Annotated in this window: 76 protein-coding genes and 2 tRNA genes (1 of these 78 cut by a window edge); 44 read left to right on the forward strand and 34 right to left on the reverse strand. The window is 57.0% G+C overall.

The features are described from left to right. The 6 genes from ACR0EN_RS19025 to ACR0EN_RS19050 all read left to right on the forward strand — a co-directional run. A protein-coding gene (locus ACR0EN_RS19025; RefSeq protein ID WP_480588298.1) for a CCA tRNA nucleotidyltransferase crosses the window boundary here: on the forward strand, window positions 1-306 show its end. 849 nt of this gene lie to the left of the window's left edge; the window shows 306 of its 1,155 coding nt (coding positions 850-1,155); its start codon lies beyond the left edge, outside the window; the stop codon is at window positions 304-306. Between the two features lie 194 nt (window positions 307-500). Further along, on the forward strand, window positions 501-2,339 hold the full coding sequence (locus ACR0EN_RS19030; protein ID WP_480588300.1) for an ABC transporter ATP-binding protein: 1,839 nt from the start codon (window positions 501-503) through the stop codon (window positions 2,337-2,339). After that, complete coding sequence (locus tag ACR0EN_RS19035) at window positions 2,336-4,168, forward strand: ABC transporter ATP-binding protein (RefSeq protein ID WP_170819259.1); 1,833 nt, start codon at window positions 2,336-2,338, stop codon at window positions 4,166-4,168. Before ACR0EN_RS19030 ends, ACR0EN_RS19035 begins: the two co-directional genes overlap by 4 nt. A gap of 39 nt (window positions 4,169-4,207) precedes the next feature. Further along, a complete protein-coding gene (locus ACR0EN_RS19040) occupies window positions 4,208-5,431 on the forward strand; it encodes a class I SAM-dependent RNA methyltransferase (protein ID WP_480588302.1) in 1,224 nt (407 codons plus the stop codon). A 22-nt stretch (window positions 5,432-5,453) separates the two neighbouring features. After that, complete coding sequence (locus ACR0EN_RS19045; protein ID WP_170515151.1) at window positions 5,454-6,239, forward strand: ion transporter; 786 nt, start codon at window positions 5,454-5,456, stop codon at window positions 6,237-6,239. A 62-nt stretch (window positions 6,240-6,301) separates the two neighbouring features. Continuing rightward, window positions 6,302-6,820 carry a L,D-transpeptidase family protein gene (locus ACR0EN_RS19050; protein ID WP_170399336.1) on the forward strand — a complete coding sequence of 173 codons (519 nt, stop codon included), beginning with the start codon at window positions 6,302-6,304 and terminating at the stop codon, window positions 6,818-6,820. A 7-nt stretch (window positions 6,821-6,827) separates the two neighbouring features. Here the strand turns inward: ACR0EN_RS19050 and ACR0EN_RS19055 are convergent, their stop codons facing one another. The 7 genes from ACR0EN_RS19055 to cysQ all read right to left on the reverse strand — a co-directional run bounded on the left by ACR0EN_RS19055 (window position 6,828) and on the right by cysQ (window position 14,718). After that, window positions 6,828-8,261 carry a sulfotransferase family protein gene (locus ACR0EN_RS19055; protein ID WP_170626977.1) on the reverse strand — a complete coding sequence of 478 codons (1,434 nt, stop codon included), beginning with the start codon at window positions 8,259-8,261 and terminating at the stop codon, window positions 6,828-6,830. A gap of 6 nt (window positions 8,262-8,267) precedes the next feature. Then, window positions 8,268-9,968: a DUF5927 domain-containing protein gene (locus ACR0EN_RS19060; RefSeq protein WP_480588304.1), complete on the reverse strand. Its 1,701-nt coding sequence runs from the start codon at window positions 9,966-9,968 to the stop codon at window positions 8,268-8,270. After that, the gene (locus tag ACR0EN_RS19065) at window positions 9,965-10,951 is read right to left on the reverse strand and encodes a glycosyltransferase family 2 protein (RefSeq protein WP_170399507.1); all 987 of its coding nucleotides are present in this window, start codon (window positions 10,949-10,951) and stop codon (window positions 9,965-9,967) included. The genes ACR0EN_RS19060 and ACR0EN_RS19065 overlap by 4 nt, the downstream gene beginning before the upstream one ends. Window positions 10,952-11,097: 146 nt before the next feature. Next, a complete protein-coding gene (locus tag ACR0EN_RS19070) occupies window positions 11,098-12,144 on the reverse strand; it encodes a glycosyltransferase family 2 protein (protein WP_480588306.1) in 1,047 nt (348 codons plus the stop codon). Then, window positions 12,141-13,124 (reverse strand): UDP-glucose 4-epimerase GalE, encoded by a 984-nt coding sequence (gene galE / locus ACR0EN_RS19075; protein WP_170819254.1) that lies wholly within the window; start codon window positions 13,122-13,124, stop codon window positions 12,141-12,143. The genes ACR0EN_RS19070 and galE overlap by 4 nt, the downstream gene beginning before the upstream one ends. Then, complete coding sequence (locus ACR0EN_RS19080) at window positions 13,121-13,921, reverse strand: 3-deoxy-manno-octulosonate cytidylyltransferase family protein (protein ID WP_170626988.1); 801 nt, start codon at window positions 13,919-13,921, stop codon at window positions 13,121-13,123. The genes galE and ACR0EN_RS19080 overlap by 4 nt, the downstream gene beginning before the upstream one ends. After that, window positions 13,921-14,718 (reverse strand): 3'(2'),5'-bisphosphate nucleotidase CysQ, encoded by a 798-nt coding sequence (cysQ, locus tag ACR0EN_RS19085; RefSeq protein WP_170626990.1) that lies wholly within the window; start codon window positions 14,716-14,718, stop codon window positions 13,921-13,923. Before cysQ ends, ACR0EN_RS19080 begins: the two co-directional genes overlap by 1 nt. 122 nt (window positions 14,719-14,840) lie before the next feature. On the opposite strand from cysQ, the gene ACR0EN_RS19090 reads away from it, so the two are divergent. Beyond that, window positions 14,841-15,668 carry an ABC transporter permease gene (locus ACR0EN_RS19090; protein ID WP_170567266.1) on the forward strand — a complete coding sequence of 276 codons (828 nt, stop codon included), beginning with the start codon at window positions 14,841-14,843 and terminating at the stop codon, window positions 15,666-15,668. A 55-nt stretch (window positions 15,669-15,723) separates the two neighbouring features. Here ACR0EN_RS19090 and ACR0EN_RS19095 read toward each other — a convergent pair whose 3' ends face one another. Beyond that, complete coding sequence (locus ACR0EN_RS19095) at window positions 15,724-16,326, reverse strand: alpha-ketoglutarate-dependent dioxygenase AlkB (RefSeq protein ID WP_170819253.1); 603 nt, start codon at window positions 16,324-16,326, stop codon at window positions 15,724-15,726. Window positions 16,327-16,539: 213 nt separating this feature from the next. On the opposite strand from ACR0EN_RS19095, the gene dnaK reads away from it, so the two are divergent. The 3 genes from dnaK to radC all read left to right on the forward strand — a co-directional run bounded on the left by dnaK (window position 16,540) and on the right by radC (window position 20,588). After that, window positions 16,540-18,447, forward strand: coding sequence for a molecular chaperone DnaK (gene dnaK, locus ACR0EN_RS19100; RefSeq protein WP_170399312.1), 1,908 nt, complete (start codon window positions 16,540-16,542; stop codon window positions 18,445-18,447). Window positions 18,448-18,521: 74 nt separating this feature from the next. Then, entirely contained in the window at window positions 18,522-19,673 is a 1,152-nt protein-coding gene (dnaJ, locus tag ACR0EN_RS19105) for a molecular chaperone DnaJ (RefSeq protein WP_170408772.1), read from the forward strand. A 159-nt stretch (window positions 19,674-19,832) separates the two neighbouring features. Next, window positions 19,833-20,588 (forward strand): RadC family protein, encoded by a 756-nt coding sequence (gene radC, locus ACR0EN_RS19110; protein ID WP_170515434.1) that lies wholly within the window; start codon window positions 19,833-19,835, stop codon window positions 20,586-20,588. Window positions 20,589-20,591: 3 nt separating this feature from the next. Here radC and ACR0EN_RS19115 read toward each other — a convergent pair whose 3' ends face one another. The 3 genes from ACR0EN_RS19115 to secA all read right to left on the reverse strand — a co-directional run bounded on the left by ACR0EN_RS19115 (window position 20,592) and on the right by secA (window position 25,909). Then, window positions 20,592-22,148, reverse strand: coding sequence for a phosphate ABC transporter substrate-binding/OmpA family protein (locus ACR0EN_RS19115; protein WP_170819252.1), 1,557 nt, complete (start codon window positions 22,146-22,148; stop codon window positions 20,592-20,594). 25 nt (window positions 22,149-22,173) lie between these two features. Continuing rightward, window positions 22,174-23,091, reverse strand: a complete 918-nt coding sequence (locus tag ACR0EN_RS19120) for a hypothetical protein (RefSeq protein ID WP_480503936.1) — start codon at window positions 23,089-23,091, stop codon at window positions 22,174-22,176. A gap of 100 nt (window positions 23,092-23,191) precedes the next feature. After that, entirely contained in the window at window positions 23,192-25,909 is a 2,718-nt protein-coding gene (gene secA / locus ACR0EN_RS19125) for a preprotein translocase subunit SecA (RefSeq protein WP_480588309.1), read from the reverse strand. Window positions 25,910-26,085: 176 nt separating this feature from the next. On the opposite strand from secA, the gene ACR0EN_RS19130 reads away from it, so the two are divergent. The 3 genes from ACR0EN_RS19130 to mutT are packed head-to-tail and all read left to right on the forward strand — an operon-like array spanning window position 26,086 to window position 28,560. Next, complete coding sequence (locus ACR0EN_RS19130; protein ID WP_170426289.1) at window positions 26,086-26,934, forward strand: peptidylprolyl isomerase; 849 nt, start codon at window positions 26,086-26,088, stop codon at window positions 26,932-26,934. A 4-nt stretch (window positions 26,935-26,938) separates the two neighbouring features. Continuing rightward, window positions 26,939-28,165 (forward strand): bifunctional glutamate N-acetyltransferase/amino-acid acetyltransferase ArgJ, encoded by a 1,227-nt coding sequence (gene argJ, locus ACR0EN_RS19135; protein ID WP_480571683.1) that lies wholly within the window; start codon window positions 26,939-26,941, stop codon window positions 28,163-28,165. Continuing rightward, complete coding sequence (gene mutT, locus ACR0EN_RS19140) at window positions 28,162-28,560, forward strand: 8-oxo-dGTP diphosphatase MutT (RefSeq protein ID WP_170399291.1); 399 nt, start codon at window positions 28,162-28,164, stop codon at window positions 28,558-28,560. Before argJ ends, mutT begins: the two co-directional genes overlap by 4 nt. Before the next feature lie 16 nt (window positions 28,561-28,576). Here the strand turns inward: mutT and ACR0EN_RS19145 are convergent, their stop codons facing one another. Further along, window positions 28,577-29,086, reverse strand: coding sequence for an LCCL domain-containing protein (locus ACR0EN_RS19145; RefSeq protein WP_480588311.1), 510 nt, complete (start codon window positions 29,084-29,086; stop codon window positions 28,577-28,579). 189 nt (window positions 29,087-29,275) lie between these two features. Between ACR0EN_RS19145 and ACR0EN_RS19150 the strand changes: the two genes are divergently transcribed. From ACR0EN_RS19150 to ACR0EN_RS19195, 10 genes are all read left to right on the forward strand, one after another. Then, window positions 29,276-31,219 (forward strand): AMP-binding protein, encoded by a 1,944-nt coding sequence (locus ACR0EN_RS19150; protein WP_170515296.1) that lies wholly within the window; start codon window positions 29,276-29,278, stop codon window positions 31,217-31,219. Window positions 31,220-31,294: 75 nt separating this feature from the next. Beyond that, on the forward strand, window positions 31,295-32,113 hold the full coding sequence (locus ACR0EN_RS19155) for an ABC transporter ATP-binding protein (RefSeq protein ID WP_170426283.1): 819 nt from the start codon (window positions 31,295-31,297) through the stop codon (window positions 32,111-32,113). Window positions 32,114-32,142: 29 nt separating this feature from the next. Next, complete coding sequence (locus tag ACR0EN_RS19160) at window positions 32,143-33,129, forward strand: branched-chain amino acid ABC transporter permease (protein ID WP_170408767.1); 987 nt, start codon at window positions 32,143-32,145, stop codon at window positions 33,127-33,129. Window positions 33,130-33,132: 3 nt separating this feature from the next. After that, window positions 33,133-33,390: a hypothetical protein gene (locus tag ACR0EN_RS19165; RefSeq protein ID WP_170819247.1), complete on the forward strand. Its 258-nt coding sequence runs from the start codon at window positions 33,133-33,135 to the stop codon at window positions 33,388-33,390. 3 nt (window positions 33,391-33,393) lie between these two features. After that, complete coding sequence (locus ACR0EN_RS19170) at window positions 33,394-34,470, forward strand: branched-chain amino acid ABC transporter permease (RefSeq protein WP_170408765.1); 1,077 nt, start codon at window positions 33,394-33,396, stop codon at window positions 34,468-34,470. A 73-nt stretch (window positions 34,471-34,543) separates the two neighbouring features. Beyond that, window positions 34,544-35,827, forward strand: coding sequence for an ABC transporter substrate-binding protein (locus tag ACR0EN_RS19175; protein WP_170627002.1), 1,284 nt, complete (start codon window positions 34,544-34,546; stop codon window positions 35,825-35,827). Between the two features lie 72 nt (window positions 35,828-35,899). Next, a complete protein-coding gene (locus tag ACR0EN_RS19180) occupies window positions 35,900-36,733 on the forward strand; it encodes an ABC transporter ATP-binding protein (RefSeq protein WP_170399269.1) in 834 nt (277 codons plus the stop codon). Window positions 36,734-36,752: 19 nt separating this feature from the next. After that, window positions 36,753-37,970: a phenylacetate--CoA ligase family protein gene (locus ACR0EN_RS19185; RefSeq protein ID WP_480588314.1), complete on the forward strand. Its 1,218-nt coding sequence runs from the start codon at window positions 36,753-36,755 to the stop codon at window positions 37,968-37,970. 106 nt (window positions 37,971-38,076) lie between these two features. Continuing rightward, window positions 38,077-39,741: an ABC transporter permease gene (locus ACR0EN_RS19190; RefSeq protein WP_170627006.1), complete on the forward strand. Its 1,665-nt coding sequence runs from the start codon at window positions 38,077-38,079 to the stop codon at window positions 39,739-39,741. Window positions 39,742-39,819: 78 nt separating this feature from the next. Beyond that, the gene (locus tag ACR0EN_RS19195; protein WP_170399260.1) at window positions 39,820-40,170 is read left to right on the forward strand and encodes a DUF2794 domain-containing protein; all 351 of its coding nucleotides are present in this window, start codon (window positions 39,820-39,822) and stop codon (window positions 40,168-40,170) included. Here the strand turns inward: ACR0EN_RS19195 and ACR0EN_RS19200 are convergent. The 4 genes from ACR0EN_RS19200 to ACR0EN_RS19215 form a co-directional block, all read right to left on the reverse strand. Further along, the gene (locus ACR0EN_RS19200) at window positions 40,167-40,904 is read right to left on the reverse strand and encodes an NlpC/P60 family protein (protein WP_170819246.1); all 738 of its coding nucleotides are present in this window, start codon (window positions 40,902-40,904) and stop codon (window positions 40,167-40,169) included. The genes ACR0EN_RS19195 and ACR0EN_RS19200 overlap by 4 nt on opposite strands. After that, the gene (locus tag ACR0EN_RS19205) at window positions 40,901-42,283 is read right to left on the reverse strand and encodes a M17 family metallopeptidase (protein WP_170819245.1); all 1,383 of its coding nucleotides are present in this window, start codon (window positions 42,281-42,283) and stop codon (window positions 40,901-40,903) included. Before ACR0EN_RS19205 ends, ACR0EN_RS19200 begins: the two co-directional genes overlap by 4 nt. 64 nt (window positions 42,284-42,347) lie before the next feature. Continuing rightward, window positions 42,348-42,737 (reverse strand): hypothetical protein, encoded by a 390-nt coding sequence (locus ACR0EN_RS19210; RefSeq protein ID WP_170399254.1) that lies wholly within the window; start codon window positions 42,735-42,737, stop codon window positions 42,348-42,350. A gap of 27 nt (window positions 42,738-42,764) precedes the next feature. Further along, window positions 42,765-42,953, reverse strand: coding sequence for a hypothetical protein (locus tag ACR0EN_RS19215; RefSeq protein WP_170627010.1), 189 nt, complete (start codon window positions 42,951-42,953; stop codon window positions 42,765-42,767). Here ACR0EN_RS19215 and ACR0EN_RS19220 point away from each other — a divergent pair. From ACR0EN_RS19220 to ACR0EN_RS19230, 3 genes are all read left to right on the forward strand, one after another. After that, window positions 42,952-43,431: a phosphoribosyl-AMP cyclohydrolase gene (locus ACR0EN_RS19220; RefSeq protein ID WP_170399250.1), complete on the forward strand. Its 480-nt coding sequence runs from the start codon at window positions 42,952-42,954 to the stop codon at window positions 43,429-43,431. The genes ACR0EN_RS19215 and ACR0EN_RS19220 overlap by 2 nt on opposite strands. A gap of 86 nt (window positions 43,432-43,517) precedes the next feature. Then, complete coding sequence (locus tag ACR0EN_RS19225; protein ID WP_170819244.1) at window positions 43,518-44,054, forward strand: SRPBCC family protein; 537 nt, start codon at window positions 43,518-43,520, stop codon at window positions 44,052-44,054. Window positions 44,055-44,455: 401 nt separating this feature from the next. Continuing rightward, the gene (locus tag ACR0EN_RS19230; protein WP_480588348.1) at window positions 44,456-45,148 is read left to right on the forward strand and encodes a M48 family metalloprotease; all 693 of its coding nucleotides are present in this window, start codon (window positions 44,456-44,458) and stop codon (window positions 45,146-45,148) included. Between the two features lie 143 nt (window positions 45,149-45,291). Here ACR0EN_RS19230 and ACR0EN_RS19235 read toward each other — a convergent pair whose 3' ends face one another. The 3 genes from ACR0EN_RS19235 to ACR0EN_RS19245 form a co-directional block, all read right to left on the reverse strand. Then, window positions 45,292-46,314 carry an aspartate-semialdehyde dehydrogenase gene (locus tag ACR0EN_RS19235; protein WP_170627016.1) on the reverse strand — a complete coding sequence of 341 codons (1,023 nt, stop codon included), beginning with the start codon at window positions 46,312-46,314 and terminating at the stop codon, window positions 45,292-45,294. A gap of 113 nt (window positions 46,315-46,427) precedes the next feature. Then, the gene (locus tag ACR0EN_RS19240; RefSeq protein ID WP_480588318.1) at window positions 46,428-47,462 is read right to left on the reverse strand and encodes a glycosyltransferase family 4 protein; all 1,035 of its coding nucleotides are present in this window, start codon (window positions 47,460-47,462) and stop codon (window positions 46,428-46,430) included. Between the two features lie 15 nt (window positions 47,463-47,477). After that, the gene (locus ACR0EN_RS19245; protein ID WP_170819280.1) at window positions 47,478-48,650 is read right to left on the reverse strand and encodes an MFS transporter; all 1,173 of its coding nucleotides are present in this window, start codon (window positions 48,648-48,650) and stop codon (window positions 47,478-47,480) included. 145 nt (window positions 48,651-48,795) lie between these two features. On the opposite strand from ACR0EN_RS19245, the gene ACR0EN_RS19250 reads away from it, so the two are divergent. Continuing rightward, a complete protein-coding gene (locus ACR0EN_RS19250) occupies window positions 48,796-49,938 on the forward strand; it encodes a DUF3095 domain-containing protein (RefSeq protein ID WP_480588320.1) in 1,143 nt (380 codons plus the stop codon). Here ACR0EN_RS19250 and ACR0EN_RS19255 read toward each other — a convergent pair. Next, on the reverse strand, window positions 49,935-51,344 hold the full coding sequence (locus ACR0EN_RS19255) for a pyridoxal-dependent decarboxylase (RefSeq protein ID WP_170819240.1): 1,410 nt from the start codon (window positions 51,342-51,344) through the stop codon (window positions 49,935-49,937). The genes ACR0EN_RS19250 and ACR0EN_RS19255 overlap by 4 nt on opposite strands. 127 nt (window positions 51,345-51,471) lie before the next feature. Between ACR0EN_RS19255 and hpaR the strand changes: the two genes are divergently transcribed. Together hpaR and ACR0EN_RS19265 are read left to right on the forward strand one after the other, a co-directional pair. Beyond that, a complete protein-coding gene (gene hpaR / locus ACR0EN_RS19260; RefSeq protein ID WP_170648971.1) occupies window positions 51,472-51,906 on the forward strand; it encodes a homoprotocatechuate degradation operon regulator HpaR in 435 nt (144 codons plus the stop codon). Window positions 51,907-52,069: 163 nt separating this feature from the next. Further along, window positions 52,070-52,984, forward strand: a complete 915-nt coding sequence (locus tag ACR0EN_RS19265) for a helix-turn-helix transcriptional regulator (RefSeq protein WP_170649075.1) — start codon at window positions 52,070-52,072, stop codon at window positions 52,982-52,984. Here ACR0EN_RS19265 and ACR0EN_RS19270 read toward each other — a convergent pair. Together ACR0EN_RS19270 and ACR0EN_RS19275 are read right to left on the reverse strand one after the other, a co-directional pair. Next, window positions 52,977-54,191 (reverse strand): DNA glycosylase AlkZ-like family protein, encoded by a 1,215-nt coding sequence (locus tag ACR0EN_RS19270; protein ID WP_170819239.1) that lies wholly within the window; start codon window positions 54,189-54,191, stop codon window positions 52,977-52,979. The two genes, ACR0EN_RS19265 and ACR0EN_RS19270, sit on opposite strands and share 8 nt — an antisense overlap. Window positions 54,192-54,197: 6 nt before the next feature. Further along, window positions 54,198-55,223, reverse strand: a complete 1,026-nt coding sequence (locus ACR0EN_RS19275) for a LacI family DNA-binding transcriptional regulator (protein ID WP_170399205.1) — start codon at window positions 55,221-55,223, stop codon at window positions 54,198-54,200. Window positions 55,224-55,337: 114 nt separating this feature from the next. On the opposite strand from ACR0EN_RS19275, the gene ACR0EN_RS19280 reads away from it, so the two are divergent. Further along, window positions 55,338-55,414, forward strand: a tRNA-Arg gene (locus tag ACR0EN_RS19280). 88 nt (window positions 55,415-55,502) lie between these two features. Here the strand turns inward: ACR0EN_RS19280 and hmgA are convergent. Both hmgA and ACR0EN_RS19290 read right to left on the reverse strand, forming a co-directional pair. After that, window positions 55,503-56,864 (reverse strand): homogentisate 1,2-dioxygenase, encoded by a 1,362-nt coding sequence (gene hmgA / locus ACR0EN_RS19285; protein ID WP_370644329.1) that lies wholly within the window; start codon window positions 56,862-56,864, stop codon window positions 55,503-55,505. A gap of 310 nt (window positions 56,865-57,174) precedes the next feature. After that, a tRNA-Leu gene (locus tag ACR0EN_RS19290) sits at window positions 57,175-57,261 on the reverse strand. A gap of 198 nt (window positions 57,262-57,459) precedes the next feature. Here ACR0EN_RS19290 and ACR0EN_RS19295 point away from each other — a divergent pair. Continuing rightward, entirely contained in the window at window positions 57,460-58,443 is a 984-nt protein-coding gene (locus ACR0EN_RS19295) for a complex I NDUFA9 subunit family protein (protein WP_170515229.1), read from the forward strand. On the opposite strand, the gene ACR0EN_RS19300 is transcribed toward ACR0EN_RS19295, so the two are convergent. Continuing rightward, window positions 58,444-59,247, reverse strand: coding sequence for an undecaprenyl-diphosphate phosphatase (locus ACR0EN_RS19300; RefSeq protein WP_170627030.1), 804 nt, complete (start codon window positions 59,245-59,247; stop codon window positions 58,444-58,446). A 229-nt stretch (window positions 59,248-59,476) separates the two neighbouring features. On the opposite strand from ACR0EN_RS19300, the gene ACR0EN_RS19305 reads away from it, so the two are divergent. The 7 genes from ACR0EN_RS19305 (at window position 59,477) to ACR0EN_RS19335 (ending at window position 71,373) form a co-directional block, all read left to right on the forward strand. Next, a complete protein-coding gene (locus tag ACR0EN_RS19305) occupies window positions 59,477-60,910 on the forward strand; it encodes an NAD(P)-dependent oxidoreductase (RefSeq protein WP_480588323.1) in 1,434 nt (477 codons plus the stop codon). A 109-nt stretch (window positions 60,911-61,019) separates the two neighbouring features. Beyond that, complete coding sequence (gltB, locus tag ACR0EN_RS19310; protein WP_170515240.1) at window positions 61,020-65,552, forward strand: glutamate synthase large subunit; 4,533 nt, start codon at window positions 61,020-61,022, stop codon at window positions 65,550-65,552. A gap of 185 nt (window positions 65,553-65,737) precedes the next feature. Further along, window positions 65,738-66,688: a Hint domain-containing protein gene (locus ACR0EN_RS19315; protein ID WP_170819279.1), complete on the forward strand. Its 951-nt coding sequence runs from the start codon at window positions 65,738-65,740 to the stop codon at window positions 66,686-66,688. Window positions 66,689-66,726: 38 nt separating this feature from the next. Next, complete coding sequence (gene mtgA, locus ACR0EN_RS19320; RefSeq protein WP_170819236.1) at window positions 66,727-67,467, forward strand: monofunctional biosynthetic peptidoglycan transglycosylase; 741 nt, start codon at window positions 66,727-66,729, stop codon at window positions 67,465-67,467. A gap of 60 nt (window positions 67,468-67,527) precedes the next feature. Further along, the gene (gene fzlA / locus ACR0EN_RS19325) at window positions 67,528-68,193 is read left to right on the forward strand and encodes an FtsZ-binding protein FzlA (protein ID WP_170399162.1); all 666 of its coding nucleotides are present in this window, start codon (window positions 67,528-67,530) and stop codon (window positions 68,191-68,193) included. 76 nt (window positions 68,194-68,269) lie between these two features. Further along, window positions 68,270-69,307, forward strand: a complete 1,038-nt coding sequence (gene queG / locus ACR0EN_RS19330) for a tRNA epoxyqueuosine(34) reductase QueG (protein WP_170819235.1) — start codon at window positions 68,270-68,272, stop codon at window positions 69,305-69,307. A 62-nt stretch (window positions 69,308-69,369) separates the two neighbouring features. Next, window positions 69,370-71,373, forward strand: a complete 2,004-nt coding sequence (locus ACR0EN_RS19335; protein WP_170819278.1) for a hydantoinase/oxoprolinase family protein — start codon at window positions 69,370-69,372, stop codon at window positions 71,371-71,373. A gap of 26 nt (window positions 71,374-71,399) precedes the next feature. Here the strand turns inward: ACR0EN_RS19335 and msrA are convergent, their stop codons facing one another. Together msrA and msrB are read right to left on the reverse strand one after the other, a co-directional pair. Further along, a complete protein-coding gene (gene msrA / locus ACR0EN_RS19340) occupies window positions 71,400-71,912 on the reverse strand; it encodes a peptide-methionine (S)-S-oxide reductase MsrA (RefSeq protein WP_170408742.1) in 513 nt (170 codons plus the stop codon). After that, window positions 71,912-72,358 carry a peptide-methionine (R)-S-oxide reductase MsrB gene (gene msrB / locus ACR0EN_RS19345; protein WP_170399151.1) on the reverse strand — a complete coding sequence of 149 codons (447 nt, stop codon included), beginning with the start codon at window positions 72,356-72,358 and terminating at the stop codon, window positions 71,912-71,914. The genes msrA and msrB overlap by 1 nt, the downstream gene beginning before the upstream one ends. 143 nt (window positions 72,359-72,501) lie before the next feature. Between msrB and ACR0EN_RS19350 the strand changes: the two genes are divergently transcribed. Next, window positions 72,502-73,023: a glutathione peroxidase gene (locus ACR0EN_RS19350; protein WP_480588326.1), complete on the forward strand. Its 522-nt coding sequence runs from the start codon at window positions 72,502-72,504 to the stop codon at window positions 73,021-73,023. On the opposite strand, the gene ACR0EN_RS19355 is transcribed toward ACR0EN_RS19350, so the two are convergent. The 6 genes from ACR0EN_RS19355 to ACR0EN_RS19380 all read right to left on the reverse strand — a co-directional run bounded on the left by ACR0EN_RS19355 (window position 72,999) and on the right by ACR0EN_RS19380 (window position 80,503). Further along, window positions 72,999-73,886: a DMT family transporter gene (locus ACR0EN_RS19355; RefSeq protein WP_170426241.1), complete on the reverse strand. Its 888-nt coding sequence runs from the start codon at window positions 73,884-73,886 to the stop codon at window positions 72,999-73,001. The two genes, ACR0EN_RS19350 and ACR0EN_RS19355, sit on opposite strands and share 25 nt — an antisense overlap. 181 nt (window positions 73,887-74,067) lie before the next feature. After that, the gene (locus ACR0EN_RS19360) at window positions 74,068-75,615 is read right to left on the reverse strand and encodes a hypothetical protein (protein ID WP_480588328.1); all 1,548 of its coding nucleotides are present in this window, start codon (window positions 75,613-75,615) and stop codon (window positions 74,068-74,070) included. A 174-nt stretch (window positions 75,616-75,789) separates the two neighbouring features. After that, window positions 75,790-76,077 (reverse strand): HU family DNA-binding protein, encoded by a 288-nt coding sequence (locus ACR0EN_RS19365; RefSeq protein WP_010442901.1) that lies wholly within the window; start codon window positions 76,075-76,077, stop codon window positions 75,790-75,792. A 130-nt stretch (window positions 76,078-76,207) separates the two neighbouring features. After that, entirely contained in the window at window positions 76,208-77,671 is a 1,464-nt protein-coding gene (locus ACR0EN_RS19370) for an AMP nucleosidase (RefSeq protein WP_480588330.1), read from the reverse strand. Beyond that, window positions 77,668-79,470 carry an adenine deaminase gene (gene ade, locus ACR0EN_RS19375; RefSeq protein ID WP_480588332.1) on the reverse strand — a complete coding sequence of 601 codons (1,803 nt, stop codon included), beginning with the start codon at window positions 79,468-79,470 and terminating at the stop codon, window positions 77,668-77,670. The genes ACR0EN_RS19370 and ade overlap by 4 nt, the downstream gene beginning before the upstream one ends. 157 nt (window positions 79,471-79,627) lie before the next feature. Then, on the reverse strand, window positions 79,628-80,503 hold the full coding sequence (locus tag ACR0EN_RS19380; protein WP_170408738.1) for a LysR family transcriptional regulator: 876 nt from the start codon (window positions 80,501-80,503) through the stop codon (window positions 79,628-79,630). 117 nt (window positions 80,504-80,620) lie between these two features. Here ACR0EN_RS19380 and ACR0EN_RS19385 point away from each other — a divergent pair, with 117 nt between their 5' ends. Together ACR0EN_RS19385 and ACR0EN_RS19390 are read left to right on the forward strand one after the other, a co-directional pair. Next, window positions 80,621-81,376: a class II aldolase and adducin N-terminal domain-containing protein gene (locus tag ACR0EN_RS19385; RefSeq protein WP_480588334.1), complete on the forward strand. Its 756-nt coding sequence runs from the start codon at window positions 80,621-80,623 to the stop codon at window positions 81,374-81,376. A gap of 24 nt (window positions 81,377-81,400) precedes the next feature. Further along, entirely contained in the window at window positions 81,401-82,387 is a 987-nt protein-coding gene (locus ACR0EN_RS19390; protein ID WP_480588336.1) for a sterol desaturase family protein, read from the forward strand. Between the two features lie 66 nt (window positions 82,388-82,453). Here ACR0EN_RS19390 and ACR0EN_RS19395 read toward each other — a convergent pair whose 3' ends face one another. After that, the gene (locus tag ACR0EN_RS19395; RefSeq protein ID WP_170598618.1) at window positions 82,454-83,086 is read right to left on the reverse strand and encodes a class I SAM-dependent methyltransferase; all 633 of its coding nucleotides are present in this window, start codon (window positions 83,084-83,086) and stop codon (window positions 82,454-82,456) included. A gap of 88 nt (window positions 83,087-83,174) precedes the next feature. Between ACR0EN_RS19395 and ACR0EN_RS19400 the strand changes: the two genes are divergently transcribed. The 3 genes from ACR0EN_RS19400 to katG all read left to right on the forward strand — a co-directional run bounded on the left by ACR0EN_RS19400 (window position 83,175) and on the right by katG (window position 87,688). After that, window positions 83,175-84,032 carry an SDR family oxidoreductase gene (locus ACR0EN_RS19400; protein WP_480588338.1) on the forward strand — a complete coding sequence of 286 codons (858 nt, stop codon included), beginning with the start codon at window positions 83,175-83,177 and terminating at the stop codon, window positions 84,030-84,032. A 46-nt stretch (window positions 84,033-84,078) separates the two neighbouring features. Further along, window positions 84,079-85,062: a glycosyltransferase family 2 protein gene (locus tag ACR0EN_RS19405; protein WP_480588341.1), complete on the forward strand. Its 984-nt coding sequence runs from the start codon at window positions 84,079-84,081 to the stop codon at window positions 85,060-85,062. Window positions 85,063-85,486: 424 nt separating this feature from the next. Then, on the forward strand, window positions 85,487-87,688 hold the full coding sequence (gene katG / locus ACR0EN_RS19410) for a catalase/peroxidase HPI (protein ID WP_480588343.1): 2,202 nt from the start codon (window positions 85,487-85,489) through the stop codon (window positions 87,686-87,688). Window positions 87,689-88,044: the final 356 nt, after the last annotated feature.

An 88,044-nucleotide genomic window follows, 5' to 3' on the forward strand; every position in this document is an offset into this window, starting at 1 on the left:
CAGCGTCTGGCTCGGATGCGCGATGAAGCGATGGCGACGACCAGTGTCGCAGAATTGGGTTATCGCTATGGGTCGGAAGGCGGATTGCACGAGACACTTTTGCGTCATGCATTTCTTGAACAGCCTTGGTCCGAAGACCTGAACCGAGCTTTGCAAAAAGGGTCCGCGGCCAGTTTCCCGATCAAGGCGGCGGATTTGATCCCCGCCTTCTCGGGCCCCGCGCTGGGCGCAAAACTGGCCGAGCTTGAGGCGCGTTGGATCGCGTCAGATTTCGCGCTTAGCCGCGAAGAATTGCTTGCCGACTGATTTGAAGTCTCAAAAAGGGATGACAAACCCGATTTGATTTGGCAGGGTGCGCCTGACTCATATGGAGGGAGGAATGCGAATGTATTACGGGATCTGGTTCGGCTAAAGCCCGGAACACTTTGACCCGTAGGGGTGGTGTTCTGGCGCCATCTTTCTTCGCATGACCTATTTTCTGCTCAATCGGAGCACTCTCCATGTTTCGCTACTTCGAAAACCTCATTGACCCGTTTGTTGCCTATGAACAGGTGGACAAGCCACCGACGCGGCTGTGGCCTTTCATGCTGGGATACTCGCAGCCTTTCAAACGCGTTTTTGTATTGGCCGCGCTGATGTCCGTGGTCGTTGCTGCTGTTGAGGTCGGGCTGATCTTTTATATGGGTCGCGTTGTGGACCTGTTGGGCAGTTCTCCTGCTGAATTCTGGCAGGCGCACGGGACTGAATTGGTCGTGGTTGCCGCCTTGATCCTGTTTATTCGTCCCATCCTTCAGCTTGTTGACGTCTTGCTGCTCAACAACACAATCCTGCCGAACTTTGGCACTCTGATCCGTTGGCGGGCGCATAAACATGTTCTGCGTCAATCGGTTGGCTGGTTCGAGAATGACTTTGCCGGGCGCATCGCAAACCGGGTTGTTCAGACCCCGCCCGCCGCGGGCGAGGTGGTGTTTCAGGTCTTTGACGCGATTTCATTCTCGATCGCCTACATGATCGGCGCGGCCATTTTGCTGATGGCAGCTGATCCGCGCCTGTTGCTGCCGTTGCTGATTTGGCTGGTGTTCTATGGGGCCTTGGTGCGGTGGACCGTCAAGCGGGTCGGCCCCGCGTCGCAGGCGGCGTCGGATGCAAGATCTACCGTGACGGGCCGGGTGGTGGATAGCTATACCAACATCCACTCCATCAAGATGTTTGCCCATGACACTCAGGAACAGGACTATGCGCGCGAGGCGATTGCGGAAACCCGCCGCACTTTCCAGATCGAGATGCGGATTTTCACCATTATGGATGCCGCGCTTGTTGCGCTGAACGGTGTGCTGATCGTGGGAGTCGTCGGTTGGGCAATCCTGCTTTGGGCGCAAGGTAGCGCAACGGTGGGAGTGGTGGCCGCCGCCACGGCACTAACACTACGGTTGAATGCCATGACCGGGTGGATCATGTGGGCGCTGACCAGCTTCTTTCGCGAATTGGGTATCGTTGCCGAGGGTATGCAGACCATCGCGCAGCCCATCGATCTGTTGGACGAACCTGATGCGAAACCTTTGCGGCTTGGTAATGGCCAGATCGAAATACGCGATCTGTCTCATCACTATGGACGAGAAACCGGTGGTTTGGATCACGTCAACTTGACCATCCGGCCAGGCGAAAAGATCGGCCTGATCGGTCGCTCAGGTGCCGGAAAATCGACCCTAGTAAAGCTGCTTTTGCGGTTTTACGACGTCGAGAAGGGTGCGATCCTGATCGATGGCCAGGATATCTCGAAGGTCACGCAGGACAGTTTGCGCAGCCATATCGGGATGGTCCAACAAGACAGCGCTCTTCTGCATCGATCGGTGCGGGCTAACATCCTCTATGGTCGTCCTGATGCGACCGAGGAACAGATGGTCGCCGCTGCGAAACAGGCCGAGGCGCATGATTTCATCCTTGACCTGCAGGACCCGGAGGGCCGCACCGGCTACGATGCGCATGTGGGCGAGCGGGGCGTGAAACTCTCGGGTGGTCAGCGACAGCGGGTGACGCTTGCGCGGGTGATCCTCAAAGATGCTCCGATTTTGCTGTTGGATGAGGCCACATCCGCCCTAGATTCCGAAGTCGAAGCGTCGATACAGGAAACACTCTACGGCATGATGCAAGGCAAGACCGTGATCGCCATCGCGCACCGGCTTAGCACGATTGCACAGATGGATCGCATCCTGGTGATGGATGGCGGCCGGATCGTTGAACAAGGCGGCCATTCCGATCTATTGGCGCAAGGAGGGCTTTACGCCCAGTTCTGGGCGCGGCAATCTGGAGGCTTCCTGAACCCGGAGGCCGCTGAATGAGGATTGCCGACCTCATCCAACCGTTCAAAGACACAGAAACGCCCCCGCCGCAAACGCTGGGGGCGTTCATCCGTTGGAGCTTGTCCGGCGCCTGGCCGATGCTGTTCGTCGCAGCCGCCTTCTCGGCGATCGCGGGTGCGATGGAGGCTGGCACCGCCTGGGTCCTGGGCCGCGTCATTGATCTGACCACCAACAGCAGTCCCGAGACGCTTCTGACCGGCGGCAATCTCGCGATCATTTTGGGTGCTGTCGCATTCTTCATGCTTCTACGCCCCGCACTGTTCGGCCTGTCGTCGGTGGCAAATAACTACATCGTCATGCCCAACATCACGCCGTTGGTTTTGGCAAAACTGAACCGCTGGACGCTGGGCCAGTCTGTGACCTATTTCGATGACGATTTCGCCGGACGTATCGCCCAAAAACAGATGCAGACATCGAACGCCATGACGCAAGTGGTGTCCGAAACAATCAGCGCTATTGTCTTTGCTATTGCCTCACTTGCAGGCTCATTGCTTTTATTAGGGTCTATTCACCCGCTTGTGATGCTGCCATTTGTTGCCTGGCTTGTTGTCTATTTCCTGCTGGTGCGCTGGTATCTTCCACGCATACGCGTACGCTCCGCCGCGCGGGCGGGGGCGCGGGCGATGGTGTCGGGGCAGGTGGTCGATACGATCACCAACATCAAGACCGTCAAGCTGTTTGCCCATTCCGAGTTCGAAGATCATACCGCCCGAAATTCCATGGTCGACCTGCGTGAACGGTCGCTGGAATTCGGCAAGCTATCGGCCAGTTTCCGGTTCATCCTAATGACTCTGGCGGGGGTGCTGCCGGTCCTGTTGATCGGCGCGACACTGTGGTTGTGGCAGGCGGGCATCGCGACGGCCGGGGACATCGTGGCGGCCGGGGCCGTGGCGATACGCATCTCGCAAATGACCGGCTGGGTCAGTTTCACACTGATGGGTCTTTACGCAAATGTCGGTGAGATTGAAAACGGAATGCACACACTGACCAAGCGCGTTCGGGTCGAGGATGCTCCGAACGCATCGACACTTGTGGTCTCAGAGGGCGAGATTGCCTTTGACAGCGTCAGCTTTGCCTATGGCCGCGATATCGGTGGTGTTGCTAATCTTAATTTCACTGCCGCACCGGGTGAAAAGCTGGGCATAGTCGGGGCCTCAGGTGCGGGGAAATCCACTTTGGTTTCACTTTTGCTAAGGCTCTATGACGGGGAACATGGCGTTATTGCCATCGACGGGCAGAATGTCTCTCACGTGACTCAGGACAGCCTGCGTCAACAGATTGGGATGGTCACGCAGGAAACCGCGATGTTCAATCGTTCAGCGCGCGAGAACATCCTCTATGGTCGTCCTGACGCGACCGACGATGAGCTGATAGAGGCAGCGACCAAAGCCGAGGCGCATGAATTCATTCTCGGTCTAGAAGATGCGCAAGGACGCAAGGGCTATGACGCGCATCTGGGCGAACGCGGCGTGAAGCTGAGCGGCGGGCAACGACAGCGGATCGCTCTGGCTCGCGCTATCCTGAAAGACGCACCGATATTGGTTCTGGACGAGGCGACGTCGGCGTTGGATTCCGAGGTCGAGGCAGCGATTCAGACGGCACTGCACCGGGTGATGCAAGGCAAGACCGTGCTGGCTATTGCCCACCGCCTGTCCACGCTTAGCGAGATGGATCGGATTATTGTTCTGGACCACGGTCACATCGTTGAAAGCGGGACGCACGAGGCTCTGCTGGAGCGTGGCGGGTTGTACGCCCGGTTCTGGCATCGCCAATCGGGCGGCTTCATTCAGGCCGAGGCTGCAGAATAAAGGGTTTTGTTGCGCTCAAACCCCAGTTATCAGGCCTCCATGACGCAGCAATACACAATAAACCGCCTTGGACATCAGGGCGACGGAATCGCCGATGGTCCGATCTATGCGCCACGCACTCTGCCGGGTGAAGTGGTCAGCGGTACGTTGCTGGGTCAGTTTCTGAACGATATTCGGGTCAAAACACCCTCGGATCAGCGGGTCAAGGCACCCTGCCGTCATTACAAGGCCTGCGGCGGCTGCCAGTTGCAACATGCGACCGATAATTTTGTCGCCGAGTGGAAAATTGAGGTGGTGCGCAACGCGTTGGCCGCGCAGGGGCTCAATGCCCTGATGCGGCCCATTCACACTTCGCCTGAACGATCCCGCCGTCGGGCCACCATCGCCGTACGGCGCACCAAGAAGGGTACGTTGGCCGGGTTTCATGGTCGCGCTTCTGACACGATTACCGAAATCCCGGATTGCCATTTGCTGCACCCAACCTTGATTGCGGCCATCCCGGTGGCCGAAGCCTTGGCGTTGTTGGGTGGCAGTCGGAAAGGTGTGTTGGCCGTAACGCTGACCCTGTCCGAAGGCGGTTTGGATGTTGCGGTCAAGGGCGGCAAACCGCTGGATGGACCGTTGGAGCTGGCGCTCGCGCAAGCGACCGAGCATCACGGCCTTGCCCGGCTTAGTTGGGATGATGAGGTTATCGCCATGCGTGTACCTCCGATCCAACGCTTTGGAACCGCTGGCGTCACCCCACCGCCCGGAGCGTTTTTGCAAGCCACAAAAGACGGAGAACAGGCTCTATTACAGGCCGTTTCCGATGCGACGCAGGGGGCCAAGCGGATTGTCGATCTATTCGCGGGCTGCGGAACCTTCTCGCTGCCGCTGGCGCAGACGGCCGAGGTGCATGCGGTTGAAGGTGAGGCCGAGATGACGAAGGCCTTGGATCAGGGCTGGCGCAAGGCGCAAGGCTTGAAACACGTCACAGCCGAGGCCCGAGACCTGTTCCGCCGCCCGCTCATGCCCGATGAACTCAAGAAATTCGACGCCGTTGTGCTTGACCCGCCGCGCGCTGGGGCCGAGGCGCAGGTGGCCGAGCTGGCGCAGGCCATGCGCCCGGTGGTTGTTTATGTCTCGTGCAACCCGATCACCTTTGCTCGTGACGCAAAAATGCTGGTTAACGCCGGATATGCCCTTGAATGGGTACAGGTGGTTGACCAATTTCGATGGTCGTCACACACCGAACTTGCTGCTCGGTTCATTTTGAACAAATAATCCTGAGATAAGGACCACCCGCATGGTGATCGCCCAACGACTGCTGCCCATCATCGAAGCACCGGCTTTCGGGAAATTCATCACCGGTGTGATCCTATTCAACGCGGTACTGCTGGGGATGGAGACATCGCCTACGCTGATGGACGCAGCGGGTCCACTGATCGTGACGTTGGACAAGCTGTGCCTTACCATATTCGTCATCGAAATCGTCATGAAACTGATCGCCACAGGGCGCCGGTTCTTCACCAGCGGCTGGAATGTGTTTGATTTCGTGATCGTGGGCGTGGCCCTAGTTCCCAGTGCAGGGGCGCTTTCAGTTCTGCGGGCACTGCGTATCCTCCGGGTCCTGCGCGTCATCTCGGTCGCGCCGCGCCTGCGCCGAGTGGTCGAAGGCTTCATCTCAGCCCTGCCGGGCATGGCCAGCGTGTTCCTGTTGATGGCGATCCTGTTTTACATCGGCGCTGTGATCTCAACCAAACTTTTCTCGGGCACGTTCCCCGATTGGTTCGGTGATCTGGGTCTGTCGGCCTATACGCTGTTCCAGATCATGACGCTGGAAAGCTGGTCCATGGGCATTGTCCGCCCTGTGATGGAGGTGTATCCCTACGCTTGGCTTTTCTTTGTTCCCTTCATCATGGTGACCACCTTTGCGGTGGTGAACTTGCTGGTCGGTCTCATCGTGAACTCGATGCAGGATGCCCACCATGCCGAGGATGAGGTCAAGACCGACGCTTATCGTGACGAGGTTCTTGAAAGGCTGGAATCGATCGAACGCCGCCTGACGGAACAGTCGAACAGCAAAAAGTGATTTAAGTTTCGCGAAAATCTGGCATAATAATTGACAAAAAAGAGCATCAGGCAGTGAAAATAATGGATCGTCGAGCATTCGGAATGGGCGCAATGGCAACGCTGAGCCTTTCAGCATGTGCCTCAGCCAAACCCAGATTTCTTTCTTATCGCGGGCCCGAGGTGACCTCGATGGTCATCAACAAAGGTGCACGCAAGCTGTATTTGCTCCATAACGAGCAGATTTTGCGGGAGTATGATATCGATCTAGGATTTGCACCCACCGGCACGAAAAACAAAAAAGGCGATGGTCGTACGCCCGAGGGTACCTATCTGATCGACCGCCGCAATCCGCGCAGCAGGTATCATCTATCGTTGGGTATATCGTATCCCAATTCGGAAGACTTGGCTAAAGCCAAGGCCGCAGGTGTTGATCCGGGCGGCGACATCTTCATTCACGGACAACCCAATCTGCGATCCGAGTTCAAGCGGGCGAAGAAGACCCCGGATTGGACGGCAGGTTGTATTGCGGTCAAGAATGATGAGATCGAAGAGATCTACGCCATGGTGAATGAAGGAACCGTGATTACCCTGCGCCCCTAAGCAAGGTTCAAAGCGGTTTCCAGTCACCAAATCCAAATATTGTATAGTCGCGCTGGTACGCTTCCTTCGCTAGCGCTTCAAGCTGTGCGTCGTAAATCTGATCAAGTGCAAACGGCGCGTCCGGCTTGGCCCTGTTTGGCGTTGGCGGGGCTGTATGCCCAACTTTGTAGGCAAGGTCGGGCAAGGCGGTTTCCATCTCATTCTCGCGCAGGATCAGGTCGGGCATGGTGAAACCGGCCATGCCTTCCAGCGTCTGCGCCTGTCCGCACCATTCCCCATCCACACGGATCGGGGTTTGACCCGCCAAAATACTGCGCAGCATGCCCAGAAAGGCCGCGAACGCCTCGGAATGCTGATCCCGGGTATAATTGCTTAGATCACCCTTGGCAGGCAGAGGCACCTTGTACCGTCGGCTCAGCATATTGCGAATGCTCACATACGCGCCGGGGCCTGTGTGCAGAATACGGTCGCAGAACACAGCGTGCGCGCGCGCCAGCGGATGGCGTAGCACCGTGAATTTGCGGTGACCGGGATGATCCTGCATCCATTGACGGGTCTGTTTTTGATTGCGGCCGGTGATCAGGTCGGCTTGAGACACCCCGTCCAGATCGGCAATCCACCGCACCACTTCAGCCTCGGGGCCGCCGCGCACCGGAAGGTACATCAGCGAAGTTTGCGCAGCACCCACATAGCGCGAAACAGCCGGCCCGCGGTGCGGCTCGTAACTTGGGATATGGTGTAGCTTGAAGCGGTCACGTTGCGACAGGGCCAGCTCCATATCATCCGGATTGGTCACTTTCGACAGGGCAGGCGCCGGGTTTTGACGTTTGAGATGCTGGTTCAGCTCCTTAAGACGTGCGCTGACGCCAAGCCACGCGGCAAGGCCGTTCAGAACGTCCAAATCTGTTAGATCGTTATAGTCGATGTAAAACGGTGTTTGCCCGGTGGTCTGCAGATGTTTGAGCACTGTTTGTTGAAATGCTTGCCGCTGGTCGAGCTGTTCGGCGAATTCTTCGGCATTGAAGGTGATCTGAGCCTCCCGCCGTTGCTTGATGTTCACTAACCGCCACTGCTTTGTTTCCAAGGCGATTTTCCACGATATGTAGCTATCCAGAGGGTTGCGCATCAGAATGATTTTGGCGCAGCGCGGATCATCCAGCGCCGGTGGCAGCGCCCGCGCATCGTGGTCGCTGAAAAAACGAAAGCCGTTCATCTCGCCCGGCGCCTTTCGGATAGCGTCGATCAGCGCCATCGGGTCGCGTTCACGATCTTCCAGGGTAAAGCCCAGAACGCTGTCCAGTTTTGGCAGGCCGACGAAATAGGGGTTAAACGCTTCTCCGTGACACGTGACGCCATCCAGCGTGTTCAGCTGTAATTCAAGCAGGTTCGAACCTGTGCGCATATCGGCCAGAACGATGAAATAATCGAAGCGGCGGGTCATTTTGTGTTACTGCACCAAATAAGGCTTCTTGAACGATTTGGACTGTGCGCCAAACACGTCATTCACAGGGAAATCCCCCATCAGATAGGGATGCATCCCCTGGTTCTTGAGGTTTTGCAGGAACTTTCCGAACCCGGTCAGATCCACCATCGTCGGTGCCTCGGTCAGATGCGTGGGTTTGGGCGCGCCCATGTCTTCCAGAACGGTCTGCAGTTGCTCCATAGGGGATTCCACAAACTCTGCCATCGTCCATATTCGAATGCGCGTCTTTGCGCGGGCGGCATCCAGCAGCTTGAGCTGTTTGCTTTCGATCTGTTGTAGGCGGGCAGCTTCGCACCGGATATCGGCAAAATTCAGGTTCGAACGGAACAATGGAACCGCCCACGCCCCCGAGATGACCGCAATATGTGCATTCTGGTCTTGCGTCAGGAATTCATTGATTTTCTGAATATCCGTTGGCCCGAATTGAAAGCACTGACGCTCGCCTCGTGTGTTCCAGATGAGGTTCGACAGAAAGGCCGAGGGGTTATAATCGCGTAGCGTTGCGCAATCGCTGAGCGCACCGTTGATGATCGTCTCATCTTCGGCAAATTGCGCCCGTTCGGGACCGAACAGATGCCCATGCACCCGCCCGCCGATGGCGTTTGTCAGCCAAGGTTCGAAATCCTCGAACAACTCGGTAAAGCCTTGAAACACCGAATAGGGAAAGGCTGTCAGGCTGCGTTCCGTAGCCGCGCGGGGGAAGCGGCTTTGCATATAAAGACCATCCCGTCCGCGAACGCGCCGCTCGACCGCTTTGGAAAACACCCGGTCGATCTTGCCGGGGTTGGGCTCGGCCGGGGTCAGTGCGCTGTCCTGGTCGGTCAGGAAGGTCTGATACAACCGGCTAGCGCTGTGCCAGACTTTGCGCGCCACGAAACAGTCGGACCGGCGCAGCAATTGCAGGTGATCGTCGTAGAACATGTGCGGCCGACCTTGATAGTCGAACTTCGACAGGGTCAGCGATCGGCTTTCGATATGGGTGGAATAGAGCCGTGCCAGTGTCTGAAAATAGCTTTCATCGGGAATCCAGACCTGGCGAAAATAGCGATCATATTCGGCGCGTTTGGGATCCTGAAGAATGGCCGACAAGGTTTGGCGGGTCAGACACCACCACTGGCTGCCCATATGGGGCACCAGACCGTCTGGAATTCTGCGGCGCAGACCGAGGGCGCGTTGCAACCGCACGTAATTGTCAAACAGTTTTCGTTGCCTGCGCCATGAGAAGGGGAAACTCAGGGTGAAACGTTCCAGATCCAGGCCGCCGATCGTCCAGCTGACGTCGCGCGTGGTTGCGCTTTCGATGAAATCGACACGGGGCCGGTCGGCCAGATAGTCGATCAGATCAGCGACCGGACGCAGTGGCAGGCACGCGCCCGAAGACAGATATACATGCCGGACGTTCGGAAACTTCTCCAACATCAGCGATGCGGCGGATTGTGATGCGGCGACAATACCCCAGCCGCCCCATTCACAGACATGGCGTTCGGAAAACAGAATAAGCGGTTCATCCGAACAAGCGGCGACAAAATCGGAATAAGCCGGATCGCCGACTTTCTGATCTACATGAATGACCACAGGACAGCCCGAGGCGGCCCAATGGCGTGCCACCTGCTCAACCCGATCCAGCGCGGTGTGCACCAGCATTACGATGCCCAAGCTGCTCATGCCCAGTTCCCCTTGGACATCAGGCCGAGGATCTCAATCTGTCGCCAGTTGATGTATTTCTCGGACCATTTGTTCCAGAAAACCGGATTATCCTCTAACTGCTTGGCATAAGCCTTGTACTCGCCCGACGCAGCATAGTGCTGTCCGCGCAGCAACTCTTCTTTAGCTTTTTCCCCAAGCGTATTGATCAGCTTTGCATGCAGCAGCGCTCCGCTGGTTTTTTCACCGCCCTGCTCTTCATAGACCTGATTGAGCCCGCGCGGCAGCAAGGCGTGGGTTGAGCTGACATAGGCGTAGCGCCGGTGCCATTTCACAAGAGGTATCTTGTTCAGGGCCGGAGCCTTCAGGGGATTGTCCTGAAAGAAAACCCGTGCGCGTGCACCGCCTTGAATCCACAGATTCCCATAGGTCGGGTTGCGGGTAATCATGAAGTTGCCTGAATCGAACCAAGGCGCGACTTCAAAGGGGTTCTGGCCCTCATGATAGGGCGCATCCATGATTCCGGTTTCGGGATACATGTCGATCAGCATGGTGCCGAAACTGCGCACACCAGTATCGTCCAGCCAGTCGGTCAGGGCGCGGATCGGGCGGGTATCGCAAAAAGGATAGATAAAGAATTCATCCGGATCGACCGTCAGAACCCAGTGCTTATGCGCATAGCGGCGCAGCAGGTAGTTGGACCAATCCAGACCAAAGGTCGCATTCTTGTAACCTACATCCGTCCACCACAGCGAAACGTCCGGCTGGCTGCTCAGGTATTCGTGGGTGCCGTCATCGCTGTTGTTGTCCACGCACAGGAAGTGATTGATGCCAAGCTTTCGATAGTAGTCTAAGAAATAGGGAAGGCGGATCTTTTCGTTCCGCATCACACTCATCAACAAGATGTCGTTTTCTTTGATCTTGTTGGTGTTATCTTGCACCGCTTTCAGATCCCGACGCCGACGTAGGCAACGCAGCAGGCGGCGCTTGCGCCGCAATCTCATGCGATAGGAATCCAAAAGGCTCACGCGGCTGCCCAACCTTTTTTGATACGCGCGTCTGCCCGGGGCCGCCTGAGGCCTGAGTGGTGCCGGACATTAACGTTTTATGACATCTCTGCACCTTGTGAGGCAACGGGTTTAAATCCGGTTTACTTCCCCCCTGTGGCAGGAAATCCGCCCGCGTTCATGAGCCCAAGGTCTTGTAACTGTTGCCAATCACCTAGTTTGACCGAGTCAGAAGTCCAAAGATCAGGCCCGCTGATGATCCCGTCATAATAGGCGCCGAACCGATCGGGGTCGTGAAAATGTTGCCGCCTCTGTTTTTCGATCCGCGATTTGTCGACAACCTCAGGCAGGAATTTCGTGTGGAGCAACACGCCCGAGGCGGTCTGCCCACCCGGACCGTCATATTCAAAATTCAAGAACCGGGGCAGCGCGGAATGGCACGAATTCACATAGGCCATATGTCGTGACCACCGGGTTAGAGGGATCTTGTTTAGGGTCGGTGATTTTTGGGGCTGATCTGCAAAAAACGCCCGCTCGCGTACGCCTCCCTGAACCCAAAGGTTGCCCATCGGCCTTTGGCGCTGGGCACGATAGGGGCCGGGGTCAAACCAGTTCAGGCAATCGGTTGGATCGGAATGCGGATCATAACTCTGCTTGCCCAGCCGACCTTTGGGATAGAGATCCAGCATCATCGCCCCAAACGTGGTTTGACCGCGCGCGTCCAGCCATGCAGTTAAATCGCGCATCGTATGGGTGTTGTGATGGGCGTAGATCAGTAACTCATCGGCGTCGACCATCAACGTCCAGTGGTCGTACCCAAGTTTCCACTGCAGCCAAGTCAGCCAATCCAACCCGAACCGGGACGCGCGATAGCTTGCCGTAGTCCGCCACAGCGACACATCCGGCTGTTCGAGCAAATACGGGACCGAGCCGTCATCGCTGCCATTATCCACCATCAGAAAATGATCAATGCCCAGCGTGCGATAATGGTGAAAGAACCACGGCAGACGGGTGATCTCATTCCGCAGCGTGGTAAAGGCCAGAATGGCGCCGGGTGTGATCTTTTGCGTGTTGTCAGTCAACGACTTCAGTTGATGGCGGCTGCGAAAGGATCGCCACAACAGCCGCTTGCGTTTCAGGCGCAGCTTGTAGCGCTGCACCCAGCTTAGCGGCTGATCTTCAAGCCTCACTTGGTGTAGCCGCCATTCTGATGCCAACGCCAGGCATCCGTGATCATCGTCTCTAACGTTGATCTTTTTGGTGTCCAGCCCAGCTCTTCCTTGGCTCGGACCGAGCCTGAAACTAGACGCGTACAATCCCCGGCCCGGCGCGGGCCGATGCTATACGGCACCGCACGGTTGGTGACGGCTTTGGAATGCTCGATGACTTCCATCACCGAAAACCCCGACCCGGTGCCCAGATTGAACATGCGGCTTTCTTTGCCCTGTTCTAGCCACTTTAGCCCCAGTACATGTGCATCGACCAGATCACAGACGTGTACATAATCGCGGATGCAGGTGCCGTCGGGTGTGTCGTAATCGGTGCCGAATACAGTCAAGCCACTCCGCTTGCCATCGATGGCGTCCAGCATCAGCGGCACCAGATGGGTTTCTGGTTGGTGAAACTCTCCAACTTCGGCATCCGGGTCGGCCCCGGCCACGTTGAAATAGCGGAAGATCACGTGCTTCAGGCCATATGCGGCTTGGAAATCACGTAAGATGTCCTCGATCGCTCGTTTCGAGGCACCATAGGCATTCAATGGCTGCTGCTGAGTGCTCTCGTCCAGCACAACGTTGTCATGTTCGCCATAGGTGGCGCAGGTCGACGAGAACACAAAGTTCAAACATCCCGCATCCACAGCCGCCTGTATCAGTGTCAGCGAACCGGTGACATTGTTCGACCAATATTTTCCGGGCTCAACCATCGCCTCGCCGACCTGACTGAGGGCGGCGAAATGTATCACGGCGGCGGGTTGGTATTTGGCGAACACTTCGTCCAGCCGGGCGCGGTCCAGCAGGTCGCCCTGCTCGAAAGGGCCGAATTTCACCGCGTCCTGCCATCCGGTGACAAGATTGTCATAGGTTACGGGCGTATACCCTGCCCTTGTCAGTGCCTTGCAGGCATGAGAGCCGACATAACCTGCGCCACCTGTAACCAGAATATTTGTCATTCAAGCCCCATAGCGGCCATCATTTCTTCGATCTTGGCCACGTCCTGCGGGTTATTCAGTTCCCAGAACTGACGACCTTTGGCTTCGACTTCGACACACAGAACCTTGCGGCCGTTTTCCATGAAGCGCAGCTGTTCCAACCCTTCCAGTGTCTCCAGCGGACCGCTAGTCCAGCCCGGATAAGCAGTCAGAGCGTCAGGCCGATAGGCATAAACTCCGACGTGGTGGAATACCGGTGTCGGGCCACTGCTGGCATAGGTCTCGGCTGTGAAAGGGATCACTTCTTTCGAGAAGTAAAGCGCGCTGTGGTCATTGCCGAACACCGCTGTAGTGCCCCCGACCCGGCCTTGCTTGCGATCGTTCAGTAATCCGTTCAGGGCGTCCCCGTCACAGCGCAGCACGGGGGTGGCCACACCCGCATCCGGCGCGTTGCGCAGACCCGAGATCAGGTCTTCAACAAACCAATGCGGGGTCAACGGCGCATCCCCTTGTAGGTTGACGACGATGTCATAACCGCCACCCAGCGCCGAGTGCGCCTCGGCGCAGCGTTCGGTACCGTTGCGGCAGGTTTCTGAAGTCATCACCACCTCGGCACCGAACCCCTCTGAGACTTCGCGGATACGGTCATCGTCGGTTGCTACAACCACGCGATCTACGCCTGACACGGAAATCGCAGCGCGCCAGGATCGTTCGATCAGAGTCATGCTGGTTCCGTTTGCCCCGGTCAGCGGAACCAGAGGTTTGCCTGGATAGCGGGTCGAAGCGTAGCGCGCGGGAATGGCTATCAATACTGACATCAGGCTTCCTTCAGCTCAACGCCTGGAGCATAGGCGATAAAAAATGGATTGGCATACCCGTCTTTGCCATAGGTCAGCGGCGAATGGTCGTCAAAGCGCACCACATGTCCGCCCGCACCGGCCAAAACCGCGTGGCCCGCAGCGGTGTCCCACTCCATGGTGCGGCCAACACGGGGGTAGAGGTCGGCCTCTCCCGTCGCCACCAGACAGAACTTCAGCGACGACCCAGCGCTTTTGCTGTCGCGCACCTGATATTTGTTGATGTAATCCTCGGTTGCCTGATCCCGATGCGACTTGGATGCAACGATCATCAGCGCAGAATTGTTTGGTTTAGAGACTGATATTGTCGTCAACGCGCCCGGCTGATCTTTGTCCAGATCCCCGATTTCTTCAACCGATTGCCCGTCAGCTCGCGTATAGAACATCCGGCCCCGTGCAGGGGCGTAGACCACGCCACGCGTCGGTACGCCGTTTTCGACCAAAGCGATATTTACGGTAAAATCGCCGCGCCGATTTATGAATTCCTTGGTGCCGTCCAGTGGATCAACAATCAGAAAGGTCTCGCCCTTTTCGGAATGCGAAGCTGCCTGTTCCTCGGTCACCAGCAGGATATCTGGAAAAGCCTCGCGCAATCCGGCCGAGATCAAAGCATCCGCCGCCTCGTCCGCCTCGGTTACCGGGCTTGAGTCTGACTTGACCTTGACGTCGAAATCATCCGCTTCATAGATCTGCATGATCTTGTCGCCTGCCTGCAAGGCCAGCCGCCGGATGACGGGAATAAGCGCGTCATAAGTCACAAAAAAGCTCCGTTCCTGTGGTTTATTGATCAGGGCATCTCACGGACTTATGATGCGATGGATACGGAACAGCAAGAATTTCGTGCCAATTTGCGGCTGACACAGCAGGAAAGAGTAGTCGAGTGTTTCACTTCAAGAGAAATCAGTCATTGCTGGGCGGGGCTTTCACCACCGCCGAGCTAATATTCCATGCAGTAGTTCGCAATATCCGGTCGCAGCACTCCAACGCGGTGATGGCAATCCTGATCAACATTGTTCAGGTCGTCCTTCTGGTGACGGCGTTTTATATACTTATGACGCTAATTGGTCGAATGACTGGCATGGCCAAAATCCGGGGCGAGATGGTTTTGTTCCTGCTCTCCGGTGTTTTTTTGTTCCTGACGCATATCAAGTCTGTCACTGCAATCGCCGGGGCTGGATCCGGCAACAATCCGATGACTCTGCACTCGCCAATGACAATGATGGTGATGTTGTCAGCATCTGCCTTCGGTATACTTTATACGCAGCTTATCTCGATCCTTGTCATCCTGTTCGTCTACAGCGTAGCCGTCTCGCCTCTTGTGATCCAAGAGCCCGGCGGTGCATTTGGGATGCTTTTGCTGGCCTGGTTCACGGGATGCTCGGTCGGTTTAGTGTTGTTGGCGCTGAAACCCTGGTTTCCCAATACGGTAAGCATCCTGAAAAATGTGTACCGTCGATTGAACATGATATTTTCGGGCAAGATGTTCGTTGGCAACGCGCTAGGTGGGTTCATGCTGACCTTGTTTGCCTGGAACCCACTGTTTCACATCATCGATCAATGTCGTGGTTTTGTGTTCCGAAATTATTTTCCCCGGAACACCAGTTGGGAGTACGCGCTTTGGGTCGGAATAGTTTTAACAATGATTGGCCTGCTGGGTGAGTTCTATACCCGCAGGCAGGTCTCGAAAAGCTGGGATGCGCGACGCTGATGTTTGCTGTGCGAGCTGTATTCTGAAAACCTGTTCCCGGATATTGGATCGCACTTCACGTTGCGACCCTCAATGTAAGGTTGATGCGTCCGCCTTTTGGCAAAAGTTTGGATGACCCGAACCGGATGCGATCCACCCCGTGATAGGTCAAGCGTGCCGGGCCGCCCATGATCACCACATCGCCCGAGCTCAGCCAGATCGACTCGGTCTTGCCGCCCCGCGTGGTGTTACCGATACGGAACAGCGCGTCATCGCCCAATGAAATCGACAGCACGGGCCACGAAAAATCGGCCTCATCCTTGTCCTGATGCAGGCCCATCTTGGTGCCTTCACCGTAATAGTTGATCAGACAGCAATCGGGCCGGCGATCCGTGCCGGTCAGGTCCTGCCAGATGGTCAAAATCTCATCTGGAATCGCGGGCCATGTCATGCCCTTTGGGTGCGTGTCCTGATACCGATAGCCCGCCCGGTCAGTGACCCATCCCAGCGCCCCGGCCGAGGTCATGCGCACTGACATTTCCTTGCCCGAAGGTGTCACGGGCCGATAAAGCGGTGCCACTTTCAGAATCGGCCTAAGCAGGTCAACTAGATGCGACTGCGCCGCCGCATCCAAATAGCCTTTCCGAATATCAAATCCGCGCAATAACAGCCGCGCCATTCCAGAATCCCCAAACCTTGCCAAAACCTTGCCAAAAAAGGCCACAGATTCCCGAAAACCTGCGTTTCTGAACGCTTGCAGGCCCCTGTTCTCGCCCTTATATACGCCTCGACGCGCGATGGTGTAGTGCTGTCGCGCACATCAATCGGGGGCAGGATGCCGCAACGGGTCCAACCCTCGGGACATCGCCTTGAATGGAAAGGGATTGAAAATATGGGAAAAGTAATCGGGATTGACCTCGGTACCACCAACTCGTGTGTGGCCATCATGGACGGCTCTCAGCCGAAGGTCATCGAAAACGCAGAAGGGGCGCGGACCACGCCCTCGATCGTCGCCTTCACCGAAGATGAGCGACTGGTCGGTCAGCCTGCAAAACGTCAGGCGGTCACCAACCCCGACAACACCATCTTTGGCGTCAAGCGTCTGATCGGTCGTCGTGTGGATGATGCAGAAGTCGAAAAAGATAAGAAAATGGTGCCGTACGCCATCGTCGATGGCGGCAATGGCGACGCGTGGGTTGAAGCCCGCGGTGAGAAATACTCCCCAAGCCAGATATCGGCCTTCACTCTGGGTAAGATGAAGGAAACCGCCGAGAGCTATCTGGGTGAGGAAGTCACGCAAGCGGTTATCACCGTTCCGGCATACTTCAACGACGCACAGCGTCAGGCTACCAAAGACGCTGGTAAAATCGCCGGTCTGGAAGTGCTGCGGATCATCAACGAGCCGACAGCTGCTGCGCTGGCCTATGGTCTGGACAAGGAAGAAACCCAAACCATCGCGGTTTATGACCTTGGTGGTGGTACCTTCGACGTGACCATTTTGGAAATCGACGACGGTCTGTTCGAAGTCAAATCGACCAACGGTGACACCTTCCTGGGTGGTGAAGACTTTGACATGCGCATCGTCAACTACCTGGCGGATGAGTTCAAAAAGGAACACGGTGTCGACCTGTCTGCCGACAAGATGGCCCTGCAGCGTCTGAAAGAAGCCGCTGAAAAAGCCAAGATCGAACTGTCCTCGACCTCGCAGACCGAAATCAACCAGCCGTTCATCTCGATGGGTTCGAACGGTCAGCCGCTGCACATGGTCATGAAACTGACCCGCGCCAAGCTGGAATCGCTGGTTGGCGACCTGATCAAGAAGTCGATGAAGCCTTGCCAGGCTGCCCTGAAAGACGCAGGCCTGTCGGCTGGCGACGTGGATGAGGTTGTTCTGGTCGGTGGTATGACCCGGATGCCGAAAGTGATCGAAGAGGTCACCAAGTTCTTCGGTAAGGAGCCGCACAAGGGTGTGAACCCGGACGAAGTTGTTGCTATGGGTGCCGCCATTCAGGCCGGTGTTCTGCAGGGCGACGTCAAAGACGTGGTTCTGCTGGACGTGACCCCGCTGTCGCTGGGCATCGAAACGTTGGGTGGCGTGTTCACCCGCCTGATCGACCGCAACACCACGATCCCGACCAAGAAGTCTCAGGTCTTCTCGACCGCCGAGGACAACCAGAACGCCGTGACCATCCGCTGTTTCCAGGGTGAGCGCGAAATGGCTGCGGACAACAAGATCCTCGGTCAGTTCAATCTGGAAGAGATCCCGCCCGCACCGCGCGGCATGCCTCAGATCGAGGTGACTTTTGACATCGACGCCAACGGCATTGTCTCGGTTTCGGCCAAGGACAAAGGCACTGGCAAAGAGCAGAAGATCACCATTCAGGCCTCGGGCGGTCTGTCGGACGAAGATATCGACAAGATGGTCAAGGATGCCGAGGAAAACGCCGAGGCAGACAAGGCCCGCAAAGAGCTGGTCGAAGCCAAGAACCAGGCCGAAAGCCTTGTCCACGCGACCGAGAAATCGATCGAGGAACATGGCGACAAGGTCGACCCGTCGACCGTCGAAGCGATCGAGCTGGCCGTTGCTGCGCTCAAGGATGAGCTGGAAACGGACAATGCCGACAAGATCAAGTCGGGCATCCAGAACGTGACCGAAGCGGCCATGAAACTGGGTGAGGCGATCTATAAGGCACAGGCGGAAGAGGGCGAAGATGAGCCCGCAGCCGCAGATGCCGCGCCGGGTGACGATGACATTGTCGACGCCGAGTTCGAAGATCTGGACGACGACAAGCGTAACTAACGGGTAACCGGGCCAATTTGGGCCGGTCCGGTTGCCGGGCCGGCCCGATTACGTTGAGGCAGAAGGAAATACTGATGTCCAAACGCGACTATTACGAAGTGCTCGGCGTGTCCAAGGGCGCTTCTGCGGATGAGATCAAAAAAGGCTTTCGCTCGAAAGCCAAACAGCTGCATCCCGATCGCAACAAGGACAACCCCGATGCCGAAGCGCAGTTCAAAGAGGCCAACGAGGCCTATGATGTTCTGCGTGATGCTGAAAAGAAAGCCGCTTATGATCGCTTTGGTCACGCCGCGTTTGAAAACGGCATGGGCGGTGGCGGCGGCCGTCCCGGTGGCGGCTTCGGTCAGGGCGATTTCTCCAGCGCGTTCTCTGACGTGTTCGACGACTTGTTCGGCGACTTCATGGGTGGCCAGCGTGGGGCAGGCGGGGGCCGTCGCGCCGCACGCGGTTCAGACCTGCGCTATAACCTGCGGGTCACGCTGGAAGAGGCTTATGCAGGCCTGCAGAAAACCATAAACGTTCCTACGGCTGTGGCCTGTTCCTCTTGCGAGGGAACTGGTGCCGAAGGTGGTGTTGAACCCACTGCATGTCCGACTTGTTCCGGCATGGGCAAGGTTCGCGCGCAACAGGGCTTTTTCACGGTTGAGCGCACCTGCCCGACCTGCTCTGGTTTGGGTCAGATCATTAAGAACCCTTGTAAATCGTGCCAAGGTGCGGGGCGCGTTGAAAAAGATCGCGCATTGTCCGTGAACATCCCTGCCGGTGTCGAGACCGGAACCCGGATTCGTCTGGCCGGTGAGGGTGAGGCCGGAATGCGTGGTGGTCCTCCGGGTGACCTCTATATTTTTGTCGAAGTTTCCGAGCACAAGCTGTTCGAACGTGACAGCGTGAACCTCTATTGCCGTGTGCCAGTCAGCATGGCCAAGGCAGCACTTGGTGGTTCGATCGAGGTGCCGACCATCGACGGTGGTCGCGGTCGTGTACAGATTCCTGCCGGCAGCCAGTCGGGTCGCCAGATGCGCCTGCGTAGCAAAGGCATGCCCGCCCTGCGCGGCGGAGGCATCGGGGATATGTTCATCGAACTTGCCGTGGAAACTCCGGTCAATCTGACCAGTCGTCAGAAAGAACTTCTGCGTGAGTTTGACGATTTGGGTGAAGATAACCACCCGGAATCTAAAAGCTTCTTCTCTTCTGTAAAGTCCTTCTGGGATGGCATGAAGGGTTAAACGGTTAAGCACGGGGGCTCTGCCCCCATCGCCCTTTGGGCGCCCCCCCCCGAGATATTTATGGCCAGATGAAGCAGGGGATCCGTGTGTTGCCGATCCGGCGGGCAGGGATAGAGCGCGTTAACTTTTCGGAAACCGATTCTGCGTCAGAGTGGTGTTATGACCCAAGACGCCTTTGCCGAAGCCCCCATGCTGTTCGATACGGATGAAGCACCGGCGCAGCCGCTGCCCGTTGGTCGGTTACCCTCCTACATCAAAGACCATCGCAAGCGGCTGCGCGAAAGGTTCATGTCTGGCGGATCAGCAGCGATGCCGGATTATGAACTGCTGGAACTTGCTCTGTTCCGATCCATCCCGCGTCAGGATGTGAAACCGCTGGCGCGCGCGCTGATGGATGCGTTTGGTGATTTCAATCGTGTGTTGACTGCACCCGAGGAACGGCTGCGTCAGATCAAAGGCGTTGGGGACACGGTGATTACCGATCTGAAAATCCTTGAGGCCTGTGCCCATCGCATGGCGCGTGCCCGGGTGATGCAACGGCATGTGATCTCGGGATGGGATGCGCTTCTGGACTATTGTCACACCACGATGGCGCACCGCGAGATCGAGCAGTTTCGTGTGTTTTATCTAGATCGCAAGAATGTGCTGATTGCGGATGAAGAGCAGGCCAAAGGCACGGTGGATCATGTGCCGGTCTATCCGCGAGAGGTCGCGAAGCGGGCGTTGGAACTCAATGCCTCGGCTCTGATCCTGGTCCACAATCATCCATCCGGTGATCCGACGCCGTCGCAGTCGGACATCGATATGACCAACCGGATTCAGGATGCGTGTTCCGCCCTTGGGCTGACTTTGCATGATCACCTGATCATCGGGAAATCGGCTGAACTGAGTTTCCGCTCGCAAGGCTATTTGTAAGGGTTATCGGATCCAAACTTCGACCCGACGATTCACCTTGCGGCCCCATTCGGTGTCGTCGCAGGCCATCGGCATGGCCTCGCCAAAGCCCTCGACACTGATTTCGATGCTGTCGGGGAGGCTGGTTTCGACCGATGCCAGCACTGCGTTTCGGACGGTTTTGGCTCGCTGCAGGGCAATACGTGAATTGGCGACCGCCGCGCCCTCGCCGTCACTAAACCCAACAAAGATCAATTGACGCGCCTCCAACGTTCCGCTTTCCAAAGCTTGCGCAAGGTTCAAGATGTTTGACCGGGACTGAGCATCGGGTCGCGAAGACCCCGGTTCGAACCGAAAGGACAAAGATAGCCGCGAAAGTGGACGGAGGGTTTCGATCATGCGCTGCAACTCTTGCAACCCGACCTCAGCTCCACCGGTGCTGATCGCATTGGCCAGCCGATCGCCTTGCAGCCCAACCTGGATTGTTTCAAGGGATTGATCGACAAATCCGGCTTGCCGGATGACCATCTGTGCGGCGCTGCTTTGGGTATAGGCCAAAAACTGTCGCGCGACTTTGGGCAATCGTCTTTGTGGCAAATAGAAAAACATGGGTGTGGTCAGCGGATAATCTTCGGTCTTGACCGATTGCCGTGTTGCCGACAGGGCATGTCCGCACCCACCGGTCAGAGGCAGGGCGCGTACAGTCCCGGCCTCGGCAAGACTGGCGACGCCGAGCGCGAACGGGTCGTTCGAGACCGTGCGCACCAGATCGCTGTTTCGATCGTGGCGCGTGATCTGAGCGGTCATATGTGCGTTGGCAGGTGCTAACAGCAAATCCTCGACCGCCTGATCCAGCCCGGAACCGACCTGTGGCAGATGCAGAGAGATCGGCGCATCAGGCCCACCGAGATCGCCCCAATTTGCGACCTCGGCGGTGAAAACCTTCACCAGATCAGCAAGCGATATCTGGCGCACGGGATTGTCGGCCGACACGATTGGCACGATTGCATCCAGAGCCAAGACGCGCGACCGGCGGGTTTGCGTCAGATCTCCGAGCCCAGCGGCTTTGGTCAACTCCAGTTCGTCTGATCGAATTTCCCGCTGCGCCAACACGACATCTGCGGTGTTCTCAACCAGATCGATAAAGCCGTCAGCCGTATCCGTTGCACGAAATATGAACCTCGCCAAAGGCGCCTGCCGATCAGGGTGATTCAGAGCGTAGACCCGCAGGTCTCCGGTTCCCTCGGGCTGTGACAGGGTTAACCCTTCCTCGATGGCAAAGCCCTGTGCAAGCGCGGGTAGCAGTGTCTCGGCGATCACTGATGAGCCAGAGAACCGAACTTCGGCCACAAAATCCATCAGGTTGGGGCAAGCTGGGCCGTCGCAGGTGACCCCTGATCCATCGACCGTCAGCTCTCCGAACTGCGTATCGACACGGTAGAATTCACCGTCGTAACCAAGAAGGGTGCCGACCACTTCTACCTTGCCGTCATGCGAGGTCAAAGTGATGTCCTGCGCGAATACGCTTTGTGCCAAGGATAAGGCAAAGAGCGCGGCGAACGCCGCACGAAGAATGCTCATTGGAAACCGTAGATCTGCCTGCTGCTTATTTGGCAGCGATTGTCAGGTCTGAGAACAGATTATTCAACACCAGAAAATCGCCAGCTGCCTCACAACCGGGCATATCCAGCGACAGGTCGCGTGAGCGTAGCCGTTCCGCGCGCCATTCCAATGATTGCACGCTTAGGGGCTTGCCGCAATTTGCTTCAGTGACCTCAGTTTCAACCGACAGTGTGATACTTCCGGCTTCGGTTGCGGTCTCAATGGGGTACGAATAAACCTCGATATTGCGCGCGACGTCCGAACCGCCCTGACCCAGATGGATCACCGAGCCCGCGCCGCCGGTCTGGGACCCGGACCAAACGTGGCCTTCTTCCCCGTAACCTGCGCCGAATTCCAGCGCATGAAGCTGCAGATCGGTTTCGCCCTGCCACTGCAAGGCAACCCGGTTGAAGCTGTTGATCTCGGGCACATGCGTCGTCGCAACGGTGCCTTTCTCATCCGGCAGCGAGATCAGGAAAATAGCATATTCCGACAGCGCCGGGATGGTCAGGTTCAAGCCGCCAAGCGCATCGGTCTCGGTGCTGAAAACCAGCCCGTTGTGATGAACCTCAATGATCTCATTGGCGTGGCAGGGGGCCTTGACCCGCAGCCGTACGTTGGCGCCGGGCACAGCCATGGCGCGCGCGCTCATATCGCAATTCGAAGGCAAACGGCTGGTTTCTTGCGCCGGGCGCGTGGATTGAGATAGATCCTTGGGACGCGCTTCTGTCGGGGAAGAAGAGGTCAGGACAACGCTTTCCAGTCCGGTCAGGTCCGAGTCCTGCTCCGAGATCGAAGCGACGCGTTCACCGCTCGGCTCAGCATTGGGTTGCTGCGCCGATCCGCTTTGCATCAAATATCCAATGGCCAGAGCGCAGGCAACGGTTCCGCCCGTGGTCACGTAGTTCTTAATGACAAACAAGACACCCTCCCCAGTTGAAGGAGCGAGTCGCAATTTGCTTCCCAATCAAGGCCAATATGTGGCCGTGAGGCGGACTCATTGTGGTGGAAAACAGGTGACGTTAAGTCAACCTGCCGTGGCAATGTTTGAATTTTTTCCCCGAGCCACAAGGGCAAGGATCATTGCGTGACGGGTTACCCCAAGTCGAAGCATCATCCTCGACAAAACCCGGACGACTGTCACCAGACGCTTCGGCTTCGGCGATCGCCTCGGCATTCCCGGCAGCTTGATCCACAGCTTTCTGCGCCTGTGCCTGTTGCGCTGCCATCTGCGCGAGCATTTCCTTCTGTTCTTCTTCGCTCAGCGGGCGCACGCGCGACAATTGCTGAGTGACGGTTTCGCGCAAGGAATCAAGCATCCCTTCGAACAGCTGGAAGCTTTCGTTCTTGTACTCGTTCAGCGGATCGCGCTGTGCATAGCCACGGAAACCCACGACCGAGCGCAGATGTTCCAGCGTCAAAAGATGTTCGCGCCATTTGCCATCGATAGTCTGCAGCAGAACTTGCTTTTCGATGTTGCGCATGTTTTCCGGGCCAAAGGCCACGGCCTTCTGCGCCATCATTTCATCGGCGGCCTTGATCAGACGTTCGCGGATTTGCTCGTCATCTACGCCTTCCTCGGCGGCCCAGTCCTGAACCGGCGCATCGATGGTCAGCTTGTCTTTGACCGCTTCGTGCAGACCTTCTGTATCCCATTGATCTGCATATGATTTTGGCGGCATGAATTCGTCGATCATATCGTCGATCACCTGCTCACGCATATCGGACACGACATCCGACAGATCATCCGCTGACATGATTTCACGCCGCTGGCTGAACACGACTTTCCGCTGATCGTTCATCACGTCGTCGAATTTCAGAACGTTTTTGCGCATGTCAAAGTTGCGACCTTCGACTTTGGATTGCGCCCGTTCCAGCGATTTGTTCACCCAGGGGTGAATGATTGCCTCGCCCTCTTTCATACCCAGCGTGGTCAGGACCTTGTCCAGACGTTCCGAACCGAAAATGCGCATCAGGTCATCTTCCAGGCTCAGGTAGAACACGGTGCGGCCCGGGTCACCTTGGCGTCCCGAACGCCCGCGCAGCTGGTTGTCGATCCGGCGGCTTTCATGACGTTCGGACGCCATTACGTAAAGACCACCGGCCTGCAGCACCTTTTCCTTTTCTTCCGCGTGCTTGGCTTCTTCTGCCGCACGCAACTCGGCCGGGTCAGCCTCGGGGTTTTCGGCCAGCGCCTGCAGCACCTTCATCTCGACATTGCCGCCCAGCTGAATATCGGTGCCGCGGCCCGCCATGTTGGTGGCGATGGTCACCGCGCCAAGACGGCCTGCATCGGCCACTATCTGCGCTTCCTGTTCATGCTGGCGGGCGTTCAGAACGTTGTGCTCGATTCCCTCTTTGTCCAGCATCTGGCTGATCACTTCGGACTTTTCGATCGACGTGGTACCGACAAGAACCGGCTGACCTTTTTCACCGGCCTTTTTGACCTGTTCAATAATGGCACCGTATTTTTCGGCTGTCGTGCGATAGACCTGGTCGTCTTTGTCTTCACGCGCGATTGGCTTGTTGGTCGGAACCTCAACCACACCCAGACCATAGATTTCCTGAAATTCTTCCGCCTCGGTCAGCGCAGTGCCGGTCATGCCGGACAGCTTGTCATAGAGGCGGAAATAGTTCTGGAATGTCACGCTGGCCAGCGTCACATTCTCGGGCTGAATCTGTACGCCTTCCTTGGCTTCGATGGCTTGGTGCAGACCCTCCGACAAGCGGCGGCCCGGCATCATCCGACCGGTGAATTCGTCGATTAGCACCACATTGCCATCCCGAACGATATAGTCCTTGTCACGTTGGAACAGTTTATGCGCGCGCAGGCCCTGATTGACGTGATGCACTACAGTGGTGCTTTCGGGGTCGTACAGCGAATGCCCCTCGGGCAGCAGACCCGCTGAAAGCAGTTGCTGCTCCAAAAACTCGTTGCCTTCATCGGTGAACGTCACGCTGCGGCTCTTTTCATCGAGCGAGTAATGATCGTCCTGCAGCGTCGGGATCACGGTATCGATGGCAGTATAAAGGTCCGATCGGTCTTGTGCCGGCCCCGAGATGATCAGCGGCGTCCGCGCCTCATCAATCAGGATCGAGTCGACTTCGTCGACGATCGCGAAATTGTGGTGCTTCTGATAGACCTGTTCCAGATCGGCCTTCATGTTGTCGCGCAGATAGTCGAAGCCCAACTCATTATTTGTGGCATAGGTGATGTCACACTTGTACGCCGCCATCTTCTCGGCATCCGGTTGGCCCGACCAGATCACACCGGTCGTCATGCCAACGGACGCAAACACCTTGCCCATCCATTCCGAGTCGCGCTTGGCCAGGTATTCGTTCACCGTGACCACATGCACGCCCTTGCCGGTCAGTGCATTCAGATAGGCGGGGAAGGTGGCGACCAGGGTTTTGCCCTCACCCGTTTTCATTTCCGAGATGTTGCCCTGGTGCAGGAACAAACCACCCAACAACTGCACATCAAAGGCCCGAAGACCCAGGGCGCGCTTGGCCCCTTCGCGGACATTGGCAAATGCTTCCGGCAGCAAGTCATCCAGCTTTTCACCATCCAGCGCTCGTTTGCGCAGCTCAGCGGTTTTCTCGATCAGGCCATCGTCGGTCAGGATCTCGAACTCCGGCTCCAGCGCATTGATCTTTTCGACCAGCGGGCGGGCCGCCTTGATCTTGCGGTCGTTCGGTGTTCCGAACACCTTTTTGGCGAGCGTTCCGAGTCCCAGCATGTTCACTCCAGCGGATCTGTTTTTTTCTTGGTTGCGACAGGCTTGCCCACCTTGCGCGCAGCCCCTAGATACGGGGGGTGAAAGGCGGCCCTGTCCAAGGCTTCAAAGCGATGTAAGGGGCAGGTTCCACAGTGTCAACGCTGCGCCCTGTCGCGGCAAAGAAATAGGATAATTCCATGCCCAAAGGCCTCACTTTTCTGCCATCGCTTGCACTTGTTGCCGTGATGGCGTTGCCGCTGGCCGCCCAGGACGCACCGGATGCCAACACCGTGGTTGCCCGCGTGAACGGCGACGAGATCACATTGGGTCACGTCATCGCCACCGCCTCGGCGCTGCCGGCGCAGTATCAGCAGCTTGAAGATGAGGTGCTATATGATTTCATCCTCGAGCAACTGGTCCAGCAGCACCTGCTGAGCCTTGAACAGGAAGAGCTGAATACACTAAACGCCCTTCGACTGGAAAACGAAACCCGGTCCCTGCGCGCCGTACAAACCGTCGAAGCGCTGACAGCCGCCAGTGTCACTGATGAGGCCATACAGGCCGCCTATGACACGCAATTCGCCGAGTTTCAGGGCGAAGACGAGTTCAATGCCAGCCACATTCTGGTCGAATCCGAGGACGAAGCCAAAGCTGTCAAAGCCCAACTTGAAGAAGGCGCAGATTTCGCTGAGCTAGCGAAAGAAAAATCCACAGGACCCTCTGGCCCCAATGGCGGTGCGCTGGGCTGGTTCGGCAAAGGCCAGATGGTGCCCGAGTTTGAAGGTGCCGTGCTTGGCCTTGAAAAGGGTCAGGTCTCGGATCCGGTGCAAACCCAGTTCGGTTGGCACGTGGTCACGCTGAACGACAAGCGCAAGACCGAGGCCCCCGAATTGGCGGTCGTGCGCGATGAATTGGCTCAGACCATTCGGCAAGAAGCAATTCAGGCCAAGATTGACGAGTTGACGCAGCAAGCGCAGATCGAGCGTCCCGCGCTCGAGGGCGCCGGCCCCGAGGTCATGCGCCAGCTGGAGCTGCTGCAGGAGTAACCCCGTGGCCACGATAACCAAGGTTTCACCGCTGGCCCCGGCGGCCTTCCCCGAATTGCCCGCGATCGATGGTGTGCGCTTCGCCACTGTCGAGGCTGGTGTCCGATATCAAGGTCGCACCGATGTGATGCTGGCCGTTCTTGATCCGGGCACCTCGGTGGCCGGGGTGTTCACCCGCTCGGCCACCCGTGCGGCCCCCGTTCTGGATTGTCAGGACAAGATCGGCGGGCCCGGCGACGGGCCTGCAGCGATCCTTGTGAATTCGGGCAACGCCAATGCGTTTACCGGCCATTACGGGCAGACCTCAGTGGCCGAGGTGACGCAAGCTGTTTCCAAAGCTACCGGAGTCGCGGTAGATCGGGTTTTTACCTCGTCGACCGGCGTCATCGGCGAGCCGCTGCCCCATGACCGCATCGTTGCACAGCTTGAGGCGTTGAAGGCGGGCCTCAGCCGTCACGCGATTGAGGACGCGGCGCGCGCGATCATGACCACCGACACCTTCCCGAAGGGGTCGTCGGCGCAGGTCGATATTGGCGGCCAAACAGTCTCTATTGCGGGGATTGCGAAGGGTTCCGGCATGATCGCGCCCGATATGGCGACGATGCTGGTCTATATCTTCACCGATGCTCAGATCGAGCAATCAGCGCTGCAGGCGATGCTGAGCGCGCAGACTGACCGGACCTTCAACTGCATCACCGTGGATAGCGATACCTCGACATCCGACAGCCTCTTGCTCTGCGCCACCGGGGCATCGGGCGTCGATGCCACCGGCAATGCCGCCTTCGCGCAAGCACTGGAAACAGTGATGTTGGACCTTGCGCAGCAAGTGGTCCGCGACGGCGAAGGGGCCACGAAATTCGTCGAAATTCGTGTGACCGGCGCCGCCACGGATGCTGATGCCAAAACTCACGGGCTGGCTATCGCCAACTCCCCGCTGGTCAAAACCGCCATCGCGGGCGAGGACCCGAATTGGGGCCGCATCGTCATGGCCATCGGCAAATCCGGTGCTGCTGCAGACCGCGACCTTTTGAGCATATCGTTCGGAGACATCCTTGTGGCTGAAAAAGGCTGGGTCAGCCCCGACTACCGCGAGGAAGACGCTGCGGCCTATATGAAAGGTCAGGATTTGGTGATCGCAGTCGATCTGGGACTGGGTCAGGGCGCTTCCACCGTCTGGACCTGCGATCTGACCCACGGCTATATCGAAATCAACGCGGATTATCGCTCGTGAAGACAGTATTGGTGTCTGCTGTCGCTCTGATCGACATCGAGGGCCGCGTCCTGCTGGCCCAACGCCCCGAGGGCAAATCCATGGCCGGTCTGTGGGAATTCCCCGGCGGCAAGATCGAACCCGGAGAAACCCCCGAGGCCGCCCTGATCCGCGAATTGCACGAGGAACTGGGCATCGACACCTGGGCCTCGTGCCTCGCGCCGCTGACCTTTGCCAGCCACAGCTATGACGATTTCCACCTGCTGATGCCGCTGTTTGCCTGCCGCAAATGGGAGGGCATACCGCAATCGAAAGAAGGTCAGGCGCTGAAATGGGTGCGTGCGAATGATCTGAGGAACTACCCGATGCCTGCGGCAGATGTGCCGTTGATCCCGGTTCTGAGGGATTGGCTATAAGCCCTTAAAAAAGACTCTAATCTGACTCAACTGGCAAAACGACAAAGCTTGGCAAATCACTGTGGTGCATGTCATTGCTGAACATATCGTTACGAAGGCAACCGACGTATTCTGCTTGAGGTTCCCTTTGTTCGATCCGGACTGGCCCGCCCTCACGCGTAGCAATTCCCGCATGCACCGCGGCCATACAAATGTTGCTCCACCAAGCGTACACTTCGCATCCCTGTACATTGAACGGCCGTATCCGTTGCGCCTCTTTTGTGCACATGCACTCAATGGGTAAGTCAAGTTCACCAATATGGCCGGGGCAATCCTTTAGCTCATCGGCTGAAATCGGTCCACTCCCGCTACCAACGATCACAAAAACCGCGATGGCCACAAATATGATCTGCTGAGCTCTATGCATTATCAATTCTATCACGAACTCACGCGTTGCCCAAAAAAATGCGGCGGTTGTATTCGCTTTTGGCAGCGCTGGTTTATCCAGTTCAACGATTTTTACATCTTGTACAACTCGGAACTTCATTCCTCAGCCCCTGTTACAATTCGTAAGAATTGAGAAAACATCAGGCAAAACTTGACGCTGATCGTTACGACGTCCCTTATCGGGGCATTGGCGTTCGGGCACCATCCCGAACCCGCCATTTTCGGCCCGGGGAGGGGTCGGATGGGGAGGAGAGAAAGATTGGCTCAGACGCAGTCGGGCGCTGAAGGGATGGACTCTCTTCCGGCGCTATTACACCGCAATGTGACCCAGTTCGGGGATGCCCCGGCCTATCGGGAAAAGGAATTCGGGATCTGGCAATGCTGGACCTGGGCGGAAGCCGCCAAAGAAATCCGTGCCATCGCACTTGGGTTTCTAGAACTTGGCGTTGAAAAGGGTGACCATATTGCTGTGATTGGTCGGAACCGTCCCGCCCATTACTGGTCGATGGTTGCCGCTCAGATGGTAGGCGCGGTGCCGGTGCCTCTGTATCAGGATTCGGTCGCCGAAGAGATGGCCTATGTGCTGGAGCATTGCGGCGCGAAATATGTCGTCTGCGGTGACCAGGAGCAGGTCGACAAAGTCATCGAGATTCAGGAAAACCTGCATCAAGTCAAACACATACTCTATACCGACAAGCGCGGGATGCGGAAGTATGACCACTCGCAGATGAACGCGCTTGAGGACATCATGGCCGAGGGCAGTGCGGGGCACGCGCGGTTTGATGCGGAACTGGACAAGCGCATTGCGGCGATCACTTACGATGATACCTGCGTGATGCTTTATACCTCGGGCACCACGGGCAAGCCCAAGGGCGTGGTGCTGTCGAACCGCAATGTTATCGAAAGCGCTAAGAACTCGGCGGAATTCGATCATCTGACCCGGAACGAAGACATCCTGTCTTACCTGCCGATGGCTTGGGTTGGCGATTTCATATTCTCGATTGGTCAGGCTTATTGGTGCGGCTTCTGCGTGAACTGCCCCGAAAGCGCCGACACGATGATGACCGACCTGCGCGAGATCGGGCCGACCTATTTCTTTGCTCCGCCGCGGGTGTTCGAAACCCAGCTGACCAACGTGATGATCCGGATGGAGGATGCGGGCAAGCTGAAGCAGCGCATGTTCCATTATTTCATGGCCCATGCCAAGAAGGTGGGTGGCCTGTTGCTGGACGGCAAGCCGGTGGGCTTTGGCGACAAGCTGAAATACACGCTGGGCAATTTGCTGGTCTATGGCCCGCTGAAAGATACGCTTGGCTATGGCCGGTTCCGTGTGGGCTATACGGCGGGTGAAGCGATCGGGCCGGAAATCTTTGATTTCTACCGCTCTTTGGGCATCAACCTGAAGCAGCTTTACGGTCAGACCGAAGCGACCGTGTTCATCACCGTGCAGCCGGATGGCGAGGTACGGGCGGATACGGTTGGTGTTCCGGCGCCGGATGTCGAGCTGAAGATCGATGATAAGGGCGAGATTCATTACCGCTCACCCGGCGTGTTCGTCGAGTATTACAACAACCCGGATTCGACGGCCTCGACTAAGGATGCCGAAGGTTGGGTGGCGACGGGGGATGCCGGGTTCATCGAGGAGAACTCCGGCCATCTGCGGATCATTGACCGTGCCAAAGACGTGGGCAAGATGGCTGATGGTTCGATGTTCGCGCCGAAATATGTCGAGAACAAGCTGAAGTTCTATCCCGATATTCTTGAAGTCGTGCTGTTCGGGAATGGCAAGGATCGATGCGTGGCTTTCATCAATATCGACCTGACGGCGGTCGGAAACTGGGCGGAACGCAACAACGTGGCCTACGCGTCCTATCAGGAACTTGCGGGACATCCTCGTGTGTTAGAGACGATTCGGAGCCACGTTGAAGAGGTAAACAAGTCGGTCGCGGCGGATGAAATGCTATCGGGCTGTCAGGTGCATCGCTTTGTGGTTCTGCACAAGGAACTGGATGCCGATGATGGCGAGATGACTCGGACCCGCAAGGTGCGGCGTGGGTTTGTCGAGGACAAATTCAGCGACATTATTGCGGCGTTGTATGACGGGTCGTCGAGCGTTTCGACCACGACTGAAGTGACCTATGAAGATGGTCGTAAGGGATCGATTTCTGCGACGTTGGAAATTGTCGATGCGCCAGTGGTTCCGGTCGCGCAGCACAAGGTGGCGGCGGAATGAGTGGGCTGACGCGCGCCGCTCGACCTGCGGTCATCGCCCCGCCCGCCGTCCCGTTTTTGTGTCAGGGAGGTTCTGATGCTGGATAACTCCGAAGGATATGTCACCGAAGACGGCCGCAAGATCGGCGGTGTGGTGATGGAGATGAAGAACATCACCCTGCGCTTTGGCGGCGTGGTGGCCATCAAGGATATCTCGTTCGACATCCGTGAGGGTGAGATCCGTGCGATCATCGGGCCAAACGGGGCGGGCAAATCCTCGATGTTGAATGTGATCTCGGGGTTCTATGTCCCGCAAGAAGGTGAGGTCTGGTTTCACGGTGCCAAACGCCCGCCGATGCGGCCCTTTGAAGTGGCCCAGCAAGGGATCGCGCGGACGTTCCAGAACATTGCCTTGTTTGAAGGGATGAGCGTTCTGGACAACGTCATGACCGGGCGTTTGGGTTTTATGAAGACCAATATTCTTCAGCAAGCGCTGTGGAAGGGCAAGGCCGAGGCAGAAGAGACCGAGAATCGCGAGGCGGTCGAGAAGATCATTGATTTCCTTGAGATTCAGCACATCCGCAAAACGCCGGTGTCCCGCCTGCCTTACGGGTTGAAGAAACGCGTCGAACTGGCGCGCGCGCTGGCGGCGGAACCGAAACTGCTGCTGCTGGATGAGCCGATGGCCGGGATGAACGTCGAAGAGAAAGAGGACATGAGCCGCTTTATCCTCGACGTGAATGACGAGTTTGGCACCACGATTGCGCTGATCGAGCACGATATGGGCGTGGTAATGGATCTGAGCGACCGTGTGGTTGTGATGGATTACGGCAAAAAGATTGGTGACGGCACCCCGGATGAGGTGCGCAACAACCAAGAAGTCATTGATGCCTATTTGGGGGTCAGCCATGACTGAGGTCCGGGCAGAATTGGGGAGGGGCTGGCATGCCTGAACAATTAATCTTCGCGATGGAGGTCATCCTCAACGGTCTGATGGCTGGGGTGCTGTATGCGCTGGTCGCGCTGGGCTTTGTGTTGATCTACAAGGCGTCGGGGATTTTCAATTATGCCCAAGGGGTTATGGCCCTGTTTGCGGCGATGACGCTGGTCGGAATCATGAACGGGCAGGTGCCTTTTGCGCACCTGATCAACGCGACTTTCGGCACGCACGTCTATAATTTTGGTTGGAATGTGCCCGCGTTGCTTGCGATTATTCTAACCATGGCCGTGATGGTGTTGCTGGCCTGGTGCGTGCAGCGGTTCGTGATGCGCCATCTGGTCGGACAGGAACCGATCATCCTGTTCATGGCGACCATCGGTCTGGCCTATTTCCTTGAGGGCGTCGCCGACCTGATGTGGGGGTCCGAGATCAAGACGCTGGATGTGGGTCTGCCGCAGGGTATCAACCTGTGGATTGACGAGACGACTTTTAACATCTTCGACTACGGTTTCTTCATCGACAATCTGGACATCGTGGCCACGATCATCGCAGCACTTCTGGTGGCGGCTCTGGTCGCGTTCAGCCAGTACACCAAGCAGGGTCGGGCGATGCGTGCGGTTGCGGATGACCATCAGGCGGCGCTATCGGTCGGGATTTCGCTGAACTTCATCTGGATCATGGTCTGGTCGGTCGCCGGGTTTGTGGCGCTGGTCGCGGGCATCATGTGGGGCACCAAATCGGGCGTTCAGTTCTCGCTGTCGCTGATCGCGCTGAAGGCGCTGCCGGTGCTGATGCTAGGCGGGTTCACCTCGATCCCCGGAGCCATCGTCGGTGGCCTGATCATCGGTGTGGGTGAGAAACTGTTCGAGTTCGCCATCGGCCCAATGGTTGGCGGTGCGACTGAGAACTGGTTTGCCTATGTATTGGCGCTGATATTCCTCGTGTTCCGACCTCAGGGCCTGTTCGGCGAGAAGATCATCGAGAGGGTGTAGGGCGTGACCAAGCTGATTGCCATCATCAACGTGATCGCATGGGCGGGGTTTTGGGCCTTCGGCTACATCGCCCTGACATCGAGCGATCTGACCGAGGGCCAACTTGTGATCGCTGTAATTCTGGCCTTTGCCGGGCTGGTCATGGGCATCCTGGCTTACATGAAACTGGTGCGCGCTTCCGAGGCCACCGGATATGCCAAAGGGTCCAATCAACTGGACGCCGCTGACCGCAATCGGGCGCAGGAAGAATGGGGAAAGTAAGACATGTTCTATCGTGAGGCCGGGGATTTCAAAACCTCATATATCGCCGACAGCCAGACTTTCCCGATCAAGTTTGACCGGTATCGGTACTATGTCGTTCTGGCGGTGGCGTTTGGAATAATTCCGTTCATCATCAACGATTATTGGGCCAATGCGCTGCTTCTGCCATTCCTGATCTATGCCATCGCTGCGATCGGGCTGAACATTTTGGTGGGCTATTGCGGGCAGGTCTCGCTGGGCACCGGCGGGTTCATGGCAGTGGGGGCCTATGCCTGCTACAAGCTGATGACGGCCTTTCCCGATGTCAGCATGTTCATCCATGTGATCCTTGCTGGAGGGATCACTGCGATTGTTGGTGTTTTGTTTGGTCTGCCATCTCTGCGGATCAAGGGATTCTATCTAGCAGTCGCTACGCTGGCGGCGCAGTTCTTTCTTGTGTGGCTGTTTAACCGGGTGCCGTGGTTCTACAACTATTCGGCTTCGGGTCAGATCAATGCACCGGAACGGGATGTATTTGGGATCATCATCACCGGCCCGAATGCTCCGGCATGGGCGACTTATCTGTTCTGCCTGATCTTCCTGACCGTCTGCGCGATCATCGCGCGTAACCTGACCCGCGGCACCACTGGTCGTACCTGGATGGCAATCCGCGACATGGACATCGCGGCCGAGATCATCGGGGTGAACCCGCTCAAGGCCAAGCTGACCGCCTTTGCTGTCAGTTCGTTCTTCGTGGGCGTGGCCGGCGCGCTGTTCTTTGCGGTCTATCTGGGCGCGGTCGAGGTTGGAGAAGTGTTCGGCATTCAAAAATCGTTCCTGGTGCTGTTCATGGTGATTATCGGCGGATTAGGGTCTATTTTTGGGTCCTTTGCCGGTGCCGCCTTCCTCGTGCTGCTGCCAGTCGTTTTGAAACTGCTTGGCGTCGATCTGCTGGGCTGGCCCACAGATATCGTGGCGCACCTGAACCTCGTCATCGTCGGTGCTCTGATCATCATGTTCCTGATCCTCGAACCGCACGGTCTGGCGCAGCTGTGGCGTGTGGCGAAAGAGAAACTCAGGCTCTGGCCGTTCCCGCACTAAGGACCGGCCCAACGAAAAGACGGGTGTGAAACCCGAAACCCAACATCGGATCAACCAAGGGAGGAGACACCCGATGAAAAAGAAACTGGCAACCCTGGCGCTGGGCGCCGTGATGGCCGCAGGTCCGGTCATGGCCGACCTCGTATTCCCGTCGCTCAGTTACCGGACCGGGCCTTATGCGGCCGGCGGTATCCCATTTGCGGACGGATATGCCGACTACTTCACACTGCTGAACGAACGCGATGGCGGTATCGGCGGTGTTGCGGCCAACGTGATCGAATGCGAGACCGGATATAACACGGAAAAAGGCGTGGAATGTTATGAATCGACCAAGGGCGAAGGTGCTTTGGTCTATCAGCCCCTGTCCACCGGCATCACCTATCAGTTGATCCCTAAAGTGACCGCAGACGGCATTCCGCTGCACACAATGGGTTATGGCCGCACCTCGGCGGCGAACGGTAAGGTGTTCAGCAACGTGTTCAACTATCCTGCCAACTACTGGAACGGGGCGTCGGGCGCGATCAACTATCTGCTGGACGAAAACGGTGGCGACTTGAGCGGCAAGAAGATCGCGCTGGTCTATCACAACTCGGCCTATGGCAAGGAACCGATCCGTACGCTGGAAACACTGGCTGAAAAACATGGCTATGACCTGACCCTGTTGCCGGTCGACCACCCCGGTCAGGAGCAGAAGTCGCAGTGGCTGCAAATCCGCCGGGAAAAGCCCGACTATGTGATCATGTGGGGCTGGGGCGTGATGAACCAGGTCGCCGTGCAAGAAGCCGCCAATATCCGCTTCCCGATGGAGAACTTCATCGGTGTCTGGTGGTCCGGGGCCGAGTTTGATGTTGAGCCTGCGGGTGATAAGGCCACCGGTTACAAAGCGCTGACCTTCACCGGTCTGGGCGACGACTATCCTGTCTATGACGACCTGAAGAAATATGTCGTCGATGCGGGCAAAGCTGCAGGCGCCGGTGATCAACTGGGTACGGTGCAGTACAACCGCGGCCTCTATGCTGCGATGCTGGCCGCAGAAGCAGTGAAAACCGCGCAAGAGATGCACGGCACTGCCGAGATCGACGCAGCGATGATGCGCGATGGCATGGAGGCGCTGGAGATCACCAACGCCAAGATGGAAGCGCTGGGTATGGCCGGTTTCGGACCTGAATTCGCGGTCTCATGCGAAAACCACGGCGGCCCAGGCCTTGTCGGCGTTGTTCAGTGGGATGCAGCGGCGGGTACCTGGAACTCGATTCAGGGCTTCGAACCGACTGACGCTGAGGTCATCAACGCACTGATCGACGAAGACTCGGGCGCATATGCTGCTGAGAACAATATTTCTCAGCGCTGCGAATAAGGTGCTCTGAACCAAACGGGGCGGCGGATCGCTGCCGCCCCGAACCCCACACTCGCACAAGGACACGCGCTGATGTTGGATGCGGCACAAACCACTGACGTGCAGGCGGAAACCCTGCTTGAGGTCAACAATATCGAGGTGATCTACAACCATGTGATCCTTGTTCTGAAAGGCGTCAGCCTGACTGTGCCCAAGGGCGGCATCACAGCCCTCCTGGGTGGCAATGGTGCGGGCAAGACAACCACATTGAAGGCCGTGTCGAACTTGCTGCATTCGGAACGGGGCGAGGTCACCAAAGGCTCGATTAAATATCGCGGCGAGGGCGTGCATGAAAGCGACCCGGCTGCCTTGGTTGAGAAGGGCGTCATTCAAGTCATGGAAGGCCGCCACTGTTTCGAACACCTCACAGTCGAGGAAAATCTGCTGACCGGTGCCTATACCCGGAAGGACGGGTCTGCCGCGATCCAGCAGGACCTTGAACTGGTTTACAATTACTTCCCACGCTTGAAGGAACGCCGTCGTAGTCAGGCCGGTTATACTTCGGGCGGTGAGCAGCAGATGGTTGCGATGGGCAGGGCTCTGATGTCGCGCCCCGAGACCATCCTTCTTGATGAACCCTCAATGGGTCTAGCCCCGCAACTTGTCGAAGAGATTTTTGGCATCGTAAGGGACCTGAATGAGAAGGAAGGCGTGTCCTTCCTGCTGGCTGAGCAGAACACAAATGTGGCTCTAAGGTTTGCTCATTACGGTTATATTCTGGAATCTGGCCGCGTGGTGATGGACGGCCCCGCCGCTGAATTGCGCGAAAACCCGGACGTAAAGGAATTTTATCTCGGCATGTCTGACGAAGGCCGCAAGAGCTTTCGAGACGTGCGCTCATACCGCCGCCGCAAGAGATGGCTGTAAGCGGGTGGAGGATATTTCAATGACCTATTTTGATAAGCTTGAAACCCGATCCGCTGACGAGCGCACCGCTGATCACGCGCGCGCCTTGCCAGAACAGATTGCCCGCGCGCAAAAAGCGCCCGGATATGCCGGCATCCTGTCCAACGTGGACGCCGGCACAGTGACAGACATGCAGGCGCTGGCACAACTGCCGGTTCTGCGAAAATCCGATCTGACAAAGGCGCAGGGCACCCGGCCTCCGTTTGGAGGGTTCACCGTCAAACCGGCGCGGAATTTCCAGCATGTCTTTCAATCTCCGGGGCCAATCTATGAACCCGGCAGCACTGATCACGACTGGTGGCGCATGGGCCGGTTCCTGAATGCAGCCGGGGTTGGTCCGGGCGATATCGTTCAGAACTGTTTTGGCTATCACCTCACCCCTGCGGGCATGATCTTTGAAAGCGGCGCGCAGGCTGTTGGCGCGTCGGTCCTGCCTGCAGGTACAGGTCAGACCGAGTTGCAGGTGACAGCTGCGCGCGATGTGGGTTGCACCGCATATGCAGGAACGCCTGACTATCTGAAAGTCATTCTGGATAAAGCCGAAGCCATGGGCGTCGCGCTGAAATTTTCCAAGGCCGTTGTGGGTGGCGGGGCGCTGTTTCCAAGCCTACGACAAGATTACGCCGATCGGGGCATCGTCTGCCTGCAATGCTACGCGACCGCTGATCTGGGCAACATAGCTTATGAAAGCCCTGCGATGGAGGGTATGATCATCGACGAACACGTGATCGTTGAGATCGTCACCCCCGGCACAGGAACCCCGGTTGCACCTGGTGAAGTAGGTGAGGTGATTGTGACCACGCTGAACCCCGATTACCCGTTGATCCGATTTGCCACCGGTGATCTGTCGGCGATCATGCCCGGAGAGTCTCCGTGCGGGCGCACAAATATGCGTATCAAAGGCTGGATGGGTCGCGCCGATCAGACCACCAAGATCAAGGGCATGTTCGTCCGCCCCGAACAGGTGGCCGCGCTGGTCGACAAGCATGATGAAATCGTCAAGGCGCGTGTCATTGCGGCGCGACAGGGCGAGATGGATACCATGACCGTTCAGATCGAAAGCCCCTGCGAGAACGATGGTGCCTATGCAAAATCGGTGGTCGAAGTCCTGAAACTGAAAGGCGCGATTGAAGTTGTGGCGCCGGGCTCATTACCAAAAGATGGCTTGGTGATCGAGGATCAGCGCGTTTATGAATAGGGATCTGCGGCGAACATTGCCGCAGTTTTTGTTAGTCCGCCCACTGGTGTTTCTTAGAGTTTTAGTCGATTAAAGGCAGACCCTACGGGATTCTCAGTCAGACGCCATGGCCGAAGTCGAATATTCAGAACACGGAACACATAATCGCGGCGCACTAGGCACACGCTTTGTGGGCGGCATTGCCTATGTCGTGGCAGCCGCCTGTCTGTTGCCAATGGTGGCGGTTGTTCTGGCGGCGGTGACCGGTGGCACCGACACAATTTCCCATTTGTTAGAGACTGTTTTGCCTGGCTATGCGCTGACCACGGTGATCCTGGTGGTGCTGGTCGCAGCAGGGACGTTTTCGATTGGCGTCGGCGCTGCGTGGCTGGTCACGATGACCCGCTTTCCCGGAGTGCGGTGGCTGGAAATCGCTCTGGTCCTGCCGCTGGCCTTTCCGGCTTATGTGCTGGCCTATGCCTATACCTTCATTCTGGATCACCCCGGAATCGTTCAGACCACGCTGCGGGATGTGACCGGCTGGGGCCCGCGCGACTATTGGTTCCCCGAGATTCGCTCGACCGAGGGTGCGGCGGTGATGTTGATCCTGGTGTTGTATCCCTATGTCTATTTGCTGGCGCGCGCGGCGTTTCTGCAGCAAAGCGCCACGGCCTTTCTGGCGGCCCGGGCGCTGGGCAACGGCCCTTGGCATGCCTTTTGGCGCGTATCCCTGCCGATGGCACGCCCGGCGATTGCGGGGGGCGTCTTGCTGGCGGTTATGGAAACCATCGCCGATTTCGGCACAGTCGCCTATTTCGGAGTGCAGACTTTTGCCACTGGCATCTACACAAGCTGGTTTTCCATGGCTGATCGCGCTGCTGCGGCGCAACTCGCCCTTTGTCTGTTGGGTTTTGCGCTTGTCATGGCCGTGGCCGAGCGGACACAGCGCGGCAAAGCCAAATACTATCAGGCAGGCAAGCGCCACGCAGGTCTGCCAGCGGCGCAACTCAAGGGATGGCAATCACTTGCGGCATTTCTGCTATGCGCAATTCCCGTCCTGTTCGGATTCCTTCTGCCTGTGGTTATCCTGGTGCAGATGGGGTTGGAATCCGAGCAGAACCTGCTGTCGCGCCGATATATCGGGTTCATACAGAACTCGCTGACACTGGCGGGGACTGCGGCGGTTATCACCGTCAGCGCGGCGATTTCGATAGGATTCTTCCAACGCCTGCGCCCCGGACGCGGGGCCGCAATGGCGGCTTATGTGGCGCGGTTGGGTTATGCGGTGCCGGGTGGCGTGATAGCCGTGGGGCTGATCGTCCCCTTTGCGGGATTCGACAACGCACTGGATGCGTGGATGCGCCAGACCTTTGATATCTCGACCGGATTGCTGGTCACGGGATCCATCTGGTTGCTGATCGCGGCCTATATGGTGCGCTTTCTGGCCGCCGCGCTCAGCGCCTATGAGGGTGGGCAGAGTACGGTTCACGCCAATATGGATGCCGCCGCGCGGTCGCTGGGTCAAACCCCGTTAGGAACGCTGCGCCGGGTGCATCTGCCGATCCTTACGCCTTCGCTGCTAACGGCACTGTTGATTGTCTTTGTGGATGTGATGAAAGAGCTGCCCGCGACCCTGATCATGCGGCCTTTTAACTTCGACACGCTAGCAGTGCAGGCCTATCGTCTGGCCTCGGATGAGAGGCTTGAAGGTGCAGCGGTTCCGTCGCTGGTTATTCTGGCTGTCGGGTTGCTGCCGGTGATCCTGATTTGCCGTCAGGTTGGGCGCAGATAGCGGGCGGGCGATCCAAAAATACAACACCTTGATGCCAGTGGGCTTGATTCGACGGCGATTTCCGGCAAGGCTTGTCATATGAACATGCAGCCTCCCAGCCGGTTCGGGTCCGGCTCTGCCCAGATGCCGGTCGCGTTTGACCGGCGCGAGATGTCTCAAATCCTGTCTGTTTATGGCCGAATGGTTGCTGCCGGTGAATGGCGCGACTACGGAATCTCGAACCTGCGGGATATGGCGGTATTTTCGATTTTTCGGCGCACGGCGGAACATCCCATCTACAGGGTCGAGAAGCACCCGCGCCTGCGGCTACGTCAGGGCATGTATTCCGTGGTCGGCATGGATGGGCGTATTTTGAAGCGCGGGCACGATCTGCGCGCGGTTCTGAGGGTTCTGGAACGCAAGCTTATCCGTGCGGTTGACCTGGATTAGAGCCTTTTATGCGCTGTAACCGGCCCGTCGCCCTGGGCGGCGATCCGGGCAATCGCCTGATCCATCGGTTCGAGCGCAACGGCCATGTGATAGGCGTTGGCGTGAAGTAGAAGGTTTTCGGCGGCAACCCAGGCAACATGGCCTTTCCAGAACAGCAAGTCTCCGCGCCGTGCGGGATCGCCCTCGGGCACCGATCCACCAACTTCGCGTTCCTGATCGCCGCTGTCTCCGGGACAAGGAACGCCGCAGGCGAGCAGTGCGAGCTGCACGAGGCCCGAGCAATCCAGCCCGAATCGACTGTTACCACCCCAAAGATAAGGGGTGCCGAGAAAAAGTTCGGCCGCGGTAACGGGATCGGTCAGCAGGGAATAGGCGGGCACGGCATGCACCCCCGGAATGAACCCGATTGGCGTTTCCAGAAACCCGCTCTCCTCAGACAGAGCCCTGATTTTGCTTCCAAAGCTCAGCGAGGTCAGATCGCGGCTTTTAATATCGGGCTTCTCATAGGCATGGGTCGAAGCGGCGACGATCCAGTGAGTCTGTGGCTCAATTGGTCCCAGATGGTCCGTCGCCACCCATCCGGTATAGCCGTCCTTGCTGGCCGAGATCTTGCTCCAGCCGTTTTGGTCGTCCAAAACAGTGACCGTGTCGCCGAACAACAATTGCCGGTCGCGCGGACCGTCAGGGTGGCGCAGCAGGTCTATGACCGGTTGAATGATGCGCGCCTGAGTCATAGGCCAAGGATCTCTGGCAAAGCACCCAGAAGGGCACGCGGGCCTTGGCCCAAACCACCCTTGCTACGACCGGGTTCCTTACTGCGTTGCCACGAATAGATGTCAAAATGCATATAGCGACTTTCGGCAGCGAACCGGCGCAGGAACAGCGCCGCGGTGATAGAGCCTGCAAATCCACCAGAAGGCGCATTGTCGAGGTTAGCGATGCCGGGTTCGATCATCGCTTCATAGGGGTCATGAAAAGGCATACGCCAGACCGGATCAGCGGCAGTCCAGCCAGCACGCGCCAGCACGTCGGCGGCTTTGTCGTCATCGGTATAAAACGGGGCCAGATCAGCGCCCAATGCAACCCGGGCCGCGCCAGTCAAAGTGGCCATCGAGATGAGCAGGTTTGGTGCCCCTTCATGCGCCAGAGTAAGGGCATCGGCCAGCACCAACCGACCCTCGGCATCAGTGTTGTTGATCTCAACAGTTAGCCCATTACGCGCCGTCAGGATGTCGCCGGGGCGGAAAGCATTGCCCGCTACTGCGTTTTCGACCGCCGGGATCAGGACCCGTAATTGCACTTTCAGATCCAGCGCCATTATCATACGGGCCAGACTCAGCACATTGGCCGCTCCACCCATATCTTTTTTCATCAACCCCATCGAAGCACCGGGTTTCAGATTCAGGCCGCCGGTATCGAAACAGACCCCTTTCCCAACTAATGTTAGTTTTGGCCCTTGATCGCCCCAGTTCATCTCGATCAGACGCGGGGCCTGTTCGGCAGCACGCCCCACCGCGTGGATCATCGGAAAATTCTGTTCCAGCAACGCATCGCCTGTGATGACCGAGATGTCTGCGCCGTGTTCCCGTGCCAGTGCCTCAACCGCGTGTTGTAATTGCACCGGGCCCATGTCCGAAGCGGGTGTGTTGACCAGATCCCGTGTCAATGCCTCGGCATTGGCCATGATTTCGATCCGCCGGGCATCTACGCCCTCGGGCGCGATCAGCGTGGCGTTAGCCGGGCTTTGCGCTGCATAGCGATCAAAGGCATATCCCGTCATCAGCCAGCCCAGGCATTCAGCCTCAAGCACATCTGCGGGAACGCCCGAGGCGATATGATAGGTGCCCTTGGGCAGCGATTCTGCGGCAGCGGCTAGCGGAAATCGCTTGCGTACCCGTTTTGCCGCGCTGCCATATCCCGCCATGGCAAACTGCGGATTACCATCTGTGCCGGGCACCAGAAGTGTTTGACCCAGAGCTCCGGAAAACCCATCGGCCGCAACCCAAGCTCGGATATGATCCGGCTGATCGGCCAGCCAGCTTTCAAAATCTGATTGCTCTAACACATGTAGTGGCAGCGATGGGTCGGAGGCAGGGGCGAAGGACAGGGTCATGCGTGTCTCGGCTGGTTGGATTTTCGCCCAGACTATCTGTCTGCGGCGCACTCGCAACCCCTTCTCAGACAGATAGATCTTGCTGGTCCCAGACGGCAGTCAGCGATCGCTCACCCACACGGATCAGGCGGCTCAGAGTCGCCCCTGTCGCGACCGCATCGCCAGCGTCGACAGTACAGGCTACATCGCCTGCCACACGTGCCAGTGCTGTCATGCCGATTTGCTCGGATATGGCTACGAGAGATTTTGCGCATTTGCGCAGCCCGGCCCAATCGCGTTGCCGCCAAAACCGTTCACAATTCGACAGCCGCAACGCCAGTTCTTCAACCGTGCGGCACAGCACGTCCATGGCGTTGGTGTCGCCGAGCTGATTGTACAGGCTGCTCAGGCGGTCCGGGTCCAGACGCACGGGTTCCTTCTGTTCCAGTGTGATAATCTTGTCCACCACATTCACCCCAATTGAAATGCCCCCACGGCACAGTCAGAGATTGGCGGCAAAATACTTTGCAAAACCTTGCACCGGTTCAAAAGAATGGGTCGAATTTTCTGAGAATTCAGGCTTCCACGCTGTTCTGTGGGCAAAACCGGGCGAGAGTCCGGTCACACCTCTTGCGTTGACGCTCACTTGCTGCCAGTACCATAGAAACCGGACAGAGAAGGACAGGATCATGCCGATTACCACTGACGAGCTGGCCGCTGCCCGTACCGCCTGGGGCGATGGGTTGATTGCGATCTCCAAAGCTTTTGAAGACGGTGGGATCGATGCGGCCCGTTCCGTTGCCGAGGGTGTTCTGGATGCGGCATACGGCTATAATCTGGGTCCGGTCCTGTTCAAACCAACTATGGCATCCGGAGATCAAACCTTTCGCCCGACTCGCCACGGTGCACTGGCCTATTTTGTCGGTCACGATGCCGAATTTCCACTTGATGGCGGTTTCGGAATCAAGGGTTGGCGCGAAATGGCAAGTGAGACATCGGCCAGCTTCGTCGAAGGCGATGTCGCCATGTGGATGGGCAAGGTCATTCTGACGGATAGCCAAGGTAACATCACGCAAGTCGACAAAAGCTTCGGCTACAAAAAAGACGCTGACGGAGTGCTTCGCATCGTGCTGCACCATTCGTCGCTGCCTTACCAGCCACCGGCCTGATCCTGCGGGTCATACGATCGGGCCTCTGAAATTACGTCGATTTTTTGATATGTTTCCGATGATGTTTTCAGAATCGGATCGAACTCATGAAATTGATCAAACGTATTCTCGTCACCCTACTGGTGATCATTCTGGCGCTTGTCGGAGTGTCTTATCTGCTCCCCGGAAAAGCCGAAGTGTCCCGCAGCATCACAATCGACGCACCAGCCTCGGCGATCTTTCCCTATGTGAATTCGATGCAGGAGACCGAGAAATGGTCCCCCTGGCTGTCCCGAGACCCCGAAACCAAGCTGAGCTATAGTGGCCCGGAAGCGGGCGTCGGAAACACGCTGAACTGGGCCTCGGACAACCCGCAGGTGGGAATCGGCTCGCAGGAAATCACCGAGAGCACCACGGATCAGTCTGTGCAAACTGCACTGGATTTTGGCCCGATGGGGACAGCCACCGCCTCGTTCCATTTGCGGCCAGAAGGATCAGGCACACAGGTTACCTGGGGATTCGTATCCGACCTTGGTATGAACCCCATGTCCCGCTGGATGGGCCTAATGATGGACAATTGGGTCGGCGGAGATTACGAGCGCGGGTTGGAGAATTTGAAGACGCTGGTTGAGGGACAGGGGTGAAGGATCAGGCAGGAGGCATCTCTCTGATGACTGCTTTGAGGCCATACCAGAAACGATTGTTGAAATGTACGTGCGCCCATAGCAGTCCCTTTGCCGCGCAGGAGGCTGGGATCAAGCCATCGTGCAGCGCAAATAACCTCCGCTGATGCGGTGTTCAACTCGGTTCAAGCCCATACAGAACGGGGCGTGGATCGTTTGGTCCTTCGCTTCAATGCCATTTGTAGTGCCTACCATTTTGACGACAGCTTAATCGGGGCGACCACCGACAACCCGTCTGTTATTGAATATCAAATCGTGAAGACCGTAGGTTCGAATGTGCAAGTTGGTTTCTCGAAAGCCACAGATTCGATTTTGATGTTCTGAACATTTGGAAAGGTGTGTTTATGAGGCGAACGGTATTGATGTTATCTGTTTTGGCATTAGCGGGATGCGCTTCAACCACCACTCCTCCATCAGCACCTATTCCAAACCCCGGTCGCGCGAGCGCGCCCGTCAGTTCACAACAGGCACAAATAAGGTTCCGTCAGGTCGCCTCACGAATAGAACCTGTGGCAGAACGCGAATGCCGCCGCCGCACTACGAATGTGAATTGTGATTTTTTGATCCGCATTGATCCAGACAAAAAAGCACCCTCAAACGCGTATCAGAGTTTAAGCAAGTCGGGGCGCCCCGTTATCACAATGACTCAAGCGCTGATACGGAATGTAAACAACACTGACGAACTTGCATTTGTTATGGCGCATGAGGCCGCTCACCACATTCAAGGGCATTTGGCGCGACAGGCCCAAAATGCGGCGGCTGGTGCGGTGCTTTTGGCCGGTCTAGCAACAATTGCGGGGTCAGGGCCGAATGACATTGCCGCAGCACAAGACATTGGAGCCTTTGTTGGTGGGCGCAGCTATTCAAAAAACTTTGAATTGGAGGCTGATCGACTAGGCACGGTAATAGCCTACAAAGCGGGTTATGATCCACTCAAAGGTGCGCTGTACTTCGCACGAGTTCCTGATCCTGGTGATCGCTTTCTAGGGACGCATCCCCCAAACTCTCAAAGATACCATGCGGTAAAAGCGACAATGTCCCAGATCGGTGGCTGACCAACTGGTGCTGGATAGGCAATGGCAACGCATGCACAGGGCGGCTTTGTCCCGCAATTTTGCCATCTCTGCCCGTCCACAAAATAATAAACCCCACTGGCGGTGCAGCGGGGTTTAATAGAGTCATAACCAACTGGCGAAGGTTACGCCTTCTTCAGAACTTCACGGCCCAGCAATTCTGCAATTTGAACAGCGTTCAATGCCGCGCCTTTGCGCAGGTTGTCCGATACGCACCACAGGTTGATGCCATTCTCAACCGTCGAATCCTGACGGATGCGGCTGATGAAGGTGGCGAAGTCACCCGCGCATTCGATGGGCGAGACGTAGCCGCCCGCTTCGCGCTTGTCGATCACCATGATGCCCGGTGCTTCGCGCAGGATGTCGCGGGCTTCGTCTTCGTCCAGGAATTCCTCGAACTCGATATTCACGGCCTCGGAGTGGCCGACGAAGACCGGAACGCGGACGCAGGTTGCGGTGACCTTGATCGACGGGTCGACGATCTTTTTGGTCTCAACAACCATCTTCCACTCTTCTTTGGTCGAGCCGTCTTCCATGAAGACGTCGATCTGCGGAATCACGTTGAAAGCGATCTGCTTCTGGAATTTCTTCGGCTCGACCTCGGTCGTGGGATTATAGATGGCCTTGGTCTGATCCCAAAGCTCGTCCATGCCTTCTTTACCGGCACCCGATACCGATTGATAGGTCGAGACAACCACGCGCTTAATGCGTGCACGGTCATGCAGCGGCTTCAGCGCGACCACCATCTGCGCGGTCGAGCAGTTGGGGTTGGCGATGATGTTCTTGTTCTTGTAGTCGTGGATCGCCTCGGGGTTACATTCCGGCACGATCAGCGGAATGTCCGGGTCATAGCGATAGAGCGAGCTGTTATCGATCACCACGCAGCCAGCCGCTGCCGCCTTGGGGGCGTAAACCTTTGTGGCCTCGGAACCCACGGCAAACAGCGCCATGTCCCAACCAGTGAAATCGAATGTGTCCAGATCTTTGGTAGTGAGCGTCTTGTCGCCAAATGTCACCTCAGTACCCAGCGAACGACGGCTTGCCAGAGCAGCAAGTTCATCGACAGGGAACTGGCGTTCCGCCAGGATGTTCAGCATTTCGCGGCCCACGTTGCCCGTGGCGCCGACGACTACGACGCGATAGCCCATTTCATGTCTCCAAAGTTAAGGACGCGCGTTCATAGCCGCGTTGCGGCAAAGAAAAAAGAGGGGTTTCGGCTTATTTCACCCCGTCACACCGATTTGACACAGTTCAGTACCGTTCAGGGTTGTTTCAGCAAGGATCGATAAACCTCGACAATCGCCCTCGCTTCGCCTTCGATTCGAAAATTCTGCTCGACATGGGCGCGCGCGGCTAGTCCCGCAGCGGCCAGCGCGGCGCGGTCCTGCACCATATCCTCCAGCGCGTCGGCCAGTGCAGGGGCATTGTCTTTCTCGACCAGTCTTCCGGTCTCACCATCCTTGATTTGCGCACTGAACGCGCCGACCCCGTGACTGGCTATGGCTGGAACGCCCGAGGCCATCGCTTCAAGCGGTGTAAGGCCGAAACCTTCGTGCCGTGCGGGCGCAACGAACAGATCGAGCGCGCGATAGGTCTCGACAATCTCATCCCAAGGACGCTCACCCAGAAAATGAACGCGGTCGCCCAGCCCGGCATCCTGCAGCTTTTGCTCCTGCTCAGCCTGAAAAGCCTCAAATTCGTTGGTGGTACGCCCGGTGAAGATCACATGCGCATCGGGGTGGTTGGGCAGCACGTTCAGGGCGGCTTCGACCAGCAAGTCGACCCCTTTCTGAGGGCGGATACGGCCAAAACACCCAATCAGCAGCCCGTCTGGCAGGCCAAGTTTTTGGCGCAGGGCGCTTTTGTCCTCGGCTGGGTGAAACAGCTTGGTGTTGACGCCATGCATGATGACAGTAGCGGGATGCTCCAGAAAGGAAGCGGCCTGAGGCGTCGTCGCGATCAACGCGTCCATTTTCGAAATCAGCCGCTTGGTGAACCCGGAATGATCACGTTGCGCGGCTGAGGTGAATAGGAGTTTGTAGTTGCGTCGAAGCACCGAACGCAAGACCAGACCCATCAACATCTCGGTATTCCGGCGTGCATGCCAGACGCGTTTTCGATTGGACAGAAACAAAAGTTTCCAGAGTCTGATATGCGGCAAATCATCAGGTAGACCCGGGCCGGTGGCACGGATGCCGATCATTTTCTGCTGGATTGGCAGCAGTCGGATCACCGTCGTTGTCACGCCCGACAGGGAATGCTTCAGATTGGGTGCAATCACCTCAATGTCCTGCACGGGCGGTCTCCGGTTTCAGTCCACGCTGTCCCGACTGAATAGATAGATCACGCAGCCAATGGCAAGGGTGACCGCGAAAAAGCCGAAGATCGCCGTATAAGGTGCTGAGGGGCTGATCCCAGCGCTGGCCGCATGGATGCGCCCGGTGGCAAATTGCGCCAGGCCGACGCCGCCGACGCCAAAAAGGTTCAGCAGGGTCACGCCCCGCCCGACCAGATGCGGCGGCACGAAGGCCCGGCCATGGGCCATGATCACCGGAAAACTGGCGCCCAGAAAGCCGATCACTGCCAACAGCAGCACCGAGACCCAAACGCCGCTGTCGACCCACAGGCACAAAAGGCCGAGCGTCGTGGCCCCTAACACGTTACCGCCCAGGATCACCCATTTCCGGGTGCCCAGCATACGGTCCAGCGGCCCATAGGCGAAGGTTCCCGCGATCATCGCGGCCCCCATGATCAACGTTGCCGTCCCGATCTGAGCGGTGCTGAGCCCGAACACGTCATTCAAATACGGCCCGGCCCAAAGCCCTCGGATCGCACCCGATGGCGCATAAGACACAAGCATGAGCGGCAGAATGGTCCACAGCGCAGGTTCTTTCAGCAGGTCCAGAAGTGATCCTTTTTGCTCGGTTTCGACCTTTCTAGGGTCACGTACCGTCAGCCAGATCCCCGCAGCCACTGCGGCAGAGATGATCGCCAGACCGGCCAGCGTAGCGCGCCAGCCCATCAGCTCGACCGCCAGCGCCGTGGGGTATGAGGCGACCAGATTGCCGACAGACCCTACGCCCAGCATCACGGCGGCGAGCGTGGCGAATTTGGCGGGCGGAAACTCTCGTGCGAAGATGTAGTAGGATGCCATCAGAACCGGCGAGCATCCTACCCCGATCAGCGCCATGGCGAGCGCCACATGGAACGGGGTCGTTGCGACCGCGAACAGGCCAGCCCCGCCAGCCCCGCCGATTAGTAGCAGCACCGCAGAACTGCGCCGAGGACCGACGCGGTCCAGTGCCCAGCCCACCGGAATCTGCATCGCCGCAAAGATTAGAAACCAAAGACCTGAAGCAAAGGCGAGGTCTTCGGGTGTTGCGCCGATATCGCGTCCCAGATCGGTAGTCAAAACTGCCAGAAAAGCGCGGAAAAACTGGCTGAGTACATAGGCCAGACACAAGATCACCAAACCTGCCTGCATTTCTTGACCTATTGTCTGGCTGCCCCGCCCCGATGCTTTGCACGCCGCGTTGATCGGCACAAGTGCCATGATTGAATCGATTGGGGCGGACATTCTTCACAATTGAGCTATCATCACGGCAGATTTTGGATTTCCCGAGTGTGTTATGACCCTCTCAGACTCTGTATTTTATGACTCCGTCCCCATTTCGGACAATTTCCTCAGCCTCAGTGACCCCGCGCAGTTCACACCTTTGCCAGAGACATGGGTTCTGGGCGTCGCCGATATCGTAAATTCGACCGGTGAAATCGCGCGGGGCCGGTACAAGACCGTCAACATGGTGGGGGCGGCCGTGATTTCAGGCATGATCAATGCGCTGGGTGGGCGCATATTTCCGTATGTCTTCGGTGGTGATGGTGCTGGATTCGCCGTATCGGGTGAGGATGCCGAGATCGCGCGGGATACGCTGGCAACATTGCAAAGCTGGGCCGAAACGGAATTCGCCATCACTCTGCGCGCGGCGCTGGTTTCGGTGGCCGACATCCGCGCCGCTCGACGTGATCTGCGTGTTGCTCGCTTTGCGCCTTCCACCGGCGTTGACTATGCGATGTTTACCGGCGGGGGACTGGCCTGGGCCGAGGCTCAGATGAAATCCGGGCAACGTGTTGTGCAACCAGCCGGACCTGACGCGCAGCCCGATCTGACCGGCCTATCTTGTCGTTGGTCCAACAGTCCAGCGAGGGTTGGTCAGATCGTTTCACTGGTTATTCAGCCTACATCAGAGTCTAATGAGGCTGAATTCGCCGCCCTGACCCAATCCATCCTGTCCGTCGCCGAAGGGCTAGAACGCGCCGGTCACCCGGTTCCGGCCAAAGGACCTCCGATGAGTTTCCCTCCGCCCGGCGTCGATATCGACGCCCATGTCTCACGCGCAGGTCGGAATCTTCTGATGCAGAAAACACGCTTGATGATCGGGAATATGTTGATCGGCTTGTTGTTCAAAACCGGGATGCGCCTGGGTCAATTCGAACCCAAGCATTACAAAGAGATGGTCAGTCGCAACGCTGATTTCCGAAAGTTTGATGACGGTCTGAAAATGACGCTGGATTGTGACTCGAGCACGTTGGAACAGCTCACTCAGATGCTGGACGACGCGCAAAAAAAAGGCAAAATCAGATATGGAATGCACGCCCAGCAAGAGGCGATGATGACCTGCTTTGTTCCCTCGGCCATGCGCGACGACCATGTGCATTTTGTTGACGGGGCCTCGGGGGGATACGCGCAGGCTGCAGCGTCAATGAGGGCCTAAAGCCCTCGAGCGATTTCAGTGATCACGTCATAGGCCATCATCACGTCCTGTTCTGTGGTTTCAAACTGACCGGCCTGAAAGCGGATGACCAGATCGCCATCCACGCGGGTCTGTGTCAGGTAGATCCGCCCATCATCATTGATTGCATTCACCAGCCGCAGGTTCAGATCATCCAGATCGTCGGCCCCATCCGGCTCGTATCGGAAGGTCCAAAGAGACCACATTGGAGGCGTCACGATCCGAAAATCCGGTTCTGTTTCTAGACGATCATGCAGTGCGCGCGACCAATTGACGTGATTCCGCAGCCGTTCGCGCAACCCCTCCAGCCCATAGGTGCGGATGACGAACCACAGTTTCAGCGCGCGGAACCGACGTCCCAATGGCACCGACCATTCCGAGTAATTGATGATCCCGTCCTTGCCGTGGGTTTTCAGATATTCCGGGCTGATCGCAAGCGTGCGGACCAGATCATCGGGGTTTTTCAGGAAATGCGCACAGCAATCGAATTGCACGCCCAGCCACTTATGGGGATTGAATACAATGCTGTCGGCCTGATCGATCCCCGGCCAGTAGTGACGATATTCGGGGCAGATCATCGCCGACCCCGCCCAGGCTGCATCGACATGGGTATAAAGGCCGTATTTCTGTGCGATCGCCAGGCAGTGATCCACTGGATCAGTTGCCCCGGTTCCGGTCCCTCCAACACAAAGGATCACGCCCGCCGGGTGGAAACCAGACTCTAAATCTAATTGAATCGCTGCTTCAAGCGCATCGGGGTTCATTCCACGCCAATCACCTTGCACGGGGATGCGCACCAGATTGTCCTGTCCAATCCCCGCAACCCAGATGGCGCGGTCGATTGAGGTATGAACCTCGGAAGAGCAATAAATGCGCAGTGGCTTTTGACCGAACAGCCCCAGCGTGTTGCCCTGCCAGTTCATCGCCTTCTCGCGCATGGTCAGCACAGCCGCCAATGTCGCAGATGACGCCGAATCCTGAATGACCCCGGCAAAACCTTTGGGCAGGTCCAGCGCTTCGCGCAGCCAGTCCATCATTCGTGTTTCCATCTCGGTTGCGGCGGGCGAGGTCTGCCACAGCATACATTGCGGCGCGATGGCGCTGGCCAGGAACTCGGCCAGAACAGACGGGGCCGAGGCGTTCGAATTGAAGTAGGCGAAGAACCGAGGGTGTTGCCAATGGGTAATGCCGGGCATCACGATTTGTTCGAAATCATGAAAGATGTCCTCGATCGGCTCGCCCTGCTCAGGGGGATGCGCGGGCAGAGCGTTCAGGATATCGCCCGGCTCGGTCCGGGCGCGCACGGGCTTGTCGCCCACCGTCAGGTGATAGTCTTGCGTCCACTCGGCAACCTTCTTGCCCCAATCGGAGAATTCATTCCATTTCATCTTATCCGCCTCGGTAGCCTTTTTGTCAGTATCATATGCTAAACAAGTTAAGTAAAGTCCAGTAAACGAAACTCAAACACAACCAACATTCTATTGCGAAATATTTGGAATTGCGCGAAAATTCCATATGTCAAAGAACTTACCACAGACGTCCCGATCATTGCCGATAGCGTTGTTGCGCGCTCGGGAAAAGGTGATGGGGCCTATTCGTGGTGTGCTAACGGATGCTGGCGTCACCGAGCAACAATGGCGCGTTCTGCGCGTTTTGCAGGAAGAAGGACCTCAGGAGCCTACTCAGATCGCCGAGCGCGCCTGCCTCTTGTTGCCCAGCCTGACGCGCATTCTGAAAAAGCTCGAAGACAGCAAGCTGATCATGAGGCGGCCGGATACCAAAGACCGCCGCCGACAGATTGTCGAAATCAGCGAGAATGGGTTGCAAATTATCGACGCAAATCTGGCGGAAATGTTGGAGCTGGCGGAATACACCCGCTCTTTGCTCGGGGCAGAGCAGCACGAGAAGTTGCTGGACCTTCTGGTAGAGCTTCACCAGCTGGAAGGCTGAGCGCAATGCTCAGAACAGGCTCTAACCAAACTGCTTGTCGTCGTTCAGACCTCGTTCAGGGCCCCAAACGATAAGCATTGTGGGCGGAGAAGGTAATATTCGTTGCCCGTAGATGGTTCGCGTCGTAGCCTCATCCTTACCTTTAACAAACGGTTCAATGCAGATGGATGGGCCCAAACCGCCAGAACCGGCACCGCCTGCACATATTGCAAAGCAGGATTTGAGCGAGCGAGTGGGCGCGCGTGTACGCCGGGCGCGTCAAATGCGAGGCATCCCGCGCCGGATCCTGTCTGAGAACTCGGGCGTTTCCCCACGCTATTTGGCGCAGCTTGAGGCGGGTGAGGGCAACATCTCGATCGGCGTGTTGCACCGTGTCGCACAGGCACTGGATTACAAAGCCGAATGGTTGATTGGTGAAGATGATCCGTGGGATTCGGATGCTTTGCAGATAGTTGAGCTTTTCCGACAAGCCAGCGACGATGTCAAAGATAGTGTCAGGCGTGCATTGCAACCACACCCAGATGAGGATGCACGTGCGCATCGGGTTTGTCTGATTGGATTACGCGGAGCGGGTAAGTCAACTCTTGGCGCTATGCTGGCTGCCGCACAAAGACTGCCGTTTGTTGAACTCACAGCCATGATTGAAGAGATGGCCGGCATGCCCATGTCTGAAGTGATGGCGTTCTACGGGCAAGAAGGGTATCGCAATCTGGAAGCGCAGGCGCTGGATCGGGTGATTGCAGAGCATGATCGGGTCGTGCTGGCAGTCGCGGGCGGGATCGTATCAGAGCCTTCGACCTATGCGACCCTGCTTGGCCGGTTTCACACCATCTGGCTGCGCGCGTCACCGACCGAGCATATGGACCGCGTGCGCGCCCAAGGCGACGAACGCCCGATGGCTGGAAATCCCAAGGCGATGGAGCAGCTCAAGAACATATTGGCCAGTCGCGAGGCTTTGTATGGGCGGGCAAATGCGCAGCTGGATACATCGGGCAGGGCGCCCCATGTTTCGCTGAACGAGCTGCGCCTACTGATTGAGGAACAAGGTTTCCTGATCGAAAAATTGGGTTCTATTTAGGATCTTTCAGCCAATCCTTTTCAAATTCCACCCCTTCCAGTTCCGCAAATCGCCGTACCCGGTCCAATTCGGCCTGCAGGCGGCGGGTTCTTGCGTCAGACCAACGCACCGACCGTTCTGGCCATACGGATCGGACTTGCAACAGTCCACGGTCTCGCTGGGCCTTCATGTCGATGCGTCCGATCAACCGGTGCCCTTCAAGCAACGGAAAGACATAATAGCCGTAGGTACGCTTGGGTTCGGGTACGAACACCTCGATCCGATAGTGGAATCCGAACAACCGCTCGGCCCGGTTCCGGTCACGCAACATAGGGTCAAAAGGGCTGAGAACTCTGATCCGGCCCGGCGCATCGGGCAGCTCTGTAGCGTGTTCACATAGACCGGTGCGGGCGAACACTTTTCGTTCCCGCCCGTCTGCGCATTCGACGCAGATCTCTTCGATTTCACCCTGTGTTAGAGCCTGTTGGCACCAGGATTTTGCCTCGGCAGCGCTTACCGTATCCCAGAACGCGGCAAGCTCTCCCGATGTGGCGAACCCCAGCCGGTCGAGTGCGGCGTTACACAACCAATCCACAGTTTCATTTGCGTCGCAATGCAAATTGCCGGGGCAAAGTTGAGTTTCTATAACCCGCTCTGTCAGGTCATAGCGTTTCTGAAACCCATCGCGTCCAACCACGGTCAGCGCGCCGGATCGCCAGAGATATTCCAGCGCGGTCTTGGATGGATGCCAGTCCCACCAACCGCCAGATCCCTTTTTCTCGTCTTTTCCGACATCGGACGAGCCAACCGGACCATGGTCGCGGATATGTTGTAGGACGGTTTCGAACTTTTGCTCAAACCCGTCACGCCGCCAGTTCTTCCAGCGGGCTTTCAACATGTCGGCATCGCGCAGGAACCGCAGATGCCAATGGCGATAGAATTCCATTGGGATCACCGCCGCATCGTGCGTCCAATGCTCAAACAGCGCGCGGTCGCGTTCGTAGAGCTGCTTGAGGTAGCGCGAACGATAGCTGGGCTTACGCGCATATAGGATCATGTCATGCGCGCGGGCGACGGTGTTGATACTGTCGAGCTGGACAAACCCTAAACGATGGATCAGCTGTAACAAGTCATCGCCTTTGGAACTTCCAGTAGGCTGTTCCAAAAGCGCGTGCCGATCCATGAACAGCGCCCGCGCCGCGCGGTTGTCCAGACGTTGCTGCGCCATCTGGCGTTATCGCCGTTTCAGCGTGTCGCCGTAGCTGATCTTGGGGGTTAGGGTAACGCGGGTTTCAACCTCGGAATCCGGATCGGCCAGCTTCGCCGCAATGATCTCGGCCGCGGTGCGCCCAATCTCGGTCCGGCAGGCATCCATGGTGGCCAGCTTGCGTGGTAGTCCCTGCAGCAGCTCTACGTTGTTGAATCCGGCCAATCCGATCTGACCGGGCACATCGATCCCTTGGTCCAGCAAATACAGCAGCCCACCCGCGCCGATCATATCGTTGGAATAATACAGAAAATCCAACTCGGGCGAGCGTTCCAGCATCGCTTGTGTCATCTCGCGCCCCTTGGCCAGCGCTGAGCCACCCGAATAAAATTCACGGTCCTCAATCTCGATCCCGTGCTTGCCCAATACTTCGGTGAAGCCTTCGAACCGTTTACGGGCACGGTGGTCTAACGGCATCTTGGTGCCCATAAACCCGATATGCTCATAGCCCGCCTTCAGGATTGCCTGCGCCATTTCGCGCCCGGCGCGGCGGTGAGAGATTCCCACCATCGCATCCACCGGTTTGCCATCAGTATCCATGATCTCGACCACCGGTATGCCAGCTGAATCCAGCATAGCGCGCGCGGCTTCGGTATGCTCCAGTCCGGCAATGATCACGCCTGAGGGCCGCCACGATAGCATCTCGTACAGCACTTTTTCTTCTTTTTCTGGCAGATAGTCCGTGACGCCAACCACCGGCTGCAGTTCAGTATCTTCCAGCACCTGATTGATACCGGTTAGAACTTCGGGGAAGACCATATTTGACAATGACGGGATGATCACAGCGACCAGATTCACCCGGCTTGACGCCAATGCTCCCGCGATCTTGTTGGGCACATATCCCAGCTCTTTTGCGGCGGCCAAAACACGGGTACGGGTGGCATCCGACACATCCCCGCGATTACGTAGCACCCGGCTAACGGTCATTTCGGATACTCCGGACGCTTCCGAGACATCACGAAGGGTAAGCGGGCGTTTTGTTTCTGTTGTCACCGAGATACCTGCATTGTTTGTTTGGCCGATGGTAGCGTGAACAGGGCGAATTGTTCAACTGTTGTGCAAAGCCCATGACAATCTGAAAAAACCCCGCTAGAGAAAACGACGCGCGGCCCCGTGGCTCAACTGGATAGAGCAGCCCCCTCCTAAGGGGCAGGTTGCAGGTTCGAATCCTGCCGGGGTCGCCAAGCTTTTCTGAACGTACCCGCTTAAATGCGTTACAGATCAAGCGTTCTAAATCTCTGCCCTTTGGGAGACGAAGGAATTATACCCTCGTCACTTCTTGCCGGGTGTGCCGTCGAATTTCTTTTCGATGTCGCTCCAACAGTCGATGTAATCGTCCTGCAGTGGTGCCTCATTGGCGGCGAACGCTGTGAGATGCTGCGGAAAGCGGGTTTCGAACATGAAGGACATGGTGTTCTCCAGCTTGTCTGGCCCCAGGTTTGAATTCGATGCTTTTTCAAAGGCTTCGCGATCCGGGCCGTGGGGCAGCATCATATTGTGCAGGCTCATACCGCCGGGAATAAAGCCCTGCGGTTTCGCATCATATTGGCCGTAAATATTGCCCATCAGTTCGGACATGATGTTCTTGTGGTACCAGGGCGGACGGAAGGTATCTTCCATGACCATCCAGCGCTCGCGGAACAGAACAAAGTCGATATTTGCGGTGCCGGGCTGGCCTGAAGGTGCGGTTAGAACGGTGAAAATCGACGGATCCGGATGATCGAACAGGATGGCTCCGACCGGGCAATATGTACGCAGGTCGTATTTGACGGGTGCATAGTTGCCGTGCCACGCCACCACGTCCAGCGGGCTGTGCCCGATTTTGGTCTGGTGAAACTGACCGCACCATTTGACGGTCACGGTTGAGGGCACTTCGCGGTCCTCAAACGCCGCGACCGGTGCTTTGAAATCACGCGGGTTGGCCATGCAGTTGGCGCCGATCGGGCCGCGGCCAGGCAGTTCGAATTTCTGGCCGTAGTTTTCGCACACGAACCCGCGCGCAGGGCCTTCCACAACTTCGACCCGGTAGACAAGGCCGCGTGGAATGATAGCGATTTCCTTGGGTTCAAGGTCGATGATCCCTAATTCGGTGTAGAATCTCAGAACGCCCTCTTGCGGCACCACCAGCAGCTCGGAGTCAGCCGAGAAGAAGTAATCATCCTGCATCGAAGTATTCACCATATAGATATGGCTGGCCATCCCGACCTGAGTGTTCACATCCCCGGCAGTGGTCATGGTGTGCATGCCCGTGACCCAGGTTGTCTGTTCACCGGTATGGGGCACCGGGTCCCAGCGGTACTGTCCCAAGCTGACAACGTCAGGATCGACATTGGGCGCTGATTTCCAATAGGGAACATCGATTTTTTCATAGCGATGTGAATGCTTTACTGACGGGCGAATACGATAGCACCAGGTGCGCTCGTTCTGGTGCGAGGGTGCCGTAAACGCAGTGCCTGAAAGCTGCTCTCCATAGAGGCCGTAATTGCATTTCTGCGGGCTGTTCATACCCTGGGGCAGAGCATCAGGAAGCGCTTCGGTTTCGTAATCGTTGCCAAAGCCCGGCATGTACCCTTCGTGCGGCCCTTTCAAGGATGGGGCAACTGTCATGCGTTCATTCTTGGTCAGCTCATTCATTTTGCACGTTCCTTCCGGACAGATACGATCGAATTTAATGGGTGTGGTAATAGTTGACTTTGTAACTAACAAGCGCGACGGGAAGGTATCTTCAAAAAAGATGAGTTTGATTTGCAGGAAATTGCCATAGCCTTGCACCATGTCCTTCTTCGACTGGCAAAAGGTAGTGCAACAGAGATTGTTAATTCCGGTAGCTACGGGTCGATTCTCGGGGTCAAACAAAGAAATTGACTCAGACAGGCCAAACCAGCCTGATTGTACATCGGTCAAGTGACCGGAAGTGCCAGGGGTTCAAATTTTATGGAGATTTTGGTGCCCAGGAGAGGACTCGAACCTCCACGTCCATACGGACACTAGCACCTGAAGCTAGCGCGTCTACCAATTCCGCCACCTGGGCAGGTGTCGTGGAGGGGCGTTTAAGCTGACTGGCAGTGGGCGTCAACCAGATTCGGGGGTGTTTTTGAAAGTTTTTTGATGCGTGCCCCAACTTCTGGTTAACGCGACGGATTTTCAGAGAAGCGCGGCGTTATTGCGCCTTGTTCGACGGGCTCGTGGGCGCTAGATCAATTCAGACCAAGACAGCAGGAGCGCCATCATGTCGAAACTCGTCACGATTTACGGTGGATCGGGCTTTGTCGGCCGATATATCGCGCGGCGTATGGCTGCCGAAGGCTGGCGTGTCCGCGTCGCTGTGCGGCGGCCCAATGAAGCGATGTTCGTCAGACCCTATGGCGCGGTTGGTCAGGTCGAGCCTATCTTGTGCAATATCCGTGATGACGCCTCGGTCGCTGCAGCGATGCATGGTGTGGACGCCGTGGTGAATTGCGTCGGCGTATTGAATGAGCTGGGCAAGAATGCGTTCGACGCAGTGCAGGCCGAAGGTGCCGAACGGATCGCCCGGCTGGCGGCCGCTCAGGGTATTGACCGCATGGTCCATATCTCGGCCATTGGTGCGGATCCCGAATCCGACAGCGAATATGCGCGCACCAAAGCGCAGGGCGAGGCGGGCGTTTTGCAACACATGCCGGGTGCCGTCATTCTGCGCCCATCAGTCATTTTCGGCACCGAAGACCAGTTTTTCAACCGCTTCGCAGGAATGACACGGATGAGCCCGTTCCTGCCGCTTGTTGGGGCGGAAACGAAATTTCAACCTGTCTATGTCGATGATGTTGCGCAAGCGGCAGTTCAAGGCGTTCTGGGCAAAGCGTCTGCCGGTGTTTATGAACTGGGCGGGCCAGAGGTAAAGAGTTTCCGCGCCTTGATGCAGCAGATGCTCGACGTAATTCATCGCCGCCGGATCATCATCGGGATGCCTTTCTGGGCGGCGAAAATCATGGCGGGTGTGTTGGATATCGCGAAGTTCGTCAGTTTTCAGTTGTTTCCGAACAATATCCTGACTCGTGACCAACTTAAGAATCTGCGGCGCGATAATGTGGTGGCGGATGACGCTAAAGGTTTTTCGGACCTCGGGATCGAGCCCGCAACGTTGGAGTCGGTGCTGCCAGAATATCTGTGGAAATTCCGCCCCGCGGGTCAGTATGACGATATTCAGAACTCGGCCAAGAACCTGCGCATCTGATCAGCTATAGGCAATCACCAGCAGGATTGCTCCGAGGATGATCCGGTAGATCACATAGGGTGTGAAACTGACGCTGCGCAGAAGCCGCATCATCAGGTTAAGCGCGATCAGAGCCGAAACAAAGGCGAAGGCTGCGGCAATCGCGCCGTCCTTGGCCAGCTGTGTGTCCGCCTCACGGACGACGTCGACCGAAAGCAGGACGCCCGAAGCGACAATCGTTGGTATCGACATCAGCATGGCAATCCGCGCACCATCTTCGCGTGTATAGCCAAGCTGGCGAGCGCCTGTGATCGTAATCCCCGAGCGTGAAGTCCCCGGGATCAAGGCCAACATCTGCCACAACCCCATGATCATTGCGTCCTTTAAGCCCCAGTCCGAACTACGTTTGGTTTGTACCCCCTTTTGATCCATCCAATACAGCACTAACCCGAAGCCAAGCATCGCCCATCCGATGACGGCGACTGAACGTAGAGTCTGCTCAAGCCCCGTCAGGTACACGATCCCGCCCGCAATGACTGTCGGAATCGTGGCGATGACCAAGCCCAGTGCCAACCGCGCCTGAGGCGTCTCAATTCGTCCTCGGATAATTTGGGGTATCCCGGCTAGGGCTTGTTTCACATCTGACCAGAAATAAAGAATAACCGCGCCAAGTGTTCCTACATGGACGGCGACATCGATTGCCAGGCCTTGATCAACCGCGCCAGTCAGGCGGGGCAACAGGATCAGGTGCCCGGATGAAGATACAGGCAAGAATTCGGTGACGCCCTGAATGATCGCCACAAGAATCAAGTGAAAAAGGCTCATCTGCTCTGCCGGTACCGTGCTCGTTTTGTTGAGAACAATGGGTATAAGCGGGCAACGGGAAAGTGAAGTGCTCAGATAGGTCCGAATCGGAACTAAAAACACGACAAATTTCTCTGAAAAAAACATCGAGCGATGCAGTTTTCTCAATATAGGTCAGTACTGTTGACTTTTCATCCAGAATGACATCACTTAAAGAACCCTGACCAAGCCAATTCATGGAGTCTGACCCGTGGCCAAGCAACCGATGCTGAAATTTGTGCAGATCGATCGTGTCATGCCTGAAAAGCGTGCCGCCAGTGACCGCAAAGAGGACTTCGATGAAATCTATGCCGAGTACGCCGCGGAGAAGGCGGCCGAACAGGCCAGCCGATGCAGCCAGTGCGGAGTGCCCTATTGCCAGTCCCATTGTCCGCTGCACAACAATATCCCTGATTGGCTGAACCTGACGGCAACCGGGCGGTTGGAAGAGGCGTTTCAAACAAGCCAGGCTACCAACACTTTCCCTGAAATCTGCGGTCGCATTTGCCCACAGGACCGTCTGTGCGAAGGCAATTGCGTGATCGAGCAATCAGGCCACGGTACGGTCACCATCGGCTCGATCGAGAAATACATTACCGATACAGCCTGGGATAAAGGCTGGGTCAAACCCGTTCAGCCCCGTGCCGAGCGCGACGAAAGCGTGGGTATCATTGGCGGTGGACCCGGTGGATTGGCTGCGGCGGATATGCTGCGCCGGGCGGGTATTCAGGTCACGGTCTATGATCGATATGACCGTGCGGGGGGGCTGCTGATGTACGGCATTCCCGGATTCAAGCTGGAAAAGGATATCGTCCAACGCCGAAATGACCTGCTAGCAGATGGTGGTGTTGCATTTGAGCTGAACTGCGATGTGGACGCCGCGAAATTCGCGGAAATCCACGCGAAACATGATGCGGTAATTATTGCAACGGGCGTCTACAAATCCCGTGATCTGTCCATGCCCGGCAGCGGTCTGGGTGGGATTGAAAAGGCGATCGATTTTCTGACAGCCTCGAATCGCAAAAGTTTTGGCGATGCGGTTGATGACTTCGACAATGGCCGCTTGAACGCGGAAGGTAAGAAAGTGGTCGTCATCGGCGGGGGTGATACCGCGATGGATTGCGTGCGCACGTCGATTCGTCAGGGTGCGACGTCGGTCAAATGCCTCTATCGCCGCGACCGCGCCAATATGCCGGGCTCGCAGCGCGAGACCCAGAATGCCGAGGAAGAAGGCGTGATCTTCGAATGGCTTAGCGCACCCAAAGGCTTTACCGGCAATGAGCAAGTAAACGGTGTCATGGTGCAGAAGATGCGTCTGGGCCAGCCCGATGCCTCGGGCCGTCAGGCTCCCGAAGTGATTGAGGGCGCAGACTATTTCGAAGAGGCCGATCTGGTGATCAAGGCGCTTGGATTCGAACCCGAAGACCTGCCCACGCTGTTTGGTCAACCCGATCTACCCGTGACCCGCTGGGGTACAATCAAAGCTGCGTTCCAGACCGGTGCAACCGAGATGGAGGGCGTTTATGCCATCGGCGACATCGTGCGCGGTGCTTCGCTGGTGGTCTGGGCGATCCGTGACGGGCGCGATTGCGCAGATGCCATAATTGAGCGTTTTAACGCCAAATCCGCCATCGCAGCCGAGTGAAACAAAACGCAAAAGCAATTCGAAAAATCCCAGCGGGTATGCGTTCGAAAGCGAACGCCGACAGATGAACAAAAGCCTGTGTGCCCCCTTGGGAAGAAGGAGACAGCCAATGACCAAATATGATGCCGATTGGGTGCGGGCCGAGGAAGCCAAGCGCAAATGGATGGCAGAAAACGGTCTCTATTCAGAGGAAGAAGAGCATTCCTCGTGCGGTGTGGGCCTTGTTGTGTCCGTCGATGGTAAGCCGTCACGCAAGGTGGTGGATGCGGGGATCGATGCGCTAAAGGCAATCTGGCATCGCGGCGCGGTGGATGCGGACGGTAAAACCGGGGACGGCGCAGGTATCCATGTTCAGATCCCGGTCCCATTCTTCTATGATCAGATTCGGCGCACGGGTCATGAACCAAACTTGGATGAACTGGTTGCTGTCGGTCAGGTTTTCCTGCCCCGCACGGATTTCGGCGCGCAGGAACAGTGCCGGACTATCGTGGAAACCGAAGTTCTACGCATGGGTTATTATATTTATGGCTGGCGACATGTGCCGGTTGATGTGACCTGTCTGGGCGAAAAGGCCAACGCGACCCGGCCCGAGATCGAGCAAATTCTGATCTCGAACTCCAAAGGCGTGGATGAAGAGACATTCGAGCGTGAGCTCTATGTCATTCGTCGCCGTATTGAAAAAGCGGCGCTGGCCGCAGGAATCTCGGGGCTGTATCTGGCGTCGCTCTCTTGCCGGTCGATCATCTACAAAGGCATGATGCTGGCCGAGCAGGTCGCTGTTTTCTACCCCGACCTGATGGATGAGCGGTTCGAGTCCGCTTTTGCCATTTACCACCAGCGCTATTCAACCAACACGTTCCCGCAATGGTGGCTGGCCCAGCCCTTCCGTATGTTGGCCCACAACGGTGAGATCAACACGCTGAAAGGCAACATCAACTGGATGAAAAGCCACGAGATCCGCATGACCTCGGATAGCTTTGGCGTCTATGCCGAGGATATCAAACCGATCATAGCGGGCGGATCGTCGGATTCCGCCGCATTAGACTCGGTATTCGAGGTCTTGGTGCGTGCGGGGCGCTCGGCGCCGATGGCGAAAACCATGCTGGTTCCGGAAAGCTGGTCCAAGCAAGCTATCGAGCTGCCGCAAAGCTGGCGCGACATGTATTCCTACTGCAATTCAGTGATGGAACCTTGGGATGGCCCTGCTGCGCTGGCAATGACGGATGGCCGCTGGGTGTGTGCCGGTTTGGATCGGAATGGTCTGCGCCCGATGCGCTATGTGGTAACCGGCGATGGTCTGGTCATCGCGGGGTCCGAGGCGGGTATGGTGCCGATTGATGAGGCCACCGTGACCGAAAAAGGCGCGCTGGGACCGGGCCAGATGCTGGCTGTCGATATGAAAAAGGGCAAGCTGTTCCGCGACAAGCAGATCAAGGACAAACTGGCCCGAGCACTGCCGTTTGGCGACTGGGTCGGCAAGATCAACGATCTGGACGAGTCACTTGCGGGCGTGACGGAACACCCGAAATTCACCGGAGAAGAACTGCGCAAGCGTCAGATCGCGGCCGGGTATTCTGTAGAAGACCTAGAACAGATTCTTGCCCCGATGGCAGAGGACGGCAAAGAGGCGCTGGCTTCGATGGGGGATGATACGCCCTCGGCTGTTCTGTCCAAGCAATACCGCCCGCTCAGCCACTTTTTCCGGCAGAACTTCAGCCAGGTGACGAACCCTCCGATCGACAGTTTGCGTGAATACCGTGTGATGTCGCTGAAGACGCGGTTCGGCAACCTTAAGAACGTGCTGGACGAAGACAGCAGCCAGACCGAGATCATCGTTCTGGAAAGCCCCTTTGTCGGCAATGCACAATGGGACACCCTGGTCAATCAACTGGGTTCACCCCTTGCGGAGATCGATTGTAGCTTTGAACCCGGCCGAGGCGCTCTGAGCGCTGCTTTGGCGCGTGTTAGAGCCGAAGCAGAAGAAGCCGTGCGCTCGGGCGCGGGTCACTTGGTGCTGTCTGACATGAATTCAGGGCAAGGTCGTGTGGCGATGCCGATGATCCTGGCCACCAGTGCTGTGCATTCGCATTTGACCCGTCAGGGTTTGCGGACCTTTTGTTCGCTGAACGTGCGGTCTGCTGAATGTGTTGATCCTCATTACTTTGCGGTTCTGATCGGCTGTGGCGCGACTGTTGTGAACGCCTATCTGGCCGAAGACTCACTGGCTGATCGCATTGACCGTGGTCTGCTGGACGGCACCCTGACCGAAAACGTTGCGCGCTATCGCGAAGCCATCGACCAGGGTCTGCTGAAGATCATGGCCAAGATGGGTATTTCGGTGATCTCGTCCTATCGCGGTGGTCTGAATTTCGAAGCCGTGGGTCTCAGCCGCGCGATGGTGGCCGAGTATTTCCCGGGTATGACCAGTCGTATCTCCGGCATCGGTGTCACCGGCATTCAGACCAAAGTCGAAGAAATTCATGCCAAAGCGTGGGACAGCGGTCTGGATGTTCTGCCCATCGGAGGTTTCTACAAAGCGCGTAAATCGGGTGAGACCCACGCGTGGGAAGCAACCTCAATGCACATGATGCAAATGGCCTGTAACCGCGCCTCATATGAGCTGTGGAAACAGTATTCGGCCAAGATGCAGTCCAATCCTCCGATTCACTTGCGCGATCTGATGGATTTCAAGCCGCTGGGCAAGCCGGTGCCGATCGAAGAGGTCGAATCGATCACTTCAATCCGCAAACGCTTTGTCACTCCAGGCATGTCGCTGGGCGCCCTCAGCCCCGAGGCGCACAAGACACTGAACGTGGCGATGAACCGGATTGGCGCGAAGTCGGATTCCGGCGAAGGTGGTGAAGACCCGGCGCATTTTGTGCCTGAACCCAACGGCGACAACCCGTCGGCCAAGATCAAACAGGTGGCCTCGGGCCGGTTCGGCGTGACCGCCGAATACCTGAACCAGTGCGAAGAGCTTGAGATCAAGGTCGCCCAAGGCGCGAAGCCTGGTGAGGGCGGTCAGCTGCCGGGAATGAAAGTCACAGACCTGATCGCGCGTCTGCGGCATTCTACCAAGGGCGTGACCCTGATCTCGCCGCCGCCGCACCACGACATCTACTCGATCGAGGATTTGGCGCAGCTGATCTATGACCTGAAACAGATCAACCCGCGCTGCAAAGTGACGGTTAAGCTGGTGGCGTCCTCGGGCGTTGGCACGATTGCTGCCGGTGTGGCCAAGGCGAAAGCGGATATTATCCTTATTTCGGGTCACAATGGCGGCACTGGGGCCTCACCTGCGACCAGCATCAAATATGCCGGCCTGCCATGGGAAATGGGCCTGACCGAAGCCCATCAGGTTCTGGCGATGAACAACCTGCGCGACCGTGTGACTCTGCGGACGGATGGTGGCCTGCGCACCGGTCGTGACATCGTCATGGCCGCGATGATGGGCGCTGAGGAATACGGCATCGGTACCGCCGCCCTGATCGCAATGGGCTGTATTATGGTGCGTCAGTGCCAGTCGAACACCTGTCCGGTGGGCGTGTGTACGCAGGACGAATCGTTGCGTGCCAAGTTTACTGGCAACGCGGACAAGGTGGTGAACCTGATCACCTTCTACGCACAGGAAGTGCGAGAACTGCTGGCTAGCCTCGGCGCACGCTCGATTGACGAAATCATCGGTCGTGCTGATCTGCTAGCACAGGTCAGCCGCGGATCGGCGCATCTGGATGATCTGGACCTCAACCCGCTGTTAATCACCGTCGATGGCGCACATGATATCGTCTACAACCGCGACAAGGATCGTAATGCAGTGCCGGATACGCTGGATGCCGAGATTGTGCGCGATGCGGCGCGCTTCCTGAAAGACGGTGAGAAGATGCAACTATCTTACGCGGTGCAGAACACGCATCGGACCGTGGGTACACGTGTCTCAAGCCACATCGTCCAGAATTTCGGCATGCGGAACACGTTCCAGGACGATCACTTGCATGTGAAGCTGCAGGGTTCGGCGGGCCAGTCACTGGGGGCTTTTGCCGCTCCAGGTCTCAAGCTGGAGGTCTCGGGTGATGCCAACGACTATGTCGGCAAGGGGCTTTCGGGCGGCATGATCGTTGTGCGGCCCCCGCAGGTGAGCCCCCTCAAGGCGGAATATAACACCATCATTGGCAACACCGTCCTATACGGTGCCACCGATGGCCACCTATTTGCAGCAGGCCGCGCAGGTGAGCGGTTCGCGGTGCGAAATTCAGGTGCCAGAGTGGTGATCGAAGGCTGCGGCTCGAACGGATGTGAATACATGACCGGCGGCGTTGCGGTTATTCTCGGCGATATTGGTGCCAACTTTGGTGCGGGGATGACGGGTGGTATGGCTTATCTGTACGACCCCGAAGGCAAGGCCGAAGCGCTGATGAACATGGAGACGCTTGTCACCTGTCCGGTGACAGTGGACCATTGGGAAGATCAGCTGAAAGCAATGATCGAGCGCCATGTTGCGGAAACCAATAGCCGCAAAGCCATTGATATCTTACAGCATTGGGATGTGGAAAAGACCAACTTCCTGCAGGTTTGCCCAAAAGAGATGTTGAACAAGCTCAGTCATCCTCTGACCACCGAAGTGGCGGCGGTTCCTGCAGAATAGGTCTTGAGATATCTAAATCTTTGGCCCGGCGTGTCGTTCCCAACACGTCGGGTATTCTTTTGTCTGGCCATATTGTTTCCAATTCTTGTGTAATGCCGTGCATAACGCCTAGCTTTAGTCATAGTTTATTCGGGAAATGCAGGCATGCTGCTATCCCAATGATGTGAGTGAAGTGGAATATCGGTGTGCCCACGACGTATACAGACCAGTTTTTTGTGCTCGACCCGGCCAATCCGGGTGCGAACGGAACCGTTGTTGGATCCACGCTGAACGTCGAGTTCTTTGATATCATCGATCAGAATGACGATGATCTGGTCAACCGGCTGAATGGAGACTCGGTTGACGGATCTGACATCACTGCGTCTTACTTCGATGATATGGTGACGATCGAGTTGCCGGGTGGTGCGCAGGTTACATATACCGGCGTTACCTTCTACCTTGCTGACGGGCGCGAGGTTTTTACCCCAACAGACGGCTCGGTTCTGCAGCAAGGCACGTTTGTTTCTTCTTCAGTCACCGATTTTAGCGATGATGGGGCTTCGTTTGGTTCGGTCGATATCGCCAACGGTGATCTCGGTCCGCCTTGCTTTACGCCCGGCACATTGATTGATACCCCCGATGGGCCCCGGCCGGTCGAGGACCTGAAACTTGGAGATCTGGTTACGACCGCGGATAGCGGCGCTAAACCTGTGCTCTGGATTGGTCGGACCAAGGTAGCAGCCGAGGGTAAACTGGCCCCCATTCGGTTCGAGACAGGGATGTTCGGGATCACGCGCCCTCTGCTTGTTTCGCCGCAGCACAGGATGCTGATCGATGATTGGCGTGCACCCTACCTGTTTGGCCATGAAGAAGTTCTGATCGCTGCCCATTGTCTTGTGAACGGAACAACAGTCACGCGTGTCGAAGGGGGCGAGGTGGATTATATCCACATTCTGTTCCGGCGACATGAGATCGTGTTCGCCAATGGCGCAAAAAGTGAAAGCTACTACCCGGGACATGCACTGACCCAGGCCGAGCGTCGGACGCAAGCAGAAGTATTGGCCTTGTTCCCGGAGTTGGCGGCGCGCGGAGCAGCCTCAGTCAGAACTGCACGCCCGGTTGTGCGACCGCGCGACGGACAGATGTTGTCGAAATAATCCGTTTCAAATACGCCCTTCGCGGCGTATAGCAAGGCATGGCAAAAAAAGCAGTCCGCAAACCGCGCGGTAAGAAAAAGAAGGCGTCCAGATCAAACAAAACAACAGGCCTTATCGCTCGGATACGGCGCTGGACCCTTCGTGTTGTTCTGGCGATGGTCGTGGCTTTTGTATCTTTGGTTCTGATCTATTCAGTCGTGAACCCGCCGGTCACGCATACGATCTGGTCCGAGTGGCGGCGGCTTGGGAAGGTTGATCGCGAGTGGGTGCCGATCGAAGAGATTGCCCCGATCATGGCGCGGTCGGTCGTAGCAGCCGAGGATGCCAACTTCTGCCTGCATTGGGGCTTTGATGTCGAAGCGATCCGCGATGCGCTGGAAGATGGCGGCAGCCGGGGTGCATCGACCATCACGCAGCAGGTGGTCAAGAATGTATTTCTCTGGCAGGGGCGCAGCTGGGTCCGCAAGGCGCTTGAAACCTCGATGACTCCGATTGTTGAAATCGTCTGGAGCAAGCAGCGCATTCTCGAAGTGTATCTGAACGTCGCGGAAACCGGACACGGGATCTTTGGCGTCGAGGCCGCGGCGCAGAAGTATTATGGGGTGAGTGCGGCAAAAATGTCTCCGACACAAGCGGCGCGTGTGGCGGCGATTCTGCCATCCCCGCGCAACCGGTCGGTGACGGATCCATCGGTGCGGACCCGCAGGCGTGCCGCGTCAATTCTGGATGGAGCGGCCACCATCCGCGCAGATGGACGCGCCGCGTGTTTCGAGGATTGAAACCCAGACCCCTCAGCGGCTAAAGCTTGAAGGGTACTCTACTGGTTCGAATGGAAGTTCATGGCGCGTCTGTTTCACGTCCCCCTCTCGCCCTATTGCCGCAAGGTTCGCCTGTCTCTGGCCGAAAAGAAGATCGAGGTTGAGCTGGTCGAAGAACGATACTGGGAACAGGACCCGGATTTTTTGCGCCGCAACCCGGCGGGTAAGGTTCCTGTGCTACGACTGGATGGTCAGATCATGGCCGAGAGCGCCGCGATCTGCGAATATATCGAAGAGACCCGACCCGAGCCACCCTTGATGCCTAAAAAAGCCGAAGCACGTTATGAGGTGCGGCGTTTGGTAGGCTGGTTTGATGACAAGTTTCACCACGAGGTGACCTCAAAGCTACTGTATGAGCGGGTGAACAAGAAAGTAACGGGGCAAGGCTATCCGGACAGCAAGAACGTCAAGGAAGGCGCGCGCGCGATCAAGTATCATCTGGATTATATGGCCTGGTTGCTGGATCACCGTCGCTGGCTGGCCGGAGATCAGATGACATTGGCCGATTTCGCCGCGGCGGCGCATCTGTCGGCGCTGGATTACATTTCGGACGTAGATTGGAACCGAAGCTCTGCGGTGAAGGACTGGTACGCCAAGATCAAATCCCGCCCGGCGTTCCGCTCGATTCTGGCGGATCAGGTTCCGGGATTCCGGCCACCGCCACATTACGCGGATCTGGATTTCTGATAGATTGAGGGGTAGGGGGCTGTCCGCCCCCTCTTGGCCATTGGGCCAATTCACCCCCGAAGGTATTTTTGGCCAGATGAAGAGCGGATCGGAGTTGAAACAGCGGTTGGTGGAGCAAGCCTTGTCTGAGGGGTTTGTCGCCTGTCGGGTTTGTCGTCCTTGGGATGTGCCCCTTGTTCCCGAACGGTTGGATGCCTTTCTACAAGCCGGATATCATGGCCAGATGGGCTGGATGGCTGAGCGGGCTCATTGGCGCGGTGATCCGTCTGTGCTGTGGCCTGACGCGCGGTCGGTGATCATGCTTGCGGAGAGCTATACGCCCGAGCATGACCCGACTGCGGTGCTGGCGCATTCCAACTTGGGCGCCATTTCGGTTTATGCGCAGAACAAGGATTATCACGATCTGGTTAAGAAGCGCCTCAAACGATTGGCGCGCTGGCTGATTGCCGAGGGTGGGGGTGAAGTGAAGGTGTTTGTCGATACTGCTCCGGTGCCAGAGAAGGCGCTGGGGCAGGCCGCTGGGCTGGGGTGGCAGGGCAAGCATACCAATCTTGTCAGTCAGGATTGGGGAAATTGGGCCTTTTTAGGATCTGTTTTCACGACATTGGATTTGCCCGTGGATGGTGCTGAGGTTGATCATTGTGGCTCATGCCGCGCCTGTTTGACGGCCTGCCCAACCGACGCGTTTCCGGCACCGTATCAGTTGGATGCGCGGCGTTGTATTTCATATCTGACCATCGAGCATAAGGGGCCGGTGGAGGAAGAGTTGCGCGCGCTGTTGGGCAACCGAATCTATGGCTGCGATGATTGTCTTGCGGCCTGCCCGTGGAACAAGTTTGCGGTCGCGGCCAGTGACCTTCGCTATGCGGCGCGGGAGGAGCTAAAGGCGCCTCCGTTGGCGGAACTGGCGCAGCTGGATGATACAGCATTCCGCGCGATGTTCTCGGGCTCGCCGATAAAGCGAATCGGCCGGAATCGGTTCGTGCGGAACGTGCTTTATGCGATTGGGAACTCAGCGGTGCCGGCGTTACTGCAGGTTACACAGGCGCTGACCGATGATCCGGATCCGACCGTGGCTGATGCCGCGCGCTGGGCGGCATCCCGGTTGTCGTAAACAGGCTGGACGCGCCGCAGGAAAACGCTACACCCGGTTCTGGCGAACAGATGGAGGACCCGATGGCGTTGGCTTTGGGGGTGGATACGGGCGGAACCTATACGGATGCGGTGCTGATCCGGGATGAGCGCGAGGTGATCGCGTCGGCCAAATCGCTGACCACACGAGCGGATCTGGCGATTGGTGTGGGCAGCGCGGTTTCTGCTGTGCTAGAGACGGCTGATGTGTCTCCGGATCAGATTGGGATGGCATCGTTGTCGACAACGCTGGCCACCAATGCGTTGGTCGAAGGCCAGGGCGGGCGCGTGGCGTTGATCTATGTCGGGTTTCGGGAAAGCGACCTTGAGAAACACGGTCTAAGAGAGGCGTTGAAGGGCGATCCGGCTTTGGTTCTGGCCGGTGGGCACAACCATGCCGGGGGTCAGGTCGCCGAATTGGATGTTGCAGGGCTTGAGGCCTTTTTAGACTCACATTCAGGCATTTCCGGTTATGCGGTTGCGGCACAGTTCGCGACCAGGAATCCGGCGCATGAACTGGAAGTGGCGCGCGTGATTTCCGAGCGTACGGGAGTGCCGGTCACGTGCTCTCATCACCTGTCGGCCAAGCTGAATGGGCCAAAGCGTGCGGTGACCGCCGTGTTGAATGCACGATTGATCGGGATGATCGACCGCTTGATCGGGCGCGCGCAGGATCAGTTGCGCGCGCAGGGCATCACCGCCCCAATGATGGTTGTGCGCGGGGATGGCGCTTTGATGAGCGCCGAGCAGGCGCGGGAGCGTCCGATTGAAACGATCCTAAGTGGCCCTGCGGCCTCTATCGTTGGCGCGCGCTGGTTGACCGAAGCTGAGAACGCGCTGGTGTCCGATATCGGCGGGACTACGACCGACGTCGCGCTGATCCGGGATGGCAAACCCGCCATCGACCCTGCAGGCGCGCAGGTTGGCGGTTTCCGGACCATGGTCGAAGCGGTTGCGATGCGGACTCATGGTTTGGGCGGTGACAGTCAGGTGCATGTGGTGACCGAAGGCCTAGGCGGTGGTGTCTTCCTTGGCCCGCGTCGGGTGCTGCCGGTGTCGCTGATCGCAGCTGAGGCCCCGGATGTGGTACATGCGGCATTGGATGAGCAATTGCGGGCGACGACCGTAGGTGAACATGACACGAGGTTTGCCCGTCGTGTGTCGGGTATCCCCGCCGATGGGGTCGGGCCGCGTGAAACAGTATTACTGGACCGGTTGGAGGATCGTGTTGTGCCGCTCAGCAGTCTGTTGCAAACCCGGATGGAGCATGGGGCACTGGGCCGTTTGGTGGATCGCGGGATCGTACAGGTCTCGGGTGTCACCCCTTCGGATGCCAGCCATGCTCTGGGGCGGCTTGCGGATTGGGACTGCTCGGCAGCGCTTAAGGCGCTGGAACTGATGGCGCGTAAGCGGGTTGGATCAGGGGACAAGCTGGCAGCATCGCCTGAAGCGCTGGCTCAGCTCATTGTCGATCAGTTGACGGAACAAACCTCATTGACCTTATTAGAGACTGCTTTTGCCGAGGAAAGCCATGGGTTTGACCAGCCTGCAAGAGATCTGGCCCGGCATGTTCTGACGCAGCGCGGGCTGGCGAAACACCGTGGGTTGTTGGCATTGGATGCCGCGCTGAATGTGGATGTCGTGGGCCTTGGGGCTTCGGCCCCCAGCTATTACCCGGCAGTCGGAGAGCGGTTGCATTGCAAGATGGTCCTGCCAGAGCATGCCGGTGTTGCAAATGCCATCGGTGCGGTTGTCGGGCGGCTGACCCTTCGGCGGGCCGGTTCAGTTACGTCCCCGGCCGAAGGCCGCTATCGGGTACATCTGGAAGAGGGGCCGCAGGATTTCTCGGACTCGAATTCCGCTCTACAGTTGCTTGAAGATGTGCTGCGCAACGAGGCTGAGGGCGCGGTGCGCCAAGCAGGTGCCGAGGATATACGCGTGACAGTCGACCGCGATATCCGCACCGCCAAGATTGAGGCGCAAGAAGTATTCGTCGAAGCGTTGATCACGGTTGAGGCGAGCGGACGACCTCGGGTGGCGGTCGGATAGCCCCGCAAGGGGCTATACCGCGCATATCATTCTGCCGCACTGGAGCGTTTTGGCAGCACCCAGTCCGGGCGCGGGAAATGGCAGGTGTATCCGTTGGGGATGCGCTCTAGGTAATCTTGATGCTCGGGCTCGGCTTCCCAGAAATCGCCGACGGGTTCGACTTCGGTCACCACATTGCCGGGCCAAATGCCGCTGGCGTTGACATCGGCAATTGTATCTTCGGCCACCTGTTTCTGGGCATCGTCCACATAGTAGATCGCCGAGCGATAACTCATTCCGCGGTCATTGCCCTGACGATTCAGGGTGGTCGGGTCGTGGATCTGGAAAAAGAACTCTAGCAGATCGCGATAGGTGATCTGGGTCGGGTCGAACCAGATTTCGATCCCTTCAGCATGGGTGCCGTGGTTGCGATAAGTTGCGTTTGGCACATCGCCACCGGTGTACCCGACGCGGGTGCGCGAGACGCCGGGCAATTTGCGGATCAGGTCCTGCATGCCCCAAAAGCAGCCTCCGGCCAGAACGGCGCGTTCATCGGTCATCAGATATCCTCCACATGGATCAGAAATTCGCCATACCCTTCGGCCTCCATCTCGTCGCGATGAATGAACCGCAGCGAGGCGGAATTGATGCAATAGCGTAGCCCGCCATGTTCGCGGGGGCCATCGGGAAACACGTGGCCCAGGTGGCTGTCGCCGTGTTTCGAGCGGACCTCGGTCCGGATCATGCCATGAGTGGTGTCGCGAAACTCTTCGACATGTTCATGTATGATTGGCTTGGTGAAACTGGGCCAGCCGCAGCCGGATTCGTATTTGTGGGTCGAGGCGAACAACGGCTCGCCCGAGACGATATCCACGTAGATGCCCGGTTCCTTGTTGTTCAACAGCTTGCCAGTGCCCGGGCGTTCGGTGCCGCTGCGCTGGGTGACGTGAAATTCCTCAGGTGAGAGGGCCGCAATGACCTCGGGGTCTTTGGTATAACGGGACATGGATCCTCCGGTGTTTGAATGATGATGTCCTATTTGGGCATAGATGCGCAGGAATCAAAACCATATTACAGCGCGCTCGCGGGTCTGTGCAGTTGATCCAAACGAATGCACAGCGCGTATGATTTATAACAGGAGGTGAAGTGATGTTCCGTATGGCTCTGTTGACTGCTCTGATCTTGTTGGGCAAAGCCCTTCAGGCGGCACCACTGACGGGCGAATTTTCATCAATCGATGGCGGGACAATATCACTGGAAGACTGGCGCGGACAGCCCGTGCTTGTGGTCAACACGGCGTCGCTTTGCGGCTTTACCGGACAATACGCAGCGTTGCAGGAGCTGCACGAAACATATGAAAAACGCGGGCTGGTGGTACTGGCGGTCCCGTCGAATTCGTTCAAACAAGAGCTGGCGTCGTCGAAAGAGGTCAAGAATTTTTGCGAACTAAATTATGACCTTACGCTTCCGATGACGGATATCACTCCAGTGAAAGGTTCGGATGCCCATCCGTTTTACCGAGCTGTTGCTGCGCAGACTGGCTTTGTCCCGAAATGGAACTTTAACAAAGTGCTTATTGGCCCCGAGGGTGAGGTCGTTGCCACCTATGGGTCAAGCACCAAGCCAAATGCGCCTAAATTGATAGATCAGGTCGAGGCGTTACTGCGCTGACCGGGTTCGCGCGACAGCTGTACGGCAAGAATTCCCAGCGTTGTGATCAGAACCCCCACCGCATCCAATGGGCCCAACTTCTCACCCAGTAAAATGGCGGCGATGGTCACGCCGAATACCGGGTTGAGGAAATGGAACGTTGCTGCACGGATCGGGCCGATGCGATCCAGTAGCAGGAACCAGATGAAAGTTGCCAGAAGGCCCGGGAATAGCGTGGTGTAGGTAAAAGCCAGCATAAAAGGCAGTGTGGCGTGGATATGAATAGACTCGAACACCGGGGCGGCGAGAAACAGCACCGCCGATCCGATAAGCATCTGCAGCCCAACCACCATCATGAAGTTACCGCCCGAAGTCGCCCCCCGAACAGCCAAGGTGGCAAAGGTCAGCGCCAGCGCCCCGATTCCGCAGAGCAGAACCCCGAACAGATCGACACCAGCGTTAATCCGGCTACCCATGATTAGCGCGACACCGACAAAACCTGCCAGCAAGCCGACGATGCCCAGCGGGCGTATCCGCTCACCCAATAGCAGCCAGCCGGCTAGGGCTACCAGCAGGGGCATAGTCGAGGCGATAATCGCCGCGACCGAAGCCTCGACTGTCTGCATCGCATAGAAGTTTAGACCCAAATAAAGGGCATTTTGGCAGATTCCGAACAGAATAGTGGCGCGCCATTGGTTGCGAGTCAGGCGCCAGCTTTGCCCCATGGCGCGTGCGATCGCCACGCCCATTAGACCCGAAATCAGAAATCGCAGCGCCAACGAGAACAAAGGCGAGGCATCGGCAACGATGATCCGCGCCGAGCTGAAGGCCGAAGACCAGATGAGGGCGAAAACAAGCCCCATGGCGATGGCGCGCAGGTCCATTACGGCCTCCTGATGAAATTCGGGCGACTGTTCCTGATTTTAACATGAGCTGCAAGGACCCATTGCGTCGAATAGCGGGGTCGCCCGATAGTTGGCATCAATGAGCTTGCGCGCAATGAGAATGAGCAGAGCTTTTGTAGAAAAGCGCTGCTCATCATTATGATTCAGCTTGTCGCTTGATTCAGGCGAAAAAGCTAAGATCGTCCATCGAGAACCAACCCGCGTTCTCGACATGGTCATTGGTAATTTCACCTCCCGATGCAACGAACTCGACGTGATCAATATCGCGCCAGTCAAACTCGTGTGTGACGTGATCGAATGTCAGATCGACCTCTGCGGAGTGCACCAGCTCATCGCCATTATAGGCATTGATTGTGACTTGGTTTGCCCAGTTCGATTCAGGAATATACGTGGTGTCCGATCTGGAAGCATTGGCCAAGGAAACGCTGTTGAAGTTGAATTCTTCGCCATCGCTTTTGGAGAAGCCGACAGTTGCCCCCCAGGAATTGAACGCCTCCAGGTCGGGGTCGGGGTTTGAGCCACCGTATTCGTATGGGGTTAGAATACCATCAGTGTTGCTCTGCCCTTTGCTAACACTTGCAATAAATGCACCATTCAGCACCTGATCACTGTCATTGATGCGGGTTCCGTCATTGAAATCCAGCACGAACTCTACAAGCGGGTTAGGCGGGGTCAGTTCCGGGAAGTATTGGAACAAGGATTCAGGGATGTCCTCGACCTTTTCATACAAAGAAATCTCTTTCCCGCCTGCGTCTGGATAGCTGGTGACTTTCAATGCCCAAGAAGCACTGTCGTCCCCGTCCAGTTGCAGCACGTCAGAACGTTTTCCATCCGCATAAAGTGTAACGGTTACGTCCCCATTATCTTTCTCCAGCCGACGTTCCGAGATTTGTCCGTCCTGATAGGCGGTCGTGATCGGATCCCAGGATTTCGCATCCAGCTCATCAGTCTGGCTGATGCTGACGCGCTGGCCATTTGACCAGACCTCGTGCTTCACGACACCGTTGTCATATGTCGTTGTCTTTTCAGATTTCTTTCCACTGCCATCAAATGAGGTGCTGATGGTTTCCCACGACTTTATGTCGCTTCCGTCTGTCTGCGTTACGTTGCTACGCTGTCCGTCTGTCCACGTTTCCTGTTTGACAATTCCATTGTCATAGGTGGTCGTCCGTCCGGTTGTCTCTCCGTTGACATCGAAGAACGTGTCGATCCGATCCCAGGATTTGGTTTGTAGAAAGTCCTGAACAGTACTGAAATGACCGGGCGCGAAGGCTTCAACCGTCTGGGCACCATTATCGTTTGTTATCGTGCGGCCTATGATATTGCCCGACGCATCATAGCGTAGAACGATCTGGTCCCAGGGTTTTGCACCGTCTCCGAAAAACCCATCTTGGATGAGAAACTCATTCGGAACACCATTTTGAAAGGTCTCGGTCACGCGGATACTGTCTGGATAAACCGTTCCGCGTTCGGTCATTATGCCATTGGCGTCATAGTCAATGAACCGATTATCAAAGCCCAATGCCTCTTCTGTTCCGACATAAAATTCCTGACGCAAAACGCCGTCTTCGTAAGTCCCGAAGACCTCGTATCCGGCATCAAAAGTCGTCCGCGTTGCAACGACAACATCGTCTTCAATCGTGTATTGGATGCTTGCCCAGTCGAATTGACTTTCTGTATCGAATTCAGTGGTTTGATATCGTGCCATAAATCGAGATTCCTCAATAATACTTCCCATTAAGCGAGTGGATGAGGAATAAGACACAACTATGGCGATAGCTGCAAAAACTCGATATTAATCATATGTTTACATAACTTATTCAGGCAAAAAAAGGGCCGCCCGGTGGCGACCCCTTCGATCTTGCGATCTGTCTTCAGCGAATTAGCCGTTGACGCTGTCTTTCAGAGCTTTCGCGATGGTCATTTTGACCACTTTGTCGGCTTCTTTCTTGAACTGCTCGCCGGTGGCGGGGTTGCGCACCATGCGCTCGGGGCGCTCGCGGCAGTAGATTTTGCCAACGCCGGGCAGGGTGACGGCACCACCGGCCGAAACTTCGCGAGTGATCAGGCCGGTCATGGCCTCCAGCGCGGCATTTGCGGATTTCTTGTCAGTTCCCATTTCCTCAGCGAGAGCAGCCACCAGCTGAGTCTTTGTCATAGGCTTTGCCATTTCTTGGTCTCCTTAACGTGCCCGATCTATAGGGCCTCACCGCGTAACTGTAACGGGATATTGTGGCTGAACACAACGAATAGTAGCACTAAAAACCCCAAAAATAGGGGAAATTCGTTGCTTTTTTGCTTCAGAGAAAGGCCGTTTCGTCAAACGAACGCAATTTCCGGCTGTGTAACCGTTCCAGCGGCATGCCGCGCAAGTGCTCCATCGCCCGGATTCCGATCGCCAAATGACGACTGACCTGAGTGGTATAGAACGCCGAAGCCATGCCGGGAAGCTTTAATTCACCATGCAAGGGCTTATCCGAGACGCACAGCAAGGTGCCGTAAGGAACCCGGAACCGATAACCGTTGGCTGCGATTGTTGCACTTTCCATATCCAGCGCAATCGCACGGGACTGGCTGAGCCGTTGCACCGGGCCGGACTGATCGCGAAGCTCCCAATTGCGGTTATCGACCGAGGCGACTGTACCTGTTCGCATGATACGTTTCAGCTCGTAGCCTTCCAACTCGGTTACCTCGGCCACAGCCTGTTCCAGCGCGACCTGGACTTCGGCCAGCGGTGGGATCGGCACCCAGACGGGCAGGTCGTCGTCTAGCACTTTGTCCTCGCGCAGGTAGGCATGTGCCAGTACGAAATCCCCAAGCGCCTGCGTGTTGCGCAGACCGGCGCAGTGGCCGACCATCAACCAGGCGTGCGGGCGCAGAACCGCAATGTGGTCGGTGGCCGTTTTGGCGTTCGATGGCCCGACGCCGATATTGACCAGCGTGATCCCAGACCCATCCGCGCGTTTCAGGTGGTAGGTTGGCATTTGCGGCAGTTTAAGGGGCTGTTCCAGTACGGCTTCGGCGACCGTGATCTCAACATTCCCGGTCGAGACAAAGCTGGTATAGCCGCTGTCGGGATCAGCGAGTTGCGCCCGTGCGTAGCTCTCAAATTCCGAGACATAGAACTGATAGTTGGTGAACAGCACGTGGTTTTGGAAATGACCGGGGTCAGTCGCGGTGTAATGCGAAAGCCTTGCCAACGAATAGTCCACCCGCTGGGCCGTGAACAGCGCAAGGGGCCCGGCTTCGTTTTCCAGCTCGTGCACGCCATTCACGATATCGTCGTTTGTTGTATTCAGGTCCGGTACATCGAACGCATCGCGCAGAGTGAACCCAGCTGCACCCTGATGCGGGACAACCAGATCTGGGTTATTGGCGACAGCGAAATGGACCGGGATCGGCGTTTCCGAAGCTCCGATTGTGACCGGTTGATCGTGGTTCTTGATCAAAAGCGCGATCTGCTGGGTCAGGTAGGACCGGAACAGATCGGGGCGCGTCACTGTCGTGGCGTGCGTGCCCGGCTCGGACACGTGACCGAAGCTCAGCCGGCTGTCGACCTGCGCGTAAGACGAGGTCCTGATCCGGATTTCGGGGTAGAACGCCCGAAACCTCTCAGTAGGAGCGCCGTTCTTAAGTGCATTTGCAAACCTATCGCACAGGAATTTTGTCGCCTGTTCATAGAGCTCTTCTAAACGTGCGACAGCTGCAAGCGGATCGCTAAATTTCTCGGGGTTGGGAACGTCAGGTGTTCGGATAGTAGTCATGCAAGGGGTTCCAGAAGGTCGATCTTTTCGAATGTACGTACGTCCACCAGCCCAAGGTCCGAGATCCGCAGTTCAGGAATCACAACCAGGGCCAGCAGAGAATGCTGCATATATGCGTTGTTAAGCTGACAGCCGCAGGTCTTCATCGCCTCGACCATTTGTTCAGCTTTGGCGGCAACCTCAGTCGCTGGGTTGTCGGACATCAGGCCTGCGATCGGCAGTTCCACCAAGGCCAGTTCCTCGCCATCGCGAAAGATTGTGATGCCTCCGCCCACTTCGGCCAGCCTGTTCGCGGCCAGTGCCATCTGTTCACGGTCGGTGCCGACAACAATCATATGGTGGCTGTCATGCGCAACGGTCGAGGCCATGGCCATTTTGCCCTGATATCCAAAGCCCGAGACAAAGGCGTTGGTCACACCTCCGGTAGCGCGGTGCCGCTCGACCAATGCGATCTGGCACACGTCGCCTTCGCCCTCAACCAGCCCTTCGAAAATGGGCAGCTCCGATTTCAGTGCCTGCGTCGGGGCCTGATTTTCAACCACCCCGATCACGTTGGCCGTGACACGGTTCGCTCCGGCAGGGGCTGCGATCTCAAAGTCTGTCGAGGTCAGCGCGTGCCCTAGGTGTACGGTATTTCGCGCCTTAGCGGGCCAGTTCAGATGCGGGCATTCGACCGTTACCGTCCCGTTTTCAGCCACAATCTGACCGCGCGCGATCACGGTTTCGATCGGAAGCGCTACCAGATCAGAACTCAGGATAATGTCAGCGCGCCGCCCGGGTGTGATCGAGCCGATCTCGCGTTCCAACCCAAAATGGGTCGCCGTGTTGATCGTCGCCATTTGCAGCGCAACCAGAGGATCGCAACCACAGGCAATCGCATGTCGCACTACGCGGTTCATGTGTCCGTCATTTACCAGCGTTCCCGAATGGCAGTCGTCGGTGCACAAGATGAAGTTGCGCGGGTCCAGCCCTTTTTCAGTCACCGCAGTAATCTGGCTTTCCACATCATACCAGGCCGACCCCAACCGCATCATTGACCGCATTCCCTGACGGACACGTGCGATGGCGTCGGCCTCGCAGGTGCCTTCATGATCATCGGCAGGGCCACCAGCGACGTAAGCGGCAAATTCAGGCCCTAAATCAGGCGAAGCATAGTGCCCGCCAACTATTTTACCTGCGCGCTGTGTGGCCGCGATCTCTGCCAACATCTTCGGATCGCCATGAATGACACCGGGAAAGTTCATCATCTCGCCCAGTCCGATGATACCGGGCCAAGACATCGCCTCGGCCACATCCTCGGCGGTGATCTCATACCCTGTGGTCTCAAGCCCCGGTGCTGAGGGTGCACAGGACGGCATCTGGGTGAAGATGTTCACCGGCTGCATTAGTGCTTCGTCATGCATCAGGCGCACGCCTTCCAACCCCATCACGTTTGCGATCTCATGCGGGTCGGTGAACATCGAAGTTGTGCCATGCGGAATGACTGCGCGGGCAAATTCTGCCGGGGTCAACATGCCCGATTCGATATGCATATGCGCATCGCATAACCCCGGCACCAAATAGCGACCGTGCGCCTCGATGATCTGAGTCTCAGGACCGATACAATGCGCGGCGTCCGGCCCCACAAAAGCAACGCGCCCCGCAGCGATCGCCACGTCATGGTCAGGCAGGGTTTCGCGGCTATGCACATTGACCCAGACGCCGCCACGGATCACCAAATCGGCAGCCTCGCGGCCAGCAGCAACAGCAATGAGACGAGGGGCGGTATCGGGCCAACTTGGGAAGGGAGTGTATTCCATGGCCCAACTTTCCCGAATGCGGCGCAAGGTGCAACCCCCACTATTAAGGTATCATGGAATCATCACAAAACCTGCCATCCGCAGCGCGCCAGCGCTGCCACGCCCAACCAGAGGAGATGCCCAAAGGGCATCAAAGATGGGCGGGAGCGACCCGCGATTAGTTGTGGCGATCGGCTTCAATCTCTGCGCGCAGCCAGTCGACAAACGCCAACGCGCCCGGCGTTTCCTCGGCTTGGGGCGATAGCAATAGATAATAGGCCTCAGGCATTGCGGCGCGATGGATGAACGGCGCGATCAGGCGGCCTTCTTCAATCAACCGTTTTGCGATCATGTCGTGGGCTAAACACAAGCCTCCTCCGGCCATCGCAACTGACAGGCTGACCAGATAGGTCGTCGAATAGGTTACCTTGGGTTTTTGCCAAGTTAGACTCTGATCTGAGATCCAACTCTCCCAATTCGACAACAAATTTGAACAGTCGAACAGGGGCTGTTCCTGCAGGGTTTCCAGCGTCACCGGGAAATCGGGGGCACAGACAGGATAATAGTGATCTGTTCGCAGCAATTCCGTGCGCACCGTATCGGCCGGGCGCAGCGAATAGCGGATTTCCACCGCCGCGCCTTCGGCCATTTCGCGAGGCTCCCATAGTTCGGTGAAGATGTTCAGATGTACATCCGGATGCAGTGCCCGAAACCGGGGTAGGCGCGGAGCCAGCCAGTTGACGGCAAATGTGATATTGCTCTGGACCTGAACCGCGTTTTGTTGTGCGCCCGTGACGGCTTGGGTCCCCCTTACCAGCGTTCGAAAGGCTTCACGCACGACCGGCAGATAGGTGATACCAGCTTCGGTCAGCTCCAATGCACGCGGGCGACGTAGGAATAATGGCTGACCCAGATAGCCCTCTAGTGATTTGATTTGCTGGCTGACTGCGCTTTGCGTCATGTTCAAATCCCGCGCCGCCCCCGTGAATGACAAATGACGGGCTGCAGCTTCAAATGTGCGCAGCCAGCCGAGCGGTGGAAGTGATTTCTGCATGCTCATAACTCTGCCAGTAGTTTTACTAATGAACTAGGCTTGTTTTTTTCGTTGGTCAAACGTTTGCGGCGAAGGCACGATCTCCCAGAAATCAAATACCCCGCGAAGGAGCCCGGCATGAGCGTTACAAACCTGCGTCCCAATATCGATCATTGGTCCGAACGCGTGGACATGGCCGCCGCTTTCCGCTGGACCGAACGGTTGAACATGCATGAAGGGGTGGCGAACCATTTCAGCCTTGCAGTGAACGAAGACGGCACGCAGTTCCTGATGAATGCCAATCAGATGCATTTTGCGCGTATCAAGGCGTCAAATCTGCTGCTGCTTGATGCCAATGACAAAGATGTCATGGACCAGCCCGGCGCACCGGATCCGACGGCCTGGGGGCTGCATGGATCAATCCACCGCCAGTGCCCGCACGCGCGCTGCGTGATGCACGTGCATTCGATTTTTGCGACCGTTCTTGCCTCGCTGGCAGACAGCACCTTACCGCCGATCGATCAGAACACGGCGACTTTCTTCAATCGCTACGTAATCGATGAAGAGTTCGGAGGTCTGGCTTTTGAAAGCGAAGGTGAGCGCTGTGCCGCGATGCTGTCGGACCCGAAAAAGAAAGTCATGATCATGGGCAACCACGGGGTTTTGGTGATCGGCGACAGTCCGGCAGATGCCTTTAACAGACTCTATTATTTTGAACGCGCCGCAGAAACGTACATTCGCGCTCTTCAAACCGGGCAACCTTTGCGCGTTCTGTCCGATGAGATTGCTGAGAAAACCGCACAAGAGCTTGATGAATATCCCGGTCAGGCCGAAGCACATCTACGCGAAATTAAATCTGTTCTGGATGCCGAAGGCTCGGATTACGCAACCTGAAGCGCACTGTTAGGAGTTTCAGCCATGACCGATATGCATGATGCAGAAGCCGCTCGATGGAATTACCGCCCCGAAGGGCCCGTCGGTTTGAACCCTTTGTTCAACTGGCCGCCGCGTCCTGCGGCTATCCTGAACTGGTACAAAGGGGCTTGGCTTCCCCTGACGTCGCTGACGCTTTGCATGGTGATGGCTTTTGCCGCCTATTTCGTGTTTTTGCCTCCATTAGAGACCATGCAGAGTTTCGCACCCGGCTGGATGTTCCGTATCTGGCTGCTGAACATGGTGCCTCAGATCATGATAGCAGGAGGTCTGCATTGGTGGCTTTACATGCGCAAAGGGCAGGGCATGTACAAGAAATTCGACCGGCGTGATCTGACACGTGACAATGGGTCGTTTACCTTTCGAAATCAGGTTTTGGATAACATCTGGTGGACGCTGGGAAGTGCGATGACTGTGGCGACGGTCTATCAGTGGCTGATCTACTGGGCCATGGCTAATGGCTATGTGCCAGTGATAACCTGGGCCGCGGCCCCCGTTTGGTTCGTGATCTGGATGCTTTTCATCCCGATGTGGTCAGGGCTTCATTTCTACTGGGTGCACCGATTGGAACATCACCCGAAACTCTACAAGCACGTTCATGCTGTGCACCATCGCAACGTCAATATCGGACCATGGTCAGGAATATCGAACCACTGGTATGAAAACCTTCTTTATTTCACCACCTACTTCATCCATCTGATTGTACCCTCGCATCCGCTGCATCTGCAGTTTCACGCCTACTTCCAGCAGATCAGCCCGGTACTGTCTCACTCGGGTTTCGAAAAACTGAAGGCTGGTGAAACGGATGCCGCGCGGGCCGGGGATTTCTTCCACCAGCTTCATCACCGGTATTTCGAGTGTAACTACGGCACATCCGAGATTCCGTTCGACAAGTGGTTCGGCACTTATCACGATGGTTCAGCCGAGGCGACAACGCGGACACGGGCTTTCAAGAAGCAGATGTATACTTAGATCACGAGGGCGTTCTGTCCCGCCGAGTTTTGCATAGGTCCGTATATGACCTACGCAGAGCTTTGGTCAGGTTTTCTCAAACAACGCGATCAAAGCGACGTCATCTTTGTTGGGGCCGGCAGCAAGATCGCCGTAAATCCGGACCTGCGTTAAAGATAAGTCTCTGATCTGATCCGCCTCGAGCCGGCGGAAGGTATCGGCAAACCCGAGCGCCTCAAAGTGTTTTGCGTTGATCGACAGGGCGAACTGCGCACCGTGGCGTGCGACACGCAAGAGCGCTGGCAAAACTTCTGGCCCAAGATGGCCATGGGTGAACGTTCCGGACGAGACGACACCGGCATAGCTGCCGCGCGGAACCGGCAGGCCCTGATTGAGATCGGCTTCGATCGCGTCGCGATAGATATCCTTGCGCATCGCCTCGTCCAGCATTTCGGCGCTGATATCGGTGGCGTCGATCGGACCCACGCCTAACCCGGCCAGAATAGCTCCGCATAACCCCGTGCCCGCGCCTACATCCAATACCGGGCCTTGTCCGCCTGCACCCACAAAGGCGCGCGCCGTGTGGTTGTGGAGTTGATAATCCTCAAGCGCTGCGAAACTGTCGTCATATTCCCCTGCCCATTCCGCATAAAGGCGCTTGTTCTCCTCGGGCGATTTCAGGGAGTAGGCTGCGTGCAAGTCAGGTGTCTTTTTGGTCATTTCTCAATGAATGCGCATCAGAAGATTCGAATCAAGTGCGTCCATCCGGCGCTTGCATCCACGTGCTGGGCAGATCATCAAAGGGACCATGACACAGACTCTATTCTCCTTCGGCCACGGCTATTCTGCCCGAGCGATATCGAGGCAACTGGATCCAACCACATGGCGGGTCATCGGAACCACGCGTGATTCCCAACAACTTGAGACAATTCGCGATTCGGGTGCCGAGCCTCGTGTCTGGCCAGGGGATCGGCCTGATCTGGACGGGGTGACGCATCTGCTTGTCTCTACAGCACCCACAGCCGATGGTGATCCGGTGCTGGCGGAATTGAAGGATGAGATCGCCGCGCGGATCGGACAGTTCAAATGGGTCGGCTACCTGTCGACCACAGCCGTTTACGGGGATCACCAGGGAGGCTGGGTGGATGAGACGACGCCCGCCACACCGACGGCTGAACGTGGCCGTTGGCGCGTGCGTGCCGAGGAGCAATGGGGCGGCATTCCGGGCCTGCCCTTGCATATCTTCCGACTGGCAGGGATTTACGGGCCGGGTCGCGGGCCGTTTTCAAAGCTGAAACGCGGTGGGTTGCGGCGGATCATCAAGCCGGGCCAGGTGTTTTCGCGCATTCATGTTGACGACATTGCACAGGTTTTGATCGCGTCGATGGCCAAACCCAATCCGGGTGCGATCTATAATGTCTGTGACGACGAACCGGTGCCGCCGCAAGACGTGATCGGCTTTGCAGCCGAGCTGCAAGGTCTGCCGATGCCGCCTGCCGTTCCGTTTGATGAGGCTGATCTGACTCCGATGGCGCGCAGTTTCTATAATGAGAACAAGCGCGTTCGGAATGATCGGATCAAGGATGAACTGGGCGTCTCATTGCTCTATCCGAACTACCGTGTAGGGTTGGAAGCACTGATGCAGCATCAGAAGGATGCCACTTGATCACCGCGCCTTGCCAAGAAACCGGCACGGATTGTATGGGATTTCGATGAAAGACCGCTCTGCCCCGCTGAACATTACCGTTTCGACCCTGACCCGGCAGCGGCCCGAGATGCTGGCCGCTTTGATTCGAAGCTGGGGAGAGATGAAGCTGCCGCCCGACTGCTCGGTGCGATGTTTGGTGGTGGAAAACGACAGCGCCGCGCTCAGCGAAGGTACCGTGCAGGCAGTAGGGGAGAAGCTGCCTAATGGAGCAAGTCTGAACTATGTCCTTGAGACCGAACTCGGCATCCCGTTCGGACGCAACCGAGCCGCACGCGAAGCGTTGGAGAATGGCTCGGATCTGCTCTGTTTTGTCGATGATGACGAAGTGGTGGCGGTCGATTGGCTTGAACGGTTGGTCGCCGGGTATCGCAACAGCTCTGCCGTGCTAATGGGCGCTCCGCTTCGTGCGGCGGGGCCATCGGGGCAGGAGACCGCGATTCAGCGGCTGATGTTGCGCAATATCAGCAATCGTTACCTCGACAAGGAAAACGCGGCTGCAAAGAAAGCCACGTTGAACAGTACCGGTGGCGTGACCATCGTGACAAATAACTGGCTGGGCGAGACACGTCTGTTCAGCGAAACCGGCCTTTGGTTCGATGAAACCATGCGGATGACCGGCGGGACGGATGCAAAGTTTTATGCCGAGACCGTTGCTGCAGGCTTACCGGTCGGCTGGGTGCCCGACGCTTTTGTGTACGAGACCATTCCTCCCGAAAGGTTGTCATTCTGGTATCAGACCGCCCGGGGAAGGGACCAGTCCAACACCCATATGCGCCGTAAGCTTGATCAGAAGCCAACAAAGGCGATCTTGGGGTTTTTGAGCACCCCCTTTCGCTTGTTGGCGCTGTTAGGGGCAATCCTTCTGTTTCCGTTCCAACCAGATCGGCGATTGATCCAGATCGCCCGAACGGTTGGGTGGCTTGTCGGGGTATTGGGAATTCCCTTCGGCTATAAATCGGCCCTTTATAAGAAGGTCAGTGGCCACTGAATCTGGGCCGGTCAATCCGTTTTGCGTTAGACTCAGTTCAGTCGTTTCATGCGCGGCCATCATCGTAAGCTTATTTGCGTCTACTCTCTCTCGTGCCCGACTTGCGAGGCATGGTTAAGCTTGGCGGTGCAATCGCAATCACGCGCTTCAGGGTCAGGCTGCGCGCAGATGTTCAAGTGATAGCCCTGGATTATCAATATCATCAAAAAACAAAACTTATATGAATGGCTTGGATTTGCTAAATCTACATCCAAACAGAAAGAACGAGTCGTTAATGCTATTTCCTACAATGAAGGCAGGGCCGATCTGCGCGATCCCGCGTAATGCCCATTCCAAGGACGAGCGCAAAAACACTCAAGACCCCTGTTTCTCGTTTCAAAGTTAACCGCGCGACGCACACATCTAGCCAGGACTGGAGATCGATATGGACGGAAGTGATACCCCCAACATGGGCAAATGCCCGGTAATGCATGGCGCCGAGGCCCGGTCCAACCGGGATTGGTGGCCGAACCAACTGAACCTGTCGATTCTGCATCAGCATAGCCCTGCATCGAACCCGATGGGCGAGACATTCGACTATGCCGAAGAGTTCAAGAAGCTCGACCTGAAGGCACTGAAGGAAGACCTGTATGCGCTGATGACAGATTCGCAAGATTGGTGGCCCGCAGATTATGGTCACTATGGCGGTTTGTTCATTCGTATGGCCTGGCACGCAGCGGGCACCTACCGCACGGCAGATGGCCGCGGTGGCGCATCGACCGGCAATCAGCGGTTCGCTCCGCTGAACAGCTGGCCGGACAATGGCAACCTGGACAAGGCGCGCCGTCTGCTTTGGCCGATCAAGCAGAAGTACGGCAACCAGATCTCGTGGGCTGACCTTTACATATTGGCGGGCAACTGCGCGATCGAATCCATGGGCGGTACAACATTTGGATTCTCCGGTGGTCGTGAAGACATCTGGGCACCCGAAGAAGACATTTATTGGGGTGCCGAGACCGAATGGCTGGCCCCAACTGAGAACCCGCACAGCCGCTATTCGGGCGAACGTGATCTGGAAAACCCGTTGGCCGCTGTTCAGATGGGTCTGATCTATGTGAATCCCGAAGGTCCAGATGGTCAGCCAGATGCCTTGGCTTCAGGTCGCGATATTCGCGACACCTTTGGCCGAATGGCGATGAATGACGAAGAAACCGTTGCTTTGGTTGCGGGTGGCCACACCTTTGGTAAGGCCCACGGCGCCGGTGATCCCGGTCTTGTCGGTCCCGAACCCGAGGCCGCCCCGATGGAGGCGATGGGCTTTGGCTGGATCAACGACTTTGGCAGCGGCAAGGGTGATGATACCACCACCAGCGGCATCGAGGGTGCCTGGACCGCAAACCCGACCAAGTGGGACAACGGCTACTTCGACCTGCTGTTTGGCTACGACTGGAACCTGACCAAGAGCCCAGCGGGCGCATGGATCTGGGAACCTGTTGGGGTCAAGGAAGAGGACATGGCCCCGGCAGCGGGTGATCCATCGAAAAAGGTCAAGACTATGATGACCACCGCCGACATGGCGATGCGCATGGACCCGATCTATGGCCCGATCTCGAAGCGCTTCCACGAAAACCCGGACGAATTTGCCGATGCCTTTGCTCGCGCGTGGTTCAAACTAACCCACCGCGACATGGGTCCGCGTGCGCGTTATCTTGGAGCCGAGGCTCCCAGCGAAGAGCTTATTTGGCAAGACAACGTCCCGGCCGTCGATCACGCGCTTATTGACGACGCTGATGTAGCCGATCTGAAAGCCAAGATACTCGCGACGGGATTGTCTATCTCAGATCTGGTGTCGACCGCATGGGCTTCGGCCTCGACCTTCCGGGGATCGGATATGCGTGGCGGTGCCAACGGTGCGCGCGTTCGTCTGGCCCCGCAGAAGGATTGGGAGGTCAACGAACCGCTGAAACTGTCCAAGTCGCTGGATGCGCTGGAAGGCGTTCAGAAAGCGTTCAATGACGCACAGTCTGGTGGCAAGAAGGTCTCATTGGCCGATCTCATTGTCTTGGGTGGTGGTGCTGCCATCGAAAAGGCAGCCAAGGCCGCAGGTCATGACGTTGATGTTCCCTTTAGCCCCGGCCGCACCGATGCTTCGCAAGAGCAGACGGATGTCGAGTCTTTCGCGGTGATGGAACCGATAGCGGACGGTTTCCGCAACTACCTGCACAAGGAATACTCGGTTCCGGCCGAGGCCCTGCTAGTGGACAAAGCGCAACTGTTGACGCTGTCGGCACCGGAGATGACTGCGCTTGTAGGTGGGATGCGTGTGCTGGGCACAAACTTTGACGGAACTTCTCATGGTGTGCTGACCGAACGGGTCGGCACGCTCAGCACCGATTTCTTCGTGAATCTGCTGGATATGGGCACCGAATGGAAACCATCCGGTGACGGCGTCTATGAAGGCCGCGACCGCGCAAGTGGTGACGTGAAGTGGACAGGTACCCGCGTGGATTTGGTCTTTGGGTCGAACTCGCAGCTGCGGGCACTGGCTGAGGTCTATGGTCAGGACGACGCAGGTGGCAAATTTGTCTGCGATTTCATCTCGGCCTGGAACAAGGTGATGAACGCGGATCGTTTTGATCTGAAGTAACCCTATAACCATCGCAGTAAATTGCGCCGCCCGAGGAGAGTCGGGCGGCGTTTTCATGCGCCTGACTCAGGGCGCGCACCAAGCATTGGGTACGATTCCGCCGAGAGACTGTTCTTTCTCTTTCTGTAAACCTCCTTTTTGTGAGTTCTCGGGAGGATTTGTTAAGCTAACCTGTTGTTTTTATTAAGGTGAAGAAGAAGGTGGTCGGAAATGTGAAGTTTTTTCAAATTGGGGGTTGCAGGTCCCAGACCTAATCCGTAAATACCCCTTCACCGGCGCTGCTGAGGTGCTGGGACGCGGTGGAAGCTGCGGAGACGCTCGGGAGAGACTGGGGGCATCTGAGGTTTTTGATTGGG

The sequence above is a fragment of the Ruegeria sp. AB7 genome (genome assembly GCF_056542625.1).

Excerpts from the sequence above, each read along its gene's own strand:
- ACR0EN_RS19030 (WP_480588300.1), top strand. The coding sequence starts at position 501 with ATGTTTCGCTACTTCGAAAACCTCATTGACCCGTTTGTTGCCTATGAA.
- ACR0EN_RS19035 (WP_170819259.1), top strand. The coding sequence starts at position 2,336 with ATGAGGATTGCCGACCTCATCCAACCGTTCAAAGACACAGAAACGCCC.
- ACR0EN_RS19040 (WP_480588302.1), top strand. The coding sequence starts at position 4,208 with ATGACGCAGCAATACACAATAAACCGCCTTGGACATCAGGGCGACGGA.
- ACR0EN_RS19045 (WP_170515151.1), top strand. The coding sequence starts at position 5,454 with ATGGTGATCGCCCAACGACTGCTGCCCATCATCGAAGCACCGGCTTTC.
- ACR0EN_RS19050 (WP_170399336.1), top strand. The coding sequence starts at position 6,302 with ATGGATCGTCGAGCATTCGGAATGGGCGCAATGGCAACGCTGAGCCTT.
- ACR0EN_RS19055 (WP_170626977.1), bottom strand. The coding sequence starts at position 8,261 with ATGACCCGCCGCTTCGATTATTTCATCGTTCTGGCCGATATGCGCACA.
- ACR0EN_RS19060 (WP_480588304.1), bottom strand. The coding sequence starts at position 9,968 with ATGAGCAGCTTGGGCATCGTAATGCTGGTGCACACCGCGCTGGATCGG.
- ACR0EN_RS19065 (WP_170399507.1), bottom strand. The coding sequence starts at position 10,951 with ATGAGATTGCGGCGCAAGCGCCGCCTGCTGCGTTGCCTACGTCGGCGT.
- galE (WP_170819254.1), bottom strand. The coding sequence starts at position 13,124 with ATGACAAATATTCTGGTTACAGGTGGCGCAGGTTATGTCGGCTCTCAT.
- ACR0EN_RS19080 (WP_170626988.1), bottom strand. The coding sequence starts at position 13,921 with ATGTCAGTATTGATAGCCATTCCCGCGCGCTACGCTTCGACCCGCTAT.
- ACR0EN_RS19095 (WP_170819253.1), bottom strand. The coding sequence starts at position 16,326 with ATGGCGCGGCTGTTATTGCGCGGATTTGATATTCGGAAAGGCTATTTG.
- dnaK (WP_170399312.1), top strand. The coding sequence starts at position 16,540 with ATGGGAAAAGTAATCGGGATTGACCTCGGTACCACCAACTCGTGTGTG.
- dnaJ (WP_170408772.1), top strand. The coding sequence starts at position 18,522 with ATGTCCAAACGCGACTATTACGAAGTGCTCGGCGTGTCCAAGGGCGCT.
- radC (WP_170515434.1), top strand. The coding sequence starts at position 19,833 with ATGACCCAAGACGCCTTTGCCGAAGCCCCCATGCTGTTCGATACGGAT.
- ACR0EN_RS19115 (WP_170819252.1), bottom strand. The coding sequence starts at position 22,148 with ATGAGCATTCTTCGTGCGGCGTTCGCCGCGCTCTTTGCCTTATCCTTG.
- secA (WP_480588309.1), bottom strand. The coding sequence starts at position 25,909 with ATGCTGGGACTCGGAACGCTCGCCAAAAAGGTGTTCGGAACACCGAAC.
- ACR0EN_RS19130 (WP_170426289.1), top strand. The coding sequence starts at position 26,086 with ATGCCCAAAGGCCTCACTTTTCTGCCATCGCTTGCACTTGTTGCCGTG.
- ACR0EN_RS19145 (WP_480588311.1), bottom strand. The coding sequence starts at position 29,086 with ATGAAGTTCCGAGTTGTACAAGATGTAAAAATCGTTGAACTGGATAAA.
- ACR0EN_RS19150 (WP_170515296.1), top strand. The coding sequence starts at position 29,276 with ATGGACTCTCTTCCGGCGCTATTACACCGCAATGTGACCCAGTTCGGG.
- ACR0EN_RS19155 (WP_170426283.1), top strand. The coding sequence starts at position 31,295 with ATGCTGGATAACTCCGAAGGATATGTCACCGAAGACGGCCGCAAGATC.
- ACR0EN_RS19160 (WP_170408767.1), top strand. The coding sequence starts at position 32,143 with ATGCCTGAACAATTAATCTTCGCGATGGAGGTCATCCTCAACGGTCTG.
- ACR0EN_RS19170 (WP_170408765.1), top strand. The coding sequence starts at position 33,394 with ATGTTCTATCGTGAGGCCGGGGATTTCAAAACCTCATATATCGCCGAC.
- ACR0EN_RS19175 (WP_170627002.1), top strand. The coding sequence starts at position 34,544 with ATGAAAAAGAAACTGGCAACCCTGGCGCTGGGCGCCGTGATGGCCGCA.
- ACR0EN_RS19180 (WP_170399269.1), top strand. The coding sequence starts at position 35,900 with ATGTTGGATGCGGCACAAACCACTGACGTGCAGGCGGAAACCCTGCTT.
- ACR0EN_RS19185 (WP_480588314.1), top strand. The coding sequence starts at position 36,753 with ATGACCTATTTTGATAAGCTTGAAACCCGATCCGCTGACGAGCGCACC.
- ACR0EN_RS19190 (WP_170627006.1), top strand. The coding sequence starts at position 38,077 with ATGGCCGAAGTCGAATATTCAGAACACGGAACACATAATCGCGGCGCA.
- ACR0EN_RS19195 (WP_170399260.1), top strand. The coding sequence starts at position 39,820 with ATGAACATGCAGCCTCCCAGCCGGTTCGGGTCCGGCTCTGCCCAGATG.
- ACR0EN_RS19200 (WP_170819246.1), bottom strand. The coding sequence starts at position 40,904 with ATGACTCAGGCGCGCATCATTCAACCGGTCATAGACCTGCTGCGCCAC.
- ACR0EN_RS19205 (WP_170819245.1), bottom strand. The coding sequence starts at position 42,283 with ATGACCCTGTCCTTCGCCCCTGCCTCCGACCCATCGCTGCCACTACAT.
- ACR0EN_RS19220 (WP_170399250.1), top strand. The coding sequence starts at position 42,952 with ATGCCGATTACCACTGACGAGCTGGCCGCTGCCCGTACCGCCTGGGGC.
- ACR0EN_RS19215 (WP_170627010.1), bottom strand. The coding sequence starts at position 42,953 with ATGATCCTGTCCTTCTCTGTCCGGTTTCTATGGTACTGGCAGCAAGTG.
- ACR0EN_RS19225 (WP_170819244.1), top strand. The coding sequence starts at position 43,518 with ATGAAATTGATCAAACGTATTCTCGTCACCCTACTGGTGATCATTCTG.
- ACR0EN_RS19230 (WP_480588348.1), top strand. The coding sequence starts at position 44,456 with ATGTTATCTGTTTTGGCATTAGCGGGATGCGCTTCAACCACCACTCCT.
- ACR0EN_RS19235 (WP_170627016.1), bottom strand. The coding sequence starts at position 46,314 with ATGGGCTATCGCGTCGTAGTCGTCGGCGCCACGGGCAACGTGGGCCGC.
- ACR0EN_RS19245 (WP_170819280.1), bottom strand. The coding sequence starts at position 48,650 with ATGCAGGCAGGTTTGGTGATCTTGTGTCTGGCCTATGTACTCAGCCAG.
- ACR0EN_RS19250 (WP_480588320.1), top strand. The coding sequence starts at position 48,796 with ATGACCCTCTCAGACTCTGTATTTTATGACTCCGTCCCCATTTCGGAC.
- ACR0EN_RS19255 (WP_170819240.1), bottom strand. The coding sequence starts at position 51,344 with ATGAAATGGAATGAATTCTCCGATTGGGGCAAGAAGGTTGCCGAGTGG.
- hpaR (WP_170648971.1), top strand. The coding sequence starts at position 51,472 with ATGTCAAAGAACTTACCACAGACGTCCCGATCATTGCCGATAGCGTTG.
- ACR0EN_RS19265 (WP_170649075.1), top strand. The coding sequence starts at position 52,070 with ATGGATGGGCCCAAACCGCCAGAACCGGCACCGCCTGCACATATTGCA.
- ACR0EN_RS19270 (WP_170819239.1), bottom strand. The coding sequence starts at position 54,191 with ATGGCGCAGCAACGTCTGGACAACCGCGCGGCGCGGGCGCTGTTCATG.
- hmgA (WP_370644329.1), bottom strand. The coding sequence starts at position 56,864 with ATGAATGAGCTGACCAAGAATGAACGCATGACAGTTGCCCCATCCTTG.
- ACR0EN_RS19295 (WP_170515229.1), top strand. The coding sequence starts at position 57,460 with ATGTCGAAACTCGTCACGATTTACGGTGGATCGGGCTTTGTCGGCCGA.
- ACR0EN_RS19300 (WP_170627030.1), bottom strand. The coding sequence starts at position 59,247 with ATGAGCCTTTTTCACTTGATTCTTGTGGCGATCATTCAGGGCGTCACC.
- gltB (WP_170515240.1), top strand. The coding sequence starts at position 61,020 with ATGACCAAATATGATGCCGATTGGGTGCGGGCCGAGGAAGCCAAGCGC.
- mtgA (WP_170819236.1), top strand. The coding sequence starts at position 66,727 with ATGGCAAAAAAAGCAGTCCGCAAACCGCGCGGTAAGAAAAAGAAGGCG.
- fzlA (WP_170399162.1), top strand. The coding sequence starts at position 67,528 with ATGGCGCGTCTGTTTCACGTCCCCCTCTCGCCCTATTGCCGCAAGGTT.
- queG (WP_170819235.1), top strand. The coding sequence starts at position 68,270 with ATGAAGAGCGGATCGGAGTTGAAACAGCGGTTGGTGGAGCAAGCCTTG.
- ACR0EN_RS19335 (WP_170819278.1), top strand. The coding sequence starts at position 69,370 with ATGGCGTTGGCTTTGGGGGTGGATACGGGCGGAACCTATACGGATGCG.
- msrA (WP_170408742.1), bottom strand. The coding sequence starts at position 71,912 with ATGACCGATGAACGCGCCGTTCTGGCCGGAGGCTGCTTTTGGGGCATG.
- msrB (WP_170399151.1), bottom strand. The coding sequence starts at position 72,358 with ATGTCCCGTTATACCAAAGACCCCGAGGTCATTGCGGCCCTCTCACCT.
- ACR0EN_RS19350 (WP_480588326.1), top strand. The coding sequence starts at position 72,502 with ATGTTCCGTATGGCTCTGTTGACTGCTCTGATCTTGTTGGGCAAAGCC.
- ACR0EN_RS19355 (WP_170426241.1), bottom strand. The coding sequence starts at position 73,886 with ATGGACCTGCGCGCCATCGCCATGGGGCTTGTTTTCGCCCTCATCTGG.
- ACR0EN_RS19360 (WP_480588328.1), bottom strand. The coding sequence starts at position 75,615 with ATGGCACGATATCAAACCACTGAATTCGATACAGAAAGTCAATTCGAC.
- ACR0EN_RS19365 (WP_010442901.1), bottom strand. The coding sequence starts at position 76,077 with ATGGCAAAGCCTATGACAAAGACTCAGCTGGTGGCTGCTCTCGCTGAG.
- ACR0EN_RS19370 (WP_480588330.1), bottom strand. The coding sequence starts at position 77,671 with ATGACTACTATCCGAACACCTGACGTTCCCAACCCCGAGAAATTTAGC.
- ade (WP_480588332.1), bottom strand. The coding sequence starts at position 79,470 with ATGGAATACACTCCCTTCCCAAGTTGGCCCGATACCGCCCCTCGTCTC.
- ACR0EN_RS19380 (WP_170408738.1), bottom strand. The coding sequence starts at position 80,503 with ATGCAGAAATCACTTCCACCGCTCGGCTGGCTGCGCACATTTGAAGCT.
- ACR0EN_RS19385 (WP_480588334.1), top strand. The coding sequence starts at position 80,621 with ATGAGCGTTACAAACCTGCGTCCCAATATCGATCATTGGTCCGAACGC.
- ACR0EN_RS19390 (WP_480588336.1), top strand. The coding sequence starts at position 81,401 with ATGACCGATATGCATGATGCAGAAGCCGCTCGATGGAATTACCGCCCC.
- ACR0EN_RS19395 (WP_170598618.1), bottom strand. The coding sequence starts at position 83,086 with ATGACCAAAAAGACACCTGACTTGCACGCAGCCTACTCCCTGAAATCG.
- ACR0EN_RS19400 (WP_480588338.1), top strand. The coding sequence starts at position 83,175 with ATGACACAGACTCTATTCTCCTTCGGCCACGGCTATTCTGCCCGAGCG.
- ACR0EN_RS19405 (WP_480588341.1), top strand. The coding sequence starts at position 84,079 with ATGAAAGACCGCTCTGCCCCGCTGAACATTACCGTTTCGACCCTGACC.
- katG (WP_480588343.1), top strand. The coding sequence starts at position 85,487 with ATGGACGGAAGTGATACCCCCAACATGGGCAAATGCCCGGTAATGCAT.